At 64.1% G+C, this 112,952-nt stretch carries 105 protein-coding genes (2 of these 105 only partly in view); 55 read left to right on the top strand and 50 right to left on the bottom strand.

Features of this window, described 5'->3' with window-relative positions:
* The 11 genes from BRA1417_RS0108065 to BRA1417_RS0108115 all read right to left on the bottom strand — a co-directional run.
* Window positions 1-345, bottom strand: partial view of a bifunctional diguanylate cyclase/phosphodiesterase gene (locus BRA1417_RS0108065; protein ID WP_027515402.1) — the 5' end (the start) only. 1,752 nt of this gene lie to the left of the window's left edge; only the first 345 of its 2,097 coding nucleotides appear in the window; the start codon lies at window positions 343-345; its stop codon lies beyond the left edge, outside the window.
* A gap of 221 nt (window positions 346-566) precedes the next feature.
* On the bottom strand, window positions 567-1,850 hold the full coding sequence (locus tag BRA1417_RS0108070; protein WP_027515403.1) for a glycerate kinase: 1,284 nt from the start codon (window positions 1,848-1,850) through the stop codon (window positions 567-569).
* 204 nt (window positions 1,851-2,054) lie between these two features.
* Window positions 2,055-3,284, bottom strand: coding sequence for an ABC transporter substrate-binding protein (locus BRA1417_RS0108075; protein WP_027515404.1), 1,230 nt, complete (start codon window positions 3,282-3,284; stop codon window positions 2,055-2,057).
* 159 nt (window positions 3,285-3,443) lie between these two features.
* Window positions 3,444-4,673 (bottom strand): ABC transporter substrate-binding protein, encoded by a 1,230-nt coding sequence (locus BRA1417_RS0108080; protein ID WP_027515405.1) that lies wholly within the window; start codon window positions 4,671-4,673, stop codon window positions 3,444-3,446.
* Window positions 4,674-4,921: 248 nt separating this feature from the next.
* Window positions 4,922-6,148, bottom strand: a complete 1,227-nt coding sequence (locus BRA1417_RS0108085; RefSeq protein ID WP_027515406.1) for an ABC transporter substrate-binding protein — start codon at window positions 6,146-6,148, stop codon at window positions 4,922-4,924.
* 120 nt (window positions 6,149-6,268) lie between these two features.
* On the bottom strand, window positions 6,269-7,504 hold the full coding sequence (locus BRA1417_RS0108090) for an ABC transporter substrate-binding protein (RefSeq protein WP_007599706.1): 1,236 nt from the start codon (window positions 7,502-7,504) through the stop codon (window positions 6,269-6,271).
* 31 nt (window positions 7,505-7,535) lie between these two features.
* Window positions 7,536-8,552, bottom strand: a complete 1,017-nt coding sequence (locus BRA1417_RS0108095; protein WP_027515407.1) for a branched-chain amino acid ABC transporter permease — start codon at window positions 8,550-8,552, stop codon at window positions 7,536-7,538.
* A 2-nt stretch (window positions 8,553-8,554) separates the two neighbouring features.
* A complete protein-coding gene (locus BRA1417_RS0108100; protein WP_007599708.1) occupies window positions 8,555-9,433 on the bottom strand; it encodes a branched-chain amino acid ABC transporter permease in 879 nt (292 codons plus the stop codon).
* 12 nt (window positions 9,434-9,445) lie between these two features.
* Window positions 9,446-10,159: an ABC transporter ATP-binding protein gene (locus tag BRA1417_RS0108105; RefSeq protein WP_007599709.1), complete on the bottom strand. Its 714-nt coding sequence runs from the start codon at window positions 10,157-10,159 to the stop codon at window positions 9,446-9,448.
* A complete protein-coding gene (locus BRA1417_RS0108110) occupies window positions 10,156-10,953 on the bottom strand; it encodes an ABC transporter ATP-binding protein (RefSeq protein ID WP_027515408.1) in 798 nt (265 codons plus the stop codon). The genes BRA1417_RS0108105 and BRA1417_RS0108110 overlap by 4 nt, the downstream gene beginning before the upstream one ends.
* Window positions 10,954-11,019: 66 nt before the next feature.
* Window positions 11,020-11,886 (bottom strand): IclR family transcriptional regulator, encoded by an 867-nt coding sequence (locus BRA1417_RS0108115; protein WP_007599713.1) that lies wholly within the window; start codon window positions 11,884-11,886, stop codon window positions 11,020-11,022.
* A 128-nt stretch (window positions 11,887-12,014) separates the two neighbouring features.
* On the opposite strand from BRA1417_RS0108115, the gene BRA1417_RS0108120 reads away from it, so the two are divergent.
* The 7 genes from BRA1417_RS0108120 (at window position 12,015) to BRA1417_RS0108150 (ending at window position 22,129) form a co-directional block, all read left to right on the top strand.
* Window positions 12,015-14,111, top strand: coding sequence for a 3-hydroxyacyl-CoA dehydrogenase NAD-binding domain-containing protein (locus BRA1417_RS0108120; protein WP_027515409.1), 2,097 nt, complete (start codon window positions 12,015-12,017; stop codon window positions 14,109-14,111).
* A 206-nt stretch (window positions 14,112-14,317) separates the two neighbouring features.
* Entirely contained in the window at window positions 14,318-16,000 is a 1,683-nt protein-coding gene (gene pimA / locus BRA1417_RS0108125) for a dicarboxylate--CoA ligase PimA (protein ID WP_027515410.1), read from the top strand.
* A 204-nt stretch (window positions 16,001-16,204) separates the two neighbouring features.
* On the top strand, window positions 16,205-17,395 hold the full coding sequence (gene pimC, locus BRA1417_RS0108130) for a pimeloyl-CoA dehydrogenase large subunit (protein WP_027515411.1): 1,191 nt from the start codon (window positions 16,205-16,207) through the stop codon (window positions 17,393-17,395).
* A 167-nt stretch (window positions 17,396-17,562) separates the two neighbouring features.
* On the top strand, window positions 17,563-18,705 hold the full coding sequence (gene pimD, locus BRA1417_RS0108135; protein ID WP_027515412.1) for a pimeloyl-CoA dehydrogenase small subunit: 1,143 nt from the start codon (window positions 17,563-17,565) through the stop codon (window positions 18,703-18,705).
* 150 nt (window positions 18,706-18,855) lie between these two features.
* Entirely contained in the window at window positions 18,856-19,629 is a 774-nt protein-coding gene (locus tag BRA1417_RS0108140; protein ID WP_027515413.1) for an SDR family NAD(P)-dependent oxidoreductase, read from the top strand.
* Between the two features lie 164 nt (window positions 19,630-19,793).
* Window positions 19,794-21,296, top strand: a complete 1,503-nt coding sequence (gene glpK, locus BRA1417_RS0108145; protein WP_027515414.1) for a glycerol kinase GlpK — start codon at window positions 19,794-19,796, stop codon at window positions 21,294-21,296.
* 227 nt (window positions 21,297-21,523) lie between these two features.
* On the top strand, window positions 21,524-22,129 hold the full coding sequence (locus tag BRA1417_RS0108150) for an N-acetyltransferase (RefSeq protein ID WP_027515415.1): 606 nt from the start codon (window positions 21,524-21,526) through the stop codon (window positions 22,127-22,129).
* Between the two features lie 129 nt (window positions 22,130-22,258).
* Here BRA1417_RS0108150 and BRA1417_RS0108155 read toward each other — a convergent pair whose 3' ends face one another.
* Entirely contained in the window at window positions 22,259-23,206 is a 948-nt protein-coding gene (locus tag BRA1417_RS0108155; RefSeq protein ID WP_051448468.1) for a threonine/serine dehydratase, read from the bottom strand.
* Window positions 23,207-23,360: 154 nt separating this feature from the next.
* On the opposite strand from BRA1417_RS0108155, the gene BRA1417_RS0108160 reads away from it, so the two are divergent.
* Window positions 23,361-23,990, top strand: a complete 630-nt coding sequence (locus BRA1417_RS0108160; protein WP_027515417.1) for a glutathione S-transferase family protein — start codon at window positions 23,361-23,363, stop codon at window positions 23,988-23,990.
* A 237-nt stretch (window positions 23,991-24,227) separates the two neighbouring features.
* Here the strand turns inward: BRA1417_RS0108160 and BRA1417_RS0108165 are convergent, their stop codons facing one another.
* The 5 genes from BRA1417_RS0108165 to metF all read right to left on the bottom strand — a co-directional run bounded on the left by BRA1417_RS0108165 (window position 24,228) and on the right by metF (window position 31,481).
* Complete coding sequence (locus BRA1417_RS0108165; protein WP_156948633.1) at window positions 24,228-25,235, bottom strand: DUF3592 domain-containing protein; 1,008 nt, start codon at window positions 25,233-25,235, stop codon at window positions 24,228-24,230.
* A gap of 82 nt (window positions 25,236-25,317) precedes the next feature.
* Window positions 25,318-26,010: a hypothetical protein gene (locus tag BRA1417_RS0108170; RefSeq protein WP_245286342.1), complete on the bottom strand. Its 693-nt coding sequence runs from the start codon at window positions 26,008-26,010 to the stop codon at window positions 25,318-25,320.
* Between the two features lie 56 nt (window positions 26,011-26,066).
* A complete protein-coding gene (locus BRA1417_RS45950; RefSeq protein ID WP_256379142.1) occupies window positions 26,067-26,198 on the bottom strand; it encodes a hypothetical protein in 132 nt (43 codons plus the stop codon).
* A gap of 492 nt (window positions 26,199-26,690) precedes the next feature.
* A complete protein-coding gene (gene metH / locus BRA1417_RS0108180; RefSeq protein WP_027515420.1) occupies window positions 26,691-30,554 on the bottom strand; it encodes a methionine synthase in 3,864 nt (1,287 codons plus the stop codon).
* Between the two features lie 6 nt (window positions 30,555-30,560).
* Window positions 30,561-31,481 carry a methylenetetrahydrofolate reductase [NAD(P)H] gene (gene metF / locus BRA1417_RS0108185; protein ID WP_027515421.1) on the bottom strand — a complete coding sequence of 307 codons (921 nt, stop codon included), beginning with the start codon at window positions 31,479-31,481 and terminating at the stop codon, window positions 30,561-30,563.
* 397 nt (window positions 31,482-31,878) lie between these two features.
* Between metF and BRA1417_RS0108190 the strand changes: the two genes are divergently transcribed.
* On the top strand, window positions 31,879-32,892 hold the full coding sequence (locus tag BRA1417_RS0108190) for an LLM class flavin-dependent oxidoreductase (protein ID WP_027515422.1): 1,014 nt from the start codon (window positions 31,879-31,881) through the stop codon (window positions 32,890-32,892).
* Between the two features lie 66 nt (window positions 32,893-32,958).
* Here the strand turns inward: BRA1417_RS0108190 and BRA1417_RS0108195 are convergent, their stop codons facing one another.
* Together BRA1417_RS0108195 and BRA1417_RS0108200 are read right to left on the bottom strand one after the other, a co-directional pair.
* A complete protein-coding gene (locus tag BRA1417_RS0108195; RefSeq protein WP_027515423.1) occupies window positions 32,959-33,804 on the bottom strand; it encodes a prephenate dehydratase in 846 nt (281 codons plus the stop codon).
* A 21-nt stretch (window positions 33,805-33,825) separates the two neighbouring features.
* A complete protein-coding gene (locus BRA1417_RS0108200) occupies window positions 33,826-34,566 on the bottom strand; it encodes a 3-deoxy-manno-octulosonate cytidylyltransferase (RefSeq protein ID WP_027515424.1) in 741 nt (246 codons plus the stop codon).
* Window positions 34,567-34,786: 220 nt separating this feature from the next.
* Between BRA1417_RS0108200 and BRA1417_RS0108205 the strand changes: the two genes are divergently transcribed.
* The 6 genes from BRA1417_RS0108205 to BRA1417_RS0108230 all read left to right on the top strand — a co-directional run bounded on the left by BRA1417_RS0108205 (window position 34,787) and on the right by BRA1417_RS0108230 (window position 43,275).
* Window positions 34,787-35,341, top strand: coding sequence for a cytochrome c family protein (locus tag BRA1417_RS0108205; protein WP_027515425.1), 555 nt, complete (start codon window positions 34,787-34,789; stop codon window positions 35,339-35,341).
* A 208-nt stretch (window positions 35,342-35,549) separates the two neighbouring features.
* Entirely contained in the window at window positions 35,550-37,451 is a 1,902-nt protein-coding gene (locus tag BRA1417_RS0108210) for an extracellular solute-binding protein (RefSeq protein ID WP_027515426.1), read from the top strand.
* A gap of 14 nt (window positions 37,452-37,465) precedes the next feature.
* Window positions 37,466-39,346: an extracellular solute-binding protein gene (locus BRA1417_RS0108215; RefSeq protein WP_027515427.1), complete on the top strand. Its 1,881-nt coding sequence runs from the start codon at window positions 37,466-37,468 to the stop codon at window positions 39,344-39,346.
* On the top strand, window positions 39,343-40,452 hold the full coding sequence (locus BRA1417_RS0108220) for a microcin C ABC transporter permease YejB (RefSeq protein WP_007605353.1): 1,110 nt from the start codon (window positions 39,343-39,345) through the stop codon (window positions 40,450-40,452). The genes BRA1417_RS0108215 and BRA1417_RS0108220 overlap by 4 nt, the downstream gene beginning before the upstream one ends.
* Window positions 40,452-41,633, top strand: coding sequence for an ABC transporter permease (locus BRA1417_RS0108225; RefSeq protein ID WP_027515428.1), 1,182 nt, complete (start codon window positions 40,452-40,454; stop codon window positions 41,631-41,633). The genes BRA1417_RS0108220 and BRA1417_RS0108225 overlap by 1 nt, the downstream gene beginning before the upstream one ends.
* A gap of 4 nt (window positions 41,634-41,637) precedes the next feature.
* Window positions 41,638-43,275, top strand: a complete 1,638-nt coding sequence (locus BRA1417_RS0108230; RefSeq protein WP_027515429.1) for an ABC transporter ATP-binding protein — start codon at window positions 41,638-41,640, stop codon at window positions 43,273-43,275.
* Window positions 43,276-43,281: 6 nt separating this feature from the next.
* On the opposite strand, the gene BRA1417_RS0108235 is transcribed toward BRA1417_RS0108230, so the two are convergent.
* Window positions 43,282-44,148: a C40 family peptidase gene (locus BRA1417_RS0108235; RefSeq protein WP_027515430.1), complete on the bottom strand. Its 867-nt coding sequence runs from the start codon at window positions 44,146-44,148 to the stop codon at window positions 43,282-43,284.
* Window positions 44,141-45,514 carry a M17 family metallopeptidase gene (locus tag BRA1417_RS0108240; RefSeq protein WP_027515431.1) on the bottom strand — a complete coding sequence of 458 codons (1,374 nt, stop codon included), beginning with the start codon at window positions 45,512-45,514 and terminating at the stop codon, window positions 44,141-44,143. Before BRA1417_RS0108240 ends, BRA1417_RS0108235 begins: the two co-directional genes overlap by 8 nt.
* 202 nt (window positions 45,515-45,716) lie before the next feature.
* On the opposite strand from BRA1417_RS0108240, the gene BRA1417_RS0108245 reads away from it, so the two are divergent.
* The 3 genes from BRA1417_RS0108245 (at window position 45,717) to BRA1417_RS0108255 (ending at window position 48,673) form a co-directional block, all read left to right on the top strand.
* Window positions 45,717-45,920, top strand: coding sequence for a hypothetical protein (locus BRA1417_RS0108245; protein ID WP_018454690.1), 204 nt, complete (start codon window positions 45,717-45,719; stop codon window positions 45,918-45,920).
* A 283-nt stretch (window positions 45,921-46,203) separates the two neighbouring features.
* Window positions 46,204-47,706 carry a metallophosphoesterase gene (locus BRA1417_RS0108250; RefSeq protein WP_027515432.1) on the top strand — a complete coding sequence of 501 codons (1,503 nt, stop codon included), beginning with the start codon at window positions 46,204-46,206 and terminating at the stop codon, window positions 47,704-47,706.
* A 217-nt stretch (window positions 47,707-47,923) separates the two neighbouring features.
* The gene (locus BRA1417_RS0108255; RefSeq protein WP_027515433.1) at window positions 47,924-48,673 is read left to right on the top strand and encodes a tetratricopeptide repeat protein; all 750 of its coding nucleotides are present in this window, start codon (window positions 47,924-47,926) and stop codon (window positions 48,671-48,673) included.
* Between the two features lie 60 nt (window positions 48,674-48,733).
* Here BRA1417_RS0108255 and BRA1417_RS0108260 read toward each other — a convergent pair whose 3' ends face one another.
* From BRA1417_RS0108260 to BRA1417_RS0108305, 10 genes are all read right to left on the bottom strand, one after another.
* Window positions 48,734-49,708: a type II secretion system F family protein gene (locus tag BRA1417_RS0108260; protein WP_027515434.1), complete on the bottom strand. Its 975-nt coding sequence runs from the start codon at window positions 49,706-49,708 to the stop codon at window positions 48,734-48,736.
* 9 nt (window positions 49,709-49,717) lie between these two features.
* The gene (locus BRA1417_RS0108265) at window positions 49,718-50,704 is read right to left on the bottom strand and encodes a type II secretion system F family protein (RefSeq protein WP_035968388.1); all 987 of its coding nucleotides are present in this window, start codon (window positions 50,702-50,704) and stop codon (window positions 49,718-49,720) included.
* 22 nt (window positions 50,705-50,726) lie between these two features.
* A complete protein-coding gene (locus tag BRA1417_RS0108270; RefSeq protein ID WP_027515436.1) occupies window positions 50,727-52,190 on the bottom strand; it encodes a CpaF family protein in 1,464 nt (487 codons plus the stop codon).
* Window positions 52,191-52,211: 21 nt separating this feature from the next.
* Window positions 52,212-53,480 (bottom strand): AAA family ATPase, encoded by a 1,269-nt coding sequence (locus tag BRA1417_RS0108275; RefSeq protein WP_027515437.1) that lies wholly within the window; start codon window positions 53,478-53,480, stop codon window positions 52,212-52,214.
* Complete coding sequence (locus BRA1417_RS0108280) at window positions 53,477-54,214, bottom strand: CpaD family pilus assembly protein (RefSeq protein ID WP_027515438.1); 738 nt, start codon at window positions 54,212-54,214, stop codon at window positions 53,477-53,479. Before BRA1417_RS0108280 ends, BRA1417_RS0108275 begins: the two co-directional genes overlap by 4 nt.
* Before the next feature lie 17 nt (window positions 54,215-54,231).
* Complete coding sequence (locus tag BRA1417_RS0108285) at window positions 54,232-55,707, bottom strand: type II and III secretion system protein family protein (RefSeq protein WP_027515439.1); 1,476 nt, start codon at window positions 55,705-55,707, stop codon at window positions 54,232-54,234.
* A gap of 11 nt (window positions 55,708-55,718) precedes the next feature.
* A complete protein-coding gene (cpaB, locus tag BRA1417_RS0108290; RefSeq protein ID WP_027515440.1) occupies window positions 55,719-56,516 on the bottom strand; it encodes a Flp pilus assembly protein CpaB in 798 nt (265 codons plus the stop codon).
* A gap of 127 nt (window positions 56,517-56,643) precedes the next feature.
* Window positions 56,644-57,168, bottom strand: a complete 525-nt coding sequence (locus BRA1417_RS0108295) for a prepilin peptidase (RefSeq protein ID WP_027515441.1) — start codon at window positions 57,166-57,168, stop codon at window positions 56,644-56,646.
* Between the two features lie 122 nt (window positions 57,169-57,290).
* Window positions 57,291-57,431 carry a hypothetical protein gene (locus BRA1417_RS44670; RefSeq protein ID WP_198034935.1) on the bottom strand — a complete coding sequence of 47 codons (141 nt, stop codon included), beginning with the start codon at window positions 57,429-57,431 and terminating at the stop codon, window positions 57,291-57,293.
* Window positions 57,432-57,504: 73 nt separating this feature from the next.
* Complete coding sequence (locus BRA1417_RS0108305) at window positions 57,505-57,669, bottom strand: Flp family type IVb pilin (RefSeq protein WP_027515442.1); 165 nt, start codon at window positions 57,667-57,669, stop codon at window positions 57,505-57,507.
* Window positions 57,670-57,929: 260 nt separating this feature from the next.
* On the opposite strand from BRA1417_RS0108305, the gene BRA1417_RS0108310 reads away from it, so the two are divergent.
* The 4 genes from BRA1417_RS0108310 (at window position 57,930) to BRA1417_RS0108325 (ending at window position 60,917) form a co-directional block, all read left to right on the top strand.
* Window positions 57,930-58,757 carry a sterol desaturase family protein gene (locus BRA1417_RS0108310; RefSeq protein ID WP_027515443.1) on the top strand — a complete coding sequence of 276 codons (828 nt, stop codon included), beginning with the start codon at window positions 57,930-57,932 and terminating at the stop codon, window positions 58,755-58,757.
* 153 nt (window positions 58,758-58,910) lie between these two features.
* Window positions 58,911-59,408 carry a pilus assembly protein N-terminal domain-containing protein gene (locus tag BRA1417_RS0108315; protein ID WP_027515444.1) on the top strand — a complete coding sequence of 166 codons (498 nt, stop codon included), beginning with the start codon at window positions 58,911-58,913 and terminating at the stop codon, window positions 59,406-59,408.
* Between the two features lie 298 nt (window positions 59,409-59,706).
* Window positions 59,707-60,279: a TadE/TadG family type IV pilus assembly protein gene (locus BRA1417_RS0108320; RefSeq protein ID WP_027515445.1), complete on the top strand. Its 573-nt coding sequence runs from the start codon at window positions 59,707-59,709 to the stop codon at window positions 60,277-60,279.
* 23 nt (window positions 60,280-60,302) lie between these two features.
* Window positions 60,303-60,917: a TadE/TadG family type IV pilus assembly protein gene (locus BRA1417_RS0108325; protein WP_035969158.1), complete on the top strand. Its 615-nt coding sequence runs from the start codon at window positions 60,303-60,305 to the stop codon at window positions 60,915-60,917.
* Between the two features lie 112 nt (window positions 60,918-61,029).
* On the opposite strand, the gene BRA1417_RS0108330 is transcribed toward BRA1417_RS0108325, so the two are convergent.
* From BRA1417_RS0108330 to BRA1417_RS0108340, 3 genes are all read right to left on the bottom strand, one after another.
* Window positions 61,030-61,242: a cold-shock protein gene (locus BRA1417_RS0108330; RefSeq protein ID WP_007599788.1), complete on the bottom strand. Its 213-nt coding sequence runs from the start codon at window positions 61,240-61,242 to the stop codon at window positions 61,030-61,032.
* A gap of 272 nt (window positions 61,243-61,514) precedes the next feature.
* Window positions 61,515-61,802, bottom strand: coding sequence for a translation initiation factor IF-1 (gene infA, locus BRA1417_RS0108335; RefSeq protein WP_007599789.1), 288 nt, complete (start codon window positions 61,800-61,802; stop codon window positions 61,515-61,517).
* A gap of 23 nt (window positions 61,803-61,825) precedes the next feature.
* A complete protein-coding gene (locus BRA1417_RS0108340) occupies window positions 61,826-63,367 on the bottom strand; it encodes a DEAD/DEAH box helicase (RefSeq protein ID WP_027515447.1) in 1,542 nt (513 codons plus the stop codon).
* Between the two features lie 479 nt (window positions 63,368-63,846).
* On the opposite strand from BRA1417_RS0108340, the gene urtA reads away from it, so the two are divergent.
* The 15 genes from urtA (at window position 63,847) to BRA1417_RS0108415 (ending at window position 77,854) form a co-directional block, all read left to right on the top strand.
* The gene (gene urtA / locus BRA1417_RS0108345) at window positions 63,847-65,169 is read left to right on the top strand and encodes an urea ABC transporter substrate-binding protein (protein WP_007599797.1); all 1,323 of its coding nucleotides are present in this window, start codon (window positions 63,847-63,849) and stop codon (window positions 65,167-65,169) included.
* A gap of 84 nt (window positions 65,170-65,253) precedes the next feature.
* The gene (urtB, locus tag BRA1417_RS0108350) at window positions 65,254-66,861 is read left to right on the top strand and encodes an urea ABC transporter permease subunit UrtB (RefSeq protein WP_027515448.1); all 1,608 of its coding nucleotides are present in this window, start codon (window positions 65,254-65,256) and stop codon (window positions 66,859-66,861) included.
* Window positions 66,858-68,036: an urea ABC transporter permease subunit UrtC gene (gene urtC, locus BRA1417_RS0108355; RefSeq protein WP_027515449.1), complete on the top strand. Its 1,179-nt coding sequence runs from the start codon at window positions 66,858-66,860 to the stop codon at window positions 68,034-68,036. Before urtB ends, urtC begins: the two co-directional genes overlap by 4 nt.
* Entirely contained in the window at window positions 68,033-68,794 is a 762-nt protein-coding gene (urtD, locus tag BRA1417_RS0108360) for an urea ABC transporter ATP-binding protein UrtD (RefSeq protein WP_027515450.1), read from the top strand. The genes urtC and urtD overlap by 4 nt, the downstream gene beginning before the upstream one ends.
* 3 nt (window positions 68,795-68,797) lie before the next feature.
* Window positions 68,798-69,493 (top strand): urea ABC transporter ATP-binding subunit UrtE, encoded by a 696-nt coding sequence (gene urtE / locus BRA1417_RS0108365; RefSeq protein ID WP_007605420.1) that lies wholly within the window; start codon window positions 68,798-68,800, stop codon window positions 69,491-69,493.
* 31 nt (window positions 69,494-69,524) lie between these two features.
* Window positions 69,525-70,355 carry an urease accessory protein UreD gene (locus tag BRA1417_RS0108370; RefSeq protein ID WP_027515451.1) on the top strand — a complete coding sequence of 277 codons (831 nt, stop codon included), beginning with the start codon at window positions 69,525-69,527 and terminating at the stop codon, window positions 70,353-70,355.
* Between the two features lie 24 nt (window positions 70,356-70,379).
* Window positions 70,380-70,682 carry an urease subunit gamma gene (locus BRA1417_RS0108375; RefSeq protein ID WP_007599811.1) on the top strand — a complete coding sequence of 101 codons (303 nt, stop codon included), beginning with the start codon at window positions 70,380-70,382 and terminating at the stop codon, window positions 70,680-70,682.
* 10 nt (window positions 70,683-70,692) lie between these two features.
* The gene (locus tag BRA1417_RS0108380) at window positions 70,693-70,998 is read left to right on the top strand and encodes an urease subunit beta (protein WP_027515452.1); all 306 of its coding nucleotides are present in this window, start codon (window positions 70,693-70,695) and stop codon (window positions 70,996-70,998) included.
* A gap of 57 nt (window positions 70,999-71,055) precedes the next feature.
* Entirely contained in the window at window positions 71,056-71,595 is a 540-nt protein-coding gene (locus BRA1417_RS0108385) for an HD domain-containing protein (protein WP_027515453.1), read from the top strand.
* Window positions 71,596-71,632: 37 nt separating this feature from the next.
* Window positions 71,633-73,348: an urease subunit alpha gene (gene ureC / locus BRA1417_RS0108390; protein ID WP_027515454.1), complete on the top strand. Its 1,716-nt coding sequence runs from the start codon at window positions 71,633-71,635 to the stop codon at window positions 73,346-73,348.
* A 139-nt stretch (window positions 73,349-73,487) separates the two neighbouring features.
* Window positions 73,488-73,787, top strand: a complete 300-nt coding sequence (locus tag BRA1417_RS0108395) for a putative quinol monooxygenase (RefSeq protein ID WP_007599815.1) — start codon at window positions 73,488-73,490, stop codon at window positions 73,785-73,787.
* A gap of 14 nt (window positions 73,788-73,801) precedes the next feature.
* Entirely contained in the window at window positions 73,802-74,413 is a 612-nt protein-coding gene (locus BRA1417_RS0108400; protein ID WP_027515455.1) for an urease accessory protein UreE, read from the top strand.
* Window positions 74,394-75,122, top strand: coding sequence for an urease accessory protein UreF (locus BRA1417_RS0108405; RefSeq protein WP_084462130.1), 729 nt, complete (start codon window positions 74,394-74,396; stop codon window positions 75,120-75,122). Before BRA1417_RS0108400 ends, BRA1417_RS0108405 begins: the two co-directional genes overlap by 20 nt.
* Window positions 75,123-75,273: 151 nt before the next feature.
* Window positions 75,274-75,897, top strand: a complete 624-nt coding sequence (gene ureG, locus BRA1417_RS0108410) for an urease accessory protein UreG (protein ID WP_027515457.1) — start codon at window positions 75,274-75,276, stop codon at window positions 75,895-75,897.
* Between the two features lie 298 nt (window positions 75,898-76,195).
* Window positions 76,196-77,854, top strand: coding sequence for an HWE histidine kinase domain-containing protein (locus BRA1417_RS0108415; protein WP_027515458.1), 1,659 nt, complete (start codon window positions 76,196-76,198; stop codon window positions 77,852-77,854).
* Between the two features lie 7 nt (window positions 77,855-77,861).
* Here BRA1417_RS0108415 and BRA1417_RS0108420 read toward each other — a convergent pair whose 3' ends face one another.
* The 5 genes from BRA1417_RS0108420 to BRA1417_RS0108440 form a co-directional block, all read right to left on the bottom strand.
* Window positions 77,862-78,470, bottom strand: a complete 609-nt coding sequence (locus BRA1417_RS0108420; protein ID WP_027515459.1) for a TetR/AcrR family transcriptional regulator — start codon at window positions 78,468-78,470, stop codon at window positions 77,862-77,864.
* An 88-nt stretch (window positions 78,471-78,558) separates the two neighbouring features.
* On the bottom strand, window positions 78,559-79,701 hold the full coding sequence (locus BRA1417_RS0108425) for an OpgC domain-containing protein (protein WP_027515460.1): 1,143 nt from the start codon (window positions 79,699-79,701) through the stop codon (window positions 78,559-78,561).
* Window positions 79,702-79,877: 176 nt separating this feature from the next.
* Window positions 79,878-80,333: a hypothetical protein gene (locus BRA1417_RS0108430; protein WP_027515461.1), complete on the bottom strand. Its 456-nt coding sequence runs from the start codon at window positions 80,331-80,333 to the stop codon at window positions 79,878-79,880.
* Between the two features lie 76 nt (window positions 80,334-80,409).
* Entirely contained in the window at window positions 80,410-80,781 is a 372-nt protein-coding gene (locus BRA1417_RS0108435; RefSeq protein WP_027515462.1) for a YqjD family protein, read from the bottom strand.
* 77 nt (window positions 80,782-80,858) lie between these two features.
* Complete coding sequence (locus tag BRA1417_RS0108440) at window positions 80,859-81,971, bottom strand: AI-2E family transporter (protein ID WP_027515463.1); 1,113 nt, start codon at window positions 81,969-81,971, stop codon at window positions 80,859-80,861.
* Window positions 81,972-82,180: 209 nt separating this feature from the next.
* Between BRA1417_RS0108440 and BRA1417_RS0108445 the strand changes: the two genes are divergently transcribed.
* Both BRA1417_RS0108445 and BRA1417_RS0108450 read left to right on the top strand, forming a co-directional pair.
* Complete coding sequence (locus BRA1417_RS0108445) at window positions 82,181-82,969, top strand: L,D-transpeptidase (RefSeq protein ID WP_027515464.1); 789 nt, start codon at window positions 82,181-82,183, stop codon at window positions 82,967-82,969.
* A gap of 17 nt (window positions 82,970-82,986) precedes the next feature.
* Window positions 82,987-83,640 carry a DUF2865 domain-containing protein gene (locus tag BRA1417_RS0108450; protein ID WP_027515465.1) on the top strand — a complete coding sequence of 218 codons (654 nt, stop codon included), beginning with the start codon at window positions 82,987-82,989 and terminating at the stop codon, window positions 83,638-83,640.
* Between the two features lie 74 nt (window positions 83,641-83,714).
* Here the strand turns inward: BRA1417_RS0108450 and BRA1417_RS0108455 are convergent, their stop codons facing one another.
* Entirely contained in the window at window positions 83,715-85,808 is a 2,094-nt protein-coding gene (locus BRA1417_RS0108455) for a methyl-accepting chemotaxis protein (RefSeq protein WP_027515466.1), read from the bottom strand.
* A gap of 276 nt (window positions 85,809-86,084) precedes the next feature.
* Between BRA1417_RS0108455 and BRA1417_RS43660 the strand changes: the two genes are divergently transcribed.
* Window positions 86,085-86,240: a Thivi_2564 family membrane protein gene (locus tag BRA1417_RS43660; RefSeq protein ID WP_007599832.1), complete on the top strand. Its 156-nt coding sequence runs from the start codon at window positions 86,085-86,087 to the stop codon at window positions 86,238-86,240.
* Window positions 86,241-86,391: 151 nt separating this feature from the next.
* Here the strand turns inward: BRA1417_RS43660 and BRA1417_RS0108465 are convergent, their stop codons facing one another.
* The 3 genes from BRA1417_RS0108465 to cysD form a co-directional block, all read right to left on the bottom strand.
* Window positions 86,392-88,557 carry a malate synthase G gene (locus tag BRA1417_RS0108465; protein WP_027515467.1) on the bottom strand — a complete coding sequence of 722 codons (2,166 nt, stop codon included), beginning with the start codon at window positions 88,555-88,557 and terminating at the stop codon, window positions 86,392-86,394.
* Window positions 88,558-88,850: 293 nt separating this feature from the next.
* Entirely contained in the window at window positions 88,851-90,767 is a 1,917-nt protein-coding gene (gene cysC / locus BRA1417_RS0108470; RefSeq protein ID WP_027515468.1) for an adenylyl-sulfate kinase, read from the bottom strand.
* Between the two features lie 19 nt (window positions 90,768-90,786).
* Complete coding sequence (cysD, locus tag BRA1417_RS0108475) at window positions 90,787-91,581, bottom strand: sulfate adenylyltransferase subunit CysD (protein WP_027515469.1); 795 nt, start codon at window positions 91,579-91,581, stop codon at window positions 90,787-90,789.
* A gap of 245 nt (window positions 91,582-91,826) precedes the next feature.
* Here cysD and cysG point away from each other — a divergent pair, with 245 nt between their 5' ends.
* The 12 genes from cysG to BRA1417_RS0108535 all read left to right on the top strand — a co-directional run bounded on the left by cysG (window position 91,827) and on the right by BRA1417_RS0108535 (window position 103,045).
* Window positions 91,827-93,251, top strand: coding sequence for a siroheme synthase CysG (gene cysG / locus BRA1417_RS0108480; protein ID WP_027515470.1), 1,425 nt, complete (start codon window positions 91,827-91,829; stop codon window positions 93,249-93,251).
* Window positions 93,248-93,565 (top strand): DUF2849 domain-containing protein, encoded by a 318-nt coding sequence (locus BRA1417_RS0108485; protein ID WP_027515471.1) that lies wholly within the window; start codon window positions 93,248-93,250, stop codon window positions 93,563-93,565. Before cysG ends, BRA1417_RS0108485 begins: the two co-directional genes overlap by 4 nt.
* Before the next feature lie 11 nt (window positions 93,566-93,576).
* Entirely contained in the window at window positions 93,577-95,232 is a 1,656-nt protein-coding gene (locus tag BRA1417_RS0108490) for a nitrite/sulfite reductase (protein ID WP_027515472.1), read from the top strand.
* On the top strand, window positions 95,219-95,734 hold the full coding sequence (locus BRA1417_RS0108495) for a DUF934 domain-containing protein (protein ID WP_027515473.1): 516 nt from the start codon (window positions 95,219-95,221) through the stop codon (window positions 95,732-95,734). Before BRA1417_RS0108490 ends, BRA1417_RS0108495 begins: the two co-directional genes overlap by 14 nt.
* Window positions 95,731-96,462 carry a phosphoadenylyl-sulfate reductase gene (locus BRA1417_RS0108500; protein WP_027515474.1) on the top strand — a complete coding sequence of 244 codons (732 nt, stop codon included), beginning with the start codon at window positions 95,731-95,733 and terminating at the stop codon, window positions 96,460-96,462. Before BRA1417_RS0108495 ends, BRA1417_RS0108500 begins: the two co-directional genes overlap by 4 nt.
* Window positions 96,463-96,582: 120 nt before the next feature.
* Window positions 96,583-97,584 carry a sulfate ABC transporter substrate-binding protein gene (locus tag BRA1417_RS0108505; protein WP_027515475.1) on the top strand — a complete coding sequence of 334 codons (1,002 nt, stop codon included), beginning with the start codon at window positions 96,583-96,585 and terminating at the stop codon, window positions 97,582-97,584.
* Window positions 97,585-97,671: 87 nt separating this feature from the next.
* A complete protein-coding gene (gene cysT, locus BRA1417_RS0108510) occupies window positions 97,672-98,457 on the top strand; it encodes a sulfate ABC transporter permease subunit CysT (protein WP_035968392.1) in 786 nt (261 codons plus the stop codon).
* 10 nt (window positions 98,458-98,467) lie between these two features.
* Window positions 98,468-99,379 carry a sulfate ABC transporter permease subunit CysW gene (gene cysW, locus BRA1417_RS0108515; RefSeq protein ID WP_027515477.1) on the top strand — a complete coding sequence of 304 codons (912 nt, stop codon included), beginning with the start codon at window positions 98,468-98,470 and terminating at the stop codon, window positions 99,377-99,379.
* The gene (locus BRA1417_RS0108520; protein WP_027515478.1) at window positions 99,369-100,406 is read left to right on the top strand and encodes a sulfate/molybdate ABC transporter ATP-binding protein; all 1,038 of its coding nucleotides are present in this window, start codon (window positions 99,369-99,371) and stop codon (window positions 100,404-100,406) included. Before cysW ends, BRA1417_RS0108520 begins: the two co-directional genes overlap by 11 nt.
* A gap of 91 nt (window positions 100,407-100,497) precedes the next feature.
* Window positions 100,498-101,001, top strand: a complete 504-nt coding sequence (locus BRA1417_RS0108525) for a CAP domain-containing protein (RefSeq protein ID WP_027515479.1) — start codon at window positions 100,498-100,500, stop codon at window positions 100,999-101,001.
* A gap of 78 nt (window positions 101,002-101,079) precedes the next feature.
* Entirely contained in the window at window positions 101,080-102,255 is a 1,176-nt protein-coding gene (locus BRA1417_RS0108530) for a patatin-like phospholipase family protein (protein ID WP_027515480.1), read from the top strand.
* Between the two features lies 1 nt (window position 102,256).
* The gene (locus tag BRA1417_RS0108535; protein WP_027515481.1) at window positions 102,257-103,045 is read left to right on the top strand and encodes a 3-hydroxybutyrate dehydrogenase; all 789 of its coding nucleotides are present in this window, start codon (window positions 102,257-102,259) and stop codon (window positions 103,043-103,045) included.
* Window positions 103,046-103,185: 140 nt separating this feature from the next.
* Here BRA1417_RS0108535 and BRA1417_RS0108540 read toward each other — a convergent pair whose 3' ends face one another.
* The 3 genes from BRA1417_RS0108540 to BRA1417_RS0108550 all read right to left on the bottom strand — a co-directional run bounded on the left by BRA1417_RS0108540 (window position 103,186) and on the right by BRA1417_RS0108550 (window position 106,693).
* The gene (locus tag BRA1417_RS0108540; protein ID WP_027515482.1) at window positions 103,186-104,010 is read right to left on the bottom strand and encodes a sulfite exporter TauE/SafE family protein; all 825 of its coding nucleotides are present in this window, start codon (window positions 104,008-104,010) and stop codon (window positions 103,186-103,188) included.
* A 194-nt stretch (window positions 104,011-104,204) separates the two neighbouring features.
* Window positions 104,205-105,572, bottom strand: coding sequence for a flippase (locus BRA1417_RS0108545; RefSeq protein WP_027515483.1), 1,368 nt, complete (start codon window positions 105,570-105,572; stop codon window positions 104,205-104,207).
* Between the two features lie 281 nt (window positions 105,573-105,853).
* Window positions 105,854-106,693: a protein-disulfide reductase DsbD domain-containing protein gene (locus BRA1417_RS0108550; protein WP_027515484.1), complete on the bottom strand. Its 840-nt coding sequence runs from the start codon at window positions 106,691-106,693 to the stop codon at window positions 105,854-105,856.
* Between the two features lie 142 nt (window positions 106,694-106,835).
* Between BRA1417_RS0108550 and BRA1417_RS0108555 the strand changes: the two genes are divergently transcribed.
* Entirely contained in the window at window positions 106,836-107,480 is a 645-nt protein-coding gene (locus BRA1417_RS0108555; protein WP_007605477.1) for a YqgE/AlgH family protein, read from the top strand.
* Between the two features lie 154 nt (window positions 107,481-107,634).
* Here the strand turns inward: BRA1417_RS0108555 and BRA1417_RS0108560 are convergent, their stop codons facing one another.
* Together BRA1417_RS0108560 and BRA1417_RS0108565 are read right to left on the bottom strand one after the other, a co-directional pair.
* Window positions 107,635-108,522: a TauD/TfdA family dioxygenase gene (locus BRA1417_RS0108560; protein WP_027515485.1), complete on the bottom strand. Its 888-nt coding sequence runs from the start codon at window positions 108,520-108,522 to the stop codon at window positions 107,635-107,637.
* A 98-nt stretch (window positions 108,523-108,620) separates the two neighbouring features.
* Entirely contained in the window at window positions 108,621-109,400 is a 780-nt protein-coding gene (locus BRA1417_RS0108565; protein WP_027515486.1) for an SDR family NAD(P)-dependent oxidoreductase, read from the bottom strand.
* 98 nt (window positions 109,401-109,498) lie between these two features.
* On the opposite strand from BRA1417_RS0108565, the gene BRA1417_RS0108570 reads away from it, so the two are divergent.
* Both BRA1417_RS0108570 and BRA1417_RS0108575 read left to right on the top strand, forming a co-directional pair.
* On the top strand, window positions 109,499-110,236 hold the full coding sequence (locus tag BRA1417_RS0108570; protein ID WP_027515487.1) for an SDR family NAD(P)-dependent oxidoreductase: 738 nt from the start codon (window positions 109,499-109,501) through the stop codon (window positions 110,234-110,236).
* Window positions 110,237-110,308: 72 nt separating this feature from the next.
* Window positions 110,309-110,683 (top strand): CsbD family protein, encoded by a 375-nt coding sequence (locus BRA1417_RS0108575; RefSeq protein WP_027515488.1) that lies wholly within the window; start codon window positions 110,309-110,311, stop codon window positions 110,681-110,683.
* Between the two features lie 161 nt (window positions 110,684-110,844).
* Here the strand turns inward: BRA1417_RS0108575 and BRA1417_RS0108580 are convergent, their stop codons facing one another.
* Window positions 110,845-112,539, bottom strand: coding sequence for an SGNH family hydrolase (locus BRA1417_RS0108580; RefSeq protein WP_027515489.1), 1,695 nt, complete (start codon window positions 112,537-112,539; stop codon window positions 110,845-110,847).
* A gap of 178 nt (window positions 112,540-112,717) precedes the next feature.
* Window positions 112,718-112,952 carry the 3' portion of a lytic murein transglycosylase gene (locus BRA1417_RS0108585; protein ID WP_198034794.1) on the bottom strand. The gene runs 1,163 nt beyond the window's last position, so 235 of the gene's 1,398 nt are visible here — the last part of the coding sequence; the start codon falls outside the window, past its right edge — the gene reads right to left on this strand; it ends in the stop codon at window positions 112,718-112,720.

Genomic DNA, 112,952 nt, shown 5'->3' on the forward strand with positions numbered 1-112,952 from the left:
GGGATGGATGGTGTAGGCGATGATTCGTCCGTCGGCGAACTGCTGGACCGTCTGCTCGCTGACGACCGAACCCTCGGTCCGGGCGCGGACATAGGCGCCGGCTTCTCCGCGAATGTTCAGGCCCAGTTCGAGCCGATGCTGGATCAGGTCCTTGATCGGCGTGCCCGGATGCACCTGCTCGGGCGAGAGCGCGTACATCTCGCGGTAGCGCGGATTGCAGAAAATGACCCTGCGGTCACTGCCGAACAGGATGATCCCGAGCCAAAGATTATTGGCGGCGCACTTGAGCAGCTCGCCGAGCACGAGCGGATCAATGCCTGCGACCTCCTGATCACTCTCCGCCATGCGCGTTGCCCCCGGGACGACGCGATTAGAGCAGGCGGTGGTGAATCAGCCCAATCATTCGCCCAATTTCGGGACATGTTCCTGAAACTGCGGCGAACGCGAGGTTAAGGGCGGCGACGGCGCCCCCTGGAAGAGAGGGGCGCCGGCGAGAATTCAGAGATCGTTAACCATGCCATCCCGCCGAACCGCGCGCGGCGCCGGCGGGGCGCGATGCCGCCGCGTCAGTCGACCAGGATCACCCTGATGTCGTTCACATTGGTCAGCGTGGGACCCGGCAGCAGCAGGTCGCCCGTCGTCTCGAAGAACGTCGTCGCGTCGTTGTTGTCGAGATAGGCCTGCGGCTGCAGCCCCTGCGCCGCCATCTTCGCGAACGTCGTCGCATCGATCAGCGCACCGGCGGGGTCGGTGGGATTGCCGGCACCACCATCGGCGCCGTCGGTGTCGCCGGCGAGCGCGGAGATGTCTGGCGTGTCCTTCAAGAGGCCGGCGAGCGCCAGCGCATATTCCTGGTTCGGGCCGCCGCGGCCATTGCCGCGCACGGTGACCGTGAGCTCGCCGCCGGAGAGGATCGCGACGCGCTTGCCCTGCGCGCGGGCCTGAAGCGCCAGCCTGGCGTGATCGGCGGCAACGTCGCGGGCCTCGCCTTCGAGGTCGGCGCCGAGATCGATCGTCTCGTAACCGGCCTCATGCGCGAGCCTCACCGCAGCGTCGAGCGATTGCTTCGGACGTGCGATCAATTCGAAATGCGCGCGCGCGAACGCGGCGTCTCCCGGCTTGCAGCTCTCGTTCGCCGGGTCGTCCAGCGCGCGGCGGACGGCATCGTCGATGTCGAGCTTGTACCTGGCGACGATGGCGCGCGCATCATTGAGCGTGGTCGGATCGGGCACGGTCGGACCCGAGGCGATCGCGGAGGGATCGTCATGCGGCACGTCGGAGATCGCGAGCGTCACGATCTCGGCGGCATTTTTGCCTGCGCGCGCCAGCCGTCCGCCCTTGATCCGCGACAGGTGCTTGCGCACGACGTTCATCTCGCCGATCGGCGCGCCGGAGCGGAGCAGCGCCTTGTTGACCGCCTGCTTCTGCGCGAAGCTGATGCCGTCCACCGGCGCGATCCAGTTCGCCGAGCCGCCGCCGGTGAGCAGCACCAAGAGCAAATCGTCCGGCCCGGCCTCGGCTGCGAGCGCGAGCGTGTCGGCCGCACCCTTCAGGCCGGCTTCGTCAGGCACCGGATGACCGGCCTCGACCACGCGGATACGGCGGGTCGGCACGCCGTAGCCGTGGCGCGTGGTGGCGATGCCGACGAGGTGCTCCGGTGCGAGCCCGAGCGTGTCGAGATAGTGCCGCTCCGCAGCCGCGGCCATCGCGGCCGCGCCCTTGCCGGCAGCGAGGCAGATCACGCGTCCCCTTGGCGCGGGGCGCAGGTGCCGTGCCAGAATCGTGCTCGGATGAGCGGCGGCAACGGCGGCGTCGTAGAGCGCGCGGAGTAGGGGACGTCGGTCGGTCATGACGAAAGGCCTTCGGCAGAGTCTCGGGCAGAGCGAAGCGATGGCGACGAAATCGCCGTTCTCCTCCCTATCGCATCATGCGCCAAAGCGTAAGCCGCCTTTTCCGTCATTCGATTGTGCAATCGCGTGATCATAATCGCGGCGCAAGCAAAAACCCCCCGCGGATTAGCGCAGGGGGTTTTCATCGTCGTGGGTATCAGGCGGTTAGCCGCCGACGTCGGCGCTGATCACGTCACCGAACAGCTCCCACTTGTCGCCCTTGAACTTCTCGAGCTGGAGCTGGCTGATCGGCGCGAAGTCGGTTGGGGACGTGTTGATCTGCACGCCCGGCAGCAGCACCTCGGTGCGGAAGTTCTTCAGGCTGGCGGCTTGCTTCATGACGTTCGCGCGTGTGAGATCGTCGCCGCACTGCTTGAGGACCTGGACCAGGGTCTGCGCCACGCCGTAGCCGACGATGGTGCCGTGGTCGAGCTTGTCGCCGTCTGGAAAGTACTTGTTCATGAACGCGACGAAGTCCTTCATGCCGGGATCGCTGTTCCACTGCGAGTCCGAAATGTCCTTCAGATAGTCGGCGGAGATGATGTCCTGCGAGTTCTCGAACCCGGCGGGCTTGAGCACGCTGCCGACCGAGGCCGAGACGTTGTTGAGGAAGTGCAGCGGCTTCCAGCCGATCTCGGCATTCTTCTTGATCGCCTGCGCCGCGAATTTCGGCGTCGTGATGTTCATGAAGACGTCGGCGCCGGTCGACTTCAGCTTGACGATGTGGTTGTCGATGGTCGGCTCGGAGGTCTCATAGCTCTCCTCCATGATGATCATCGACGCGGCCTTGGCGCCGAGGCCGTCCTTCAGGCCCTTGAGATAATCCTTGCCGTAATCGTCGTTCTGATAGAGCACGGCGATCTTGGCGTCTGGCTTGTTCTTCAAGAGCCACTTCGCGTAGATCTGCGTCTCGCTCTGGTAGTTGGGCTGCCACCCCATGGTCCAGGGGAAGTTCTGCGGATCGTTCCACTTGGTGGCGCCGGTCGCGACGAAGAGCTGCGGCACCTTCTTCGAATTCATGTATTTGTGGATCGCCGAGTTTGGCGGCGTGCCGAGCGAGTTGAAGATGAACAGCACCTCGTCGCTCTCGACCAGCTTGCGCGCCTGCTCCACCGTCTTCGGCGGCGAGTAGGCGTCGTCGTAGCTGATGTAGTTGATCTTGCGGCCGTTGATGCCGCCTTCGTCGTTGATCTTCTTGAAATAGGCGGCTTCGGTCCGCCCGATGATGCCGTAGGCGGAGGCCGGTCCGCTATAGGGCATGATGTTGCCGATCTTGATCTCGGTATCGGTCGCGCCGGTATCGTATTTCTTCTGAGCCGATGCAGTGGAGGCCGAGGCCGCAATGAGCGCGAGCGCGAGTGACGCGGCCGCAAGTTTGCCGGTGACAGCGGGCATTCCTATCTCCCTATTTTCTTGGTGTGTGCGCGTCCCTTTTCTTGTGTTGCCTGTTCTTGGTGACGCAGCCGCAATTCAATACGATTTGCGCGGAAGCTTCAAGGAAAAGCCCCCGCGGCCGGAACCGCAGGGGCTACGTCTTTGGTTAATCGGTTAAGGTCAGCCGCCGACGTCGCCGCTCAAAATTTCACCAAACCGCTCCCAGTGCTCGTCCTTGAACCGGATCAGTTGCAGCTGCGAGAGCGGCGCGAAATCGGTCGCCGAGGTGTTGACCTTGATGCCCGGCAGCAGGCCGGCCGGCTCGTAGTCCTTGATGCTGGCGGCCTGCTTCATGACGTTCTCGCGGGTCAGATCGTCACCGCAGGCCTTGAGTACGTGCACGAGGCCCTGGCTCACGATGTAGGCATACATCACCGAAGCGTCGGCGCGGTTCGCTTCGGGATAGTACTTATCCAGAAACTGGTTCCAGGCGATCATCGCCGGGTCGTTCTTCCATTGGGCGTCGGTCGGATCCATGAAGTATTGCGACGAGATGATCTCCTGCGCGTTCTCAAAGCCGGCCGGCTTGATCACGCTGCCGATGGAGGCCGAGACGTTGTTGAGAAAGTGCAGCGGCTTCCAGCCGATCTCGGCGTTCTTCTTGATCGCCTGCGCGGCGAATTTCGGCGTCGTGATGTTCATGAAGACGTCGGCGCCGGAGGCTCTCAGCTTCACGATATGCGAGTCGATGGTCGGCTCGGAGACCTCATAGCTGTCCTCGATGACGATCAGCGACGCCGCCTTGGCGCCGAGCCCGTCCTTGAAGCCCTTCAGATAGTCCTTGCCGTAATCGTCGTTCTGATAGAGCACCGCGATCTTGGCGTCCGGCTTGTTCTTCAGGATGTACTTCGCGTAGATGACGGTCTCGCTCTGGTAGTTCGGCTGCCAGCCCATCGTCCAGGGAAAATTCTGCGGATCGTTCCACTTGGTGGCGCCGGTCGCGACGAACAGCTGCGGCACCTTCTTCTGATTGAGATATTTCTGGATCGCCGAGTTCGGCGGCGTGCCGAGCGAGTTGAAGACCATCAGCACTTCGTCGCTCTCGACCAGCTTGCGCGCCTGCTCCACGGTCTTCGGCGGCGAATAGGCATCGTCATAGGTAACGTAGTTGATCTTGCGGCCGTTGATGCCGCCTTCCGCGTTGATTTTCCGGAAAAAGGCTTCCTCAGTCTTGCCGATCACGCCGTAGGCGGAGGCCGGTCCGCTGTAGGGCATGATGTTGCCGATCCTGATTTCGGTATCGGATGCGCCGGTGTCGTATTTCTTCTGTGCCGATGCTGCCGTGGACAAGGTGGCAGCCAGCAGGAGGGCGGCCGAGAAGGCCCCCAACCGCACATGCATTGCAGGCATCTTGATCTCCCTAGAAGAGGTTTGAATGTGTCGATTGTTCTTGATTGGGAGCGATCGTTGCGTCGCTCTGCCGTCCATTCAATACCCATCCGTCGCCGCCAGCAAGAAAAACGCCCTGCAGAACTGTCGCAGGACGCGCAATCTATTTGAAGCGGTGCGGAATATTCCGGCACGTGAGATTTTGCGCGCCGTTGATCAGTTGCTCTGAGTTGCCGAGTGCAGCAGAAGCTATCTTGAATTGCGAAATTCTAGTGACTCGTCGCGCTCGAGATCACGTCCCCGAACAGCTCCCACTTCTTGCCCTTGAACCGCATCATCTGGAGCTGCTCGATCGGGGCGAAATTATCGGCCGCGGTGTTGATCTTGATGCCGGGCAACAGGGTGTCGGGCTCGAAATCCTTCAGGCTAGCCGCCTGCTTCATGACGTTGTCGCGGGTGAGGTCGTCGCCGCACATTTGCAGCACCTTCACCATGGTCTGCGCGGCGGCATAGCCGAACACCACGCCGGCATCGAGCTTGTTGGCCTTGGGATCGTATTTGGCGAGGAAGTTGTAGAACTTCTTCATGCCGTCGTCGGCATTCCATTGCGGGTCGGAGCCGTCCTTGGTGTAGCTCGCCGACAGGATCCCTTGCGAGATCTCGAGCCCCGCCGGCTCCAGCACGCCGCCGACCGAGGCCGAGACGTTGGAGATGATGTGGACCGGATGCCAGTTGATCTCGGCCGCCTTCTTGATAGCCTGTGCGGCAAATTTCGGCGTGGTGATGCTGACGAAGATGTCGGCGCCGGAGGCCTTCAATTTCACGACGTGCTCGTCGATCGCCGGCTCCGACGTGTCGTAGCTGTCTTCCAGCACGATCATCGAGGCCTTGGGCCCAAGGCCGTCCTTCAGTCCCTTGAGATAGTCCTTGCCGAAATCGTCGTTCTGGTAGAGCACGCCGATCTTGCCGTCCGGCTTCTCCTTCATGATGTACTTGGCGTAGATGCGCGCCTCGCTGGCGTAGCTCGGCTGCCAGCCCATGGTCCAGGGATATTGCTTCGGATCGTTCCACTTCGAAGCGCCGCTCGCCACGAACAATTGCGGCACCTTCTTCTCGTTCATGTATTTGCGAATGGCGCCGTTGGTGGAGGTGCCGAGCGACCCGAAGATCAGCAGCACCCCGTCGCTCTCGACCAGCTTGCGGGCCTGCTCCACCGTCTTCGGCGGCGAATAGCCGTCGTCATAGGAGATGAACTTGATCTTGCGGCCGCCGATGCCGCCCTCGGCATTGACCTTGTTGAAATAGGCTTCCTCGGCCTTGCCGATCGCCGCATAGGCGGAGGCCGGGCCGCTATAGGGCATGATGTTGCCGATCTTGATCTCGGTATCGGAAGCGCCACTGTCGTATTTCTTCTGCGCCAGGGCCGGGCCGCTCATCGCAGTGCACAACGCGAATGCGGCCAAAACGCCCGCAACCTGAAATCGAACGGCAGTCATCTTTCTCCACCCGGAACGGATCGCCGCCGCATTGAACAAGATTGATGCGGGACGTCAACAAAAAGCCCCCGCGATCGTTCGCGGGGGCTTCTCTTGGTCTTAGACTATTGCGTCAGAGCGTCACTCGGTGGCGATGTCGCCGCTGATGATCTCGCCGAAGAGTTCCCACTTCTCGCCTTTGAAGCGCTGCATCTGGAGCTGGGCGATCGGGGCGAAGTCGGTGGGGCCGGTGTTGATCTTGACGCCGGGCAGCAGGGTATCCGGTGCGAAATCCTTCAACGAGGCCGCCTGCTTCATGATGTTGGCCCGGGTCAGGTCGTCGCCGCACATTTCCAGGACCTTGGCCAGCGTCGACGCCGCGCCGTAGCCATAGACCATGCTGGTGTCGGACTTGTCGGCACCCGGCATGTACTTGTCGACGAACTCGTTCCACTTCTTCATGCCGGGATCGTTGGCCCACTGCGGGTCCGTGGAGTCCTTGGCATAGGCCGCCGACAGCACGCCCTGCGAGGCCTCGAAGCCGGCCGGCTTCATCACGCTGCCGACCGAGATCGACACGTTGGTGAGGATCTGCAGCGGCTTCCAGCTCAGCTCGGCGGTCTTCTTGATGGTCTGGGCCGCGAACTTCGGCGTCGCGTAGATCAGCAGGACGTCGGGATTGGCCGCCTTGATCTTGACGATGTGACCGTCGATCGAGGGCTCCGACACCTCGTAGCTCTCTTCCATGATGATCATGGACGCGCCCTTGGCGCCCAGGCCGTCCTTGGTGCCCTTGAGGTAGTCTTTGCCGAAATCGTCGTTCTGATAGAGGATCGCGATCTTGGCGTCCGGCTTCTCCTTCAGCAGCCATTTCGCGTAGATCTGCGCTTCGCTCTGGTACGAGGGCTGCCAGCCCATGGTCCAGGGGAAGTTCTTCGGGTCGTTCCACTTGGTGGCGCCGGTGGCGACGAACAGCTGCGGGATCTTCTTGGCGTTCAAATACTTCTGGATCGCGCTGTTCGAGGGCGTGCCGAGCGGGTTGAACACGACGATCACTTCGTCGCTCTCGACCAGCTTGCGGACCTGCTCGACGGCCTTCGGCGGCGAATAGCCGTCGTCATACGTGACGAAGTTGATCTTGCGGCCGTTGATGCCGCCCTTGTCGTTGATCATCTTGAAATAGGCTTCTTCGGTCTTGCCGATGATGCCATAGGCCGAGGCCGGACCGCTATACGGCATGATGTTGCCGATCTTGATCTCGGTATCGGACGCGCCGGTGTCATATTTTTTCTGGGCGAATGCGGCGCCGGAGGTGAGAGTGATGACCGCCGTTGCCGTTACCAGCGCAGCGGTTCGCAGTGTTCTTTCAAAAAACAATTCGGGTCTCCTTGGCTTAATCAACGGGTTGTCAGTTCTTTCTGAGCCGGCCGACGAGTTGCTGGCCCATGATCGCGATCTGCCTCGCGCCGTGCGGCACGAGGTAGATGACGGCGAACAGGAGTACGCCGAATACGGCGCCGGAGAGGCCCTTGGAGATGCCCTCCGCCATGTTCGGCACGAAGATGATGAAGGCTGCGCCGACGAACGAGCCGGGCAGCCAGCCGACGCCACCGACGACCATGCCGAGGAACAGCGAGATCGCGAGCGTGATCGTGTAGCTGTCGGGCGCGACGAACTGCACCGCGATGGCGCCGAGCGAGCCGGCAACGCCGGTGATGCCGGCGGACACGCCGAAGGCCAGCGTCTTGTACAGTGCGACGTTGACGCCCATCGAGGAGGCCGCGATCTCGTTGTCGCGGATCGCCATGAAGGCGCGGCCCGAGCGGGAGCGCAGCAGGTTTACCGAGAAGATGTAGATCGCGAGCACGACGGCGAGCGAGAAGTAGTAGAGCCACGTGTCCTGCGACATCGGCAGCCCGAACGGCGCGTCGGGCTTGGTGACGACGAGGCCCTGCACGCCGCCGGTCCAGTGCTCGAGGAAGTTCAGCTTCAGCAGCTGCGGCATCGCGGTGGCAAGCGCAAAGGTCGCGAGCGCGAGATAGACGCCCGATAGCCGCAGCGCCGGCTTGCCGAACAGGTAGCCGAATGCGAAGCAGACCGCGGCGGAAATCGGAATTGTCAGCGCATAGTTGACGTTGAAGTACTCCATCAGCACCGCCGACGTATAAGCGCCCACGGCGTAGAAGGCGCTCTGGCCGAGCGAGAACTGGCCGGAGCCGCCCGTCAGGATGTTCAAGGCCAGCACCGCGAGCCCGTAGATCAGGAGCATCGTCATCTGGAAGATGATGAAGTTCTTGACGAAAACCGGCACGACCAACAGCACCGCCAGCACCAACAGGGAGGTGCCCGTGCCCAGCGTCATCGCCCGCTTCGGAACCGCCTCGACGGCCGGGGCTTCCGTGACGACGTCTTCTGCAGCGCTCATGATCAAACTCGCTTGACGATTTGCCGGCCGAACAGGCCAGCGGGTTTGACGACCAGGACGGAAATGATCAGCGCAAGCGCGATCGGAAGCTTCAGCTCGTTGCCGACGCCGGGAATGTAGGTGCCGGCGAGGTTCTCGAAGACACCGACCAGGAAGCCGCCGACTACGGCGCCGAAGGGGCTGGTCAGTCCGCCGAGCACCGCGGCGGCGAAGCCGTAGATCAGCACGCCGCCCATCATATTGGGCTCGAGGAACACGACCGGTGCGATCAGCATGCCCGCGATCGCACCGATGGCAGACGCCATGCCCCAACCCAGCGCGATCATCCAGCTGGTGTTGATGCCGACCAGCCGGGCCGATTCAGGCACGGAGGCGGCCGCGCGCATGGCGAGGCCGATCTTGGTGTACTGAAAGAAGAAGTAGAGGCCGAGCAACAGCAGCACCGTGACGCCGATCATGCCGGCCTGGTGGGTCGAGATCAGCTGACTGCCGAGGAACGGCGAGGAGCCGAACGGGGTCGGATACTGCTTGATGGTGAAGTCCCAGATCAGGCCGGCCGAGGAGTTGATGATCGCGAACAGCGCGATGAAGCCGGCGACGTTGGTCAGCACCGGCGCCTTGGCGAGCGGCTTGAACAGGATGCGCTCGATCGCGATGCCGCCGACGAAGGACAATGCCAGCGTGATCACGAAGGCGGCCCAATAGGGAATGCCCCATTGCATCAGCTGCCAGGAGATGAAGGTCGAGAACATCGCCATCTCGCCCTGCGCGAAGTTGAGATGGTCGATCGCCTGGTAGATCATGACCACGGCGAGCGCCATGCAGGCGTAGATCGCGCCCGTGGCGATGCCGGCCAGCACTTGGTTGGTGAACAGCTCCATCGTGCCGGCTCCTCAGTAACCCAGATAGGATTTGCGGATTTCTTCGTTGTTCGCGATGTCCTTGGCGTTGCCCGACATCACGATGCGCCCGGTCTCGATCACATAGGCCTGGTCGGCGAGCTCGAGCGCGAGCTGGGCGTTCTGCTCGACCACCAGGATCGACACCTTGTCCTCGCGATTGATCTTGCCGAGGATGCCGAACAGGTCGCGCACGACCAGCGGCGCCAGGCCGAACGAAGGCTCGTCCAGCAGCATCAGCCGCGGCCGCAGCATCAGAGCGCGGGCGACCGCGAGCATCTGCTGCTCGCCGCCCGAGAGCGTGCCGGCCTGCTGGGTATGGCGCTGCTTGAGCACCGGGAAATGCGCATACATGCGCTCGATGTCGGAGACGATGCCGGCGCTGTCCTTGCGGGTGATGGCGCCGAGCTGGAGGTTTTCCTCGACCGTCATGGTGGTGAAGGTGCCGCGGCCCTGCGGCACATGGGCGATGCCGAACCGCACGATGCTTTCGGTGGAGCGGTTGTTCAGCGGCTTGCCGTCGAACTCGATACCGCCGGTCGAGCGCACCATGTTGCAGATCGCGCGCAGCGTGGTGGTCTTGCCGGCGCCGTTGGCTCCCAGCAGCGTGGTCAGCGATCCCTCGCTGAGCGAGAAGGACAGGCCGTGGAGCGCCTGGACTTGGCCGTAATAGGCGCGCAGGTCCTTGACGTTGAGCAGCGTCGTCATTGGTCCTTGCTCCCGAGATAGGCCTTGATGACTTCGGGATCCGCCTGCACCTGGGCAGGCGTGCCTTCCGCGAGCTTCTTGCCGAAATTCAGTGCGACGACGTGGTCGGCGATCGACATCACGAGGCCCATGTGATGCTCGACCAGGAGCACGGTCATGTGGCGTTCGTCGCGGATGCGGCGAATGAGATCGCCGAGCGCGTAGACTTCCTCGTGGTTGAGACCGCCGGCGGGCTCGTCGAGCAGCAGGATCTTCGGATCGGCAGCGAGCGCGCGGGCCAGCTCGACGCGCTTCTGCGTGCCGAAGGGCAGGCCCGACACGACGGTGTGGGCGACGTCCTCGAGGTCGAGATAGGCGAGGATCTCATGCACCTTCTTGTTGACGTCGCTCTCGCTGCGGCGAACCCAGGCCAGACGCAGCGAGTCGCTGATGATGTCGCTGGAGGTGCGGGCATGGGTGCCGACACGGACGTTGTCCATCACCGACAAATTCGGAAACAGCGCCACGTTCTGGAAGGTGCGACCGATGCCGATCTCCGCGATCCGGTGCGGCGGACGCGTCAGGATGCTCGCGCCCTCCATCAGGATGTCGCCGGACGACGGCTGGTAGAGCCGCGAGAGGCAGTTGAAGAGCGTGGTCTTGCCGGCGCCGTTAGGGCCGATCAAGCCGAGGATCTGGCCCTTGTGCATGTCAAAGGACACGCCGTTGAGCGCGACGATGCCGCCGAACACGACGCTGACGTCGCGAACCGCGAGCAGGGGCGATGTCCCCTGCGCGAGCTGTGCCTGCGTCATCTCGTCTCGCCCACTCTGTTCGGTGAGCGAAGGAGCGATGTGAACCGCTCTCGATGACAACAAAGGCTATCTGATCCCCTCGGCCACACGCGCAACTTTCCCTCCTGATTTCAGCTTTTTGCTGACGTCTTTTTTGGAATGCGGCATCAGACCCCCAAGTGCCGCTTCGATGTTCCTTACCATCGCAAGCAGACGCGGTCCAATGTCGTTGATCAAACGCTCTTCCGTGAAGCGGAATGCCGGCGCGCCGCAATTGAATGCGTAAGGACCGGTTCCGTCGTTGAGCCTGAGTGCAACGCCGGCGGCGCCGATGTCGTCGTGCCAGTCGCCGACCGAAATCGCAAATCCGTATTTCGCGACCGTTTCGCCGGAACGTTCCAGCCCGTCGCGCATCTTGGGCCAGCGGCTGCCGTAATGTTCGCGCAAGACACGAGACAGTTCCGCCCGATCGTTTTCCTCGAGCGCCCAGAAATAGGCGCGGCCCATCGCGCTGGTTGCAATCGGCACGCGGGAGCCGACGTCAAGTTGAACGCCGACCGTCTCGCTGCCGCGGCTTTGCCCGAAATAGATCATGCTGTGACGGTCGCGGCCGCCGACGGCAACGGCTCCGCCGGTCGCGCGCATCATTTCCTCGCGGAACGGTTCGGACAAATGCCGAACGCCGAGATTGGACAAGGCGGCGTAGCCGAGCGCCATCGCGGCGGGCGCGAGCTGATATTTCTCGAAGCGGGGAACCGGCGTCAGATAGCCGAGCTTGGTCAAGGTATAGGTCAGCCGCGAAACCGTCGGCTTGGGCAAATTGGTGCGGGCTGCGATTTCCTGATTGCCAAGAAGTCCGTCACTGGGCTGGAATGCGCGCAATACGTCTAGTCCGCGGGAAAGCGCGACGACGAAATTCCGATCGGTCGCTGTCTTCTTTCCTGTACGCTTCATCCCAGATCTGCTTCTTGCGCGGAGTCGTTGACAAGCCACGTGCTTCAAAATAACCCTGCCGTCAAGATGCGGAATTAAATTCCGCAGTGCGAAATTGAACAAAAGTTACCCCACCAAGGAGGGACACCGTGAGCGAAGTGGTCAAGCTTGAGCGTCATGACGAAGTCGGGATCGTCACGGTCGACAGCCCTCCGGTCAACGCGCTGAGCGCCGCGGTTCGCGGCGGAATTCTGGAATGCATCAAGGCCGCGGTCGCCGATCCTGCCATCAAGGGCATCGTGCTGACCTGTGCCGGTCGCACCTTCATCGCGGGCGCCGACATCACCGAATTCGGCAAGCCGCCGAAGCCGCCCGCCCTCAACGACGTGCTTTCCGAGATCGAGAATTCACCGAAGCCGGTCGTCGCCGCGATCCACGGCACCGCGCTTGGCGGCGGCCTCGAGGTCGCGCTCGCCTGTCATTTCCGCGTCGCGGTGAAGGAAGCCAAGCTCGGCCTGCCCGAGGTGAAGCTCGGCCTGTTGCCGGGTGCCGGCGGCACCCAGCGCCTGCCGCGCGCAGTCGGACCGGAGCTCGCGGTCAAGATGATCGTCGGCGGTGATCCGATCGGTGCGGCGGAAGCGCTGAAGAATGGCCTGATCGAGGAGATCGTCGAGGGCCCGGCCGCCGGAGGCGAAGCCTTCGTACGAAAGCTGCTGGCTGAAAAGCGTCCGCTGCGCCGTCTGCGCGACGAAGACTCCAAGATCGCGGCGGCCAAGGCCGACCGCTCGATCTTCACCAACGCGGTCGCCGCTATGACCAAGAAGGCGCGCGGCCTGGAAGCGCCGTTCGCGGCGGCCGACGCCGTCGGCTACGCCATCGACCTGCCGTTCGACGAGGGCCTCAAGAAGGAGCGCGAAGGTTTCCTGAAGCTCGTCGCCAGCGATCAGTCCAAGGCGCAGCGTTATGCCTTCTTCGCCGAGCGCGAGGCCAGCAAGATCGCCGGCGTTCCCGAGGGGACCAAGCCGCGGCCCGTGAACCGCGTCGCCATCCTCGGCGCCGGCACGATGGGCGGCGGCATCGCGATGTCCTTTGCCAATGCCGGCGTTCCCGTCACCCTGATCGAGACCGGCGAGGAGCAGCTCAAGCGCGGCATGGGCATCATGCAGAAGAACTGGGAAGCGACCGCAGCGCGTGGTGGCATCCCGGCGGATGCGCCCGCCAAGCGCATGGCGCTGATCAACGGCGTCGTCGGCATCGAGAACGTCGGTGATGCTGACCTGGTGATCGAGGCCGTGTTCGAGACCATGGCGGTCAAGAAAGAGGTGTTCGGCAAGCTCGACCAGTACGTCAAGCCTGGCGCCGTGCTCGCCTCCAACACCTCGTATCTGAACATCGACGAGATCGCGAAGTCGACCAAGCGTCCGCAGGACGTGCTCGGCATGCACTTCTTCTCGCCCGCCAACGTCATGAAATTGTGCGAGATCGTGCGCGCCGACAAGACCGCGCCGGATGCCCTTGTGACCGCGGTCTCGATCGCGCGCAAAATCGCAAAGGTGCCGGCCGTGGTCGGTGTCTGCGACGGCTTTGTCGGCAACCGCATGCTGGCCCAGCGCGGCAAGCAGTCGGAGAAGCTGCTGTTCGAAGGCGCGCTGCCGCAGCAGGTCGACGCCGTCGTGACGAAGTTCGGCATGCCGATGGGGCCGTTCGCGATGGGTGACCTCGCCGGCCTCGACATCGGCTGGCGCTCGCGCAAGGACCGCGGCATCAAGTCGGAGATCGCGGATGCGCTCTGCGAAGCCGGGCGCTTCGGCCAGAAGACCGGCAAGGGCTATTACAAATACGAAGCCGGCTCCCGTTCGGCGCTGCCGGATCCCGAAGTCGAGAAGCTGATCGATGAGACGCTGCTGCGCATGGGCCGCAAGAAGCGCGTCGTCAGTGACGACGAGATCCTCGAGCGCATGATGTATCCGATGATCAACGAGGGCGCGAAGATCCTGGAGGAAGGCATCGCCGCGCGCCCGTCCGACATCGACGTGGTCTGGCTCTATGGCTATGGCTGGCCGATCTACCGCGGCGGCCCGATGTTCTGGGCCGACACCGTCGGCCTCAAGCACATCGCCGATCGTCTCTCTTTCTACGCCAAGGAGACCAACGACCCCAGCCTCGAGCCCGCGCCGCTGCTGAAGAAGCTTGCGGCCGAAGGCAAGACCTTCGCTTCGCTCGCGGCGGGCTCGAAAGCGGCGTGATTGGATTGGGCTCGGTGACTGCGAACACCTTTGCCAGGGCAAGGCTCTCTCCGTTCCCTCCCCCCTTGTGGGGGAGGGTCAGGGAGGGGGGTAGCCCCGGGCGGGGTCCGAGTTCGTGGTACCCCCTTTCCCCAACCCTTCCCCACAAGGGGGGAGGGAGCCCGTCTGTCCGTGCCGGCCTCACGTTTGCAGAGTAAGAACCGTTAATGACCCATCCCGGCGAACAGTTTTATCCCGAGGGCGTGCGTTGGGACGACGCCATCGTCCAGGGCACGCTCCCTGACCTGCTGTCGAAAGCCGCCGCCGACTACGGTGCGCGCACCGCGCTCGAGTTTCGCGATCGTCCGATCAGCTACACCGAGCTCGCCGCGATGGCCGAGCGCGCAGCCGCCGCCTTCCTGCGCGCCGGCTACGGCAAGAACAGTTCGGTCGCGCTGTTCCTCGGCAATACGCCGGACCATCCCGTCAACTTCTTCGGCGCGCTGAAGGCCGGCGCCGGGGTCGCGCATCTCTCACCGCTCGACGGCGAGATCGCGCTGACGCACAAGGTCACCGATTCCGGTTCGCGCCTGCTCGTGACCACCAACCTCGCGGCGCTGCTGCCGACCGCGCTGAAACTCCTGGAGAAGGGCCTGATCGACCGCCTGCTCGTCTGCGAGGACGACAGTTGGGGCAAGGTCGGCACGCCGCAGGCACCGATCCCCGATGATCCTCGCATCGTCACCTTCGAGGCCTTCGTCGAGGGCGCGACCGCGCCGGCGCAGTGGCCATCTGTGACGACCGACGACGTCGCGCTGCTGCAATATACCGGCGGCACCACCGGCCTGCCCAAAGGCGCCATGCTGACGCACGGCAACCTCACCTCGGCGGTGTCGATCTTCGACATGTGGGGCAAGCCGTCCCGAGCCGCGCGTGGCGACGTGGTCGAGCGCGTAATCGGCGTGCTGCCGTTGTTCCACATCTATGCGCTGAGCCTCGTGCTGCTGTGCTCGCTCCGCCGCGGCTATCTGATCTCGCTGCATCAGCGCTTCGATGTCGAGGCCGTGATGCGCGACATCGAGGTCAAGCGGGCGACCTATTTCCCGGGCGTGCCGACGATGTGGATCGCGATTGCAGCGCTCCCCGATCTCGATAAGCGCGACTTCTCCTCGCTCAACGCCATCGGCTCCGGCGGCGCGCCGCTGCCGGTGGAGATCGCGAGTTTCTTCGAGCGCAAGGTCGGTAAGAAACTCAAGAGCGGCTGGGGCATGACCGAGACCTGCTCGCCCGGCACCGGCCACCCGCCGGTTGGTCCCGACAAGCCGGGCTCGATCGGCCTGATGCTGCCCGGCATCGAGCTCGACGTCGTCGCACTGGACGATCCGACACGCGTATTGCCGCCGGGCGAGGTCGGCGAGATCCGCGTCAAAGGCCCGAACGTCACCAGGGGCTACTGGAACAAGCCCGAGGGATCCGCGGAGGCCTTCGTCGACGGCCGCTTCGTCACCGGCGACATCGGCTATGTCGATAGCGACGGCTATTTCTTCCTGGTCGACCGCAAGAAGGACATGATCATCTCCGGCGGCTTCAACGTTTATCCGCAAATGATCGAGCAGGCGATCTACACCATACCAGGCGTGCACGAGGTGATCGTGCTCGGCATTCCCGACTCGTATCGCGGCGAGGCCGCAAAGGCCTTCATCAAGCTCAGGCCCGGCGCAAAGCCGTTCTCGCTCGACGAGCTGCGCGCGCAGCTCGCCGGCAAGCTCGGCAGGCACGAATTGCCGGCGGAGGTCGAATTCGTCGACGATCTGCCGCGCACGCCGGTCGGAAAGCTGTCGCGCCATGAGTTGCGCCAGCAGCAGAAACCATCACAATCCGCCCAACTCGCATCAGGAGGTCGCTCATGATCGAGATCGGGTACGTCGTGATGAGGGCCCCGGGAGTGTTCGAGGTGTTGCAATAGCCGTCGTTCCGGCGAAAGCCGGGACCCATACTCCGCAGCCGGAGTTTGGGGCACAGGCGATGTTGACCTGTGGAAGACAATGAAGACTTGTGGTTATGGGTTCCGGCCTTCGCCGGGACGACGATGAGAAGCTGGACAGGAGGATCCGATGGATCTCGCATTCACGAAAGAAGAGCAGGCGTTTCGCGAGGAAGTGCGGTCATTCTTCCGCGACAACGTGCCGCCGGATACGCGGCGCAAGCTGGTCGAGGGCCGCCACCTCTCGAAGGACGAGATGGTCACGTGGTGGCGCATCCTCAACAAGAAGGGCTGGGGCGTCAGCCACTGGCCGAAGCAATATGGCGGCACCGGCTGGACCTCCGTGCAGCACTATATCTTCAACGAGGAGTTGCAGTCCTATCCGGCGCCGCAGCCGCTCGCCTTCGGCGTCAGCATGGTCGGTCCTGTCATCTATACCTTCGGCAATGAACAGCAGAAGAAGCAGTATCTGCCCCGCATCGCCAATGTCGACGATTGGTGGTGCCAGGGTTTCTCCGAGCCCGGCTCCGGCTCCGACCTCGCCTCGCTCAAGACCAAGGCCGAGCGCAAGGGCGACAAGTGGATCATTAACGGCCAGAAGACCTGGACCACGCTCGCCCAGCACGCCGACATGATCTTCTGCCTCTGCCGCACCGATCCCAGCGCCAAGAAGCAGATGGGCATTTCCTTTATCGTGTTCTCGATGAAGTCCAAGGGCGTGACGGTGCGCCCGATCCAGACCATCGACGGTGGCGTCGAGGTCAACGAGGTCTTCTTCGACGACGTCGAAGTGCCCTACGAGAACCTGATCGGCGAGGAGAACAAGGGCTGGGACTACGCGAAATTCCTGCTCGGCAATGAGCGCACCGGCATCGCCCGGGTCGGCGTCTCCAAGGAGCGGCTCCGCCGCATCCGCGATCTCGCCGGTAAGGTCGAATCCGGCGGCAAGCCGATCATCCAGGACGCGGCCTTCCGCGACAAGCTCGCGGCCTGCGAGATCGAGCTCAAGGCGCTCGAGCTGACGCAGCTCCGCGTCGTCGCCGATGAAGGCAAGCACGGCAAGGGCAAGCCCAATCCGGCGTCGTCAGTGCTGAAGATCAAGGGCTCCGAGATCCAGCAGACCACCACCGAACTGTTGATGGAAGTGATCGGCCCCTTCGCCGCGCCTTACGACGTGCACGGCGACGACGGCTCGAACGAAGCCATGGACTGGACCGCCCAGATCGCGCCGAGCTACTTCAACAACCGCAAGGTCTCAATCTACGGCGGCTCCAACGAGATCCAGCGCAACATCATCGCCAAGGCGGTGCTGGGACTGTGATCGATTGAATACAGGACGCTGTCGTCCCCCGCGAAGGCGGGGGACCCGGTACGCCGCGGCGGTCGAGAGTCCCACAGACGCTTGCGTTTACTGGATCCCCGCATTCGCGGGGATGACATTTGAGGGTGAGGCGACGGCAGGGCAATCCCGCCGATTTGGAGAGAGACATGGATTTTGATCTGAACGAGGAGCAGCGGCTTCTCAAGGAAAGCATCGACGGCCTCTTGACCGATTCCTACGATTTCGAGAGCCGCAAGAAGTACATGAAGGAGAAGGGCGGCTGGAGCAAAGCCGTTTGGGGCAAGCTCGCCGAGCAGGGCCTGCTCGGTCTGCCCTTCGCGGAGGCCGATGGCGGCTTCGGCGGCGGCGGCGTCGAGACCATGATCGTGATGGAAGCGCTCGGCAAGGCGCTGGTGCTCGAGCCTTATCTCGCAACCGTCGTGATCGGCGGCGGCTTCCTGCGCCACGCGGGCAGCGATGCGCAGAAGGCCGCGCATGTGCCCGGCATCGTCGACGGCGGCAAGACGCTCGCCTTTGCCCAGCTCGAGAAGAACTCGCGCTACGATCTCTTCGACGTCTCCACGACGGCGAAGAAGAAGGGCGAGGGTTGGGTCATCGACGGCGAGAAGTTCGTCGTGCTCAACGGCGAGAACGCAGATACCCTGATCGTGACCGCGCGCACCAGGGGCGAGCGCCGCGACAAGAGCGGCATCGGCGTGTTCCTGGTGCCGGCCGATGCCAAGGGCGTCGCCAAGAAGTCGTACCCGACCCAGGACGGTCTGCACGCCGCCGACATCACCTTCACCGGCGTCGAGATCGGTGCCGATGCAGTGCTCGGCAATCCCGATGATTCGCTCGCGCTGATCGAGCGTGTGGTCGACGAAGCTCGCATCGCGCTCTGCGCCGAAGCGGTCGGCCTGATGGACGAGTCGCTGAAGACAACAGTCGAGTACATCAAGACGCGCAAGCAGTTCGGCGTGCCGATCGGCTCGTTCCAGTCGCTGCAGCACCGCGCCTCCGACATGTTCGTCGCCGCCGAGCAGGCGCGATCGATGTCGATGTTCGCGACCATGGCTGCTGATTTCGAGGACGCCAAGGAGCGCAGCAACGCCGTTGCCGCGGCCAAGGTGCAGATCGGCAAATCGCTGAAGTTCGTCGGACAGCAGGCGATCCAGCTCCACGGCGGCATCGGCATGACCATGGAGGCGAAGATCGGCCACTACTTCAAGCGCCTGACCATGATCGAGAACTCGTTCGGCGACACCGACTACCACCAGCGCCGCGTGGCGGATGGTGGCGGGTTGATCTAGCCGCAAGGTCGCTGTCATCCCCCGCGTAGGCGGGGGATCCAGTACGCTGCGGCTTCTCGGTTCTAGCCGCGCCTGCTCTGGAATACTGGATCGCCCGGTCGAGCCGGGCGATGACGACTGAACAAGTGGCCTCAACGGAGCCCAACAACAATGAAAAACACCCCGTTCGATCTCACCGGCAAGGTCGCCGTGGTCACCGGCTCCAGCCGCGGCATCGGCCGCTCCTCCGCCGAACTGCTCGCAAAGCTCGGCGCCAAAGTGGTGGTCTCCTCGCGCAAGGCCGACGCCTGCAAGGCAGTCGCCGACGGCATCAAGGCGGCCGGTGGTGACGCCACCGTCATCCCCTGCAACATCGCGCGCAAGCAAGAGGTCGAGGCGCTGATCGCGGGTGCGACCAAGCACTACGGCAAGATCGACATCCTCGTCTGCAACGCCGCGGTCAACCCGTATTACGGCCCGCTGCTCGACATCACCGACGAGGCCTTCGACAAGATCATGGGCAGCAACGTCAAGAGCAACATCTGGCTCTCCGCGCTGGCGATCCCGCAGATGGCCGAGCGTGGCAACGGCTCCGTGATCATCATCTCCTCGATCGGCGGCCTGCGTGGTTCGACCGTGATCGGCGCCTACGGCATCTCCAAGGCCGCCGACTTCGCATTATGTCGTTCGCTCGCCGGCGAATGGGGCCCGAAAGGCGTCCGCGTCAACTGCATCGCGCCCGGCCTCGTCAAGACCGACTTCGCCCGCGCGCTGTGGGAAGACGAAGAGAATCTAAAACGCCGCACCGCGACCACGCCGCTTCGCCGCATCGGCGAACCCGACGAAATCGCGGGCGCAGTCGCCTACCTCGCCTCCGACGCGTCGAGCTTCATGACGGGACAGACCATCGTCATCGACGGCGGCGTGACCACGGCGGCGGTGTAGGCTTCGCACCACTTGCAATTGCACCGAGGCGGCGTTTCACTTACCCTCCCCTGGAGGACCCTCCATGGGAGGGTAAGCGAGCCAGCCTTGACCTTCCGCCTCCAATCCGCTCCCCTTTGGCACGACACAATGACCCTCTCCAGGGTAACGCCAGGGTAGCTTCCATGTCTTTCGTCCTCGCCATCGACCAGGGCACCACCTCCTCGCGCGCGATCGTGTTTCGCGGCGACATTTCCATCGCGGCGAAGGCGCAAGCCGAGTTTCCGCAGCATTTCCCCGCCTCGGGCTGGGTCGAGCACGAGCCCGAGGACATCTGGACCTCGACCGTGACGGTCTGCCGCGACGCGATCGCGCAGGCGGGCATCAGCGCAAAGGACATCGCCGCGATCGGCATCACCAACCAGCGCGAGACCACCGTGGTGTGGGACCGCGCCACCGGGCAGGCCGTGCACCGCGCCATCGTCTGGCAGGACCGCCGCACCGCCGACATCTGCGCCAGACTGAAAGCCGACGGCCGCGAGCCCGTGATCTCGCAGAAGACCGGCCTGATCATCGATCCCTATTTCTCCGGCACCAAGGTCGCCTGGATTCTCGACCACGTCCCCGGCGCGCGGTCGCGTGCCGCGCGCGGCGAGCTGATGTTCGGCACCGTCGATTGCTATCTGCTGTGGCGCCTCACCGGCGGCAAGGTGCACGCCACCGACGCCACCAACGCCTCGCGCACGCTGCTGTTCAACATCCACACCGGCGAGTGGGACGACGAGCTCTTGGAGATCATCGGCGTTCCGCGCTCGATGCTGCCCGAGGTGAAGGATTCCTCCGCCCGCTTCGGCGAGAGCACGCCGGACCTGTTCGGCGGCGCGATTGCGATCTGCGGCATCGCCGGCGACCAGCAGGCCGCGACCATCGGCCAGGCCTGCTTCCGTCCGGGCATGATGAAGTCGACCTACGGCACCGGCTGCTTCGCCCTGCTCAACACCGGCACCACGCCCGTGGCCTCGAAGAACAAGCTGCTCACCACCATCGCCTACCAGCTCGGCGGCAAACGTACCTACGCGCTCGAAGGCTCGATCTTCGTCGCGGGCTCGGCGGTACAGTGGCTGCGCGACGGCCTCGGCATCATCAAGCACGCCGCCGAGACCGGACCTCTCGCCGATCAGTCGGACTCGATGCAGAGCGTCTATCTCGTCCCGGCCTTCGTCGGCATGGGCGCACCATACTGGAATCCGCGCGTCCGCGGCGCGCTGTTCGGCCTCACCCGCAACACCGGCCCGGCCGAGCTCGCCCACGCTGCGCTGGAAAGCGTCTGCTACCAGACCTTTGATCTCTGGGCCGCGATGCGCGCGGACTGGCCGAGCTCGGAAACGGCCAGCGTCGTGCTGCGCGTCGACGGCGGCATGACCGCATCCGACTGGACCATGCAGCGCCTCGCCGACCTGCTCGACGCGCCGGTCGATCGCCCGGTGATCCAGGAGACCACGGCGCTCGGCGCCGCCTATCTCGCGGGCCTCCAGGCCGGAGTCTATCCCGAGCCGACCAAATTCGCCGACAACTGGCGCCTCGAGCACCGCTTCAAGCCGAACATGAGTCAGGCCACGCGCGAGCGGAAGCTGGCGGGATGGACAAGGGCGGTGAAGGGCGTGCTCGCGAGCGACGAGGGGGAATAGGCGGCGGGAGCGATCACGCTGACTCCGAGGCGAACGGCGACGCATCCACAAGCACACTGTCGTCCCGGCGAAGGCCGGGACCCATACTCCGCAGCTGACGTTGTGAACGGGACTCGTCGTTCAACGCCGCAAAACAATTTATACTCGTGGTTATGGGTCTCGGCCTTCGCCGGGACGACACTGATTGTATGGCCGCCGCCTTGGCCTGAACTGAACGAGTCAGCCCCATGATCCTCCCCGACGGCTATTCCGACGTACCCCTGGGCAAGATCGCTGCCGTCGTCACCCATCTCGAGATGACCGCGCCCCCTCCGCGCCGTGACGATCCCTCCGGCGCTCCATCAGGTCTTTGGACCCTGCGCAAGGTCGATACCCCCGCGCTTCATTGGTATCGCGACCTCCATCGCCGCGTCGGCGAGGAGTGGTTGTGGTTTTCGCGGGCGCGCATGAACGACGGCGAGCTCGCCGCAATCATCCATGCACCGGGCGTCGAGGTCTATGCGCTTGTCGTGGACGGCCACGATGAAGGCCTGCTGGAGCTGGACTTTCGCGAGGCCGGCCAGTGCGAGCTCGTGTATTTCGGCGTCACCGCAAAACTGATCGGCAGCGGTGCCGCCCGCTTTATGATGAACCGCGCGCTTGAGCTCGCGTGGTCACGCGACCTGTCCCGCGTCTGGGTGCACACCTGCACCTTCGACCATCCGTCCGCCGTCGCGTTCTATCTGCGCTCCGGCTTCCGCCCGTTCCGACGCCAGATCGAGGTCGCCGACGATCCGCGCCTCGACGGCACCGCGCTGCGGTCCGCGGCAAAGCATGTGCCGATCATCGAATAGTGCGCAGCTGTCTCCCACCGTCATTGCGAGGAGCCCTTGCGACGAAGCAATCCAGTCTGCTTCCGTGGAAAAGATCCTGGATTGCTTCGCTGCGCTCGCAATGACGGAGTGCCGGCACCGCGAAGCTCGCTAGCTGTTGAAATTCACTGCCGTCGTGTTGGCGCCGCAAACCAGCACCGCGACCCGCTCGCCGGGTGCGGGACGATAGCGACCGGAGAGCAAGGCGGCAAATGCGGCTGCGCCGCCGGGCTCGGCGACCACGCGCAGGCTCGACCACAAGGCCACCTGCGCCTGCCTGATGGCGTCCTCGGCGACGAGGACGACCCGCTCGACATAGGCCCGCGCAATCGGAAACATCAATTGTCCGACACGTCGCGGGGCGAGACTGTCGGCGGCGATGCCGCCCGCGGGCGCATCGATCGGCGCGCCTGCCGCGAAGGCGGCGTGAAGCGTTGGCGATTGCTCCGGCTCGACCGCCACGATGCGCGTCCTGCCGGCACTCCAGGCTGCCATACCACCGATCAGACCGCCGCCGCCGACTGCCACCAGCACCGTGTCGACGCCCGCTGCATCCTGCTCCAGCTCCATTCCGACGCTGCCCTGACCGAGCAAGGTCTCGACCTGGTCGTAGGCATGCACCGCCATGGCGCCGGTCTGCGCGACATGGGTTTCGCTCGCGGCGAGCGCGTCGGCATAGCGGCTGCCCGCGACCACGAGCTGCGCGCCGTAGCCTTTGATACGCTCGGCCTTGGCCGGCGAGGTGATGTCGGGCACGAAGATCGTGGCGGGAACACCGAGCCGCTGCGCCGCATAAGCCACCGCCGCGCCGTGATTGCCGCCCGATGCGGCGACGACACCCGCCTCCGGCACCTGGCGCAACAGCAGATTGGCAAAGGCACCCCGCGCCTTGAACGATCCCGAATGCTGCAGTAGCTCGAGCTTGAAAATGACCGGTGCGGACGGCAGGCCAAAATCGGCGAGATCGGCCTCAATGAGTGGCGTGCGCCGTATGTGCGGGCGGATGACGGTCTCGGTCGCCGCGATCCGCTCCCGATTGATGTCCATCGTTGCTGTCATGATGCCGTCCTTGATAGCGCATCCGGAAGACGCTGTCGCGGCGCCGTTGCATCCGGCGCAATGCTCCACTTCCGTGATTTTGCTTGCGCCACTGCGGCCTTGCCGTGGAAACTGATCGGCCCTGCCTCGTCCAAAGCCAGAAGAGCGCAAAACCATGTTCCTGATCGGCCAATACGACTCCCCCTTCGTCCGCCGCGTTGCGATCGCGCTGCGGCTTTACGGCCTCGCCTTCGAGCACAAGCCGTGGTCCACCTTCGGCGACGCCGACAAGATCGCGCCCTATAACCCGCTGCGCCGGGTGCCGACGCTGGTGCTCGATGACGGCGAGGCGCTGATCGAGAGCACGGTCATCCTCGATTATCTCGACGAGCTCGTCGGGCCGGAGAAGGCGATGCTGCCGCGCTCCGGTGCCGCGCGGCGGCGCCATTTGCGCATCTGCGCGCTCGCCTCCGGTCTCGGCGACAAGGCGGTGAGCCTGCTCTACGAGCGCGTGCTGCGGAAGGAGCAGCTTGCGCTGTGGGTCGAACGCTGCGAGGCGCAGATCGCGGACGTGCTGAAAGCGCTGGAGGCCGAGCGCGCCAAGGTGACCACGCCGTACTGGCTGGGCGAGCGCATCGGCCACGCCGACGTTGCGGTGGCCTGCGTCGTGCGCTTCACCCGCGAGGCCCATCCGCAGTTGTTCGAGCCGTCGCGCTATCCGGCGCTGTTGGCGCACGCCGACGCGTGCGAGGCGCTGGCGCCGTTCAAGGAGATCGTGCAGCCGCTGGCACCGCCGAAGGGGTGAGGCTTTTTCAGGCTCCCCGCAATTGCAGGGGATTTCACGAGGACCGCGCGGCGGGTGAGGGCTCTCACCACACTGGGACATCCTCCGCGATTCTCGACAATCCCGACGCGGAGACACCCCCACCCCAGCCCTCCCCCGCAAGCGGGAGAGGGAGCCCGCTGCCGATGCTGCTGCATCGGCGCACGTCATATGCGATTGCCCTCCCGCTTGCGGGGAGAGGCGAAGGGAGAAGCGCCGCTACGCGAACCCGACCTTGATCAGGATCATCAGGAAAAGGCCGCCGACGACCGCGCAAACCGCGGCGCCGATCAGCGGCCCCAGCGCGCCTTTCCGGCTTGCAGGCTCCAGCACGGCCTGCCCCGGCTGGTCCGGATCGTAATAGACCTTAACGCTCTTCCCTGGTCGATATTTCGCCGCGGCTTCTTCGGCGACCTCGCGCAGGCCGGAGATCATGGTGCCGTTCCAATCGACTTCGGTGCCGATGAAGTCGCGCTTGCCCACCCTGTAGGCGTAGCGCAGGTCGACCTGATAGCGGTGGACGAGCTTTGACGTCGTCGGGCGATTGTCGTGCTCGGTCTTCTCTTCGATGATTTCCTCGATCACGTCGCAATGGATGACCCTGCCAGACGCGGTCGGCCAGCGCAGGCTGGCGCTCGCCAGCCGGCGCGTCCGGACATAATCGGCGGCGAGGAACACCCCGCCCACGAGCACGATGATCGGCACCGCGAACGCGAACAGCGGCACGCCCTTGTCGGCGTAGAGCACGTGGCCTGCGAACGAATGCGCGGTCAGGGTGGCGGCGATGATGCCGAACACCATCGTGAACGCCACCAGCGCCGCGACGTTCTGTGCGGCGGCGGGCTCCAGCAGCGCCTCGGTCGGTTCCTTCGGATCGACATGGACGTCGACATGGGCACCGACCGGATAGCGTCCGGTCAGTTTTGCGGCCAGGACCCTCGTCGTGATGACGGTGCCGCCGACAAAGACCTTGTCGCCTTCCAGCTCCTGACCGCCGGCCTGATAGCGATAGCGGATGATGGGCTTGGCGTCGTTCCGGTCGTCCGAGGAATGCGCGGCCGGCTGGTCGACTTGGGAGACCGTAATGATGCCCTCCACCTTGTCCCAGCTCCGCGCCGCCACCATCCGGCCCCGCATGCGGATCAGATTGAACAGCGTCAATCCAAACAGAAGCACCGCGATGCCGGCGGCAATCTGGGTCCACATCAATTGTTGGGCGTTCAGCATCCGATTCCCCTGCGCTTCGGCGGCGTCCGCCATTGGTCGCGGCGAACGCGCGTTGCGTTCATGGCAGGGTGCGGCGCCGATCCTATCTCCTCGTGCAGGGCTTGATCTCGCCCGAGGCAGAGTGCATCACGATCGGATTTGGCGACAGTCTGATGCCAAAGAACAATTGAGAGCCGGAGACCTTGTCGTTCGTCCCCTCATGGACGTCCAGATCGAGCTTCGTCGCGATCTCGGAGGTCAGTTTGGCCCGCTCGTCCATCGAAATCGCATTGTGATATTTGATCTCGTAGACGACGTCGGCCTCGAGGACAGACCGCGTCTGGCAGACGACGCCGCCGCTCGAAACGTTCTGGGTGACCGCGTCCTCACACTCGGCCTTGAGCAAGGCGTTGCGGGCCGAGATCAGCGACTCGTCGGATATCAGCAGAATATTGGCGTTTTCGAGCTTGAGGTTGACGGCCTCGACCTGCTGCATTCCGGCGACGGCCGACAGCTTGTCCCTGACCTGGGCCGACACGTCGAGCTTTTTCTCAAGCGATTGCGTCAAGTCCCGGTCGACGGTGCGCGATTTCTGGATCTTGCCGGTCAGCAGCGTCGGATCGACCTCGCAAGTGGGATGCAGCTCCAGCCGGCCGTTGCTCAGATACTCGATCGTGTTGATCGTGCCGGGGCCGCCGAACGTGCTTGGCGGCACCACCTCGAAATATCCGGTCTCGGAGAGGATGGCCGTGATCGTATGCTTCTTGCGCGGGAATCCGGCGTAGACGGAGACCATCACGAGGCCTATCGCGATAAAAACTCCGCTACCAAGCCAAAGCCATTTGCGGCTTGCTATTTTCCCGGGCAGCACAACTGATTTTTCTCGCCGCATGGCACATAGCCTTTCGGACAGTCAGCCGCGGCAATCGTGGGCAGCACGACGAGAGCGATCGCGGCGACGAACGGTACAATGAACTGCTTCATGTTCGATCCCAAGCAAATCGTCGGTTGAAGGTAGTAGGCCGAGAGGGTAGCGAATCAAGGTTGAGCGGACAAGTGAACGAGTTCACAGGCGGCCAATTCTTGAGGCGCAGCCTCAGCTGCTCGATGCGTTGCGTCGTTCCGGTACAGGCCGAGCATTTGCTTCACCCATGTCGTCCTGACGAAAGCCAGGACGCATTGCCCCCAGCGGGTCATTTGGCGAAGATTGGTTGTTCGATATTGCCAGCGATCGTCACCGACGGATCACCTGGCATGGATCCTGGCTTTCGCCAGGACGACACCGAGCGTGTGGCACGCGCCCAGCGGCGGACGAGGCAGTGAGTATCAAACGGACGCGGTCGGCGATCATGCATTCATACAGGTGTTTTGCCCGACGCCGCAAGCCATTTCGGTAATGCCGAAATTTATCGAGCTTTTTCAACCCCATGCCTACTGTGCATGGGGTTGATTTCTCGTTTTTTGTTTGGAGGGCGCCTAGCCCGCGCCCGCGCGCTTCTTCTGCCAGACCAGATGCACCGCGCAGGTGCAGCCCGGCGGATGCGAGGCGAGCTCCTTCGACGTCTCGTCGTTGGCAGGCGTTGCCGCGAACACCGCCTTGTTGCTCGCGCTCTCTCGCGCCGGGATGTAGTTCAGGATCGGCGCGAGCCAGCGCTCGGTCTCGGCGACGCTCATGCCCTTGCGCGAAGCATAATCCTCGACCTGATCGCGCTCGATCTTGCCGACGCCGAAATAATAGCTCTCGGGATTGGCGAGATAGAGCCCCGACACGGAGGAGCCCGGCCACATCGCAAAGCTCTCGGTCAGCTTCACGCCGGCGGTGTTCTCGGCGTCGAGCAGTTCGAACAGCGTGGCCTTCTCGGTGTGATCGGGCTGCGCGGGATAGCCGGGGGCGGGACGGATGCCCTGGTATTTTTCGAGGATCAACTCGTCGGTCGAGAGCGCCTCGTCCGGCGCATAGGCCCAGAACTCGCGGCGGACGCGGGCATGCATGCGCTCGGCGAAGGCTTCGGCGAGGCGGTCGGCCAGCGCCTTGCACAGGATCGACGAGTAGTCGTCATTGGCCATCTTGAAACGGTCGGCGACCACATCCTCGCCGATGCCGGCGGTGACGACGAAGCCGCCGACATAATCGGGCACGCCAGTGGTGGCGGGCGCGACGAAGTCGGACAGCGCCGCGTTGAAACGGCCCTCGCGCTTCTCGAGCTGCTGGCGCAGCGTGTGCAGCGTTGCGATCGTCCTGGTCCGGCTCTCGTCGGCGTAGAGCACGATGTCGTCGCCCTGCGCATTGGCCGGCCAGAAGCCGACGGTAGCGCGCGCGCGGAACCATTTCTCCTTGACGATCAGGTCGAGCATTTTCCGCGCGTCGTCGTAGAGCGAGCGCGCGACTTCGCCGACCTTGGCATCGTCGAGGATGGCGGGGAAGCGCCCGGCGAGCTCCCAGGTCTGGAAGAACGGCGTCCAGTCGATATAGGGCACCAGCTCGGCGAGATCGTAGTCGTCAAAGCTTCGGGTGCCAAGGAAGGTCGGCTTCACCGGCTTGTTCGCGGCAAAGTCGACCGGCACGCGGTTGGCGCGGGCGGTCGCCAGCTTCAGCCGCTTCTTGTCGGCCTGGGCGCGCATATGGGCGTCCGAGATCTTTGCGTATTCGGCGCGCACTTCGGCGGCATAGGCCTCGCGCCTCTCGGGCGACAGCAGAGCAGACGCAACACCAACCGCGCGGCTGGCGTCGTTGACATGCACCACGGGGCCGGCGCGATAGCTCGGGTCGATCTTGACCGCCGTATGCACGCGGCTCGTGGTGGCGCCGCCGATCAACAGCGGCAGCTTGAGGCCTTCGCGCTGCAACTCGGCGGCGAAGAACGCCATCTCGTCGAGCGAGGGCGTGATCAGGCCTGACAGCCCGACGATGTCGGCCTTCTCCGCCTTCACGGTCTCGACGATCTTGGCCGCCGGCACCATCACGCCGAGGTCGATCACCTCGTAATTGTTGCACTGGAGCACGATGCCGACGATGTTCTTGCCGATGTCGTGGACGTCGCCCTTGACGGTCGCGAGCACGATCTTGCCGGCGGACGACGAGCCTTCCGTGCCAATGCCGTTGGCGAGGTTGCGCGCCTTCTCTTCCTCCATGAATGGCATCAGCCAGGCCACGGCCTGCTTCATCACGCGGGCCGACTTCACCACCTGCGGCAGGAACATCTTGCCATCGCCGAAGAGATCGCCGACCACGTTCATACCGGCCATCAGCGGTCCCTCGATCACGTCAAGCGGGCGCTTCGAGGCCTTGCGGGCCTCCTCGGTATCCTGCTCGATGAACTCGGTGATCCCGTGCACCAGCGAATGCGACAGCCGCTTCGCCACCGGCCATTCGCGCCAGGCGAGATCGGCTTCCTTGGTCTGGGTCTTGTTGCCGCGGAATCTTTCCGCGAGCGCCAGCAGGCGCTCAGACGCACCGGGGTCGCGGTTGAGGATGACGTCCTCGCACACCTGGCGCAATTCGGGATCGATGTCGTCATAGACGATCATCTGCCCGGCGTTGACGATGCCCATGTCCATGCCGGCCTTGATGGCATGATACAGGAACACCGAGTGCATGGCCTCGCGCACCGGCTCGTTGCCGCGGAACGAGAATGACAAATTGGACACACCACCAGAAATGTGCGCGCCCGGCAGATTCTTGCGGATCCAGCGCGTCGCCTCGATGAAGTCGACGCCGTAATTGTTGTGCTCATCGATGCCGGTTGCGATCGCAAAAATATTCGGATCGAAGATGATGTCCTCCGGCGGGAAGCCGACGCGGTTCACCAGGATGTCGTAGGCGCGCTTGCAGATCTCGGTCTTGCGCGCGAACGTATCGGCCTGGCCGACCTCGTCGAACGCCATCACCACGACGGCTGCGCCGTGGCGGCGGGCGATCCTGGCCTCGTGAATGAACTTGTCCTCGCCTTCCTTCATCGAGATCGAGTTGACGACCGGCTTGCCCTGCACGCATTTCAGGCCGGCCTCGATCACCGAGAATTTCGAGCTGTCGACCATCACGGGGACGCGGGCGATGTCGGGCTCGGCGGCGACGAGGTTGAGGAAGGTCACCATCGCGGCTTCCGAGTCCAGAAGACCCTCGTCCATGTTGACGTCGATGATCTGCGCGCCGTTCTCGACCTGGTCGCGCGCCACCTGCAGCGCGGCGGTGTAGTCGCCGGCGGTGACCAGCTTGCGGAAGCGGGCGGAGCCGGTGACGTTGGTGCGCTCGCCGACGTTCACGAAAGGAATCGCGTCGGTCAGGATGAACGGCTCGAGGCCGGAGAGCCGCAAGCGAGGTTCGATCTCCGGCACGATGCGCGGCTTGTGCGGCGCGACCGCAGCCGCAATCGCAGCGATATGGTCCGGCGTGGTGCCGCAGCAGCCGCCGACGATGTTGACGAGGCCGTCACGCGCGAACTCGCCGACCAGGCGGGCCATGTATTCCGGGGTCTCGTCATACTGGCCGAACTCGTTGGGCAGGCCTGCATTGGGATAGGCACAAACAAGCGCGTCGGCGACGCGGCCGATATCGGCGATATGCGCGCGCAGATCTTCCGCGCCGAGCGCGCAGTTGAAGCCGATGGTCACGGGCCTGGCGTGCTGCACCGAATGCCAGAACGCTTCCGGCAATTGGCCGGACAGCAGGCGGCCGGACTTGTCGGTGATGGTGCCAGACACCATCACGGGCATGTCGATGCCGCGCTCCTCGGTGATCTCGGCGATCGCGTACAGCGCCGCCTTGGCGTTCAGCGTGTCGAAGATGGTCTCGACCAGAAGCAGATCGACGCCACCGTCGAGCATGCCGTTGATCTGCTCGCCATAGGATTTGCGCAAATCGTCGAACGTGACGGCGCGGTAGCCGGGATTGGAAACGTCGGGCGAGATCGAGGCGGTGCGGTTGGTCGGTCCGATGGCGCCGGCGACAAAGCGCGGCTTGCCGTCCTCGGCCTCGACGCGGCGTGCGGCATTGCCGGCGAGGCGGGCGCCTTCGCGCGCCATCTCGTAGACGATGTCGGCGAGATCGTAATCGGCCTGCGCGATCGAGGTCGTGGAGAAAGTGTTGGTGGCGACGATGTCGGCGCCGGCACGCAGATAGGCGGCGTGGATGTCCTCGATCGCCTGCGGCTGGGTCAGGATCAGGAGGTCGTTGTTGCCGCGCAAATCGCGATGGAAGGTCTTGAAGCGCTCGCCGCGGAAGGCGGCTTCGTCGAACTGGAGGTTCTGGATCATCGTGCCCATGGCGCCGTCGAGCACGAGAATGCGCTCGCGCGCGGCGTTGAGCAGGGCAGTTCGCTTGGGAGAGGTGGATACGGTCATGGTGTCTTAAGCCGCCTTCTGCGCGCTCTTGGCGCGGATGCCGAGCAAATGGCTGATCGCGAACACGAGATCGGCGCGGTTCATGGTGTAGAAATGGAAGGTGTCGACGCCGTGCTTCGCGAGCTTCTGCACCTGGCCGGCCGCGACGGTCGCCGCCACCAGCTTGCGGGTCTCGGCGTCTTCGTCGAGCCCCTCGAATTTCGCGGCGAACCAGTCCGGCACGGAGGTCCCGGCGCGGGTGACGAAGGCTCTCGCCTGCTTGAAATTGTGCATGGGCATGATGCCCGGCACGATCGGGATGTTGATCCCACGCGCGCGCACGCGGTCGAGATAGCGGAAATAGAGGTCGTTATCGAAGAACACCTGCGTGATCGCGCGGGTCGCACCTGCATCCACCTTGGCCTGCAGAGTGTCGATGTCATCGTCGAAGTCGCGCGCCTCGGGATGCTTCTCAGGGTAAGCCGAGACCGACACCTCGATATCGCCGTGCCGCTTCTTGATGCCGGCGACGAGGTCGGCGGAGCTCTGGTAACCGTCGGGATGGCTGGAATAGGCCGTGCCGATGCCGCCCGGAGGATCGCCGCGCAGGCCCACGATGTGGCGCACGCCGACCTCGTGATAGCGGTCGACGATGTCGTCGATCTCCCCGCGCGAGGCGCCGACGCAGGTCAGATGCGCGGCCGGCAGCAGCGCGGTTTCTTTCAGGATGCGCGAGATGGTAGAATGGGTGCGCTCACGGGTCGAGCCGCCGGCGCCATAGGTGACCGAGACGAATTTCGGGTCGAGCGGGGCCAGCCGGTTGATGGTGTCCCAGAGATTGCGCTCCATATCTTCGGTCTTGGGCGGAAAGAACTCGAAGGAAATCGCAGGCCGCTTCAGGTACCCGTCTTGCCCGTCGGTGTGGGCAGGCATCGTCGCGTCAGTCATGGGCACCACTCACTCCAAGGGCTCGCCGGGTCGTTGGCGGGCCGGCGGTCAGGTCTAGATTGGGAGAGGCCAAGATAAGCCAAAGCGGCCGCGCACGACAGCCCATCGCAGATGGGAAGTGGCCCACTTTTGTTACTATCAGAGCAAATGAGATGCCGCTTGAAGTCGAAGTGGGATAAACGCATTCGGCTATAATGACAGTTAAATCAGGTATATAGCTAGAATCAGCGGCCATTTTGCGGCAAATTTCTGAAGTGGGCAATGCGAAGGCATGTTATTAGATCGATTTGTGTCCCAACACCGCGGCGCGGTCCGGTGCGCGAGCCCGCGGCCTGCACGTCAGACCTGCGCGCCGTACCCATTGCCGCTGCGCCGCCCTCCGCTACGTTAACGCGCCATGATCCCGCTCTCAGTCCTCGACCTCTCCGTCGTCACAACTGGCACAAGGCCCGCCGCGGCGCTGCGCAACAGCATCGACCTGGCGCGCCATGTCGACGGGCTCGGCTATGTCCGCTATTGGCTCGCCGAGCATCACAACCTCGCCTCCGTCGCGAGTCCGGCGCCCGACGTGATGATCGGGCAGATCGCGGCGGTGACGAAGCACATCCGCGTCGGCTCCGGTGGCGTGATGCTGCCCAATCACGCGCCGCTGGTCGTGGCCGAGCGCTTCAAGATGCTGGAGGCGCTGTTTCCGGGTCGCATCGATCTCGGCCTCGGCCGCGCCCCCGGCACTGATGGTGCCACAGCCTATGCGCTGCGCAGTCGGCTCGATCGCCGCGAAGGCGACGATTTCCTCGAGCGGCTGCACGAATTGATCCTATGGCAGACCCGGGAATTCCCCTCGGGCCATCCCTACCACAACGTCGTTGCGATGCCCGACGATACGCCGTTGCCGCCGATCTGGCTGCTCGGCTCCAGCGATTATTCGTCCGAGCTCGCCGCGCAGGTCGGCATGGGCTTCGCATTCGCCCATCATTTTGCATCCCACGATGCGATCGACGCGATGGTGCAATATCGCAATCGTTTTCAGCCCTCGGCCTGGAGTGCGAGCCCGCGCGCGATCCTCGCGGTCGCCGTCATCACGGCCGACACGGATGAGGAAGCCGAAAAGCTCGCCGCGTCTTTCGACCTCAACCGCTTGCGCCGCGACCGCGGCCAGTATCTTCCGCTGCCGAGCGTCGAAGAGGCGCTAGCCTATCCCTATACCGACTCGGAGCGCACCTCGATCCGGCGCAACCGCTCGCGCCTGTTCGTCGGTAACCCGGCGACGGTGCAGAAGACGCTTCAGCCACTGATCGATGCAAGCAAGCCGGACGAGTTGATGGTGATCACCGCCGTCTACGATCACGAGGCGCGAAAGAAGTCGTATTCGCTGCTGGCGGAGGCGTTCGGGCTTAAGGCGGTCGGATAACGCTCTCCAGCCCTGCGCTTCGCAGCCTCTGGATCTGGCTAGCGCTCGCGCGTCCGGGACACGATTCTATTCCATCGTCGCGCGGAACGGGTGCCCCGGATACACGCCAACGATGCGGAATTCGCGCGAGAAGAATTTCAGCTCCTCGATCGCGAACGCGAGGCTCTTGTCCTCGGGGTGGCCGTCGACGTCGGCGTAAAACTGGGTGGCGAAGAAATTGCCGTCGACCATGTAGCTCTCGAGCTTGGTCATGTTGACGCCGTTGGTGGCAAAGCCACCGAGCGCCTTGTAGAGCGCGGCCGGCAAATTGCGCACCCGGAACACAAAAGTCGTGACCAGCGGACCGGAGCCCTGTGTGGCCCATTTCGGTTCGCGCGCGAGCACCACGAAGCGCGTGGTGTTGTGGGCCTCGTCCTCGATGTCCTCGGCCAAAATGTCGAGGCCGTAAATCTTTGCGGCCAGGCGCGAGGCGATCGCGGCGACGGTCTTGTCGTTGCGCTCGGAAATGTCGCGGGCGCTGCCGGCGGTATCGGCGTGCACGATTGGCTTGATGCCAAGCTTGCGAATGATGCGCCGGCACTGGCCGAGCGCGTGCACGTGGCTCTCGACGCTCTTGATGTCCTCGAGCCTGGTCCCCTTCACCGCCATCAGCTGATGCCGGACCGGCAGAAACCATTCGCCGATGATGAAGAGACCGGAGGCCGGCAGCAAATGATGGATGTCGGCGACGCGGCCCGCGACCGAATTCTCGATCGGGATCATGCCGAGATCGGCTTCGCCCGACGAGATCGCCGACAAGGCGTCCTCGAAGGTGGCGCAGGGCATCGGCTCGGCGTCGGGATAGGCCTCGACGATGGCGATGTGGGAATTGGCCCCAGGCTCGCCCTGGAATGCGATTTTCAGCTTGCTCATGCTCGGCCTTGTAACAGCGGCTCAGGATTTGGAAAGGATGCTGCGGGCGGTTTCCAGGTCCGCCGGCGTGTCGACCCCGCGGGGCACGGTATCGACGATGGTGAAGTCGATGCGCATTCCGGCCTCGAGCGCCCGGAGTTGCTCGAGCTTCTCCTGCAATTCCAGCGGCGAAGGCGGCAGTGAGACGTAGCGCTCAAGCGCGGCGCGGCGATAGGCGTAGAGGCCGATATGGTGGTAGCGCGGCCCGTCGCCGGTCGGCGCGGTTGCGCGGGTGAAATAAAGTGCGCGCATGCGTCTGCCGCCGAGCGAGGTCCCGATCGCCTTTACGACGCTCGGCGCGAGGTCCTCCTCCTCGGTGTGGATCTGCGAAGCCAGCGTTGCGATGTCCACGACGGGGTCTTGCAGCGGCGGCAGCACCTCGCGGATGTTGTCGATCGTGATGGTCGGGAAATCGCCCTGGAGATTGACCACGATCTCGGCTTTGCCGTCCGGATCGAGCTTCTGCATGGCCTCGTGGATGCGGTCGGAGCCGGACGGGTGCTCCGGGCGGGTCATCACGGCCTCGCCGCCGTGGGCGGTCACGACGGACGCGATCTCCGCGGTGTCGGTTGCGACCGCGACCCGGCCTATCCCGGCGGCCTCGGCGCGGCGCATCACGTGCACGATCATGGGCTGCCCCGCGATATCAGCGAGCGGCTTGCCGGGCAGGCGGGTGGCGGCCATGCGGGCCGGAATCAGCACCAGGATGCGGGGATCGATCATCGGTACAAGGGCCTGGAAACGGGGCGTTTTCCGCGCCGAGAAATCGGGTGGGGACGGGCATGAAGCCCGCTCGCTTATACGGGTTGCCAGACCCCGGGCAAACCGATATCTCAATGGCAAAACTCGGGGAAACAATAAAGGAACGTTGATTCTCCGAGGCTCGTCCTGGCGGCCGCATTGGGCCGCTCGATCCTTCTTGCGGTGTGGGGCCTGGCCGGAAATGGACTCTTTCGAACTGAACAAGATTCTCGGTGCCGTGCTCGGCACCTGTCTCCTTCTGCTGGTGACGAGTTTCACCGCGAGTGCGCTGTTCTCGCCCAAGATGCCGGAAAAGCCCGGCTTCGAGATCGCCGTGAAGGAAGACGCCGGTCATGGCAAGGAAGGCGGCGCTGCCCCCGCGGCCGCCGAGCCGATCGAAAAGCTGCTCCAGACCGCCTCGGTCGAGAAGGGCGCCGCCGCCGCCAAGAAGTGCGGCGCCTGCCATACCTTCGAGAAGGGCGGCCCGAACCGTGTCGGTCCGAACCTCTACGGCGTCGTCGGCGACCATGTCGGCGAGGGCCGTGGCGGCTTCAACTTCTCGGCCGCGATGAAGGCCAAGGGCGGCACCTGGGACTTCGATGCGCTCAACAAGTTCATCGCCAATCCCAAGGCGGCTGTCCCGGGCACCGCGATGGGCTTTGCCGGCATCCCGAAGGATAGCGAGCGCGCCGACGTGATCGCTTACCTGAACAGTCTCTCCGACAGCCCGAAGCCGCTGCCGACGGCGGCGAAGTAAGGCCTGTCGACTTCGATCTTGGTGCGCGGCCGGGCTCAAAGCCCGGCCGTTTGCTTATCCGGGCCTCGCGGCGTTGTTATCGGGGCGTTTGGTCGCAGCGATCGGCCAGCCGGGCTTCCAAGATGAGGAAAAAGCAACATATTCCGTCGAAACCTCGCCTATATTGGGAACTTAAAGGAGTAGCCTCCTTCAAGACAGGAATGTTGATTTGGCCCTTACCCGACGCGATCTCCTGCTCACTGGCACTGCTGCCGCAACGCTCCCCGCCCTTGGTTCCGTAGGGGGTCTTCCCGCCGTCGGCGTGGCGCACGCGCAATCCGGCAGCGAGCCCACCTGGCGGCACGCGCTGTCGCTGTTCGGACAGGTCAAGTACCCCGCGGACTTCAAGCGCTTCGACTACGTCAATCCGGAAGCGCCCAAGGGCGGCGTCGCACGCCAGATCGCCGTCGGCACATTCGACAATTTCAACATCGTCGTCTCCGGTGTGAAGGGGCAAGTCGCCGGTGCCGTGCAATTCATCTACGAATCCCTCACGACGGCCTCGCTCGACGAAGTCTCGACCGAGTACGGCGCGCTGGCCGAGGCCGTCAGCCATCCGGATGATTTCTCCTTCGTGACTTACCGCTTGCGGCCGCAAGCCAAATGGCACGACGGCAAGCCGGTTACCGCGGATGACGTGATCTTCTCGCTCGATTCCTTCAAGAAGCACCACCCGCAGTACTCGGCCTATTACAGCCATGTGACGAAGGCCGAGAAGGTCGGCGAGCGCGAGGTAAAATTCGTGTTCGACGCGCCGGGCAACCGCGAATTGCCGCAGATCGTCGGCCAGCTCACGGTCCTGCCGAAGCATTGGTGGGAAGGCACCGACGCGCAGGGCCGCAAGCGCGATGTCTCCGCCACCACGCTCGAAGTGCCGCTGGGTTCGGGCCCCTACCGGGTCAAGGAATTCGTTGCCGGGCGGTCGATCGCGCTGGAGCGCGTCAAGGATTATTGGGGGCGCGACCTCGCCGCCAATGTGGGCCGAAATAATTTCGACGAGCTGCGCTACGAGTATTTCCGCGACGCCACCGTGGCGATCGAGGCCTTCAAGGCCGATCAGGTCGATTGGCGCACCGAGAACAGCGCGAAGAACTGGGCAACGGCCTACGATTTCCCGGCGGTCACCGAAAAGCGCGTGATCCTCGAGGAGTTCGCCAATCGAAGCTCGGGCGTCATGCAGGCCTTCGTGCCGAACCTGCGCCGCGCCAAGTTCAAAGATGCGCGCGTGCGACGCGCGCTCAATTACGCCTTCGACTTCGAGGAGATGAACAAGCAGATCTTCTACGGCCAGTACAAGCGCATCAGCAGTTATTTCGACGGCATTGATGAGCTGATGGCGACCGGGTTGCCGCAGGGCAAGGAGCTCGAGATCCTCGAGACGGTCCGCGCCGAGGTCCCGCCCGAAGTCTTCACGACGGCCTATACCAATCCAGTCGGCGGCAGTCCGGAAGCCGTGCGCGACAATCTGCGCGAAGCGCTGCGCCTGTTCAAGGAAGCCGGCTACGAGGTGCGCGACCGCAAGCTGATCGACGTCAAGACCGGCACCCAGTTCTCCCTGGAATTGCTGAACTCGGATCCGAGTTTCGAGCGAATCACGCTTTTCTACAAGCCATCGCTGGAACGACTCGGCATTGCCGTCAGCGTGCGGACGGTGGATCCCACCCAGTACGAGAACAGGACGCGCGAGTGGGATTTCGACATCGTCACGAACTCCTGGGGCGAGTCGCAGTCGCCGGGCAACGAGCAGCGCGAATTCTGGTCATCGAAGACGGCTGACATCGCTGGTTCACGCAATATTACCGGCATCAAGAATCCGGCGGTCGACAAGCTGATCGAGCGGGTAATCTACGCCAAGGGTCGCGACGATCTCGTCGCGGCAACCAAGGCACTCGACCGCGTACTGCTGTGGAATCACTACGTCGTGCCGCAGTGGACTTATACGAAGGTGCGCACGGCGCGCTGGGATCGCTTCGGCCGGCCGGCGGAATTGCCCAAATACGGTCAGTCCGGCTTTCCGTTCATCTGGTGGTACGACGCGGACAAGGCGGCGCGGATCGCAAAGAAGTCGTGAAGGGCATTTCTCGCATGGCGCAGCTTTCACGCCGGCATGTGCTGGCCCTGGGTGCCGGTGGGGTGTTCAGCGCGGCCCGGCTCCGGGGCGCGACAGCGTCCGAGATGCCAGCAGAGGCCCACGGCATGTCGGCCTTCGGCGACCTCAAATATCCCGCCGATTTCCATCACTTCGACTACGTCAATGTCGACGCGCCGAAGGGCGGCACCTTCTCGCTGATCCCGTCGGTGCGCGCCTACAACCAATCCTACCAGACCTTCAACTCGCTCAATGCCTTCATCCTCAAAGGCGATGGCGCGCAGGGCGTGGACATGACCTTTGCGCCGCTGATGCTGCGAGCCAATGACGAACCGGACGGGATGTACGGGCTCGCCGCCAAGTCGGTCAATATATCGGCAGACAGGCTGGTTTATCGCTTCACCATGCGGCCCGAGGCGAAATTCCACGACGGCACCAAGCTCACCGCGCACGACGCGGCATTTTCGCTGACGGCGCTGAAGACCAAGGGCCATCCGCTGATCATCGTGCAGATGCGCGACATGGTCAGCGCGGAGGCCGTCGACGATGCGACGCTCGTCGTCACTTTTGCCAAGGGCCGCGCGCGCGACGTGCCGCTCTATGTCGCGGGGCTGCCGATCTTCTCGAAAGCCTACTATGCCTCCCGTCCGTTCGACGAAACATCTCTGGAGATCCCGCTGGGTTCGGGGCCGTACAAGGTCGGCAAGTTCGAGGTCAACCGCTACATCGAATACGAGCGCGTCAAGGACTGGTGGGCTGCCGATCTGCCCCCCTGTCGCGGCAGCTACAATTTCGACGTCGTGCGCTACGAATTCTACCGCGACCGCGATGTCGCCTTCGAAGGTTTCACCGGCAAGAACTATCTCTACCGCGAGGAGTTCACCTCCCGCCTCTGGGCGACGCGTTATGATTTTCCTGCGGTGAAGGACGGTCGCGTCAAGATGGAGGTCGTGCCCGACGACACGCCCTCCGGGGCGCAAGGTTGGTTCATCAACACGCGGCGCGACAAGTTCAGGGATCCTCGGGTGCGTGAGGCACTGATCGACGCCTTCGACTTCGAGTGGACCAACAAGACCATCATGTACGGTGCTTATGCCCGCACGGTGTCGCCATTTCAGAACTCGGACCTCATGGCGAGCGACGGGCCTCCGCCGCCGGAAGAATTGAAGCTGCTGGAGCCGTTTCGCGGCCAGGTTCCCGAGGAGGTGTTCGTCGCACCGTTCAGGCCGCCGGTCTCCGACGGCTCCGGGCAGGACCGCAGCCTGTTGCGCAAGGCACAGCAATTGCTGAGCGAGGCCGGCCTGCCGATCAAGGACGGCAAGAGGATGCTGCCGAACGGCGAGATCTTCAGGATCGAATTTCTGTTGGACGAGCCTTCGTTCCAGCCGCACCATGGGCCCTACATCAAGAATCTCGCGACGCTCGGCATCGAAGCGAGCGTGCGCCTCGTCGATGCCGTGCAACACAAGGCGCGCCAGGAAGATTTCGACTTCGATATGACGATCCAACGCTTCAGCATGTCGGCAACGCCGGGCGACGCCATGCGCTCGTTCTTCTCCTCGCAGGTCGCGGCAACGAAGGGCTCGTACAATCTCGCGGGCGTCGCCAGTCCGGCCATCGATGCCATGATCGAGAAGATCATGGCGGCCGACAGCCGCGAGGAATTGACCGTCGCCTGCCGTGCCTTCGATCGCCTGTTCCGAGCCGGCCGTTATTGGGTGCCGCAATGGTATAACAAGACGCACCGGCTTGCTTATTGGGACCAATTCGGCCGTCCGCAGAAGCTGCCGCGTTATGCCAACGGCGTCGGCGCTCCCGACATCTGGTGGTACGATGGCGGCAAGGCCGCCAAGCTCGAGCAGGCGAAGCAGCCATGAGCGCCTATATCGCCCGCCGCATCCTGCTGATGATCCCGACCTTGCTCGGCATCCTCTTCGTCTCGTTCATCGTCGTGCAGTTCGCACCGGGCGGCCCGGTCGAGCGCGTGATCGCGCAGCTCTCCGGCGCCGACACCGGCGGGACCTCGCGCATTTCGGGCGGCAGCGACTTTGCGCAGCGCGCCCCGGGCCAATTAGGAGCCGGCGGCGACGCCATCAATTCGAAATATCGCGGCGCGCAGGGCCTCGATCCCGATTTCATCAAGAAGCTGGAAGTGCAGTTCGGCTTCGACAAGCCGGCCCCGGAGCGCTTCGCGCTGATGGTCTGGAACTTCGCCCGCTTCGATTTCGGCAAGAGCTATTTTCGCGACGTCAGCGTCCTGCAGCTCGTCAAGGAGAAGTTGCCGGTCTCGATCTCGCTCGGCATCTGGCTGACGCTGCTGACCTACCTGATCTCGATTCCGCTCGGCATCCGCAAGGCGGTCAGGGATGGGACGCGCTTCGACACCTGGACGTCGAGCGTGCTCGTGCTCGGCTATGCCATTCCCGGCTTCCTGTTCGCGATCCTCCTGATTATCCTGTTTGCCGGCGGTTCGTTCTTCAACTGGTTCCCGCTGCGCGGACTGACGTCGGACGGCTGGTCGCAGTTTCCGTGGTACTGGAAGATCATCGACTACTTCTGGCATTTGACACTGCCGCTGATCGCCATGGGGCTCGGTGCGTTCACCACCATGACGTTCCTGACCAAGAACTCGTTTCTGGACGAGATCCGCAAGCAGTATGTGATGACCGCGCGCGCGAAAGGCTGCAGCGAGAATCGGGTGCTCTATGGCCACGTCTTCCGCAACGCGATGCTGATCGTCATCGCCGGTTTTCCCAGCACCTTCATTCACGCCTTCTTCTCGGGCTCGCTTCTGATCGAGACCATCTTCTCCCTGGACGGGCTGGGACTACTCAGTTTCGAGAGCGTTCTCAACCGCGACTACCCCGTGGTGTTCGGCACGCTCTTCATCTTTTCGCTCGTCGGCCTCGTGATCAACCTGATCTCTGACCTGACCTATATGTGGATTGATCCGCGGATCGATTTCGAGGCGCGGGAGGTCTGATGACGCTGGCCGCCCCCACTACGCCGATCGAAACCACTGCGAAGTCGCCGCTCGGCAGTGCCGTGCCGATCACGCGCAAACCGTTCGTGCCATCGCCGCTCAACAGGCGCCGGTGGCAGAATTTCAAGGCGAACCGGCGCGGCTATTGGTCCTTCTGGATCTTCCTGATCCTGTTTGTGGTGTCGCTATTCGCCGAGCTGATCGCCAATGATCGGCCGTTCCTGATCAAATATGATGGCCACCTCTATTGGCCGTCCGTCGTCACCTATTCGGAAACCACTTTCGGCGGCGACTTCGAAACGGCGGCCGACTATCGCGATCCCTATTTGCAGAAGCTGATCAGGGACAAGGGCGGCAGCATCGTCTGGCCGCTGATCCGCTATTCCTACGACACCCACAATCTCGATCTGCCGACGCCGGCGCCGTCGAAGCCGACCTGGATGTTGACGGAAGCGCAGTGCAAGCCTGTGGTCGAGAAGAAGGGCCTCAAGAGCTGCCGCGATCTCGAATACAACTGGCTCGGCACCGACGATCAGGGACGCGACGTGGTGGCGCGGCTGATCTACGGCTTCCGCATCTCGGTGCTGTTCGGCCTCTGCCTGACCATCGTCTCCTCCGTCGTCGGTATCGCGGCCGGCGCGGTGCAGGGCTATTTCGGCGGCTGGATCGACCTGTTGTTCCAGCGTTTCATCGAGATATGGACTGCGATTCCTTCGCTCTATCTGCTGCTGATCCTGTCGTCCGTGCTAGTGCCCGGTTTCTTCGTGCTGCTCGGCATCCTGCTGTTGTTTTCCTGGGTATCGCTGGTCGGGCTTGTCCGCGCGGAATTCCTGCGCGGGCGCAATTTCGAGTACATCCAGGCGGCGCGGGCGCTCGGCGTGTCGAACAAGGTCATCATGTTCAGGCATCTGTTGCCGAACGCGATGGTCGCGACCATGACATTCCTACCGTTCATCGTGTCGAGTTCGGTGATGACGCTGACGGCGCTCGACTTCCTGGGGTTCGGACTGCCGCCCGGCTCGCCGTCGCTCGGTGAGCTGCTGTCGCAGGGCAAGTCCAACGTGCAGGCGCCCTGGCTCGGTTTCTCCGGCTTCTTCTCGGTCGCGATCATGCTGTCGCTCTTGATCTTCATCGGCGAAGCTGTGCGCGATGCCTTCGATCCGCGCAAGACGTTCAGGTAAGCCAATGGACGCGATCAACCAGCCTTTGCTCAGCGTGCGCGAGCTCTCGGTGGCTTTCCATCAGGGCGGCGTCACTACGCTCGCGGTCGACAAGGTCTCGTTCCAGATCAGGCGCGGCGAGTGCCTGGCGCTGGTCGGCGAGTCCGGCTCCGGCAAGTCGGTCAGCGCGCTCTCGATTCTCAAGCTGTTGCCCTATCCGAACGCCTCGCATCCCTCGGGCAGCATCCACTTCAAGGGCCAGGAACTGATCGACCGGTCGGAGCAGGAGATGCGCGAGATTCGCGGCAGCGACATCTCCATCATTTTCCAGGAGCCGATGACCTCGCTCAACCCGCTGCACACGATCGAGGCGCAGATCGGCGAGATCATCCAGCTGCACAATCCAACCAGCAATGCGGAGGCGCGCAGGCGGACGCTGGAATTGCTGACGCAGGTTGGCATTCCCGAGCCAGAAACGCGGCTGAAGAGCTATCCGCACCAGCTCTCCGGCGGCCAGCGCCAGCGCGTGATGATCGCGATGGCGCTCGCCAACGAGCCGGACCTGCTGATCGCGGACGAGCCGACCACGGCGCTCGACGTCACCGTGCAGGCCCAGATCCTGACGCTGCTCGCAGAGATTCGCGGCCGGCTCGGCATGAGCCTGCTCTTCATCACCCACGATCTCGGCATCGTGCGCCGCATCGCCGACCAGGTCTGCGTCATGAAGGGCGGCGAGATCGTCGAGCAGGGGCCGGTCGAGCAGGTCTTCAAGACCCCGAAGCATCCCTACACGCGCGACCTGCTTGCCGCGGAGCCGAAGCCGGATCCGGCGCCGCCGCAGCCGGATGCGCCGGTGGTGATGTCGGCCGACAATCTGAAAGTCTGGTTCCCGATCAAGCGCGGATTGATGCGCAAGACGGTCGGCCACATCAAGGCGGTCGACGGTGTCAGCATCGCCGTGCGCAAGGGCGAGACGCTCGGCGTCGTCGGCGAATCCGGCTCGGGCAAGACCACGCTAGGGCTCGCATTGCTGCGGCTGATCTCCTCGAACGGACGCATCGTGTTCCTGGGAAAGGATATCCAGGGTCTCCGCTTCAAGGAGATGCGGCCGTTCCGGCGGGACATGCAGATCGTGTTCCAGGATCCGTTCGGCTCGCTCAGCCCGCGCATGTCAGTCGCCGACATTGTCGCCGAGGGCCTCACCGTGCATCAGCCGCAGCTCTCGCGCGGCGAGCGTGAGGAGCGCGTCGTCAAGGCGCTCGAGGACGTCGGATTGAAGCCGGATACCCGCAACCGTTATCCGCATGAATTCTCCGGCGGCCAGCGCCAGCGCATCAGCATCGCGCGGGCGGTGGTGCTGGAGCCGGATTTCGTCGTGCTGGACGAGCCGACCAGTGCGCTCGACATGCTGATTCAGGCGCAGATGGTCGATCTGCTGCGTGAATTGCAGCGCCGTCGCGATCTCACCTACATGTTCATCTCGCACGATCTGCGCGTCGTCGCCTCGCTCGCGAGCCATCTGATCGTGATGCGTGGCGGCAAGGTGGTCGAGGAAGGCCAGGCCGCCGAGCTCTTCAAGAACCCGAAGACGGATTACACGCGCGCGCTGTTTGCGGCGGCGTTCCGGCTGGAGACGGCGGAGAACGGTTCGGCGGCGACGTAGCGTCGGTCAGAGCCGCTTGATCGCGGTGACCTCGCTGCCGGCTTGCTTGATCCTCGCGATCGCCGGCTCGATCGGCTCGATCACCGTTGCCATGTGATGCGCATTGGCGTGAACCATGGTGCTGCCATCGCGGACAATCGCGACATGGCCCTTCCAGAAGATCAGATCGCCGCGTTGCAGCTTGCTCTGCTGATGCGGCTCCAGCGCGCGACCGAGGCCGGCCTGCTGCATGTCGCTGTCGCGCGGGCAGCCGATGCCCGCTGACGTCAGCGAGATCTGGACGAGGCCGGAGCAATCGACGCCAAGGCTGCTCTTGCCGCCCCAGAGATAGGGCGTGCCGACGAAACGCTCGGCGATTGCGACGAAATCCGGCTCGCGATGGCCAAGCGGGGCGAGATGGGCTTTGGGCAGATAGTGTCCGTCGCGCGTCACGGCGAAGCTGCCGTCCTCGCGTGCAACCGCGATCTTCGATCCCATCACCAGCGTGTCTGTCGGCGGCAGCCTGATCGAGGGACCAGGGAAGGCAAAGGTTCGTAGCGCGCTGACCATATGGGTCGCGGCCGCCGAGCGCTTCATCAGCGCTGCATCCGGCAGCCAGCCGACATAGCCGTCACCGGAAAGCTGACCCCACGCCCAACCTTCGCCGTTGCGGTCGTAGACCGTGACGCGCTCGCCGCGCAACGCTTGTGTCATCAGCATCGCGTTCGACGACGGCTGCTCGCGCACGGGCGCGATCGCCTCGACTATCTCGAATTCCTCGCCCGTGACGAAACGATCCGCCTGCACCTTGCCTTCGAGGTATTTTGCGGCGAGGTCGCCGCGCGCGGGTGTCAGCCTTGGATCGTGGCTTGGATCTCGCCCAGGATCACGCATAGCGCTCGCTCAGCAATGTGTAGATCGCGCGCGCGGCCTGGCACTCGCCGCCCTCGGGGCGTGCGGGCTTCGCCGACGGTGTCCAGCCGTAGATGTCGACATGCAGCCAGCTCCTGGCGTGTTCGACGAAGCGTTGCAGGAACAGTGCGCAGATGATCGAGCCGGCAAAGCCGCCGGACGGTGCGTTGGTGATGGTAGCGGTCTTGGAGTCCAGCCACGCATCGTAAGGCGGCCACAGCGGCATGCGCCACAACGGATCGTTCTCCTTCACCGCGCATCGTGCGACGTCGGCGGCAAGCGTCTCATCGTTGGTGTAAAAGGGCGGTAAATCCGGCCCCAGCGCGACGCGTGCCGCTCCCGTCAGCGTGCCGAGATCGATCAGCAGGTCCGGCTTTCCCTCGTCCGCCAGCGCCAGCGCGTCGGCGAGCACCAGCCGGCCCTCCGCGTCCGTATTGCCGATCTCGACCGTGATGCCCTTGCGCGAGGTGAAGATGTCGAGCGGGCGGAAGGCATTGCCCGCCACCGCGTTCTCCACAGCCGGAATCAGCACACGCAGTCGCACCTTCAGCTTCGCATCCATCACCATGCGCGCCAGCGCCAGCACGTTGGCGGCGCCCCCCATGTCCTTCTTCATGATCAGCATGCCGCTCGACGGCTTCAGGTCCAGCCCGCCGGTGTCGAAGCAAACGCCCTTGCCGACCAGCGTCACCTTGGGATGAGCCGGGTCGCCCCAACCGATGTCGATCAGCCGCGGCGCGCGGCTAGATGCCATGCCGACGGCGTGGATCAGCGGAAAATTCGTCTTCAACTCATCACCGATGGTGCAGGCAAAGCTTGCACCGAATTCGGCGGCGAGATCCCGCGCGGCTGCGGCCAGCTCCTCCGGCCCCATGTCGTTGGCCGGCGTGTTGATGAGGTCGCGCGCCAGCATTGCGGCGTCCGCCATGCGGTTGATCTCGGTCGCGTCGACGCCGTCGGGTGGCACGAGACGGACCTCGGGGCGATCCGCCTTGCGGTACCGGGCGAAGCGGTAGCTGCCGAGTGCGAACGAGAGTGCGGCGAGCCGTGCATCGTGCGGTGCATTGGCGAAGCGATAGACGCCCGGCGGCAGCAGGCCGGGCAGGGCGCCCGGTCGGAACAGGTCGCGCGATCTTGCACCTTCGTCCTCGAGCCCGAACAGCACTTGCGCGATCGCGCCATCGGGCGCGGGCAGCGCGAGATAGCTGCCCGGCTTTGCGGTAAAGGCGCTTGCAGTGGCGAACTGGCGTTGCGCCGCCGGTAGCCGCTCGGCGACCTGATCCCAGCTCGACTTGGTGACGAAGGTGATCGGGATGGCGGTAGGCGACGTCTCGAAGACAGAAGGCATTGGCGGGTCCGGATCATCAGATCGAGCGGGTCATACGAACGGACGAGATTTCGCAGAGTTTCGCCGCCGCTGCAATCAGCTTTGCTGCCACCGTTCTGCGATCCGCTACTCGCAGCAAAGGGGCCATGCTAGGTTCCGGCAACGGCCGTCAGGTGCGGAGATCTCCGGCGGCCGACGACAAAGCCGGCCGGGAGGAAATGCAATGGAATTCGTGTGGAGCGTGGTCACATTCATCGGCCAGGCGGTCGAGGCGATTTTTGGCTATGTCGAGCATCATCATTGGATATTCGCGTTCCTTGCCGGCGGTTACGTCTTCTATCTCCACGACCGCTCCGTTCACGCGCGCTTCGATGCACTGGACAAGCGCATTGACGAAATCCGCAAGCGGCTCGCCATCGAATATTGAGGGGGGGAGCGAAACCACCATCGGACGGGCCCCGTATCTCATGCCAAGGACCGCCGTTCACGCGAGCGGCCGCAGGGCTTTACTAGCGCTGCGGTTGTGGCACTATTGGCCGATATTTTAGATTGTGTTATGCGGTTCTGCACGCAGCGAGCGCAACAACGGGCATGCGGTCGCTTACTATCCCGGCTCATCGTGGCCGGGCTGATACCGGATTGAGCCTGATCGTCGAAGGCATTTCTCTTATCGTTTGCGCGGCGCGGCATTCGCAAATAAGCGACGCAAAATGGATAGATCGTTCGTCATCGTACAGATTTCCGACCTGCATCTGGACGGGTCTGGTCGGCTGCTTGCGACGATCGAGACGCTCAATGCCGCAATTCGCGAGAGGATGGCGGACTTCGCGGATGTTCCCGACCGCATCCTGCTGATCACCGGCGATATCGTGGACGACCCGACGCCGCCTGCGCTCGACGAAGCGCTCGCGGTCATTGCGTCCTTCCGGCAGACCGGGCTGTTCACCGACATCCAGGCAATTGCCGGCAATCACGACGTCAAGCGCCCGAGCCAGCGTGCAGGCCGCCACGACGTCTATGATTACCTGCATTTGCCGCGGACCTCGAAGAGTGTCTACTACCGGCAGGCCGGCCTCGATCTGGTGCTGCTGGATTCCAACCGCGCGAGCCTCACGACGCTCGCGAGCGGCAACGTCGACCAGAGCGCCTATCACGCCATGGTTTCGGATTCCGCGGGATTGAGCGTCGAACTCGCGGGCAGCCTCGGGTCGGGCGGCCGCGCCGATTATGCCGAGCCGGTTGAAAACCTGGTGCGCGTGCTGGCGCTGCACCATCATCCACTGCCGCAGGCGACCGGGGAAGGAAAGCGGTTTCTCGGCGTGCCCGACGAACCCCTGATGTATCTCGCCGCGCCCGCGACCTTCCTCGAAGCGGCGACATCGCTCAACGTCGATCTGGTTCTGCACGGACACCGGCATGTCGAAGGGCTGACGCGCTATTCGATTCCCGATCCGCGCGCCACGTCGAGTGAGAGCGATGAAGCATTCTGGCGCACGATCTACGTCTTGTCCTGTCCATCATCGACCGGGCAGGCCGGCGACGACGCCGGCTTCAACGTCATTCATTTCGGCCCGATGTCCCATGGCACCCGCACCGAGTATCGCTTCGCGATCGCCCGCTACTCACGTCCGCGCAAGGATGGTGTCTTCAGGCCGCTCGATTCAAACCTGCCGCACGGCGTCGTCAGGCTGCCGGCCGGGCGGGATTTTTCCCGAGATCCGGCCGTCCAGTCGGGCATCGAGATCGACGCGTGCACAACGCTGAAACGGGATCAGGTCGCAGCATTCACCCGCCGGCTCCTGCTGCGCCGCGCCTTCTATGCCGACAGCGAGGTGGATTGGGCCGATTTGCTCCACGTCTATCTCGTCACCTCTCACGCCTGGGCCGATCTCGACAGCAAGTTCTCGAGATCCGCACGCAAGCATGACCTCGACGCCGTAGCCGTGGTGACATCGCTGCTGCGTCGGTTGATCGAGCAATCCGCGAATGTGCTTGGCATCGACGATTTTCAGCTCGACGAGCTCCGCGCGAGGCGTCTGGTCAATCGTGACGATCTTCGGCGCGAATTGCCGAGGGTGGCGCGCCCGGGCATCGATACCGAGATCGAGACGCGGCAGCGCCTGCAATTGCTGCGGGACCTGAACGAGCAGGTGAAGGCGTTGGGGTTCGATCCGGGTCTCGGCGGCGCGGTGCCGCCGCTGGCGCCGCGGTGAGGGACGCGGGTCCCGGGAATTAACCGGCCGTTAGGGTTAACAGTCTATTGCTGGCGCGTTCGGCTCGATCAATCGGCTCGAGAGTCAAAGCGTCATGCGTCAACGGTTCGATCTTGAACGGTTCAGTCTTGGACGGCTGAGTCCTGGACGGCTCAGTCTTGGACGGCTCAGTCTTGCCCGGCTTCTTGCGTCCACCTCGCTGGTCGCGGCAGTGGCCATGGGCCTCGGCGGCTGCACGGCGATGTCGAAACTCTCCGACGTCACGGGCTCGGTCGGGCCGCGGACGGAAGCCGCTCCCACCGATCCCGCGCGCGCTGCAGAAGTCTATGGCGAGCGATATCGTGCCAATCCCAAGGACGCCGATGCGGCGCTCGCCTACGGGCAGGCCTTGCGCGCCAACGGCCAGCACGCCCAGGCCGCCGCCGTGCTCGAGCAGGCGACCATCGCCAATCCCGGCAACAAGGCGCTGATGGCCCAATACGGCCGCGCGCTCTCCGACAACGGCAACTTCCAGCAAGCCTTCGACGTGCTGTCGAAGGCGCATTCGCCCGACAACCCGGATTGGCGCCTGCTGTCGGTGCAGGGGACCGCGCTCGATCAGTTGGGCCGTCACGAGGAAGCGCGCTCCTACTATGCGAGCGCGCTCAAGATCGCGCCTGGCGATCCCGGCGTGCTCTCCAATCTCGGCCTGTCCTACATGTTGTCGAGAGACCTGCCGAAGGCCGAAGACGCGCTGCGGCAAGCCTATGCCTCGCCGCGCGCAAACGCGCGGGTGCGGCAAAATCTCGGTCTGGTGGTCGGTCTCCAGGGCCGCTTCGCCGAAGCCGAGAGCATCGTGAAGGCGGACCTGCCGCCGGACCAGGCTGCGGCCAACGTCGCCTATCTCAAGGAAATGCTGACCCGCAGCGACGTCAGGCGGGGTGCGCCGAAGCGGACTCCGGTCGCCTCGCTCGGCCAGCCCGACTGATCAGACGTGATCGTCCAATCTTGAAGCAAGTCGCTGACGGTGCGCGGTCCGCGTCTAACCTCATTGCATCTCGGTGACCTTGATCCCCGTCGGTCCGAGAATGACGACGAACAGCACCGGCAGGAAGAACAGGATCATCGGTACCGTCAGCTTCGGCGGCAGTGCTGCGGCCTTTTTCTCGGCCTCGTTCATGCGCATGTCGCGGTTTTCCTGCGCCATCACTCGCAAGGATTGGCCGAGCGGGGTGCCGTAACGCTCCGCCTGCTGGAGCGCGAGACATACCGACTTCACGCCCTCGAGCCCGGTGCGCCGCGCGAGGTTCTCGTAGGCGACCTTGCGATCCTGCAAATAGGACAGCTCGGCCGTGGTCAGGGTGAACTCCTCCGACAGCGCGATCGACTGGCCCACGATTTCGACCGCGACCTTCCGGAACGCCATCTCGATCGACATGCCGGATTCGATGCAGATCAGGAGTAGGTCGAGCGCATCGGGAAAAGCGCGCTTGATCGAGAGTTGGCGCTTGGAGATCGCGTTCCTGAGGAACAGCATCGGCGCTTGAAGTCCGAGATAGGCCGCGCCGACGCAGATGCCGATCTTGATCGGCATCGACTGCTGCATATGCGCGATCAGGAACACGTAGATGATAGAGCCGACGAACAGCACGATCGGGGCAACCAGGCGGGCAAACAGGAAGGTGATGTAGGGCGCCTGGCCCCGATAGCCCGCCATGATGAGCTTGTCGCGCGCAGCTTCCTGCGCCAGCCATTTGGTCAGGTTGAAGTCATCGACGACCTTCGAGACGAGCTGCTTCGGCGTCTGGCGCAGCGAGACTTTTTCGCTCTTGTGGAGGCGCTCGCGCTCGCGCTGCCGGATGCGCTCACGTTCGTTCGCCACCGCCTTCATGCGCTTGGAAAGGCCTTCGCCGGCGAACAGCGGCATCACCAGCGTATAGACGGTCGCGCTGGCGGCAACGGCGGCCAGCAGCATCGTCATGAAGTGGACGTCGTGAAGTTTCGCAACGAGGAACTCTACCATAAAACACCATCAGAAGTCGAAATTGATCATCTTCTTCATCACCATGATGCCAATCGACATCCAGACAACGCAGCCGACCAGCATGAGCTGGCCGGTGGGATGAGTCCAAAGCATCGAGATGTATCCCGGCGTTGTGAGGTAGACGAGGAACATCACGATCGGCGGCAGCGAGCCGATGATACCGGCCGAGGCCTTGGCTTCCATCGACATCGCCTGGATCTTCTCTTTCATCTTCTTGCGGTCGCGCAGCACCTTGGAGAGGTTGCCGAGTGCTTCGGAGAGGTTGCCGCCCGATTTCTGCTGGATCGAGATGACGATGCCGAAGAAATTGGCCTCAGGCAGCGGCATCCGATCGTAGAGTCGCGTGCAGGCCTCGCCGAGCGGCATGCCGATCGCCTGCGTTTCGATGATGGACAGAAACTCCGAGCGCAGCGGCTCCGGCGCGTCGGCAGCGACGACCTTGATCGATTCGAACAGCGGCAGGCCCGCCTTGATGCCGCGGACGATCACGTCGACCGCGTCGGGCAGCGCCTTCAGGAACTTGGCTTCGCGGCGCCTCTTCAGGAAGCCCAGCGCCCAGCGTGGCAGACCGAAGCCGCCGGCGAAAGCGAGCCCGGCGGCACCGAGCAGGCCGCCGCCGACGAACATGGCGACTGCGAACAGCACGCCCGCCACGACGGCGGACACGATCCAGAATTTCTGCGGCGCCCAGTCGAGGCCGGCCTGCGACAGGCGAACACTGAGCGGTACGCTCTTCTCCTGCTGGCGCCGCGCCTCGAGATCCTTGAGCGAGGTTTCGACCTGCTCGCGGCGCGAGCGCTGCGTCTTCTCGGCCGCGCGGGCCGTGGGCGCCTCGGCGCGTGAGATCGAGGCGCGGCGGCTCTCGGCCTTCCGTTCTCCGGAGAGCATAGGATAAAGGAAGACCCAGGCGAGGCCGCCGACGGCGGCGGTGGCAAGGAAGGCGAGGGCAAGGACTTGCATGTTAAGGACTTGCATATTCATGGCTGCGCTGACCTGCTCACGTCGTGGGCGCCACTTCCGCGGCGTCGAGCGCCGCGGCAAGGCGCTTTTCTTCGCCGTAATAGCGGGCGCGTTCCCAGAACTTCGGGCGGCCGATTCCGGTCGACCGGTGCCGGCCGATGATCTTGCCGTTGGCGTCCTCGCCGACCATGTCGTAGAGGAAGACGTCCTGGGTGATGATGGTGTCGCCTTCCATGCCCATCACCTCGGTGATGTGGGTGATGCGGCGCGAACCGTCGCGCAGGCGCGCGGCCTGGACGATGACGTCGATCGAGGCGCAGATCATCTCGCGGATGGTGCGTGAAGGCAGGGAGAAGCCGCCCATCGTGATCATGGATTCGCAGCGCGATAGCGCCTCGCGCGGATTGTTGGCGTGCAGCGTGCCCATGGAGCCGTCATGGCCGGTATTCATGGCCTGGAGCAGGTCGAATGCCTCGGGTCCGCGGACTTCGCCGACGATGATGCGCTCGGGACGCATACGCAGGCAGTTGCGCACCAGCTCGCGCATGGTGACCTGGCCCTCGCCCTCGATGTTGGGCGGACGGGTTTCCAGCCGGACCACGTGCGGCTGCTGGAGCTGGAGTTCGGCGGCGTCTTCGCAGGTGATGACGCGCTCGTCGTGCTCGATGTAGTTGGTCAGGCAGTTGAGCAACGTGGTTTTGCCCGAGCCGGTACCGCCGGAGATCAGCACGTTGCAGCGGACGCGACCAATGATCTGGAGGATTTCCGCGCCCTCCGGCGAGATTGCGCCGAACTTGACGAGCTGATCGAGCGTCAGCTTGTCCTTCTTGAACTTGCGGATGGTGAGCGTGGGGCCGTCGATCGACAGCGGGGGCACGATGGCGTTGACGCGGGAGCCATCGGCCAGGCGCGCGTCGCAGATCGGCGAGGATTCGTCGACGCGCCGGCCGACTTGACTGACGATACGCTGGCAGATGTTGAGGAGCTGCTGGTTGTCGCGGAAGCGGATACCGGTGCGTTGAATCTTGCCGGCGACCTCGATGTAGACGGTGTCAGCCCCGTTGACCATGATGTCGGCGATGTCGTCGCGGGACAACAGCGGCTCCAGCGGACCGTAGCCGAGGACGTCATTGCAGATGTCGTCGAGCAGCTCTTCCTGCTCGGCGATCGACATCACGATGTTCTTGATCGCGATAATCTCGTTGACGATATCCCGGATTTCCTCGCGCGCTGACTCCGAATCGAGCTTGGCGAGCTGGGCCAGGTCGATGGCCTCGATCAGCGCGCCGAAGATGGTCGCCTTGACCTCGTAATAATTGTCCGAGCGGCGAGCTTCCATGGTCGGCGCAGGCTTCGCCGGGGCAAGCGGCGGAGAGGAGACGGCCGGCGGCGGCGGCACGCGCGACACGGCGGGCGCCGAAGCCTGGGCAGGCTCTGACGACACGGCACCGGGCTTTGGGGCCCGAGGGTCGGTGTCTGTTCCGCTACGCTTACCGAACACTTAAAAACTCCATGCGGCGACCTATTTTCCCCGCAACTTCTCAATCAGGGGTGAAAGCAGGGACGACTTTTGCTTCTTCGTTTCGCTTCGGCCGGTCAGGCGCTGGGCGATCTGAAGGAACATCTCAATCGACTTATGGTTGGCCGAGATCTCCGCGATCATCTGGCCGTTATTGGCCGCCGAGCCGAAGATCTGCGGCTCGAACGGGATCGAGACGACTGGCTGGCTCTCGATCGCCTTGGCGAACTCCGCCGCGGCGATTTCGGGCCGTTTCGGCACGCCGACCTGGTTGAGGCAGTAGAGCGGCGGACGGTCGTTGGGGCGCGCGGCTTTCAGGAGATCGAACAGGTTCTTGGTGTTGCGCAAATTGGCGAGGTCGGGCGCCGCCACGATCAGGATGTCGTCCGCTCCGATCAGGGCGCGTTTGGTCCAGCCCGACCATTGGTGCGGAACGTCGAGCACGATGCAGGGCATCGTGGAGCGCAGCGTGTCGAACACGGCATCGAAGGCGTCGGCGCCAAAATCATAGACCCGGTCGAGCGTCGCCGGCGCCGCCAGCAGGCTGAGGTGGTCGGTGCATTTCGACAGCAGGCGGTCGATGAAGGCGGTATCGACGCGATCGGGCGAGAACACGGCGTCGGCAATACCCTGTGGCGGATCCTGGTTGTAGTCGAGCCCGGCCGTGCCGAAGGCGAGGTCGAGGTCGGCGACGACCGCGTCCATCGCGAGATCGCGGGCGATCGCCCAGGCGACGTTGTGGGAGATGGTTGACGCGCCGACGCCGCCCTTGGCGCCGACCACGGCGATGATGCGGCCGACGGCCTTGGCTTCCGGCGCCGAGAACAGGTTGCAGATCGAGCGCACGACGTCGATCGCGCCGACCGGCGCGAGCACGTAGTCGCTGACGCCGCGGCGGACCAGCTCGCGGTAGAGCATGACGTCGTTGATGCGGCCGATCACGACCACGCGGGTGCCGGCGTCGCAAACGGTCGCGAGATGGTCGAGCCCGCCCAGGAGGTCGTTGCGGCCGTCGCTTTCGAGCACGATCACGTTCGGCGTGGGTGCCGAGCGGTAGGCTTCGACCGCAGCCGCCATACCGCCCATCTGGATCTTCAGATGAGCCTTGCCGAGACGGCGATCTTCGCCGGCCGACTGCACGGCGGCCGCCGTTTCCACGGTCTCGCAGAAAGCCTGGACGGAAACCCGGGGCGCAGGCGCAATATGCTCCTCGGCCGGCGGGAGCGATGCGTCGGGCTGTTCTTCTTGGGGCTGGCGAGCGTAGCTGATCATTTGCCGGTGTCGCTGAGTTTGGCCTTGTCGGCCTCAGGATAGGCGACCGCCGTCGGCATTCCCTTGCGATACTTCTCGAACGCGGCGGTGCGACGCGGCGTGTAGGACGGCGTTTCGGGCCGCGGCTGCTCGAGATCCGACGGATTGTCGACCATCGCCGCAAGGTTGCGCTGATAGGCGCAGCCGTAATTGTAATAGTCCTTGTTCTCGAACCAGCTCTTGTTCTTCATCGAAGGGCCGATGTCTTCCGGCCACAGGCCGCAGGGACCCGCGACCGCGGCGATCTTGGAATAGGTGAGCCGGATCGGCGGCAGGAAGCGCTTGTCTTCCGGCTGGTAAGAGCGGGCGCTGACGCCGCGCGGCGGAACGCCCGCCGCCGACAGGATCGCCTGGATTTCACGCATGGTGTCCGCGACCGGACGCGCGTTGGGCGTGCCGGACGGCACGTCGATCCGGATCGCGCCGGTGCCTTCGTGCATCCAGGCCGACGCCACGCCCATCACGTCGGCGCGCTGGGCGGCAGTCAAGCCGCCGCGGGCATGGCCGACGAAGACGACGATGGAGCGATTCTGCTCCTCGATCGCGATCGGATGGCGCTGCTTGTAGTCGTTGGGAATGGAGGCCGTGACCGCTTCGTCATGCTGGCAGCCGCCAAGGGCAAGCGCCATGCCGATGAGCGCGCCGCCGAGGTAGATGGCGCGCCTGCGAGTCTGGGGTGGTCTAGTGATCTTCATGAAGTCCCCGTTCCGCCTCAGTCGGTGATGAAGCCGTAGGTGCCGCGGTAGTTCTTGGCCGGTTCGGTCCGCCCGGGCACGCCGTAGATGCGGTTGATGTTGCCGAGCAGTTCGGCCTGCGGATCCGCAGGCGCGGAGAAGCCATCATCCGGGCGCGATAGATCCTTTTGCGCAACTGCGCGAACGATATAGGGCGTGACGATCACGACCAGCTCGGTCGCGTTGTTGACGAAGTCGCGGCTGCGGAACAGCGTGCCAAGGATCGGGAGCTGCATCAGGCCCGGCAGTCCGCTGACCGCCTGCTTCGTCTGCTGCTGGATCAGGCCGGCCATCGCCATCGCGCCGCCGGAGGGAATTTCCAGCGAGGTTTCTGCGCGGCGGGTCTTGATCGAGGGCACCGTGAGCGAGTTGACCGAGGTCGAGGTCACGGCCTGGGACAACGTGATCGCGTTTTCGGTCGAGAGCTCAGAGACCTCCGTCATCACCCGCAGGCTGATCTTGCCCTCGGTGAGAACGACGGGGGTGAAGTTGAGCGAGATGCCGAACTTCTTGAAGTTGATCTGGGTGGTACAAACGTGCGTGGTAGGGTCGCACGCGTAGCCGGCAGGCACCGGGAATTCACCGCCGGCGATGAATGTTGCCGATTCACCGGAGATCGCGGTCAGATTCGGTTCGGCCAGCGTCCGGATCACACCCGCGGTTTCCATCGCACGCAGGGTGGCCTGCACCGACGGGGCTCCGCCGAACTTGGTGGTCAGATTGTTGCCGTCGACGAGGTTCTTGCCGAGAGCCGTGAACGGATTGGAGTTGCTGAAGCTGACGACCGAGGTGCCGTAGCTGAGGTTGGCGGTGAGGTCGATTCCGAGCTGCTTGATGATGCTGCGCTGCACTTCGGCGACGGTCACCTTAAGCATGACCTGGTCGCGGCCGCGGACCACGATCGAGTTCACGACCTTCTCGGGACCGCCGGCGAGGCGCGCGGCGAGGTCGTTGGCCTGCTGGGCTTCGGCTGGATTCGCGGCCGAGCCGGTCAGGATGATGCCGTCCCCAAGCCCGTCGATCTGGATGTCTGAATTCGGCAGGACCTGCTTCAGCGCGGCCCGCACGCCGTTGAGATCGCGCTTGACCGCGATGTCATAGGCCGCAATCTGCTGGCCGGCGGAATCGAAGAACACGATGTTGGTCTGGCCGATCGCGGCGCCGATGATGTAGGCGCGCTGCGCCGAGCGGACGACCGCATTGGCGATCTTGGGATCGGCGACAAGCACGTCCTTGATGTCACGCGGAAGGTCGATCACGATCGACTTGCCGATGCCGAGCGAGAGGAATCGCGCGTTCATCTGACCGTCGGCCGCAGCCTGCGCCACAGGGCGATAGTCGGCGGCAACCACAGGGGTCAGCACCGGGTTGAGCGTGAGCGCGACGGCGGCCGAAAACGACAGGGCGCGGACCACAGAGGTTCGCATCGTCGCCAAGTTCGCCCTGCATTTCATATCGACAGTCCTCATCGTGCCTTCGCCGTCGAGCTTGGGATACCGTACCGAATGATCGAAACGCCATCGCGCTTCTGCGCGGAATCATCGAGCGTGATCTCGCTCAGCTTGACGTCGACGATGCTGCGCAATGCCAGCGACAGCGTGCCGCTCTGGCGTGCGGAGGAGAGCGTCGCAGTCTGCGCAGGATTGAGCTCGAGGGTGACGGTCTTGCCGACCACCGCGTTCTGCCCGTCCTTCTCCTTCGGCGCCTGGTCGATGGCCAGGACGCGGATATTGGCCAGGATGATCTCGGACGTGATCACATCAGGAGCGCCGCTGCTCTGGTCTGGATTCTTGAGACGGCGCGTCAGAAGCACGTCGACGCGGTCGTTGGGGAGGATGAAGCCGCCTGCGCCGGTTTCCGGCGAGATCTCGGTCGAAATCGCCCGCATCCCGGTGGGCAGGATTGCCGCCATGAAGCCGGAGCCGTCGGCCTTGACCAGCTTCTGGTCGCGGATCGGCTCACCCTGGATGAAGGGAGATCGTGCGATCGAGCCCGTGACCTGGGTTACCCCCTCGGGGCGCTCGTTGCGGCGGATGAAGGTGGTGCTGGCGGTCGCGGACGGCCAGGTCTGCCATTGCACGTCTTCCGGCTTGACGGTCTGGCCGAGGCCGATGTCGTTCTTGGCGACCAGGACGTCCACGGTGGGAAGCTGCGCGACCGGGGCCGGAGGCGGCGCAGAATTGTCCGAGCCGCTCGCCAGATACGCGGCGACACCGCCGGCGCAGATGGCGACCGTCAGGACGACAATGCGTGCCCTATTCATACGCTTCACTTTCCAACAAACGCCGCGACGCTGACGCCGCCGTAATCGGCAGTTGACCAGCTATTCGTCAAAGCATGGTTAATGAGGCGTATCTAAATCGCCTTAACGCCGGGTTGACCCGATGCGTTCAGCGCAATGCGAGGTGAGCGAGGTCGATCGCCTTCACCCATTCGGTCTCCGGGTAGACCATCAGCGCACTCAGTGCGAGCGCGATGCCATAGGGGATGCCGCTCTCCTTGGCGTGCAGCCGTGCCAGCCAGGCCTGGCCCGCCAGCCCGAATGGCAGTGGCCACTGCCGGAACTGGAGCAGGAGCAGCGTCAGCGCCCCGCCGAACAGCGAGGCGTAGAGCAGGAAGTTCATCAGCTGTGCGAAACCGAACCAAAGTGCGACGGAGGCCGCGACCTTGGCATCGCCGCCGCCGACCCAGCCCATCGCAAAACAGGTGAAGGCCACGACCAGGACGAGCGCGCCTGAGCCGACATGGCTCAGCATCTCGTAAGGTGCCATGCCACCGGCGAGAGCAAGCGCGAAAAAGCCGGCGACCAGCGCCAGCGATACGCGGTTAGAGATCGTCATCGTGAAGAGATCGCTCGCGGCGGCAAACGCCATCAGGGCAGGGAAGAGCAGAAGGCGCGCAAGGTCGAGGATCATGGGCTGCGTCTTGAGGCCTGGGTTTGCCGCGGAGCTGGCGTCGCGGGATTCTAGCCGGCAGTGCTAAACAAACCGAAAACGGCGGCAGCGGTTTCGATGGGCGGAACAAGCCGAAGGCGTGCTCACCAGAGGGAGGCGATGCGTGCGGCGAGCGCGACGGTCGCAAGCAGCAGGGCCAGGCAGACCCAGTAAGCCGGCGAGCCGGTCTGCGCGGCCTCCGCCGCGTTTGCCGCGACCGCGGCATCGGTTCTAAACTTGCTCAACGCCACTGGAACTCGCCGTCTGAAAAACAAAGGCCCCGGAGGCCCGGGGCTTTTGCCGTCGTTCGTCGATCGCTTACTTCAGCGAGCTGCTGATCGAGGTGAACTTGGCGTTCAGCGTGCCGCCGAGATTGTTGACGACGGTGATGATGGCCAGCGCGATGCCGGCGGCGATCAGACCGTATTCGATGGCGGTGGCGCCGGATTCATCTTTCGCGAAACGCGCAATGAGGTTCTTCATGAACAAAACTCCATCTGGGGTGGGATCGCCTCGTTCGGCGTTGTGCTTGACGCAATGACCATGAGATCCGAGCTCTTTCGGGAGAGTTAATTCGATCGGGCAAACCCGCCTGCCGCTGGCCAGAGTGAATTTCGCCTTAAGGCAGCCAGTCGCGATCGTTCCAGTTCCGGATGTGCAGCAAGCGCAGTTCCGGCTTCACCGTCCCTTAAATTTGGGGGAGTACGCGTAGGCGGGACCAGCAATTCGCAAGAGAGGCGACAATGTCGAGCCTGCCCATGGAAATCGCCCTGATGCTCGGCGAGACCATTGCGAAGGTGATCCCCACGACTTTCGCGCTCGCGGTGGTCTTCACCGTGCTCGAGCACGTCTGGGCCTGCAATCCCGGCGTGCCCTGGTGGCGCAAGCGGGAGATCGTCACGGACATCTGCTACTGGTTTGTCGTTCCGGTGTTCGCACGCGTCATGCGGATCAGCCTTCTGATCGTCGGTGCGAGCTTTGTCTTCAACATCCATGATGCCGATGGGCTCGTCGCCTTCTACGACAATGGCCACGGCCCGCTGGCGCTATTGCCGCTCTGGGTCCAGGCCGTGCTGTTCCTGGTGCTGTCCGATTTCATGCTGTACTGGCTGCACCGGCTGTTCCACGGCGGTGGGTTCTGGAAGTACCACGCGATCCATCACTCCTCAGAGGAGATCAGCTGGATTTCCGCGGCCCGCTTCCATCCCGTCAATCTCGTGCTCGGTACGATCGCGGTCGACGTCGTGCTGCTGATGGCCGGCATTTCGCCGAACGCCATGGTCTGGCTCGCCCCGTTCACGACTTTCCATTCGGCCTTCGTGCACGCCAACCTCAACTGGACCTTCGGGCCGTTCAAATATGTGCTGGCGACGCCGGTGTTCCATCGCTGGCACCACACCTCGCTCGCAGAGGGCGGCGACACCAATTTTGCCGGCACGTTCCCGATCTGGGACGTGCTGTTCGGCACTTTCCGGATGCCCGCGGGGCAATTGCCACAGGATTACGGCAAGGATGAAGCGACCATGCCGAAGGAGATCGGAGGGCAGCTTGCCTATCCGTTCCGCCGCTAGGTCCTCGAGGGCCGCAAAAGGCCAGTCCGTTCAAACAATAGTCGGCGAATTTGCGGAACGTTCACGAATTGAGGGCAGGTTAGCCGGGTCGGGCACCGGCTCGGCTGTTATCTGATTGCTTCTGCCGGTTTGTGACGTCCCGGGGGTAAGAGTATGCGTAAACAACTGCTGCGCCGTCATGTGCGCGTCTGTCTTCTGGTTGCGGCCGCGGTGCTGGCATCGCCGGCTGCTGGCCTTGCCGAGCCGACCGCAGATGCCATTGCCGTGAATGTCGATCAGGCCAAGCTGGTGCGGTTGCCTGGCAAGGTGGCGACCATCGTGGTCGGCAATCCCATGATCGCCGACGTCACGCTCCAGCCTGGTGGCATGATCGTCGTGACCGGCAAGGGCTATGGCGCCACCAATTTCATCGCGCTCGACCGCGGCGGCGAGATCCTCGTCGACCGCCAGATCCAGGTCGAAGGTCCGAGCGATCGGCTCGTCACCGTCTATCGCGGGATCGAGCGCGAGTCCTATAGCTGCATGCCGGTTTGCCAGCGTCGCGTGACGCTCGGCGACAGCGACACCTATTTCAACAACACGATGAGTCAGGCCGGTTCGTTGAGCAGCACGGCCAGCGGCAATGCCGGTGCGGGCGCCAAGACGAACTGAGTAAGACCAACTGAGTAAGACCAACTGAGTAAGACCAACTGAGTAAGACCAACTAAGTAAGACCAACCGGCGAGTTTGATCGGTGGGTTTGCCGGGGCAAGGATCGTCCCGGGCCGACGCACGCGCGCGAGTTTCTCTCTCCGTGTCCTCGTCTCCACGCCCTCGTCTCCTGGCCTGGTCGTTCGCGGTTAACCGGCCCTTAACGGCCCGGGCCGCCGGGTACGGATCGCCTGAAACACTTAAACAATCAGTTTCCGCTATTGAACATGGCAGATGATCGCTGCCGCTGGGGAATTTGATGCCTTCGCCTGCACCTACGAGGTTCACGCTCCTCGCCATGCTGCGCCGGTTTCGCGGCAGTCGCCGCGGCTCCGCAGCCGTCGAGTTCGCGCTGGTCGCACCGATGTTCTTCGCGCTGCTGTTCGCCATCATCGAGACGGCGCTGATGTTCTTGGCGAGCCAGGTGCTCGAGAGCGCCAGCCAGAATTCCGCGCGGGTGTTGCTGACGGGGCAGGCGCAATCCGGTTCGGTGACGGCCTGCGCGGTGTCCGGCGTGAGCACGCCCTGCACGCAAACGACGTTCAAGGCTTACGTCTGCAGCCAGATCCCGGCGCTGTTTGATTGCACCAAGCTCTATGTCGACGTGGTGAGCACAAGCTCCTTCGGAGCGCTAAGCCTCACCAGCTACGGCAATTCCTGCACCTTCAACCCCGCCGGCGTGCAGTACAATGCCGGGACCGCCGGCCAGGTCGTCGTGGTGCGCCTGTTCTATCAGTGGCCGCTCATCGTCACCGGCCTCGGCTACAACATGGGTTGCAACAACAAGCGGCTGCTGGTCGCGACCGCGGCCTTCAAGAACGAACCTTTTTGAGACAGATGGATTCGAGCGAGCCGATGCAGCCGATTGCGCATATCTGGAGGAATACCGGTCAATCCGTGCGTGACTTCGTCGCCGACAAGCGCGCGCTCGCGGCGACCGAATTCGCGGTCATCGTGCCGCTGATGCTGGTGATGTTCTTCGGCACCATCGAATTTTCATCGGCCGTGGCGGTCGATCGCAAAGTCACAATGATTGCACGGACTCTGTCCGATTTGACGTCGCAGTCGACGGGGGTCAACGATGGCGACATGCAGGACACGTTCACGGCAAGCATATCGATCGTCATGCCGTACGACCCTACGCTCGTGAACGGCACGGTGGTTCAGATCAAAATCGATTCAAGCAGTGTCGCCAAGGTCCAATGGAGCAAGTCCGCCACCATTGCGAACGGTGCGACGCAGGCCACGCTGACGGCTCCGCCTTCGTCTCTCGCACCTGGTACCACGGTTACCTCGATGATTCCGTCGACGCTCTTGATTCCGTCGACCTACCTCATCTTCAGCCAGGCGAGCTACGCGTACACACCTCCCGTCACGTTCTTCCTGAAGTCGGGCATAACGCTGAGCGACGTCTCCTACACGCGGCCGCGCCAGGTCACCTGCGTTTCTTACAATAATGTAGCGTGTTGACCGTAGTGTTGAGATCTGCGAGCAGATCCCGGAACGAAAAAAGGCCGGGCATCGCGCCCGGCCTTTTCCTTGATTTGTTCGCTCGAGCCGATCGGGGCCGTAAGCGGTAGGCTCAGCCGGCGGAGCGGAGGTTGTCCGCTGCCGACTTGCCGGAACGGCGGTCGGCCACGATCTCGTAGGAGATCTTCTGACCTTCGCGCAGCGTGCCGAGGCCTGCACGCTCGACAGCGCTGATGTGGACGAACACGTCCTGGCCGCCATCGTCGGGCTGGATGAAGCCGAAGCCTTTGGTCGCGTTAAACCACTTCACGGTTCCCATGCTCATGGGGGTAGTCCCTTCTCAGATAACACAATGTCAGAGCCCGCTCGCGCGGACAGGTTAGATCGAATTTTTGGAAGGGTCGTCAGCGTGTCTGAACCGGCTGTACCGGTGGATGCTAATGTCGTCCGGCCGAAAATCGATTAATTCATTTTATTCGAAACAGAACCCCAAAACAATGCTGACGTGCACGATTTTTTGATCCGCCGTGATGTTCACGGCGGATCAGCATGCAGGTCGGAACTTCAGGTCCGCGCTCAGTGCGCTGAGCCTCCCGACTAGCGGCGGCGGAACTGGCCGCCGCGCTGTCCGGGACGCGGAGGTCCGCCCATCCCGCTCGGACGTTCGTCCTTGTGGCGGAAAATCAGCCGGCCCTTTTCGAGGTCATAGGGCGACATCTCCACCGTCACGCGGTCGCCCGCCAGAGTCTTGATGCGGTTCTTCTTCATCTTGCCGGCGGTGTAGGCGACGATCTCGTGTCCGGCGTCGAGCTGCACGCGGTAGCGCGCGTCGGGGAGGATTTCGGTGACCAGTCCTTCGAACTGGATCAGCTCTTCCTTAGCCATGAATTTCTCCAGGTCGTGGACGGCTAGTGCAAATGGGGTTTGCGGTTCGGTTGGCCGTTCGGCCGACTCTCGCGGCGCAAAAAGGCAACGCCTTGTATCCCATCAGACGCCCCGGCGCTATGCGCGGAACGCTGTTCCGGACGGCCGTTTGGCGAAGCATGCGCCTTGCCTCCGGAGCGGCTGCGAGGAGCTGCCTTCGGGCCACTGCCGGGCCTTCCGTCGCCCTGCTTGGCGGCACTGTGGTGGCGCCCGTCCGCATGCCTTTCGTCGGCGCGGCGACCGTCACCGTGGCGTCCCTCACCAGGCCTTGCGCCTTGCGGACGCTGGCCTGGGCGGCCCGGCCGACCCTGTCGTTGCTGCTGCGGGGGAGGGCCCGCATCGCGGCGGCCGGCGTCGGTGCGGCGATCCTCACGCGGCAGCGCCACTTTGATCAGCCGCTCGATGTCGCGGAGATAGCTCAGCTCCTCGCCGCCTGCGACCAGCGAGATCGCGGTGCCTTCGGCACCCGCGCGCGCGGTGCGGCCGATGCGATGCACATAGGTCTCCGGTACGTTGGGCAGGTCGAAATTGATGACGTGGGTGATGCCGTCGACATCGATGCCGCGGGCGGCGATATCGGTGGCGACCAGCGTGCGGATTTCACCGGTGCGGAACTGGGCAAGCGTCCGTTCGCGATGGTTCTGCGACTTGTTGCCGTGGATGGCGCTGGCGGGGATCCCCGCCTTCTCGAGTGTCTTTACGACCTTGTCGGCGCCGTGCTTGGTGCGCGTGAAGACCAGCGCTCGGTTGACCTGCTCCTGTTTCAACAGCTGGGCGAGGAACGCCGGCTTCGCGGAGAAATCGACCTGGATGATGCGCTGCTGGATGCGCTCCACGGTCGAGGAGACCGGGGTCACCGCGACGCGGGCTGGGTCGCGCAGCATGGCGTCGGCCAGCTCGGCGATGTCCTTCGGCATAGTGGCCGAGAAGAACAGCGTCTGCCGCTTGATCGGCAGCTTGGCGACGATTTTGCGGATGTCGTTGATGAAGCCCATGTCGAGCATGCGGTCGGCCTCGTCGAGCACGAGGAATTCGACGCTTCCAAGCTTCAGTCCGTTGCTCTGCACGAGGTCGAGCAAACGGCCGGGGGTGGCGACCAGCACCTCGACGCCCTGCATCAGCGAGCGGACCTGACGGCCCATCGGCACGCCGCCGATGGCGAGCGTCGAGGACAGGCGGATGTGGCGGCCATAGGCGTTGAAACTGTCGAGGATCTGGCCGGACAGTTCGCGGGTCGGCGACAGCACCAGGACGCGGGTCGTCTTCGGCTGCGGCTTGATGCGATTCTCGAGCAGGCGGTGCAGGATCGGCAGCGCGAAGGACGCAGTCTTGCCGGTTCCGGTCTGGGCGATGCCGACGACGTCGCGGCCGGTCAGTGCGGTCGGAATCGTCTGGGCCTGGATGGGGGTGGGGGTGACGTAGTTCTCTTCGGTGAGAGCACGAGCGATGGGTTCGGCGAGGCCGAAATCCTGAAACGAAGTCAAAAGATGGGTTCTTTCCATGTCAAAAGCGGGCGCCCGGCGCATTCGGCGCGGCGCGCGCAAAAGGGTGTCGAGAGGGACACCTGCGTGTTTGGGGTGTCGGATGGCTTGATGGGATGGGGCAAGCCAGACGCCCGTAAGGGCTTAAGAACACGCGGCTCGCAACGGTCTCTGATTCGCAAGAAACCTCGGCCCCCATATGGAACATTGAGGCGGCGCTTTCAAGGCAGGCGCTCCACAAATGGTGATCGCGGTGCAGAAATAGTTATGCCGGAAATTTAGCCAGAGTGAGAAAGTTGCTCAGAAAATAGCCTGCCTGCCGCATTCGCATACATTTGAATTGCTCAATGTTTAGGCGACGCGGCCATGGCAATGCTTCGTTTTCTGTCGATTTCTCCAGCGAAATCAATGGCCTAAGATGTGTCTGATCCATGGCACGGTTCTTGCGAATCCGTTAATCGCAGGCGGCCGTTGGGGCCGTTTCGCAGCGTTTTTCACGTCTGCGTCAGGGAGATGAGACACTCATGCATAGCAAATCCACTCACGATATAGCGGCGCCATTTAGCCGCCGTGGCGTTCTCGCCGCGACCGCCGGACTGATGCTTGGTCTGGCTTCCATTTCCGGTGCGAAAGCCGCGGACGACACCATCAAGGTCGGCGTGCTTCATTCTCTCTCCGGCACCATGGCCATCAGCGAGACCACGCTGAAGGACACCATCCTCTTCCTGATCGACGAGCAGAACAAGAAGGGCGGCGTCAACGGCAAGAAGCTCGAAGCCGTCGTCGTCGATCCCGCTTCGAACTGGCCGCTGTTCGCCGAGAAGGCGCGCGAGCTGATCACCAAGGACAAGGTCTCGGTCGTGTTCGGCTGCTGGACCTCGGTGTCGCGCAAGTCGGTGCTCCCGGTATTCAAGGAGTTGAACAGCATCCTGTTCTACCCCGTGCAGTACGAGGGCGAGGAGAGCGAGCGCAACGTGTTCTACACCGGTGCCGCGCCGAACCAGCAGGCGATCCCCGCCGTCGACTATCTGATGAAGGACGAGAAAGTGAAGCGCTGGGTGCTCGCGGGCACCGACTACGTCTATCCGCGCACCACCAACAAGATCCTGGAAGCCTATCTGAAGTCCAAGGGTGTCGCCCAGGAAGACATCATGATCAACTACACGCCGTTCGGTCATTCCGACTGGCAGACGATCGTGGCCGACATCAAGAAGTTCGGCTCGGCCGGCAAGAAGACCGCGGTGGTCTCGACCATCAACGGCGACGCCAACGTTCCTTTCTACAAGGAGCTCGGCAACCAGGGCATCAAGGCGAAGGACATCCCGGTCGTCGCGTTCTCGGTGGGTGAGGAAGAACTCGCCGGCATCGACACCAAGCCGCTGCTCGGCCATCTCGCCGCCTGGAACTACTTCCAGTCGATCAAGTCGCCGGAGAACGAGAAGTTCATCAAGGCGTGGCAGACCTACACCAAGAATCCGAAGCGCGTGACCAACGATCCGATGGAAGCGCACGTGATCGGCTTCGACATGTGGGTCAAGGCGGTCGAGAAGGTGAAGTCGACCGATCCGGACAAGGTGATCGATGCGCTCCCGGGCATCGAAGCCAAGAACCTGACCGGCGGCACCTCGAAGATGCTTCCGAACCATCACATCACGAAGCCGGTGTTCATTGGCGAAATCAAAGCCAACGGCCAGTTCGACGTGGTGTGGAAGACCCCGGGTCTTGTCGCGGGCGACGCCTGGTCGAAGGAGCTCGACGGCTCCAAGGACCTGGTCGGCGACTGGGTCGGCAAGAAGTGCGGCAACTTCAACACCAAGACCAACAAGTGCCTCGGCTCCGGCTCCTGATCCGGATCTGACGCTCCATTGCGCGATCGGAGAAGGCGGCGATCCCGCCGCCTTCTCCACCCTTTTCTGCCGGGGTCTTTCACAGTGCCAGCCAATTTGTCCGCCCGCCTCTGTTCGCTCCTACTCTCGTTGTTCCTGATCGCGTTCGCACTTCCGGCCCTGGCCGGCCCGTTCGAGGATGCGGTCGCCAAATTCGCCAACGACGATTATTCCGACACGGAAGAGGCCATCGGCGTGGTGGCGAGCAGCGGCAATACGCTGGCCTTTCCGATCATCAGCGCGCTCCAGGACGGCCGGCTCATGGCCGATCCTGATAGCAAGAAGGTTTACGTCACCGGTACCGACGGCAAGTCGATCGATGCCGCGACCGGTCAGGCCGTGGCCAGCGTGCCCGACAGTGCAAGCGCGGTCCGCCTCAACAACCGCCTGCGCCGCAGCGTGGATGCCGCGATCGGCAGCCTGACGCTGCAGTCACCCGACATCGGAGCGCGGCTCCAGGCTGCGCAATCCGTCTTCAAGTCGCATGAGGAGACCTCGCTCGAAGCCGTGGATGGCGCGCTCGCCAAGGAAACCAACCGATCGGTCAAGGCTGCGCTGGGCGACGCCCGCGCGGCGATCCTGTTGTTCAAGCCCGATGCCACCGAGGTCGAGAAGCTCGAAGCCGTTGCCACCATCAAGGCGCGCGGCGACCAAGAGGCGATGGCGCTGCTCACCGGCATGGGCGACCAGCCCGCCTCGGTGACCAAGGCTGCCGCGAGTGCAATCGGCTCGATCCAGAGTTCGCTCGCGGTCTGGTCGATGGTGCAGAATGCCTGGTACGGCCTCTCGCTCGGTTCGGTGCTGCTGCTTGCCGCGATCGGGCTTGCCATCACGTTCGGCGTGATGGGCGTCATCAACATGGCCCATGGCGAGATGGTGATGATCGGAGCCTACACCACCTTCGTGGTGCAGGAGGTGATCCGCACCCGCTATCCCGGCCTGTTCGACTATTCGCTGCTGATCGCGGTGCCGCTCGCCTTCCTGGTGGCCGGCGCGCTCGGCGTCGTGATCGAGCGCAGCATCATTCGCTTTCTTTACGGCCGTCCGCTGGAGACGCTGCTGGCGACCTGGGGCCTGTCGCTGGTGCTGCAGCAGGCGGTGCGCACCATGTTCGGCCCGACCAACCGCGAGGTCGGCAATCCATCCTGGATGAGCGGCGCGTTCGAGCTCGGCCAGATCACCATCACCTATAACCGGCTCTGGATCCTGGTCTTCACGCTCGCGGTGTTCGTCATTCTGCTCGCGATGTTGCGCTACACGGCACTCGGGCTCGAGATGCGCGCGGTGACGCAGAACCGCCGCATGGCGGCCTCGATGGGTATCGCGACCTCGCGCGTCGATGCGCTGACCTTCGGCCTCGGCTCGGGCATTGCCGGCATCGCCGGCGTGGCGCTGTCGCAGATCGACAATGTCAGCCCCAATCTCGGCCAGAGCTACATCATCGACAGCTTCATGGTCGTGGTGTTCGGCGGCGTCGGCAATCTCTGGGGCACGCTGGTCGGCGCCTTCACGCTCGGCATCGCCAACAAATTCCTGGAGCCGGTCGCCGGCGCCGTGCTCGGCAAGATCGCCATCCTCGTTCTCATCATCCTGTTCATTCAAAAGCGGCCGCGCGGTCTGTTCGCGCTCAAGGGCCGTGCGGTGGAAGCATGACCCCTCACATGCTGACGCGATCGCTGGACCGCGGCGCGACAATCTTCCTTGCCGTCGTCGTGGCCTGCGGCATCCTCATCCCGCTCTCCAACCTGCTGCTGCCCGCGGGCTCGTTCCTGCAAGTGCCGACCTATCTGGTCGCGCTCTGGGGCAAATACGTCTGCTACGCCATACTGGCGCTCTCGATTGACCTGATCTGGGGCTATTGCGGCATCCTCTCGCTCGGCCACGGCGCCTTCTTCGCGCTCGGCGGCTACGCGATGGGCATGTACCTGATGCGGCAGATCGGCAGCCGCGGCGTCTACGGCAACCCGATCCTGCCGGACTTCATGGTGTTCCTGAACTATTCGAAGCTGCCCTGGTACTGGTACGGCTTCGACATGTTCTGGTTTGCCGCGCTGATGGTGCTGATCGTGCCGGGGCTGCTCGCCTTTTGCTTCGGCTGGCTCGCCTTCCGCTCCCGCGTCACGGGCGTGTATCTGTCGATCATCACGCAGGCGATGACCTATGCACTGCTGCTTGCCTTCTTCCGCAACGATTTCGGCTTCGGCGGCAACAACGGCATGACCGACTTCAAGGACATTTTGGGCTTCAACGTGCAGGCCGAGGGCACGCGTGCTGCGCTGTTCGCGCTGAGCTGCCTGGCGCTGATCGCCGGCTTCCTGATCTGCCGCGCCATCGTCTCGTCCAAGCTCGGCAAGGTTCTGATCGCCGTGCGCGATGCGGAATCGCGCACGCGCTTCCTCGGCTACCGCGTCGAATCCTACAAGCTGTTCGTGTTCACGGTGTCGGCCTGCATGGCCGGCGTCGCCGGCGCGCTCTATGTGCCGCAGGTCGGCATCATCAACCCGAGCGAATTCGCGCCGGGCAATTCGATCGAGGCGGTGATCTGGGTTGCGGTCGGCGGCCGCGGTACGCTGGTCGGCGCTGCGCTCGGCGCCGTCGTCGTCAACTACGCAAAGACGTTCTTCACCTCCGGCATGCTCGCACCTTACTGGCTGTTCATGCTGGGCGCCATGTTCATCCTGGTGACGCTGCTGCTGCCCAAGGGCATCGTCGGCACGTTCAACGCCTGGTGGGACTCGTCGACGGAAAGGCGCGACGCCGCGACCATTGCGAGCGCTGCGGCCGAGGACGGCGTGACCGAACCCAAAATGGCGGAGGAAGCGCAATGAACGTCATGGACACCCGCGCGACCTCCGCAATGCTGTATCTCGACGGCGTGCACGTCTCGTTCGACGGCTTCCACGCCATCAACAACCTCTCGCTGACGCTCGAGCCCGGCGAGATGCGCGCCATCATCGGCCCGAACGGCGCCGGCAAGACCACGATGATGGACATCATCACCGGCAAGACCAAGCCTGACGAAGGCACCGTGCTGTTCGACGGCGTCACCGATCTGACGCGGCTGGACGAGACCCGCATCGCCGAGCTCGGCATCGGCCGCAAATTCCAGAAGCCGACCGTGTTCGAGAGCCAGACCGTGCAGGACAATCTGTTGCTCGCGCTCAATGTCGACCACAGCGTCAAGGGTACGCTGTTCTGGCGCGGCAGCCGGGCAGAATCCGAACAGATCGACAAGGTGCTGGAGACGATCCGTCTCACCGATGCCCGCAACCGTCTCGCCGGCAGCCTCAGCCACGGCCAGAAGCAGTGGCTCGAGATCGGCATGCTGCTCGCCCAGGATCCAAAACTGCTTCTCGTCGACGAGCCCGTCGCTGGCATGACCGACGTCGAGACGCATCTCACCGCCGAGCTGCTCAAGGAAATCAACAAGACCCACACCGTGATGGTGGTCGAGCACGACATGACGTTCGTGCGCGAGCTCGGCGTCAAGGTCACTTGCCTGCACGAGGGGACCGTGCTCGCGGAAGGCACCATCGACCAGGTCTCGTCCAACGAGCGGGTCATCGAAGTCTATCTGGGGCGGTGAGCGATGCTTGAGGTCAAGGACATCAACCTGTTCTACGGCGCGGCGCAGGCGTTGCGCGGCGTGTCGATCGCGGCCGAGCCCGGCAAGGTCACCTGCGTGCTCGGGCGCAACGGCGTCGGCAAGACCTCGCTCTTGCGCGCCATGGTCGGGCAGTACCCGATCTCATCAGGCGCGATCGTGCTCGACGGCAGCGATATCACGGGCCTCAAGCCCTATGAGCGCGCGCGCAAGGGTATCGGCTTCGTGCCGCAGGGGCGCGAGATATTTCCGCTTTTGACGGTCGAGGAGAATCTCAAGACCGGCTTCGGCCCGCTCAGGCGCGAGGACAAGCACATTCCGGACGATGTGTACTCGCTATTCCCGGTGCTGCAATCCATGCTCGGCCGGCGCGGTGGCGACCTCTCCGGCGGCCAGCAGCAACAGCTCGCAATCGGGCGGGCGCTGGTGATGCGGCCAAAGCTGCTGCTGCTCGACGAGCCGACCGAGGGCATCCAGCCCTCGATCATCAAGGACATCGGCCGTGCCATCTCGTACCTGCGCAATCTCGGCAACATCGCCATCGTGCTGGTCGAACAATATCTCGACTTTGCCTGCGAACTCGGCGACAGTTTTGCGGTGATGGATCGCGGCGCGGTGAAGTTCACCTGCGATCGCTCCAATCTCGACGCGAGCGAAATCAGCCGCCAGATGGCGCTGTAGGCCATTCTGCCGCGACCGGCTGGGGAGGCGGATGCGCAGCGACGTTTTAGCGACATCTTCGGTGTTCGAAGCCAACCGTGCCCGCGGCGCGGTGCGCTTCGACGTCCACGCGCGCGACGGTGTGACGCGTCGCGGGATCTTGCATGAGTCCGGCTCCCTGCGCGTGCGCTTCCCTTCGCCGGAGGACGAGGGGCTCTCCGGCGTGTTCGTCAACACGGCCGGTGGTGTCGCCGGCGGCGATCGCTTCGACATCGAGATCGCGGCCGCAGATGGTTCGAAGCTGACGATGACAACGGCGGCCGCGGAAAAGGTCTACCGCGCGCCTGGGCAGGCGGCGGAGCTTAATATAGCGCTGAAGGTTGCCGCAGGCGCACATCTCGGCTGGCTGCCGCAGGAGACGATCCTGTTCGACCGGGCGCGCGTGCGGCGCCGCTTCGATATAGATCTCGATGCGACTGCCTCGCTCCTGCTGTGCGAGATCGTGGTGTTCGGCCGTACCGCCATGGGCGAACGGATGGCGCAGGGCGAGTTCGTCGACCGCTGGCGGCTGCGTCGCGGCGGCAAGCTCGTGTTCGCCGAGACCGTCAGGCTCGACGGCGATATCGGCGCAAAGCTTGCGCGATCGGCGGTGGCGAAGGGCGCGGCTGCGATCGGCACGGCGCTGATCGTGCCCGGCGACGGGGCCCTGATCGAGCGTCTCCGCGAGGCCTCGGAATCCTTCGCGGGCGAGGTCGGGATATCCGCCTGGAATGGCTTTGCAATGGCGCGGTTCTGTGCCCAAGATGCTGCGCGCCTGCGCGCCGAAATGATGACCGTGCTGGCGCGCACCGGTGCGCCGCTGCCGCGGCTCTGGCTGAATTGACGAAGTGAACGGAAGAGATTTCGTATGAACCTGTCTCCCCGCGAAAAGGACAAGCTTCTGATCTCGATGGCGGCGATCGTGGCCCGCCGCCGGCTGGATCGCGGCGTCAAGCTCAACCATCCCGAGGCAATCGCGCTCATCTCCGATTTCATCCTCGAAGGCGCGCGCGACGGCCGCACCGTCGCTGAGCTGATGCAGGCGGGCGCGCAGGTCCTCACTCGCGACCAGGTGATGCCGGGAATCCCAGAGATGATCCACGACATCCAGGTCGAGGCGACCTTTCCGGACGGCACCAAGCTCGTCACCGTCCACGAGCCGATCAGGTAGGAGTGAGAGCATGATTCCCGGCGAACTCTTCATCCAGGACGGCGAGATCGAGCTCAATGCCGGCCGCAAGACCGTGACGCTGACGGTTGCCAACACCGGCGACCGCCCGATCCAGGTCGGCTCGCACTACCATTTCTTCGAGACCAACCCGGCCCTGAAGTTCGACCGCAAGAAAGCCCGCGGCATGCGCCTCGACATCGCCGCGGGCACCGCGGTCCGCTTCGAACCCGGCCAGACCCGCGAGGTCCAGCTCGTCGCTGTGGCCGGCAAGAAGACGATCTACGGCTTCCGCGGCGACGTGATGGGGAAGCTGTGAATTCCACAGGAACGAGCGTGGCGCGGCACGGTTGAGGCGAATACGGAGGACTTTGCCATGCTCTCACCTGTCCGCCTCGTCTCCGAAGCCGCCGAACTCGCCGCGCGCCGCCACAACGGCATGGCGCGCAAGGGCCGCGGTCATGAGCCTTACATCAACCACCTCGCCGAGGTCGCGAACCTGCTTGCGACCGCGACCGACGGCACCGACGCCGAACTCGTTGCCGCCGGCTGGCTGCATGATGCGATCGAGGACACCGACACCACCCGCGAGGAGCTCGCGCAAAAATTCTCCGACCGTGTCGCGTCGCTTGTCGAGGAATGCACCGACGATATGAGCATGCCGAAGCCGGAGCGGCGGCGGCGTCAAGTGCTCGACGCACCGAAAAAATCGGCTGGCGCCAGGCTGATCAAGATCGCCGACAAGATCAGCAATATCGGCGCGCGCGTACATTCCGATCCTACGGCCGAGGAACGTGACGATCTCGTCGATTACACCGACTGGGCCGAGCAGGTTGTCGCCGGTTGCCGCGGCGCCAACTCCTGGCTCGATACGACATTCGACGACACGGTGCTCACAGCGAGGGCCTCGCTGTGAGCACCGATCCAAAATTCAAACGCAAACGGGGCTTGTGATGTCCGTCAAAATAAAGCGTTCCGTCTATGCCGACATGTTCGGCCCGACCGCCGGTGACAAGGTGCGGCTGGCCGACACCGACCTCATCATCGAGGTCGAGAAGGATTTCACCACCTACGGCGAGGAAGTGAAGTTCGGCGGCGGCAAGGTGATCCGCGACGGCATGGGCCAGTCGCAGGTCACCAACAAGCAGGGCGCGGCGGACACCGTCATCACCAATGCGCTGATCGTCGATCACTGGGGCATCGTGAAGGCCGACGTGGCGATCAAGGACGGCATGATCGCCGGCATCGGCAAGGCCGGCAATCCCGACATCCAGCCCGGTGTCACCATCATCATCGGCCCCGGCACCGACGTGATCGCGGGTGAAGGCAAGATCCTCACCGCCGGCGGCTTCGACAGCCACATCCATTTCATCTGCCCGCAGCAGATCGAGCACGCGCTGATGTCGGGCGTCACCTCGATGCTAGGGGGCGGCACCGGCCCCTCGCACGGCACGTTCGCCACCACCTGCACGCCGGGGCCGTGGCACATGGGGCGGATGATCCAGTCGTTCGACGCCTTCCCGGTCAATCTCGGCCTCTCCGGCAAGGGCAACGCCTCGCGGCCCGCGGCGCTGGTCGAGATGATCAAGGCCGGGGCCTGTGCGCTGAAGCTGCACGAGGACTGGGGCACCACGCCGGCCGCGATCGACACCTGCCTGTCGGTCGCCGACGACTACGATATCCAGGTGATGATCCACACCGACACGTTGAACGAATCCGGATTCGTCGAGGACACCATCAAGGCGTTCAAAGGCCGCACCATCCACGCCTTTCACACCGAGGGCGCCGGCGGCGGTCACGCCCCTGATATCATCAAGGTCGCGGGGCTGAAGAACGTGCTGCCGTCGTCGACCAACCCGACGCGGCCGTTCACGCGCAACACCATCGACGAGCATCTGGACATGCTGATGGTGTGCCACCACCTCGATCCCTCGATCGCGGAAGATCTGGCATTTGCTGAAAGCCGCATTCGCAAGGAGACCATCGCCGCCGAGGACATCCTGCATGATCTCGGCGCGCTTTCGATGATCTCCTCGGATTCACAGGCCATGGGCCGCCTCGGAGAGGTCATCATCCGGACCTGGCAGACCGCCGACAAGATGAAGAAGCAGCGCGGCTCGCTGCCGCAGGATAAGGGCAAGGACAACGACAATTTCCGCGTCAAGCGCTACATCGCCAAATACACGATCAATCCCGCGATTGCGCATGGCGTTTCGAAGCTGATCGGCTCGGTGGAAAAGGGCAAGCTCGCCGATCTCGTGCTGTGGTCGCCGGCCTTCTTCGGCGTCAAGCCGGATTGCGTCGTCAAGGGCGGCATGATCGTCGCGGCTCCCATGGGGGATCCCAACGCCTCGATCCCGACCCCGCAACCGGTGCATTACCAGCCGATGTTCGGCGCCTTCGGCAAGGCGCGCACTGCGTCTTCTGTGGTGTTCACCTCGAAGGCCGCGATCACCGGTGGCCTCGCGCGCAAGCTCGGCATCGACAAGAAGCTCTATGCAGTCCAGAACACCCGCGGCAGGATCTCGAAGAAGAGCATGATTCACAACGACGCCACGCCCAATATCGAGGTCGATCCGGAGACCTATGAGGTCCGCGCCGACGGCGAACTCTTGACCTGCGCCCCCGCCGAGGTGCTGCCGATGGCGCAGCGATATTTCATGTACTGAAATAGCGCCCAACGCATGTCCCAGGAATATGTCTTGGTCGCATATCGGAGACAGCTTTTCCGGTTTTGCGTTCGATCCCGCCTGGTCTAAGGTCCCGCCGGGTATCTGAAGCCCAGAAGAAAAGCCGGGAGGATTTCTCGTGATCTACGTCGTCGCCACCTTGACCATCAAGCCTGAAACGCGCGCCGAATTCATTGCAGCCGCCACCGCCTGCATCAAGGAGACGCGGAAAGAGCCCGGCAATATCGCCTATGATCTGCATGAGAGCGTCACCGATCCCGCCAAGATGGTGTTCGTCGAGCAGTGGGAGAACGCCGAGGCGCTGGTGCCGCATCGCGCCATGGAGCACATGAAGACGTTCGGCCGCGTCGCGGTGAAGTGTTTTACGGCGCCGCCGAAGATCGAAGTGATCACGCCCGAGAAGGTCGAGACACGGTAACGGGGTAAAAGCGCATGATCCGGGCGACGCAGGTCAGGGGACAACATCGCTTCGCGGAAGCGCCGGCGGATACGGTCGTGCTCGATTTCGACGATCGACACCGCCGCCGCATGGCGATGACGGGAACGCGGGGGCTCGAGTTCCTGCTCGACCTGGAGAATGCCGTCGCGTTGCGCGGCGGCGATGCGCTGGTGCTGGAGGACGGCCGGCTGGTCGAGGTGGTCGCCGCGCCCGAGCCGCTGCTCGAGATCCGCGGCCACGATCCGCACCACCTCATTCGCGTCGGCTGGCATCTCGGCAATCGCCATCTGCCGACGCAGATCATGGCCAAGAGCCTGCGTATCCGCCGCGACCACGTCATCGAAGCCATGGTGAAGGGCCTCGGTGCGCGCGTGATCGAGATCGAGGCGCCGTTCGATCCCGAAGGCGGCGCCTATGCCGATGCCGGTCATGCGCATGGACACGACGACCACGCGCATCACGATCATGGCCACGATGATCATCATGATCATCATGGTCATGATCGCCACCATGATCATGCCGCACATGGCGACGGTCACGATCACCATCACCACGACGAGCATTGCGATCACCACGGCCATAAGCATGCTCATGACCATAAATGAGCCGGTCGCGGCCCGCGACCTCGCGGAGCGCGAGGCGGCGGCGCTGTACCGGCTGATGACCTGGCTGTCGCCCGCGTTTCCCGTCGGGGGCTTTTCCTACTCCAGCGGCATCGAATGGGCGGTCGAGGCCAGCGACATCTCCGATATCGCGTCGCTGGCGGACTGGCTCGATGCGATGCTTCGCGATGGCTCGGGCTTTTGCGATGCGACGTTTCTGGTCCACGCCTATCGCGCCACTGAAGCGGGCGAGGGCGACACCTTGAGCGAAATCGCCGAGCTCGCCGCCGCCTTCGTGCCGTCGCGCGAGCGGCAGCTGGAAACGACATCGCAGGGCCGTGCCTTCATCGACATCGCCCGCGCCGCGTGGGATGCCGACGGGCTGGATGCCATGGTTGCGGCATGCCGGACGCCACTGGTCTATCCCGTGGCCGTTGGCGTGGTCGCCGCGATGCACGGCGTGCCGCTCGCGCCGACGCTGCACGCCTTCCTGCATGCGCTGGTCTCGAACTGGATCTCCGCGGCCAGCCGGCTCATTCCGCTCGGCCAGACCGACAGCCAGCGCGTGCTGGTGAAGCTGGAAGCTGCGGTTGCCGCGACGGCGAATCGTGCGCTGAACGCGACGCTGGACGATCTCGGCGGCGCGACGTTTCGCGCCGACCTCGCCAGTCTGCGGCACGAGACGCAATATACGCGACTGTTCAGATCTTGAGCACGAGCCTCACTCTGTCGTCCCGGCGAAGGCCGGGACCCATAACCACAAGTCTTTGTGGCTATGGGAGGATGTGGCCACAGCGCACCTCGTCAGCTCAGTACGGCGGCTATGGGTCCCGGCCTTCGCCGGGACGACATTAGGAGAGAGCATGTCGAAATCTCACGGCCCCTTGCGTGTCGGCATTGGCGGTCCGGTCGGATCGGGCAAGACTGCGCTGATGGACCTGCTCTGCAAGACTATGCGCGAGCGCTACGATATCGCCGCGATCACCAATGACATCTACACCAAATGGGATGCGGAATTCCTGGTGCGCTCGGGCTCGCTGACGCCGGATCGCATTGCCGGGGTCGAGACCGGCGGCTGCCCGCACACCGCGATCCGCGAGGACGCCTCGATGAATCTCGCCGCGGTGGCGGATATGCGCGCCAAGTTTCCCGGGCTCGATCTCGTGCTGATCGAATCCGGCGGTGATAACCTCGCTGCCACGTTTTCCCCAGAGCTCGCCGATCTCACCATTTACGTCATCGACGTGGCGGCCGGCGACAAGATCCCGTCCAAGGGCGGCCCCGGAATCACCCGGTCCGACCTCCTTGTCATCAACAAGATCGACCTGGCGCCCTATGTGGGCGCCTCCCTGGAAAAGATGGAGACGGACGCCAGGCGCATGCGCGGCGCGCGGCCGTTCGTCATGACCAACCTGAAGAAAAGCCAGGGGCTGGACCGCATCATCGGCTTCATCGAGGCCAAAGGCGGCTTGAAACGGGCCGGCTGACCTGCGCGACGACCTAACGCAGGCGTTTCCCCCGTTAACGCCATCGGCAGAGCCGTGTCCGCGGAACAAATTTCGGTCACGGCAATTGATTACCTCCGGTGCCCGGAGCAAATCCATCCCGGCCCGACCATCGGCCGGGCGGCTTTAAGCTTCTCAGGCGACCCAAGTTGCGTATCGATGCCTCCTCCTCCATTATCTCGGCCATTGGGGTTCACCCTGTTTCGGCACGTGCCCGTTCGAGCGGCGTCCATATGCTCCGTGTTTATTGCCGACCTCCTGCTTTCGCCTGAGTAGTCGCGTGGTCAGGCTGGGTTTCATCATCGGCTTCATTGCTCTTCTCGGAGCCCTGCTCTCCGGGCTTGCGGCTTATCGCGTCCACGACCAGGAGCTGGCGCTGGACCGGATCGCGCTGGCGCGCGCGATCGACGTCCATGCAAGCCTGGTCCAGGACCGGCTCACCGAGCGCGAGCTGCTCGCGCGGGTTGCCTCCGGCCTGTTCCGGGCGCCGTCGGTGCTCAAGCCCAACATGCTCGAGCCGCTACGCTCGGCCATCTACGCCTTCAAGACCGACTTCGTGGTGGCGGGCTGGGTCGCCCGCCTGAAGCCGAACGAGCTTGCCGCAGCGCAAGCCGCCATCGCGAGCGCCGGCTTCCCCAATCCGCGAATCCGCACCTATGACGACAAGCCGATCGATCCGGCAGGTGTCACCCAGCCGATCGACGTGCTGCTGGATCTCGAGCCGCGCAGCAACGAGACCAAGGGGCTGCCTGGCCGCAGTTACGACCAGGACCAGGTGCGCAGCGCCATGCTGACGCGCGCCAGAGTGGAGAAGAGGTCGGTTGCCTCAGAACCGGTTGCGCTCCTGCGTGGCGACGGGTCGATCGGCATCATTGTGGCGGCTCCGGTCATCCCCGAGGGCGCGACGGAACCGGCGGGCTTCATCACATTTTCCTACGAGCTCTCTTCCCTGATGCTGACCAACGACGACATGTCGTTGTTCGCGGTCGCGCTGAAGGATCCGCGCCGGGAGGGTGGTGAGCTCGTCGCCAACGATCAAGGCGTGGTCTCGGCCCGCCCGACGGCAGCCGATGGGCCGGCGCCGTCGGCGACGCGCACGGTGAGCTTCGGCGGGCGCGACTGGCAGCTCGGCTATTACGCCAAAACCAATTCGGCGCGTCGCGCCGAGCAGACTGCGATCATCGTGGCGGCGATCGGCTTTGCGATCACCGCGATGGTATGCGGCCTGTTCGGCTATGTCGCCTACAACAATTTGCGGCTCAGCCGGGAAATCCAGGTCAGAATCGGCTTCGAGCGTCGGTTGACGGCCGTGATCGACGAGCTCAACCATCGGGTCAAGAACATCCTGGCGGTGATCCAATCGATCGTGACCCGTACGCTGCGCCATGGCTCCGACATCGATGTTGCGCGCGAGCTCCTGATCGGCCGCATCCACGCCATGTCCAACGTCGTCTCGCTGCTCAGCGAGAGCCAATGGCAGGGCGTCAAGCTGAAGGGCCTGTTCGAGGCGCGCGCCATCCCGCATGCCGACCGCATCGCCGTCACCGGCCCTGATATCGCAGTCAGCGCGCGCGCGGCGCAGAGCCTGTCGCTGCTGTTCTTCGAGCTCGCCTCGCACTCCGACGAGGGCCTGTCGCTGGTCGGCAAGCATCCGCACATCACGGCCAATTGGACGGTGACGAACGAGGGCGCGGGCGAGGTCTTCTATTTTCGTTGGGAGGAATTCAACACCAGCGAAGCGACGCGCCGCCCCGATTCCGATTTCGGCCTGATCCTGCTCGACCGCGTCGCGCCGGAGGCGCTCGGCGGCACCGCCAAGCGCTATTTCACCGACGTCTCCTATGTCTACGAGCTGACCGCGCCGATGGAGACGGTCGAGGACATGACCGAGCGCGACCGCACCGACAAGCTTTCAGCACCGATCCGGCCGGTGCGGTGATTCCAGGTTAGCTGTTCGGCCGCAGCACGAGGTCAACCAGATTGCGCGCGTAGGCCGGCGTGATCGGCGCGATGCCGAAGACGTAGCGGTAGAACAGGCTGCCATAGATGGCGTCGTAGAGATCCTGGGGCGGTGCTTCCGCCAGAATGCTGCCGTCGTTCTGGCCCGCGGCGATCATCTCGACCAGCGCGTCGCGGCGGAATTGCAGATAGCGGGCGTAGAACAGCTCGGCCGAGCCGGTCTTGGAGATGCATTCGGAGATGACGGCGAGTTGGACCTTGCCGAACTCGCCCTGGAGCGCTTCGGCATAGGCCGCGGCATGGCGGCGTGCGCGCGCGGCGGGGCTGCCCGAGCTTGCAGGCGGCAGCGGCAGCATCTGCGCGGCATGGTGAAGGAAGCCGTCGATCAGCAAGGCTTCGCGGGACGGCCACCATTTGTAGATCGTCATCTTGGAGACGCTGGAGTGGCGCGCGATCGCGTCGATGGTGGTGGCGGCAAGGCCGGTGGTGGCCATCAGCGCATAGGCGCTTTGGAGAATGGCGTTGGTGGTCTCGATCGACCTTGGCCGGCCGCGCCGGGGCGCGCTGTCGGCTCCCCCACCCCCGCCATTCGCCATCGCCACGCCCGGCCTCCTCGCGCAATCCGCTGCCGCTCCGCTTAGCCCAGCCGCGATGGCAGGCCTAGGGGAATCGGAAGGTGCCGGGTTAGGCCTGCTGCCGCAAGGCCGCGGGCAGGTCCTGCCGCTTCGACCAGCCGATGTAATATGCGACCGCGGCCATCGCCGCGAAGCCGGCCAGGCTCACGGCAATCTGCATCACCACCAGATTGGCGCCGGTGATCAGGATGAGATGGCCGGCAAAGGACAGGAACACGCCGACGCAGAACACCGCGAGCCATTCCTCGCCGCATCTGATCACCGCCTGAAGCGGCTTCAGTCGCAGCCCGGGATGATCGGCTGGGACGAGATATGTCGCGAGGAAAGCGAGCGCGAGAAAGTGGACCACGCGATAGGGGGCGAGGTCTTCCTTGTCGGTCGGCGTGATGGTGTTGAGCACGATATCCGGCAAATAGGCCGCTAGCGTCGGCGAGTGGCGCATCAGCGTGATTGCCATCGCGACTACGAGATAGGCGCCTGCGAGCACGCGCAGCCAGGACAGGCCGTGCAGCGCGCGGCCCGACGTGCCGGTCACGGCAAACCAGCCGCCCAGCACCATCAGCATCTGCCAGCAGAACGGGTTGAAGGTCCACTCCTGGTCCGGATAGACCCGGAAATTCCAGTCGAACCAGCGCGCCGCAACGTACAGCGCGACCGACGCCCCCAGCGTCAGGTTCGGACGCCGCAACAGCCCCCACAGCGCGAGTGGAAGGAGGGCCATCAGCGGGATCATCAGTTGAAGAAGATCTAGGTTCAGCGGCTCTTCCTGAAGCACCAGTCCGCGTACCAGGATGCGCAGCGGATGCTCGATGATGCCCGAGATGTTGTATTCGTTGATGATCTCAGGCGCCATCGATTGCGAGGCGACATAGGCGATGGCATCGATGTAGATCACGAACAGGACGACATAGGCCGCGTAGAGCCGCCACATGCGCTGGAAGATGCGCGTCGCCGCGACGACGTAACCGCGCTCCAGGGCGATCTTGCCGTGAATGATGGCCATGCCATAGCCGGCCACGAACACGAACAGGTCTGCGGCGCCGCTGAAGCCGAAGTTTCGCAGTGTCAGCAAATTGACGACGTTGTTCGGGATATGGTCGACGAAAACCGACCAGTTGGCGATGCCGAGCGTCAAATAGAGCCGGGGGTCGTGATGGAATGCGGCGAGGTTCGCCTGGACGGACGGTTTCATCGAAAAAATGGCTTTTGGAATCAGGGGCGCTGCTTTTAGCGGCAACCGTCTGCCTATCCGAGTAGCGTTTGCGTGATGGCGCAGGCAAACGGGGCAAAATCGGCGCGGGGCCGCCTGCGCCGATTCGATGATGCGTTCGCGGGACTTCTGGCGAAATTTTCTAACCCGGTAGCTGCTTACTCGGCAGGCTCAGCCGAGGCCTCGTCTGGTACGCCGGCGCGGCTCGCCATGATTCCAAGCGCGACGCCACCGATCGCCAGGATCGGCACCAGCCGCTTGATTCCGATGGCGCGAACGATCTGAAGACCGGTGGCGAGCAGCATGGGGTCCGCCAGCATGCTCGAGGCCGCCGACTTCGTGGCGCGCTCGGCTGCGATATGAGCTTGCTTGCGCAGCTGTCGTTTGTAGACCCAATAGCTCACCGCTGCGGTGAGGGTCAGCAGAAAGAAAATGCCTGCACCGGCGAGGCAGGCCTGCACCGGACCATACTTGTTGAGCACCGAAATGAACGCCGCCGCGCACAGGAAACATGTGGTGATGAAGAGTGCGAACGCCGCGCCCGCTGCCAGCGAGGTCAGCCGCACAGTGGTGCCGGTGGATGCGCTGATCCCGTCGATGATGCGCTGAAACATGGCCTTGCTCCTCAGATCCCCACAAGTCGGCACCGGCGGCGCCGCTGCGCCACCGTCTCGATACCCGTTCGCGACCTCAGCGGCGCCAGGCTGCGCCGATCAGGAAGCCGATGCCGAGCGCGAGCCCGACGGTCGCGAGCGGCCGCTGGGCGATCGCGTCCTCCAGTGACTCCTCGATCGAGCCATAGGCATCCTGTGCCGCGCCCAACATCGCGCTGCCGCGCTCCGACATGTCGTCGATCGCGGAATCCACGTTTTCGCGCGCTTGGCTATAGCCGCGGCGGGCTTGCTTGCCGGAGGAGTTGGCAAAAGTATTGAGCGCGTCGGTGATCTGATCGGTGAGGGCGGCGATATCGCTTTTCACGGCTGCTACATCCTTCTCGAGGCGTTCTCTGGTGGCTTTGTCGGTCCAGTCTCTCATCCCGGCTTCGGCATTGGTGGTGGACATCAGGGGCTCCGAGCTGTTGACTGTGAGACAGCCGGGAAACGTTTCGTCGTCGGGTAAGTTCCGTTCACGGAAACCGGTCAGTCCTGCGGGAGCTGCGGCGAATCCTGCGGCAACAGATGCTCCTTCAGGATCAGGGCGACGATCAGCAGCGGCGACGACAGGAACGCGCCCATCGGACCCCACAGCCAGGTCCAGAACGCCAGCGCCAGCAGCACCGCCAGCGCATTGAGCGCCAGCCGTCGGCCGATGATGGTCGGCGTGACGAAATGTCCCTCCAGGAAGGTGATGCCGCCGAAGGCGAGCGCCGCCATCAGGCCGCCGCTGACGGTCGGGAAGGTGACCAGTCCCACCACGACCAGAATGGCGAACATGGCGACCGGTCCGATGATCGGAATGAAATTGAGGGTGGCCGCCAGCGCGCCGAGGCCAGCCGGATTGGGCATTCCGGTGAGCGCGCAGACGATGCCGGCGGCGACGCCGACGCCGACATTGATGAGGGTCACGGTCAAAAGATAGTTGCCGAGATGGACCTCGATCTCGTTGAGGATGCGAAGCGTGCGCAGCCGTGCCTCATGATCGCTGAAGGTCATGATCATCGCCCGTCGCAGGTCCCGCCAGCTGGCGATGAACAGGATCAGGGTGACGAAGAACAGCAGGAATTCGGTAAAGGTCGGTGACAGGAATTCGATCGTCGGCTGCACCCAATCGAATTTCGGCAACTGGAAACTTGGCAATCCCTCCGAGCCGCCGAGCATCATCTGCAGCTCCCGCCACAGCGCCAGCGGCCGGTCGAACACGTGGACCTTGTCTTTCAACTGCGCGCCGAGTTCGGGCAGGCGCGAGCTCCATTCCATCGCTGGCGAGGCGATCAGCGCGACGATGAAGCCGACTACGGCGGTCACCGCGAACACGATCAGTGCGGCGGCGAGGCTCCGCGGCACTTTCCGTTTCTCCAGGAAGGTCGCTGCAGGTGAAAGCATCGTGCCGGTGACGAACGCCATCGCGACCGGCAGGAAGAACGCCTTTCCGACATAGAGCACCGCGACGATTGCGATGAGGAGCAGTCCGGCGAGCGAGAAGGCGACGAGCTCGGTGCGGCGGATCACCGGCGGAAGTTCGCCGTGGCTCTCGGGAAGCGGAGTGCCTTCGCCACTGCCGGAAGTCATACGTTCACTGGGAAGGACGCGCACAATACCTCTCCGGCACGGAGTCTTCGGTCCGCGCGCCCACGACCAGGAGAGAACGTCCAAGCGCCCTGCGGGTTCCATCGCGGCCTCGTGAAGAAGCGCTCGCTTGACTGTGACGCCGCTGCTGCATCCCGCCGCGGAACTTGTCGCGGTTGGACCGCGTTGAACGAACCAGCGCATCACCCTGATGCAGGCATCCAACGGGGCAGCACATGACGAAGTTCTCTGCAGTCCGACGCCGCTTATCGCCGCGCCGCATCACCGCTTTCGCGTTCGCAACCGTTTTGCTGGCAGTGCCGTTCGGCGCCGCAAGCGCACAGACGCTGGGCTACACCTATCCGCAGGATCAGGCTTACCCGCAGGACCAGGGCTATTCGCAGGGTTATGCAAACCAAGGCTATGCAAGCCCGAACGCGCAGGCCTCCGACGAGGATGCCGCGCTGCCCGATCGCCTGCGCAAGCAGATTGTCAGCTTCGACCGCAGCGAGCCGGCCGGTACCATCGTCATCGATACCAACAATACTTATCTCTATTACGTTCTCGGCCAGGGGCGCGCCATTCGTTATGGCGTCGGTGTCGGGCGCGAGGGTTTTACTTGGTCGGGCGTGCAGAGCGTCAGCCGCAAGGCGGAATGGCCGGATTGGCATCCGCCGGCTGAGATGATCGCGCGCCAACCCTATCTACCCCGCTTCGTCGCAGGCGGCCCCGGCAATCCGCTCGGCGCACGTGCGATGTATCTCGGGTCGAGCGAATACCGCATCCATGGCACCAACGATCCCACCACCATCGGCAAGTTCGTCTCGTCCGGCTGCATCCGCATGACCAACGAGGACGTCACCGACCTGTTCGGCCGCGTCAATGTCGGCGCCAAGGTCGTCGTGCTGCCGAAGAACGCGCCGCTGATGGCCAAAGGCAGCGATTCCGTGCGCAAGCGTCCGGCCGTGACGGCGCTGCCCTCGGGCCGTCAGGCGCTGAACATTTCGAATTCGGCCGTGAACTAAGGGTCGAGTGAGGTCACATGAAGAGACGTTCGATCGGCAAACTCGCCGGTGGCGCGGCGGCATTCGTCGCTATTGCCTCCTTCGGCCTCGCGCTGACCCCATCGGCCCATGCGGAGGATTTTTTCTCGGCGCTGTTCGGCGGCTTCCGCGGGCGGCCGGCGCCCGAGATTCGCATGCCGTTCCAGACCGATGACACGCCGCGCTACGACACGCCGCGCCAGCGGGCCTCCTATGGCGGCGGCACGGCCTATTGCGTGCGTGGCTGCGACGGACGTTATTTCCCGGCGCAGGGAAACGATTCCGAGAGCAAGGCGCAATCCTGCAAGAGCTTCTGTCCGGCCTCGGAGACCTCACTGGTCTATGGCGGCAACATCGACGACGCCACGACGGACAAGGGGAAATCCTATTCCGACCTGCCCAACGCGTTCCGCTATCGCAATGAGATTGTCGCAGGCTGCACCTGCAACGGCAAAGATCCGGTCGGGCTCGCTCAGGTCAAGGTCGACGACGATCCCACCTTGCGCAAGGGCGACATCGTCGCGGGCGCCGACGGCTTGGTGGTCGCCAGCCGCAATGCCAACGACCGCCGCGGTGTCGCGATGAATTTCTCCCCATTGCCGGATTCGGTGCGCGCAAGATTCCGCCAGGTGCCGGTGGTGGCGAAGGAGTAGCCCTCAACGTCGTCTTGGCAAAAGCCAGGACGACACCGAGGGGGTGGGCGCGGCTCTCTCTTTAACGGCCTACGCTATGCCGCGCGGATCTTGCCGAGGAAGTCGCTGACCTCATGGCCGAGCTGGCGGCTCTGGCTCTCCAGCATCTCGGAGGCGTGCTTCACGTTGTCGGCGGCAGCGGCCGCAGCGTCCGCATCGGATTTGACGCCAGTGATGTTGTCCGAGACATTCTTGGTGCCCTGCGCCGCAAACTGGGTGCTGCGGGTGATCTCTTGCGTGGCCGCTCCCTGCTCCTGCACGGCGGCGGCGATCGCGGTCGCGACCTCGTTCACTTCGCCGATGATGCCGCCGATGGTCTGGATCGCGCTGATGGCATCGGCCGCGACCTTCTGGATGTCGGCGATCTGCTCGGAGATCTCCTCGGTTGCCTTGGCCGTCTGGCTCGCCAGCGACTTCACCTCGGAGGCGACCACGGCAAAGCCGCGCCCGGCTTCGCCGGCCCGGGCGGCCTCGATCGTGGCGTTGAGCGCGAGCAAATTGGTCTGTTGCGCAATGGTGTTGATCAGGCCGACGACCTCGCCGATGCGGCCCGCCGACTTCTGAAGTCCCTGCACCGTGCCGTCGGTGTCGCGCGCCTGGGCCACGGCGCGGCTGGCGATGCCTGCGGCATGCGCGGCCTGCTGGCTGATGTCGTTGATCGAGGCGCTGAGCTCTTCCGCGGCGGCGGCGACGCTGTCGACGCTCATGGAGGCGTCATTGGAAGCCTTGCCGGCGACCTGCACGCGGTCGTTGGTCTGCCGCGACACCGCGGAGAGATCGCCCGAGGTCTTGCGCATCTCGCCGGAGGCCTCGCTCAATTCGCCGAGCGTCTTGCGCACCGCGCCCTCGAACTCGCCGACATAGGTCTCGACCGCGCGCTGGCGCGCCGAGGCGCCCGCATTGCGTTCGCGCTCCTGCGCCTCGATCGTGAGCTTTTCGTTGGCCTGCTGTTTGAAGGTCTCCAGCGCGCCGGCAAGCGCGCCGATCTCGTCGTTGCGATCGAGATAGCCGCTGTCGACGGCAAGGTCGCCGCCAGCAACCTTCAGCATGGCGTCGCGGATGGTGTTGAGCGGAGTGATGACGCGGCGGCTGACCAGCATGATTGCGCCGACGGCAAGCCCCACGGCGAGCGCCAGCAGCGTCAGCTGCACGATCAGTGCGCGCTCCGCGGCGCCGCGCTGCTCCTGCGTGTGGATCCTGGCAGCATCGAGTGCACCTTCTGCCACTGCGACCGCGCTCGCCATGCGGCCGACCGTGAGCGGGCTCCATTGGTTCGCCGTCATCTCGGGCTTCTCACCCTTGACCAGCGCGTCCGCGAGACGGTCGCGCAAGGCCAGATATTGGGGCTCGAAATAGGAGGATTTTGCAGAGGCCATCGCGGAGGCGAGCCCCGCCGGCAACTGCATGCCGGAGGTCGACAATTCCAGCGCCTTCCACATCGCGCTCGTGCCGCCGACATGCTGGGTATAGGCGTAGCGGCCTTCCGGCGTGATCTTGCCGGCGGCAAGCCCGGTCGAGACGATCAGCGACGCCTCGCCTGCGGTGTTGCGGAGCAGCCAGGCGTTCTGCTTGATCGACAGGAGCTGGTCGATCGCGGCGTCCAGGTGATTGACGGTCGCGGCCAACGTGTTCGAGAGCTTGTCGAGCGTGTCGAGCAGGCCCTGCGTCGTCTCCATGTATTCCTTGGGCAGGCCGGCGCGGCGCTGGTCCTTCGGCTTGGCCACATCCTCCCAGAACTGCTTCTGCTCCTCGATCAGCAGCTTGTAGAGGCGCGCGAGTTCCGGCACCAGCGTACCCGATTGCGGAAAGTCCATCGTCGGCAGCAGCTCGAGCGCGCGTGCCATCGCGGGCATTTGGGCATCGCGCAGGGCGCGCAGATATTTCTCGATCTCGCCGTCCATCGGCTCGGTCGCGTTCAGGAGGCGGACCGTGGTCGAGCGATCGGTGCGCAGATTGTGCATCGCCTTGAACAGATCGGCGGACGTGTCGGCGATCTGCGAGATGCGGTTCGCGGTCTTCAGTCGATCCCAGGACTCGTAGGCGGTGAGCGAGAGTGCGATCACCACGCAGACCGACGTGATCGCGATCACCGCCTTCAGCAGCGCGGACACGGTCAGACGATTCAGCATCGAAGTCCCCCAATTCCCATTACAAAACTCGTGAAGTCGCCCCGGCAACATCGGAAAAGTGGGCGCACGCAAGACCAGGCAATCGCATGCCGTTTGTGGCTCAGGGGCCCAAACGGTGACTGCATCTGAAAGGAAAAGGGTAAAGTTTTAGGCAGGCCGGCTGACGGTAGAAGTACGTATTTACTAGAAGTTGCAGAGGGTTGCGTCGATGGAACCAAGCCGGGAGTTACGCGTTAGCAGACTGTCAGCAATTTTGCCTAAAGGGGGGTCCTAGCGATGCTGGTCGGCGTACTCGTCACCTTTCTCGTCGTCATTCTCGTGCTTTACCTCATCAACATGCTGCCGATGGACGGCCGCGCCAAGCAGATCGCGCGCGTCGTCGTCATCATCATCGGGATCGTGTCGCTGCTGAAATATCTGGCAGTGTTCTAGCCGGGCTTTCGTAGCCCGGACGGATCGCAGCGCAATCCGGGTCTTTGCCCCAAGCCATAGCGGCCCCGGATTACACTTCGCTCCATCCGGCTACTGCTCCAACAAAAAAGCCCCGGCGTGAGCCGGGGCTTTTGGTGCTCGCTATTCGGGCCTACCCCGCCGCTTTGGCCTCGCGGCGGCGGGCAGTGAGGATGTATTCGGTGTAGCCGTTCGGCTGCTCGCGGCCCTTGAAGATGAGGTCGCTAGCCGCCTTAAAGGCTGTGCCGTCGAAGGCGGGCGCCATCGGCTTGTAGATGGGATCGCCCGCATTCTGCTTGTCGACGACGACCGCCATACGCTTGAGCGATTCCATCACCTGCGCCTCGGTGATAACGCCCTGGTGCAGCCAGTTGGCGAGGTGCTGGCTGGAGATGCGCAAGGTGGCACGGTCTTCCATCAGGCCGACGTCGTGGATGTCAGGCACCTTGGAGCAGCCGACGCCCTGGTCGATCCAGCGCACGACATAGCCCAGAATGCCCTGGCAGTTGTTGTCGATCTCCTGCTTGACGTCGTCGGGTGCCCAGTTCGATTTCGACACCGGGATGGTGAGGATGTCTTCGAGCTTCGCGCGTGGGCCGCCCTTGGTGAGCTCCTGCTGGCGCGCGGTGACGTTGACCTGGTGGTAGTGCAGCGCGTGCAGCGTCGCCGCCGTCGGCGAGGGCACCCAGGCGGTGGTGGCGCCGGCCTGCGGATGGGCGAGCTTCTGTTGCAGCATGTCCGCCATCTTGTCGGGCGCGGCCCACATGCCCTTGCCGATCTGGGCATGGCCGGGCAGGCCACAGGTCAGGCCCATGTCGACGTTCCAGTCCTCATAGGACTTGATCCAGGGCTGCGCCTTCATCTCGTTCTTGCGGATCATCGGGCCCGCTTCCATCGAGGTGTGGATCTCGTCGCCGGTGCGGTCGAGGAAGCCGGTGTTGATGAACATGATGCGCTTGGAGGCGCGCTGGATGCAGGCCTTGAGGTTGACGGTGGTGCGCCGCTCCTCGTCCATGATGCCGACCTTGAGCGTGTTCTCGGGCAGCGACAGCATCTTCTCGACGCGGTCGAAGATCTCGCAGGTCAGCGACACCTCATCGGGGCCGTGCATCTTCGGCTTGACGATATAGGCCGAGCCGGTGCGGCTGTTCTTGACCTTGGAGTTGCCTTTCAGATCATGCACGGCAAGAAGCCCGGAGACGGCGGCGTCGAGCAGGCCTTCCGGAATTTCCTCGCCCTTGTCGTCCAGCACCGCGTCGGTGAACATGTGGTGACCGCAATTGCGCATCAGGAGCAGGCTGCGGCCGTGCAGCTTGATCTCGCCCTTGCCGTCAGGCGTCTTGTAGCTGCGGTCGGCATTGAGCGAGCGCGTCAGCGTCTTGCCGCCCTTCTCGAAATCGGCCGACAGCGTGCCGTTCATCAGGCCGAGCGTGTTGCGATAGACCAGCACCTTGTCCTCGGCATCGACCGCCGCGACCGAGTCCTCCATGTCGAGAATCGTGGAGACCGCGGACTCCATGACCATGTCCGCGACGCCGGCCGGATCGTCCTTGCCGATCGCGCTGGTACGGTCGATCTTCACCTCGACATGCAGGCCGTTGTTGGCGAGCAGCACCGCGCTCGGTGCGGCCGCATCGCCCTGGAAGCCTGCGAATTGCGCGGCGTTCTTCAGCGCGGTGGCGTTGCCACTCTTGAGCTTCACCGCGAGCTGGCCTGCGACCACGCTATAGGCGGTGACGTCGGTGTGACTGCCGGTCGCCAACGGCACGGCGGCATCGAGGAAGGCTTTCGCTTTTGCGATGACCTTGTCGCCGCGCGCCTTGTTGTAGCCCTTGCCGCTCTCGGACGGGTCGTGCGGGATCGCGTCGGTGCCGTAGAAGGCGTCATAGAGCGACCCCCAGCGCGCATTCGCCGCATTCAGCGCGTAGCGTGCGTTGGTCAGGGGCACGACCAGCTGCGGGCCGCAGATCGTGCCGATCTCTTCGTCCACGTTGGCGGTCTCGACCTTCTGCGTCGCCGGCTCCGGGACGAGATAGCCGATCTCCTTCAGGAAGGCGGTATAGGCGCTGAGGTCGAACGCCTTGCCCTTGTTGGCGCGGTGCCAGTCGTCGATCTTGGCCTGCAGCGTGTCGCGCTCCGCCAGCAGCGCGCGGTTCTTCGGCCCCAGCTCCTTGATGATGGCGGCGAGCCCGGCCCAGAACGCATCCGGTGCGATTCCCGTCTTCGGGGCCGCTTCCTTGGCGATGAAATCGAACAGGACGGGAGCAATCTTCAATCCGTGGGCGTCGACGCGTTTCATGATGGGCTTTCTCGTTGGAAATGGCTGTTTTTGGCTGCTTTTGACCCGACAGCAGCAAAATGCGCTCCAAGGAGCGGCTTTCGGGGTCTTATTAGCCCCAAAATCGGGGCCGTGAGAAGGCCCCCAAAAGTTGTCAAAATGTCAAGGCGAGGTGGGCGGCCGACGCACGGTCTCATTCCCCGCGAAGGCGGGGAATCCAGTACGCCGCGGCCTCTCGGCTGAATCACTGCTCTCCGTGGAATACTGGGTCGCCCGGTCAAGCCGGGCGACGACAGCGGGGCAGCAGCCCGGCTTCAAATATTCGCGGCGAGGTCCACGACTTCGTCGAACAGCACGCCGGTCGTCTTGAGCATCTGTTCGATCTCGTCCGCCGCCTCGGCGACCGTCCGCGTCGAGGTGTCGATCACGAGCTCAGCGGCTTGCGGCGTCTCGTAGTCGTTGAGGATGCCGGTGAACGACGCGAGCGTGCCGGCGCGGGCCTTCTTGTAGTGGCCCTTGGGGTCGCGCTCCTCGCAAATTTCCGCCGGCGTCGCGACGTGAATCTCGCGGAACGAAGTGTCGGCGATGCGGCGCGCGGTGGCGCGGTCCTCGCGGGCGGGCGAGACGGCGGCGACAATGGCGATGTGGCCGTTGCGGGCGAGATGCGTCGCGACTTCGGCGAGGCGGCGGATGTTCTCGCTGCGATCGGCGGTCGAAAAGCCGAGATCGCTGTTGAGTCCGGCGCGCAGCGTATCGCCGTCGAGCAGGATCGGCGAGCCACCATTGCTGAACAGCCGCCGCTCCAGCGCTTTTGCGAGAGTCGACTTGCCGGAAGCGGGGAGGCCGGTGAGCCAGACCACGGCGCCGTTGTGACGATAGCGCGCGGAGCGTTCGTCGGGGCGCAGCGCGGATTCCACCGGCACGATGTCGACGGGCACGGCGCGCTGGCCGGCATCGACCGACAGCACGAGACCGCCCCCGGCGATGCGCCCGGACACCTCGATCACGAGACGGCCGGTGCGGGGATTCTCGGTGTAGGGATCGGTTGCAATCGGATTCGAAAGGGAAATGTCGATCTCGCCGACATGGTTGCGGCCGATTGCCTTGTTCTCGACGCTCGACAGCTCGCCGGGATCGACCGCCTTCTCGATTGCGACGACGGTGGCGCGGCTTTCCTTCGGTCCGCAGCGAACCAGGAGCTGGTCGCCCTTGGCCAGCGGCTTGTCGTGCAGCCAGAAGATCCGCGCGCGCAGCCGCCGCGTCTCGCGCGGCGCGCTGTTGGTATGCGCGATGATATCGCCACGCTCGAGGAACAGCTCGCGGTCGAGCGTGATGCCGACCGAGCGGCCCGCACCCTGGCGGCCCGTGACCGGCGTCACCGGCCAGCTCTCGACCGTCTTGATCCTGGCGATCTTGCCGGCCGGCATGATCACGATTTCGTCGCCGGCGATGAGGCTACCGGATTCGATCCGGCCCGCGACGATGCGGCGGTCGTCGAATTTGTAGATCGCCTGCACCGGCAGGCGCAGCGCCAGCGCTTCCAGCGGCCGCGCCGGTTCGAGCCTGTCAAGCGCCTCGACCACTGTCGGACCCTTGTACCAGCCGATGCGGTCGGTGCGCTCGGCGACGCCGTCGCCGTCGCGAGCGGAAATCGGGATCACGGCCGTGGGCTTCACGCCGAGGCCTTGCAGATGCGCCGAGATCTCGTCGCTGATGTCCTTGAAGCGCTCGGCGGAGAAGTCGACGCGGTCCATCTTGTTGACGACGACCGCGACCTGCTTCACGCCGAGCAGATGCAGGAGATAGCCGTGCCGCCTTGTTTGGTCGCGCACGCCTTCGAGCGCGTCGATGATCAGCACCGCGCCGTCGGCCTGCGAGGCGCCGGTGATCATGTTACGCAGGAATTCGGCGTGGCCGGGTGCGTCGATCAGCACGATGTCGCGCGAATTGGTGCGGAAGCGGATCTGCGTGGTGTCGATGGTAATGCCCTGGTCACGCTCGGTCTGGAGCGCGTCAAGCAGGAACGACCATTCGAACGGCATGCCGCGCCGCGCGCTGACGGCCTTGAGCATGTCGAGCTTGCCGTCGGGCAGGCTGCCGGTCTCGTGCAGCAGGCGGCCGACCAGCGTCGACTTGCCGTGGTCGACATGGCCGACGATGACGATGCGGACCTGCGGACGCGTGGTGCCGTTCGGAGTGGCAGGCGAAGCGGGGGTGACGATCATGTTCATACGACGCTCGCGTCCTTGATCAGAGATAGCCGGCGACACGCAGGCGCTCGAAAGCGTCCTCGGTCTCGTGGTCGAGCGCGCGGCCGGAACGTTCCGGCACCTTGGTCTGCTCGAGCTCGATCAGGATCTCGTCGATATTTGACGCGTTTGAGGCGACCGGATTGGTGATGTCCTGATCGCCCAGCGAGCGATAGCGCTTGCCGTTTTGCGACAGATACAGCGGAATGATCGGGATGTTCTCGCGCTTGGTGTAGGCCCAGATATCGGACTCGGTCCAATGCAGGATCGGATGGATGCGCAGATGCGCGCCCTGCGGCGGCGATGCGTTGAAGTGATCCCAGAATTCCGGCGGCTGGTCGCGCACGTCCCAATTGCCTTCGAGCCCGCGCGGCGAGAACACGCGCTCCTTGGCGCGCGTCGCCTCCTCGTCGCGGCGGATGCCGGCGATCAGGCCGTCAAAACCGTATTTTGCGAGCGCCATTTTGAGGCCTTCGGTCTTGCGCGCGGCGGAACGGGCAGCCGGCGGCAGCGTTGGGTCGACGGCATCAATCGGCGGGCAGGGCTCGACACGCAGATCGAGATCCCATTCCTTGCCGTAGTGATCGCGGAAGCGATACATCTCCGGAAACTTCTTGCCGGTGTCGACATGGAGGGCCGGAAACGGCAGACGGCCGAAGAACGCCTTGCGCGCCAGCCAGATCATGACGTTGGAGTCCTTGCCGAGCGACCATAGCAGGGCGATCTTCTTGAGGCGGCCGAAGGCTTCGCGGAAGATGTAGATGCTCTGGGCCTCGAGCTGGTCGAGATGGTCCATGCTCGGGGCAAGATCAGCAGAAAATTCTTGCGTGCGCGCGCGCTCGGCCGCGGCCGGGCTGCCCAGCCCGTCAGCAGTGGAATTGTCCTTGAGAAGATGCATCTCTGCCACTTTGCGTTTGAAGGCGAAAATTCTATAGTTGCGGTGCAGAAGAGAAGAAAAAATTTTCTCTTTGCGCGCTAGAAACGACACATATATAGAAAATAATTCCAGTCAACCCTGGATGTGGGGTAAGCGAGTATCGTATGCGGTTCTTGCCCGTGTTCCTCGATCTCAAGGCCGGTCCGGTGGTCCTCATCGGCGCGGGTGAGCTTTTGCGCGCCAAGCTGCGCGTGCTGGCCGCTGCCGGTGCGCGCATTCGCGTGCATGCGATCGACGGCAATCAGGACCTGGGTCTGAGCTCCGAGGACGCCGCGCGTATCGACATTGCGGCGGCCGATCCGCTCACCGCCGATCTTTCGGGAATCATCGCCGTCGTTTGCGCCGGCGCAGGCGATGTCGGCGTGGCGATGTCGGCCCGCGCCAAGGCGCTCGGCCTGCCCGTCAACGTCATGGACGATCTCGATCATTCCAGCTTCATCTTTCCGGCGATCGTCGATCGTGGCGATGTCGTGGTCGCCGTCGGCACCGGCGGCACGTCGCCGGTGGTGGCACGGCGCGTGCGCGAGAAGATCGAGGCGCTGCTGCCGGCGCGCATCGGCGAACTCGCCGAGTTCATCGGCGGCTTCCGCAAATCCATCAACGAACGTATTGCCGAGTTTCCGCTGCGCCGCCGCTTCTGGGAGCGCGTCATCGACGGCCCGATCGGTGCCGCCGTTCTGGCCGGCCGCAAAGGCGAGGCGGACGCTGCGCTCAAGGCGATCTCCGATCCATCCGCGTTCGCGCGCTCCGACAAGCCGGAAGGCTCGGTCGCGCTGGTCGGCGCCGGTCCGGGTGATCCGGACCTGCTCACCATTAAGGCGCTGCGCGCGCTCCAGGATGCCGATATCGTCTTCCACGACGAACTGGTCTCGCCTGAAATTCTCGACCGCATCCGCCGTGACACCACGCGCGTGCCGGTCGGTCGCCGCGTGGGCAAGCCCGGCATCGGGCAGGACGCCATCAACAAGCGCATGATCGAGGCCGCCCGATCCGGCCAGCGCGTGGTGCGGCTGAAGGGCGGCGATCCTTTCGTGTTCGGCCGGGGCGGCGAAGAAGTCGAAGCGCTGCGTGCTGCCGGCGTTGCCTATTCGATCATTCCCGGCATTACCGCAGGCCTCGGCGGCGCCGCCGATTTCGAGGTGCCGCTCACCTTTCGTCACGAAGCAACCCGCATCACCTTCCTCACCGCGCACAAGGCGCGCGACGCGGAAGTCGTGGACTGGTCGACGCTGACCGACGCCAGGATGACCGTCGTGGTCTATATGGGCATGACGGCTGCGCCCGCTATACGCGCCGGCCTGTTGGCCGCGGGCCGTTCGCCGGAGACGCCGGTCGGCGTGTTCGCCCGCGTCACGCGCCCCGATGCGCAAGGCGCGATCGGCACGCTGCGCGACCTGCCCGAACTGGTGCGACGGACCAATGGCGGGCCTGCCATTCTCATCATCGGCGATGTGGTCCGGCATGCCGGCTCGCTTCGCCGCCAAACCCCAAAGCAAATCATCTCTGACCTATTGGATGCAGCCGAATGACCTCCCCGCTCGAACAGAAAAAGATCAAGATCGCCGGCCCCTCGGTCGTGACCGCCAATCGGACCTGGGACGGCATCGTGGTGTACCGCACCGCCGCCAAGGGCTGGTCCGCGGACCTGTCGGAAGCCGCGATCGTGCGCAACTCCGACGAGGCGAAGGCGTTGCTGGCGGAGTCCGTGGCCGATGACGTCGGCGCGATCGGTCCCTATATCGCGCCGGTACAGGTCGGCGCCGACGGCAAGGTCGAACCCGGCAATCTGCGCGAACAAATCCGCCGCACCGGCGTGACCATCGGACAGCCGGTCCAGGTTTAAGGCATTCTCTCATGTACGCTTACGACGAAATCGACCGCACGCTCGTCAACGAGCGCGTCTCGGAATTCCGCGACCAGGTGAAGCGCCGCCTCTCCGGCGAGCTCACCGAGGACGAGTTCAAGATCCTGCGGCTGCAGAACGGCGTCTATCTGCAACTGCACGCCTACATGTTCCGCGTCGCGATCCCCTACGGGACGCTGGCGTCGAACCAGCTGCGGGCGCTCGCCCACGTGGCGCGCAAATACGACCGCGGCTACGGCCATTTCACCACGCGGCAGAACATCCAGTTCAACTGGATCAAGCTCGCCGAATTGCCGGATGCGCTGGCCGATCTCGCCGAGGTCGGCATCCATGCGATGCAGACCTCCGGCAACAACATGCGCAACGTCACCTCGGACCAGTGGGCCGGCGTCGCGCCCGGCGAGATCGAGGATCCCCGGATCTGGTCGGAGCTGATCCGCCAGCACACCACGCTGCATCCGGAATTCTCGTTCCTGCCGCGCAAGTTCAAGATCGCGATCACTGCGTCGGACCACGACCGCGCCGCGATCAAGATCCACGACATCGGGCTGAAGCTGATCAAGAACGAAAAGGGCGAGACCGGCTTCGAGGTGCTGGTCGGCGGCGGGCTTGGGCGCACGCCGTTCATCGGCAAGACCATCAAGCACTTCGTGCATGGTCGCGACATTCTCAGCTATATCGAGGCGATTCTGCGGGTGTACAACCAGTACGGCCGCCGCGACAACATCTACAAGGCGCGCATCAAGATCCTGGTGCACGAATTGGGCATCGAGAAGTTCTCGCGCGAGGTCGAGGAGGAGTGGCAGCACATCCGCAACTCTTCGCTCCAGATCGACGACGAGGTGGTCGAGGACATCCGCTCGCGCTTCACCTATCCCGCCTACGAGAAGCTGCCGCACATGCCGGACGAGCTGCGCCAGGCCGCGGCCGATCCCGATTTCGAGGCATGGCGCAAGAACTCGGTCGCGCCGCACAAGGTCCAGGGCTATTCCATCGTCACGATCTCGCTGAAGCCGATCGGCGCGCCTCCGGGCGATGCCACCGCCGAGCAGATGGATGCGCTGGCCGATCTCGCCGACAAATACTCCTTCGGTGAGATCCGCGTCGGCCACGAGCAGAACCTCGCTTTGCCGCATGTCGCCAAGCGCGACCTGCCGGCGCTGTGGAAGGCGCTCGACAAGCTCGGCTTGGCGACGCCGAACGTCAACCTGATCACCGACATCATCGCCTGCCCGGGTCTCGACTATTGCTCGCTGGCCAATGCGCGCTCGATCCCGATCGCGCAGGAGCTGACGCGGCGCTTCGCCAATCACGAGCTGGCCAATCTGATCGGCCGTCTCCACATCAACATCTCCGGCTGCATCAACGCCTGCGGCCATCACCATGTCGGTCACATCGGCATTCTCGGCGTCGAGAAGAACGGCGAGGAGGTCTACCAGATCACCATCGGCGGGCGCGCCGACGAGAGTGCCGCACTCGGCAATCTGATCGGCCCCGGCGTCAAATTCGACGAGGTCGCCGACGTCGTCGAGGACATCGTGGAAGCCTATCTGGCGCTGCGCGAGCGGCCCGAAGAGCTGTTCATGGACACGGTGAAGCGCCTTGGCGTCGAACCCTTCAAGGAGCGCGTCTATGCCACTCGTTAACGGCGGAAAGATCGCCGACGACAGCTTCGTCAAGCTCGCCGTCGACACGCCGCTGCCCGAGGGCGGCGACATCCTGGTGCCGGCGGAGCGCTTCGTCGGCGAGGCGGATACGTTGCTCAAGCGGACCGGCAAGGTCGGTGTGATCTGGCCGAACAATCGCGACATCGCCGAGCTGGTGCCCTATCTCGGCAAGATCGCCGTCGTCGCGCTGGTGTTCCCGACCTTCCGCGACGGACGCGCCTACAGCCAGGCGCGGCTGCTGCGCGAGCGCTACAATTACCGCGGCGAATTGCGTGCGACGGGCCAGATCCTGCGCGACCAGTTCGTGTTCATGCTGCGCGCCGGCTTCGATTCCTTCGACGTCAAGAAGCAGGCGGACGCGGAAGCTTTCATGCAGACCGCGAAGCGCTACTCGGTATTCTACCAGCCCACCGGTGACGGCCGCATCACGGCGCTGCACCGGCGCATGCAACTGCGTCACTCCGAAGGAGTCGGCACGTGAACGTAGTCGCGTCTCAAGTTTCGTCAGCCTCCGTCTCTGCGCTGCCCTCGGCGGCGGAGCTCGATCGCGCCTTGCGCGATGCCTCGCCCGCCGAAATCATCGCCGCTGCGCTGAGGACGGTCGGTCGCGACAAGCTTGCGTTGGTGTCGTCCTTCGGTACGGAATCGGCGACGCTGCTCAAGGTCATGGCCGACGTCGATCCGGCGATCCCGGTGATCTTTCTCGACACCGGCTGGCTGTTCGAGGAGACGCTGGCCTATCGCGACACGCTGATCGCGACGCTGGGCCTGAAGGACGTCCGCTCGATCAAACCCGCCGAGGAGACGCTGTCGCGCGACGATCCCGACCGCGACCTCTGGTTCTCCGATCCCGACGCCTGCTGCCGTATCCGCAAGGTCGAGCCGCTGGCGCGGGCGCTGAAACCGTTCGACGCATGGCTCAACGGCCGCAAGCGCTTCCAGGGTAACTCGCGCGCCGACATCCCGGTGGTCGAGGACGACGGCGCGCGGTTGAAGTTCAATCCCTTCGCCAACGTTTCGCGCGAGGAACTCGAGGCGATTTTCGCCCGCGCCAAATTGCCGCGTCATCCGCTGGTTGCGTCGGGATTTCTGTCGGTTGGGTGTATGCCTTGCACGAGCAGAACGACTGAGGGAGAGGATGAGCGTGCCGGCCGCTGGCGCGGCCGGGCCAAGACGGAATGCGGCATCCACACGATGAAGATTTCGTAGCAAAGTTACGCTGCCCGACTACGAACAAGAAAATCCGGTTCCGTTGACTTAAGTGCGTTTCGCCCCGAGTTATGCCTGCCATCGATGACGCCGATGTCATTGATGTGAATGGAGATGGACATGATGCGTCGTATCGTTCCGCTCGCAGCAGGACTGCTCGTGACAGGCTTGTTGGCAAGCTCGGCTCTCGCCGCCGACATCAATCTGCTGAACGTCTCGTACGATCCGACGCGTGAGCTCTATGTCGAGTTCAACAAGGCGTTCGCGGCAGCCTACCAGAAGGAAACCGGCAAGAGCGTCGAGATCAAGCAGTCGCATGGCGGCAGCGGTTCGCAGGCGCGCGCCGTGATCGACGGATTGCAGGCCGACGTGGTGACGCTTGCGCTCGCCTACGACATCGATGCCATCGCGGGCAAAGGCCTCACGGCGGCCGACTGGCAGAAGCGGTTGCCGCAAAATTCGTCGCCCTATACCTCCACCATCGTGTTCCTGGTCCGCAAGGGCAATCCGAAGGGCATCAAGGACTGGGACGATCTGCTCAAGCCGGGTGTCGCCGTGATCACGCCGAACCCGAAGACGTCAGGCGGCGCGCGCTGGAATTATCTGGCGGCCTGGGGCTTTGCGCAGAAGAAATACGGTTCGGTCGATAAGGCCAAGGACTTCATCGGCAAATTGTATCAGCAGGTGCCGGTGCTCGACACCGGCGCGCGCGGCGCGACCGTGACCTTCGTCGAGCGCGGCGTCGGCGACGTGCTGCTCGCCTGGGAGAACGAGGCGTACCTGGCGCTCAAGGAATTCGGTCCGGAGAAATTCGAGATCGTGGCGCCGCCGCTCTCGATCCTGGCAGAACCGCCGGTCACGATCATCGACAAGGTTGCCGATAAAAAAGGCACCCGCAACGCCGCCGACGCCTACCTGCAATATTGGTATACCAAGGAAGGTCAGGAAATCGCGGCGCGCAACTTCTATCGTCCGCGCGATCCCGAGATCGCAAAGAAACACGAAAACTCCTTCGCGAGGGTCGAGCTGTTCACGATCGACGAGCTTTTCGGCGGCTGGACCAAGGCGCAGAGGGAACATTTTGCCGACGGCGGCGTCTTCGATCAGATCTACAAGAACTGATCGGGCGCTGTCGGCGGGGCTTAAACAGGGGGCCTGGTGAGCGCAATCGCAGCACGACGACGGACATTGCCGGGCTTCGGTCTCACCATGGGGCTGACGTTGTCCTGGCTGTCGATCATCATCCTGATTCCGCTCGCCGGCCTGTTCCTGAAATCGCTTGAGCTGAGCCCCGAGCAGTTCTGGAACATCCTCTCCAGCCGCCGCACCCTGAATGCCTTGCGCGTGTCCTTTGGACTCGCCTTTGCGGCCGCCTGCGTCAATCTCGTGATGGGCAGCATCATCGTCTGGGCGCTGGTGCGTTACCGCTTCCCGGGAAGGCGGCTGTTCGACGCCGTCGTCGACGTGCCCTTTGCGCTGCCGACGGCGGTCGCCGGCGTCGCGCTGACCGCGTTGTTCGCCGAAAAGGGCTGGCTCGGCGCGCCACTTGCGGCGGCCGGCATCAAGGTGGCGTTCACGCCCGTCGGCATTTTCGTCGCCATGATCTTCATCGGCATACCCTTCGTGGTGCGCACGGTGCAGCCGGTGCTCCAGGATCTCGACCCCGAGATAGAGGAGGCCGCGGGCAGTCTTGGCGCGAGCCGCTGGCACACCATCATCCGCGTGATCCTGCCCTCGCTCGGGCCGGCGCTGCTCACCGGGCTCGCGCTCGCCTTCGCTCGCGCGGTGGGCGAATACGGTTCGGTGATCTTCATCGCCGGCAATCTGCCGAACGTCTCCGAGATCGCGCCGCTGCTGATCGTGATCCGCCTCTCCGAGTTCCGCTATGCTGATGCGACCGCCATCGCGGTGGTCATGCTCGTCGTGTCCTTCGTCATTATCTTCGCCGTCAACCGGCTCCAGCGCTGGGCGCAGAGCCGGATTCCGGTGCGGTGAGGACGGGGCCATGACGATGCAGATCGCGGATTCCGTCCCACTCTCGGCCCCCGACGCCAAGGCACGCGCGCATGCGGCGGCCGCGCGGAATAACCTGCGCACCGAACCGCGCGCGGTCCGCATCGTCATCATCGCGCTGGCGATGACCTTTCTCTCTGTCTTCGTCGTGCTGCCGCTGGTCGTGGTGTTCGCGCAGGCGTTCTCGAAGGGAGTCCTCGCTTATTTCGCCGCGCTGGCCGACCCGGAGGCGCTGTCCGCAATCAAGTTGACGCTGTTGGTTGCGGCAATTTCCGTCGGCCTCAATCTTGTCTTCGGCCTCGTCGCGGCCTGGGCGATTGCAAAGTTTGAATTTTCGGGCAAGACCTTCCTGATCACGCTGATCGATTTGCCGTTCTCGGTCAGCCCCGTCATCTCGGGCCTCGTGTTCGTGCTGCTGTTCGGCGCGCAGGGCTATTTCGGCGGCTGGCTGCGCGATCATGATATCCAGATCCTGTTCGCGGTGCCCGGCATCGCGCTTGCGACCACCTTCGTGACCTTCCCCTTCGTGGCGCGTGCGTTGATCCCGCTGATGCAGGAGCAGGGCACGCAGGAGGAGGAGGCCGCGATCTCGCTCGGCGCCTCCGGCCTGCAGACCTTCTTCCGCGTCACGCTGCCCAACATCAAATGGGGCGTGCTCTACGGCGTCCTGCTCTGCAACGCGCGCGCGATGGGCGAGTTCGGCGCGGTCTCCGTGGTCTCCGGCCATATCCGTGGCGACACCAACACGATGCCGCTGCTGGTCGAGATTCTCTACAACGAATACCAGTTCGTCGCGGCGTTCGCGATCGCCTCGCTGCTCGCGATGCTGGCGCTGATCACGCTGGTCGCGAAAACCGTTCTCGAAAATCACCTCGACGAAGGACATGACGCAAGTGAGCATTGAAGTCAGGAATCTCGTCAAGAAGTTCGGCAGCTTCGCAGCCCTCGACGGCGTCGACCTCAAGGTCAATGACGGCGAGCTGCTGGCGCTGCTCGGTCCATCCGGCTCGGGCAAGACAACGCTGCTGCGGATCATCGCTGGCCTCGACTGGCCCGATTCCGGTGAGGTGTCTTTCAACGGCGAGGACGCGCTGGCGCAGGGCGCGCGCGAGCGGCACGTCGGATTCGTATTCCAGCACTACGCGCTGTTCCGCCATATGACGGTGTTCGAGAACGTCGCCTTTGGACTCCGCGTGCAGCCGCGTGCGATCCGCAAGGACGAAGCGACCATCCGTGCGCGCGTCAAGGAGCTGCTCGATCTCGTGCAGCTCGACTGGCTCGCCGACCGCTATCCGAGTCAGCTCTCCGGCGGCCAGCGCCAGCGCATCGCGCTGGCGCGTGCGCTCGCGATCGAGCCGCGCATCCTGCTGCTCGACGAGCCCTTCGGCGCGCTCGACGCCAAGGTGCGCAAGGAACTGCGCAAATGGCTGCGCTCGCTGCACCATGAAATCAACGTCACCTCGATCTTCGTCACCCATGACCAGGAGGAGGCGCTCGAAGTCGCCAACCGCGTCGTGGTGATGGACAAGGGCAAGATCGAGCAGATCGGCTCGCCCGATGATGTCTATGAGAGCCCGGCGACCGCCTTCGTGCACAGCTTCATCGGCGAATCCATCGAGCTTCCGGTCCTGATCGCGGACGGTCTTGTCACGCTCGGAGACCGGCCGCTTCGGCTCGCGGCAGACGGGCTTGCGCCTGGCGCGTCAAGACTGTTCGTGCGGCGACACGACATGCTGGTCGGCCCGCCCGGCAGCGGGGCCCTCGAGGGGGCCGTGCGGCATGTCCGGAATTTCGGTCCCGTGCAGCGGGCCGAGGTGGCACTGTCAGGCGGGGAGACCATTGAGATCGATGCTCCCCGCGACAGGGAATTGCGCGCCGGCGACACGATCGGCCTGGAGCCCCGCCGCTACCGGATATTTGCGGGCACCTGAGCGGGATCAAAGGGTCAATTTTTCTTCAATATTCACCTTTCAGCCACGGTTGGTATGCAACAACGGCCCCTGATTTTGGGGGCTCCTGTTCATGCGCGTCGCGGCCGCGATATCAATCCTTTTGCTGCTCGCCGGCTGCGCCGGCAACGAAGCACCGGTCCAGCAGCCGTCCATGTATGCCGATATGGCTGTCCCGGGCGCAAAGCTCGATGCGCAGGCGGCAGCGATCATGATCTCGCAATACCGCCAGAACAACGGGCTCGGCATCGTCGTGATCGATCCCGCCCTGATGAGTCTCGCCGAATCCCAGTCCCAGGCCATGGCTGCCGCCAACAAGATGGACCACGACGTCCGCGCGCCGCTGGCCAAGCGCCTCAGCGCCGGCGGCTATCCGGCGACCGTTGCGGTCGAGAACGTCTCGGCCGGCTATCATACGCTGGCGGAAGCGTTTTCCGGCTGGCGCGACTCGCCCCCGCACCGCGCCAACATGCTCAAGAGCGGTGTCACAAAATTGGGCATCGCGGCGGGCTATGCTCCCGGCACCAAATACAAGGTGTTCTGGACCATGATCCTGGCCTCGACGGACTCTCGATAAGCCAGACTTGATCCCGGGATGCATTGACGCCGCGGCAGACTGTCGCCACGGTCGCTCGCCATCTGCTATTGTTCCCGCATGACCGATCACAGCCCCGAAGTCGCAACAATCCCGGCAAACGCGCAACGTGTCCTGGTCCTCCAGGGCGGCGGCGCGCTCGGCTCCTATCAGGCCGGTGCCTATCAGTCGCTCTGCCATGCCGGCTTCGAGCCGGAGTGGGTCGCCGGCATCTCGATCGGCGCGGTCAGTGCCGCGATCATCGCCGGCAACGAAGGGCAGACCCGCGTTAAGCGGCTCAAGGAATTCTGGGAGATGGTCTCCGCGCCGGTGCCGTGGAAACCGATCGGCAAGAGCGACCACAGCCGCGAACTGTTCAACTCGACCAGCGCCGCATTGATCGCGACCTTCGGCGTGCCCGGTTTCTTCACGCCGCGCATTCCGCCCGCGCCGCTCTGGCCGCCCGGCAGCCCGCAGGCCGAGAGCTATTACGACACCGCACCGCTGAAGAAGACGCTGGAGCGCCTGGTCGATTTCGACCGCATCAACGATCTGAAGACGCGGCTGTCGGTTGGTGCGGTCGGCGTCACCTCCGGCAACTTCAAATATTTCGACAATTTCGAGTTCAGGAAGCTCGGCAAGAAAATCGGCCCCGAACACATCATGGCCTCCGGCGCGCTGCCGCCCGGCTTTCCGTCCGTCGTGATCGACGGCGAGCATTATTGGGACGGCGGCATCGCCTCAAATACGCCGCTTGACTACGTGCTCGACGCCGAGACCGACCGCGATCTCCTGATCTTCCAGATCGACCTGTTCAGCGCCCGCGGCGATCTGCCGACTTCGCTGCTCGAGGCGACCGAGCGGGAGAAGGACATCCGCTTCTCCAGCCGCACGCGGATGAACACCGACAAGAACAAGCAGGTGCACAACGCCCGCAGGGCCGTGCGCGACCTGATTTCCAAATTGCCCGATTATCTCAAGAACGACCCTTCCGTGGAATTCCTTGCCAAGGTATCGCGCGAAAGCACCGTGACTGTGGTGCACTTGATCTACCGCAGCAAGAATTACGAATCCTCGTCCAAGGATTACGATTTTTCGCATGTCGCGATGGTCGAGCATTGGGAAGCCGGCGTGCGTGACGTGCATCTGTCGATGCGCCACAAGGACTGGCTCGAGCGGCCGCAATCCGGCGAGACCATGGTGACCTACGATCTCACGGGGGACGTCACTGCGCCCCCTCCAAAAAGGAGCGAGTAATATGGGAAGTCTGTCAGGCAAGAACGCCGTCGTGACCGGGTCGACCAGCGGCATCGGGCTTGCCTATGCGCGCGCCTTCGCCGCCGCCGGCGCCAATGTCGTCATCAACGGGTTCGGCTCGCCGGAGGACATCGAGAAGGAGCGCGCCAAGATCGAGTCCGATTTCGGCGTGAAGGCGGTCTATTCGCCCGCCGACATGACCAAGCCGGCCGAGATCGCCGGGATGATCGCGCTCGGCGAGAAGAGTTTTGGTTCGGTCGACATCCTCGTCAACAATGCCGGGATCCAGTTCGTCTCGCCGATCGAGGAATTCCCGCCGGAGAAATGGGACCAGATCATCGCGATCAACCTGTCCTCGGCCTTCCATGCCATTCGCGCCGCCGTCCCTGGCATGAAGAAGAAGGGCTGGGGCCGCATCATCAATACCGCTTCCGCGCATTCGCTGGTCGCCTCGCCCTTCAAATCGGCCTATGTCTCGGCCAAGCACGGCATCGCCGGTCTCACCAAGACCGTGGCGCTGGAACTCGCGACCCACAAGATCACCTGCAACTGCATCAGCCCCGGCTATGTCTGGACGCCGCTGGTGGAGAAGCAGATCCCCGACACCATGAAGGCCCGCAACCTCACGCGCGACCAGGTCATCAACGACGTGCTGCTCGACGCGCAGCCGACCAAGGAGTTCGTCACCTCCGAGCAGGTCGCGGCCCTCGCGCTGTTCCTGTGCGGCGACGATGCCGCGCAGATCACCGGCACCAACCTGTCGATCGACGGCGGCTGGACCGCGGAGTAACAGCGCTCTTCGTCATGCCCCGGCTTGACCGGGGCATCCAGTACGCCGCGGCGTCTCGGTACAACCACAGCCGTCTCGGAGTACTGGATCGCCCGGTCAAACCGGGCGATGACAGCGAGAGTGGTGCGGCCGTTCTCCGTTCAGTGCGTCCAGGCCAGCGCCGTCTCGAACGCCGAGGACAGGTGCAGCTCCGCGAACATGATCTTGCCGGCGACCACGAACAGCACGCTGGCCAGTGTCAGGCGTAGCACCGTCTCGGGCACGCGCGTCGCGCTGAAGCTGCCGACGACGATGCCGGGCAGCGAGCCCAACAGCAGCACGCCCATCAGCGCCCAATCCACGTCGCCAAGCGCCCAGTGCCCCATTCCGGCGATCAGCGTCAGCGGGACGGCATGGGCGATGTCGGAGCCGACGATGGTCGCCACCGGCAGGCGCGGATAGAGCAGCAGCAGAACGGTGACGCCGACCGCGCCGGCGCCGACCGATGAAATCGAGACCAGCACACCAAGCACGATTCCGGTGACGACGGTCGCGATCGCCGTGGTGCGGTCATCGACCTGCTCCAGGCGCCGGCGATAGCGCTCCATGATCGATCTGCGGAAGATCAGCGAGGTCGCAGTCAGCAGCAGCGCAAAGCAGAGCACGAGGTTGACGAGATTGCGCTCGGAATCGCTCTTGAGGTCGAGCTTCCACAGCACGAGCAGCGTCAGCGCGCTCGCCGGAAGGCTGCCGCAGGCGAGCCGCAGCACCGCCGGCCAGTGCACGCTGCGCGACCAGCCATGCACCACGCTGCCGCCGGTCTTGGTGGCGGCGGCATAGAGCAGGTCGGTGCCGACCGCGGTCGATGGATGAATCCCGAACAGCAGGATCAGCAGCGGCGTCATCAGCGAACCGCCGCCGACGCCGGTCATCCCGACCAGCAGGCCGACGCCGAAACCGGAGGCGACGTAGAGTGGATCGATCATGTCCGGGGAATCTTAGGTTTATCTCGTCAGTTGGGCAATATGACGTAGAATAAACTTTCCCTGTGGCGCAACTGTTTGGGGGTAATAAGAAAAATCGTGCTGCGCCTCTGGCGATAGGTAGGCATTTCGCGTTGTTCCCGGGCGCGCTTCGAAGCAGCCGTTCCCCGAGGGCAGCACGCGAGGCAGGCGGAAGTTTATTTCCCGAACGCCAGCACGTGCAGGCCGAGCCGCTGTCGCACGATCCAGAACAGCAGCACCGTCTCGAAACTGAGTGAGATCGAGGTCGCGGCCGCAGCGCCATGGCCGCCGAAGCGCGGCACCAGCGCAATGCAGAGCACCAGGTTCATCGCAAAGGCCAGCGCGTAGGCCAGCGCGCAGATCTTCTGCTGGCCGAGCATGTTGAGCAGCCGTTCGACTGGACCGATTGCGGATCGGACCACGAGGCCGATCGCGGCGACGAACATGATGTCATAGCCGACCACGAAGTGCGGCCCGAACAGCCAGAGCAGCGGCTTGCCGAGCGCGAGCAGCACGATGGTCGCTGCCAGCGACGGCCAGAACGTCCAGTTGATGGCATGCGCCACGTAAGCCGACAGCCGCGCCTTGTCGCCAGCGGCGTTGTATTCGGCGAAGCGATGCGCGGTCGTTGCCGACATCGCGTAGTGGATGAAGGAGACCAGCGCCAGTGTCTTCACCACGGCGAAATAGACGCCGACCTCGTCGGAGGGGCGGAACTGCTGAAGCACCAGCACGTCGGTATAGGACAGCAGCAAATAGAAGCTTTCGACCAGCAGGATCGGCAGCGAGACGGCGAGCCAGCCGCCGACGTCGTAAGCCTTGGGGCCCGGCTCGATGTGACCAGCGAGCTTGCGGTTCAGCACCACCATCTGCCCGCTCATCGCGATCCACACCGCGCCGGCACTCGCGACCATCGCGGCGACCGCGCCGAGATGATAGCCGAGCAGGAAGGCGCAAGCCGTGATGCCGATGATCAGCGTCTGGCGGATGATGAATTGCGGCATCAGACCGAGCTGCATCCAGTCATGCGAGCGCGCGATGCCGTCCTGGGTGTTGGCGACGACAAAAGCGGGCAGCGTCATGCAGCCGATATAAAGCGGCAGCTCTTCGGCCGGATCGATCCAGGGTGACAGCAATTTGACGATACCGGCGAGGCCGAGCGACATCAGTGCGGAAACGGCAAAGGTCAGCCAGCGGCTGCCCGAGAGAAAGCCGCGCAGCAGCGCATGCTCGCCACGGCTGCGGTATTCTGGAATGATTTTTTGCGCGGAGGCCGAGATGCCAAAGTCCATCATGCTGCCGAGCAGCAGCACCCAAGTCCAGACATAGACATAGACGCCGTAGTCCGACGTCCCCATCCAGCGCGCGAGCAGGACCTGCGAGAAATAGGCAAGGCCGGCGCTGATCACGCGAATGACGAAGATGGTGCCAGCCAGCCGCCGCGTCAGCGATGCCTCGCTCGACCCGCCCGTCAATTTTTCGCGCAGCCGCGCGATCAGGCCGGCAGGTCCGGTCGTTGCGGGTTCTGCATCCATCACGGCCAATTCGAAGGGTCCCCGAGGCGCGCACGAGTGCTGCGGCAGACTTGCCGCAGGAGCCCTGGGGATTAGCAACCATTCGTTAAGATTCGGTTGGGTGGACGTCCCATCCTAGGTGTCGTCCCGGCGAAGGCCGGGACCCATAACCGCGGTGAGAAGTTGTTGCGCTCGCTGATGGCTCCGAGTCTTCGCCAAACCACTCCCTGTGGCTATGGGTCCCGGATCGGCGCTCCGCTTCGCTGCGCTTGTCCGGGACGACAGCTGAATGCGCGGCGCCAGCAGCGCAATCAATCCAAATTGGTATTGAACTCGTACGACTTCTCCGGTCCGACCAGCGTGAACTTCAGCGCTGCGCCGTCGGGCTTGGCGCCCGGCGGCAGTCCGTCGAGCTCGAAAGAAAATCGCTTCACGCCCGGTGGGCTGGGCTCGACCGGCGCCGGGATCGGCAACGCCCAATCGGGCGTCGGACCTTCCACATAGAGATTGACGGTGCGCGCATCCGGCACGACGACGTCCACCACCACATTCTTGGGCCCGTCGCGCTTGACGTCCCGGATGGTGAGCGGGTTGGGATCGCCGATCGTGGCAGGCTTGGGCACGGTGTCGAGCGCTGCACGCAAATTGGCGTCCTCGGTCGAGGCGACGCTGTTGAAGCCAAGCTCAGCGCGAGCCTCGACCGGGATGCAAAGCTTTTCGCACACCGCATAATTGATCTCGGCGCGCAGCGTCACCGGTTTGTCGGCCGCCTTGGCGATGATGCGCAGGGGCAGCACGATCTGGTCGTGATAGCCGATCGAATGGCCGCCCGCGCCGTCGTCGAATTTCTGCGGGGCCGGCCACATCACCGCCACCGCCTCTACGTTGTCGGATTTCGAGAAATCGAAGCGCGGCGGAACGCCGGAATCGCCCGGCATGCGCCAATAGGTTTTCCAGCCGGGCTGGATCTGGAAGGCGATACCGCCGAGCAGGACGGCGCCGCTGCGCGATCCCGCCAGCAACCGCACCGCGGAATGTCCATCCCGCTGCCATGGTGATGCATCGTCGGCATGGGCCGCAAGCGCCAGCGACGACGCGAGCAGGGTTGTCGCGACGCCAATCGCCGCACGCCGGGGAACTCTTGTCAGCATGGTACGTCTTTACAGGGTCGCCCCGCGGCAAACCATTGAATTGCTTGTGATGGATGCACTTGAATCAAGTCCCTGCAAGCCTTGATTTGACAGCGGCCCGGCCCGACATCAGGATAGGAATTGAAACCGGAGTGCTTCACCGATGGCTCCCACAGGCAAGAGGACGGGCGAAAGCACCCGCAAGTCAGCCCCCGCGCTCCCCAGTTCGGCGGGCTACCTCGACGGCCAGCTGTTGATCGCCATGCCCGTGATGGGCGACGAGCGCTTCGAGCGCTCGGTGATCTATCTCTGCGCCCACTCCGCCGAAGGTGCGATGGGCATCATCGTCAACCACCCGGCCGGCAGCATCGATTTCCCGGAGCTGTTGCAGCAGCTCGGCATCATCAACAAGGGCGAGCACATCAAGCTGCCGGAGAATGCCGAAAGCATGAAGGTGCTGCGCGGCGGTCCGGTCGATACCGGCCGCGGCTTCGTGCTGCATTCGAGCGACTTCTACATCGAGAACGCGACGCTCCGGATCGACGACGGGGTCTGCCTCACCGCGACCGTCGACATCCTGCGCGCCATCGCCAACGGCTCCGGCCCCAAGCACGCCATCCTCGCGCTCGGCTATGCCGGCTGGGCGCCGGGCCAACTCGAGACCGAAATCCAGAGCAATGGCTGGCTGCATTGCGACGCGGATTCGGATTTGATCTTTGGCGACGACGTCGACGAAAAATACGGACGGGCGCTGCGCAAGATCGGCATCGATCCCGGCATGCTCTCGAACGAGGCGGGGCACGCGTAGCTCGATTCTCGTTCTCGTGTATCACCCTCCGCTGTCATGCCCCGGCTTGACCGGGGCATCCAGTACGCCGGGGCGTATCGGCTCTATCACAACTGTCTCGGAATACTGGATCGCCCGGTCAAGCCGGGCGATGACAGTGGTTGCTGCGTAGCGCCTACTCCGCCGCCTGCTGCTGCACGGTCGGCTCCGTGCCCGCCACCGTCGCGCGGCGCATGTCACGGGGCTGCGACTGGTCGTAGCGGCGGACGCGGTGCATGGTCTGGCGGTTGTCCCACATCACGAGATCATGCAGCTTCCATTTGTGGACGTAGACGAACTCGCTCTGCGTCGCGTGCTCGTTGAGGTCGCGCAGCAGCAGCCTTCCTTCGGGGACGCTCATGCCGACGATCTTGCCCGCATGCGATGAGAGATAGAGCGACTTGCGGCGATGGACGGGGTGGGTGCGCACCAGACGTTGCAGCACCGGCTTGAACATCTCCTTCTCCTCGTCGGTGTATTCGGTGAAGCCGAGCGATCCCCGTGAATACATCAGCGAGTGCTCGCAGACGAGGTCGTCGATCTCCGCCTTGGTCTCGTCGTCGAGCGCGTCATAGGCCGCGCGCATGTCGGCGAATTCGGTATTGCCGCCCTTCGGGTTGAGCACGCGGGCCGACAGCAGCGAGAATTTTGCCGGGATGGGGCGGAACGAGCTGTCGGAATGCCACAGACAGTTGCCGAGGTTGAACAGATGCGCGCGGCTGTCCTTCGCCAGCGGCTTGCCGTCCTTGCCGAGATTTGAGACGTCGTTCAGGCCCGATTGGAGCCGGTAGTCCTTTTCCTTCGTGACGGTGCCGCCGCGCGCGTCCTCGCGCTGGCCGAAATTCAACGCGAAAGCCATCTGCTGTTCGTCGGTGATGTCCTGGTCGTGGAACACCAGCACCGCATATTTGTCCATGGCGGCTTCAACCTCGCGCGCCTCATCTGGTGTAAGAGGCTGTCGCAGATCGAGGCCGGAAACCTCGCCGACAAAATGTGTCTGAAGCTGCCGGATGGCGATCGTCATGGCGTTTTCTCCCGCGGACCGCGAGCGGTTGCTCCCGCTCTGTTGAAGAAAAAGCTACTCCGGCGGCTGGCGATGTCAACGCTTCGGCAGCATACCTCTCACGCGTTGCGCGCCATCAGGCCGCCGTCGACGGGGATGACCGCGCCGGTGAGGAAGGACGCTGCCGGCAGGCACAGGCTCAGCGTCATGTGCGCGACCTCCTCGGGATCGCCATAGCGGCCCAGTGCAGTGCGGCGCTTGGCGTAGATGGTCTTGTGCTCTTCCGAGATCCGGTCGGTGATGGCGGTGCGGACCGGCCCCGGGCAGATGCAGTTGACGGTGATGCCTTCGCGGCCGAGCTCCACCGCAAGCGAGCGGGTGAGGCTGGCGACGCCGCCCTTCGCCGCCGAATAGGGGCTGTGCAATGCGGTGGCGCCGAGCGCCTCGGTCGAGGCGATGTTGACGATGCGCGGGCTCTTCGACTTGCGCAAGTGAGGCAGCGCGGCGCGGATGATGCGCGGATGCGCCGTCAGCATCACCGCGATGCCCCTGGCCCAGGCGCCCTCATAGGCTGCGTCGTCGATCGCGACGCGCACAGAGATGCCGGCATTGTTGACGATGATGTCGAGCCCGCCGAAATGCGCAGCGACGTCGCCGACCACGCGCTTGATCTCATCGCCATCGGCAACGTCGAGCTTCCAGGCTTTCGCGGCTCCGCCGCTTGCCGCGATCTCCTTCGCCACGGCCAGCCCACCCTGCTCGTCATAATCGGTAACGGCAACGTTGGCGCCCTCGGCGGCGAACACGCGTGCCGTCGCGCGTCCCATGCCGCTGGCCGCGCCGGTGACGAGAACGGTCAGGCCCTTCACGGACCGGCTGAGCTGTTTGAAATCGGACATGCTGTTTCCTCGTGCCCTGCTTGTTCTTGTTGTGATTGACAAGGCTGGCATCGATCCGCAGACAGGTCAAACAAGCAGGACAATCGGGGAGGCCGGCGATGACGAACGAGCTCGATTTCTCAGGCAGGCAGGTGCTGGTCGTCGGCGGATCCAGCGGCATCGGCAACGGCATTGCGCAAGCCTTTCGCGTCAGGGGCGCGCAAGTTGCGGTCTGCGGCACGCGTGCTGACGCAAAGGAATATTCAGCTGAGGAGGGTTCGGATCTCACCGGTCTCTCCTACGCGCAGCTCGACGTCGGCAATGCCGGAGCGATCGAAGCTTTCAAGCCGTCGTTCGAACGGCTCGATGTCCTGGTGCTGGCGCAGGGCGCGGTGCTCTATCGCCGCGGCGAGTTCGAGATGGCCGGCTTTCGCAAGGTCGTCGAGGTCAACCTGATGAGCCTGATGGCCTGCGCCACGCGCTTTCATTCCATGCTGCGGGACTCGCGAGGGTCGCTGATCATGGTGTCCTCGACCGCGGCCTATCATTCCACCATGGGCAATCCCGCCTACAACGCGTCGAAGACCGGCGCGGTCGGATTGACGCGCACGCTGGGCGAGGCCTGGGCCGAGGATGGCATCCGCGTCAACGGCATTGCGCCCGGTCTGGTCGACACCAAGATGACGAAGGTGACGACCGACAATCCCAAGCGGCTCGAAGGTGCAATTTCGCGCATTCCGCTGCGGCGATTGGGCACGCCGGCTGACATGGCGGGCGCGGCGCTATTTCTTGCATCGCCGCTGTCGTCCTACATCATCGGCCAGACATTGGTCGTCGACGGCGGGCTTATTCTTTGAGTCCAATTTCAAGTCAGATGGAACTGCGCCGCTCCTGATCGGTTACTTGGGCTGACCCCGAGGAGGAGCATCATGGATAAGGATCGGATTGTCGGATCGGCCAAGGAATTCGCCGGACGCGCGGAAGGCGCCATCGGAGATATGGCCAGCGATACGCAGACACAGGCGTCCGGCAAGGCACGCGAAGCCGCCGGCACTGTGCAGAATCTCTACGGCCAGGCCAAGGATGCCGTACGTGACGCTACGGACACCGCGGCCAGCTATGCCAAGGACGCCTACGACAAGCCGGCAGAAACCTTGCGCGACGGCTCGCAGGCGATTGCCCAGAAGGTGCAGGACAACCCGATGGGCGCGCTGCTGGTCGCCGGAGGTATCGGCTTCGCGCTCGCGTTGCTGATGGCACGGCCTTCGCGCCGCCCGCCGCCGCGCTGGCGCTATTACGGCTAAAGCCAACGCGCGATATTCATCAGGCCCCGGACGCAGCACGGCGTGTAACGCCGCATTGCTGAGCCGGGGCCCATTCTTTTTGAACGTGCTGTGTCCCGGCTCTGCGCAGCAGCGTTTCACGCTGCAGCGCGTCCGGGACACGAGACCTCAGCTTAGAAAGATTACCGGAACACTTCCGCCGATCGCCCGACATTGCCAGGCGGCCGCGGGATCGCAGGGTTGGGATTCGGATTGCGCGGCGCCGGCGCCAATTGACGCGGCGGGGGCGGCGGCGAGCCAAAGCCGAAGAAATCGCGCATTGATGGCGCGGCCTGTGCCGGCTGCTGCGGCGCCGGTGGCTTCTTCGGCGCAAGCTTTGGCGGGGCGATCGCTGCGGCCGCACCCGGCGTACCGCCGTCAGGCGTCGTCGCTGCCACCGGCGTATCGCCCTTGGCCTGCTCGCGGCCGACTTCGCGGCGCGGCCAGGCATAATCGTCGGCGCGGCCGGCGGGCGCAGCTAATGGCTCGCCCTTTACCATCGTCTTCGCAGCCAGCGCATCGACGGCGGCAGGACGCGAGCCCGGCCCACCCAGCAATTGATCGGTCGAGATCGAGGCCGCAACCAGCGGCACGATCGGACCGGCCAGCGGCCGCGGCGCGGGCTTGCCGGGTTCGGCACTGGTGTCGGGGGTCGCCGGTTCGCTCGGCAGCGCGATCGGGCCGGAGCGCCCGGCGAGTAGGCGGGTGATCTCGCGCTCGACATAGTGGGCGAGCTTGCGCGCGCCGGGTTTTGTGAAATAGACGCCGTCACCGCTGCGGAGTTGACGGATCTGGCCTTCGAAGTCCGGGCCCTTCTGCAGGAAGCGGCCGGCCTCGTCGACAAAGCCGTCCCAGACGTCGACGTAAGTGATACCGGCCTTGGCCGCGCCTTCGCGATAGAGCGAGTCCAGGAACAGCATGTCCGCGGTGCCCTTGGGGCCGCGGATCGCGGGCAGGCCGACCCAGAGCACCGGCACGCCCTTGGACTTGAGGACGTTGGCGAGCTCCTCGATCTTCTTGCCGTAGAGTTCGACCCAGCGCTCGTCGCGGAATTCGTAGAGGCCGTTCGGGTTGCGCGCGGTCTTCTCGGGCGCTGCGACTGCGGGTGCGTCAGCGTTGTCGGCATCATCCTGCGGCAGGTCGGCATCGGCCGGCTTGTCGTCCGGCTTCGCGGCGGTGTCGCCGGGCTTGGCATCGCCGGGCTTGGCCGGTGGTTTGCCGCGCGCGCCCTTGTCGTTCTTCTTGTCCGTCGCCTTGTCCGATTTATCGGGCGCCGCCGCCTCGCGGATCGCGATGCGGTCGTTGAGGCCGAGCATCACCACGATCACGTCGGGCTTCTCGGTCTCGAGAATGCCCCTCGCAGCAGCCGTCCAGTCCGAGGGCTCACCCTTGGGCTGATACTTGATCAGGCCGGACGTGGTCTTGTGCTTGCGGATCACGCCCATGTCGGGCTGCTCGGTGTAGGCGTCCTCCAGCCCGTAGGCGAGCCAGTCGGCCATGGCGTCGCCGATCACCAGCACGTTCCTGTCGGGAATGGTCTCGCGCTTGGCCGGCGCCGGCGCGCGCGAAAAGTCCTGACGCGGTGCTTGCGGCTGTTGCTGCTGGAACGGCGCGAAGAAGTCGCCGCCGAACCATCCGCCACCTCCACCTCCACCTCCACCTCCACCGTTCCGCGGCGGCGGCGGAGCCGAACGCTGCGGTGGGCCGCCGAAGCCGGGGAAGTTGAAGAACTGCGCCGAGGCGGGTCCCGCGACCGAGACCAGAATCGCAAGCGCCGTCCCCAGCGCGATCAGCGGGCCGGTCTCGGTCAGCACCTTGAACAGGGACTTCTTCGACATGCGATCTCGGCACGGGCAATAGGGGTCGGGACAGGCTCGATATAATAACGGAATCGGGCGCCAAACGGGCAGATTCTCTTTTCAGATTCTCTCAGATCCTGGCCCATACACGGCGAACCGCCGCCCCGGTCAAGGCTGCCGGCCAAAATCCCTGTTCAGGGTTACTTTCGGCGCGATTTTACCGCCCGCGCAGCCGGTTCAGCGCGTCGGAGGAGGCAAATCCGTCCGCGGGGACCCCGATCGATGCCTGGAAATTGCGCAGGGCTTCCCGGGTCTGGCCGCCGAACTGACCGTCGGGGGTGCCCTTGTAGAAGCCGCGCTGGGCCAGCAGCTGCTGGAGTTCCAGCCGCTCGGTCCGGGACAGCTCCCGTTCCTGCCGCGGCCAGGGCTGCACGAAGGGCTGGCCGCCGCGC

It is taken from the genome of Bradyrhizobium sp. WSM1417, from assembly GCF_000515415.1.
In the GTDB taxonomy this organism is placed as follows: Bacteria; Pseudomonadota; Alphaproteobacteria; order Rhizobiales; family Xanthobacteraceae; genus Bradyrhizobium.

What these genes read in the sequence shown, in the direction of transcription:
- BRA1417_RS0108070 (WP_027515403.1), bottom strand. Translation starts at nt 1,850, where the DNA reads ATGACCGACCGACGTCCCCTACTCCGCGCGCTCTACGACGCCGCCGTT.
- BRA1417_RS0108075 (WP_027515404.1), bottom strand. Translation starts at nt 3,284, where the DNA reads ATGCCCGCTGTCACCGGCAAACTTGCGGCCGCGTCACTCGCGCTCGCG.
- BRA1417_RS0108080 (WP_027515405.1), bottom strand. Translation starts at nt 4,673, where the DNA reads ATGCCTGCAATGCATGTGCGGTTGGGGGCCTTCTCGGCCGCCCTCCTG.
- BRA1417_RS0108085 (WP_027515406.1), bottom strand. Translation starts at nt 6,148, where the DNA reads ATGACTGCCGTTCGATTTCAGGTTGCGGGCGTTTTGGCCGCATTCGCG.
- BRA1417_RS0108095 (WP_027515407.1), bottom strand. Translation starts at nt 8,552, where the DNA reads ATGAGCGCTGCAGAAGACGTCGTCACGGAAGCCCCGGCCGTCGAGGCG.
- BRA1417_RS0108100 (WP_007599708.1), bottom strand. Translation starts at nt 9,433, where the DNA reads ATGGAGCTGTTCACCAACCAAGTGCTGGCCGGCATCGCCACGGGCGCG.
- BRA1417_RS0108105 (WP_007599709.1), bottom strand. Translation starts at nt 10,159, where the DNA reads ATGACGACGCTGCTCAACGTCAAGGACCTGCGCGCCTATTACGGCCAA.
- BRA1417_RS0108110 (WP_027515408.1), bottom strand. Translation starts at nt 10,953, where the DNA reads ATGACGCAGGCACAGCTCGCGCAGGGGACATCGCCCCTGCTCGCGGTT.
- BRA1417_RS0108115 (WP_007599713.1), bottom strand. Translation starts at nt 11,886, where the DNA reads ATGAAGCGTACAGGAAAGAAGACAGCGACCGATCGGAATTTCGTCGTC.
- pimA (WP_027515410.1), top strand. Translation starts at nt 14,318, where the DNA reads ATGACCCATCCCGGCGAACAGTTTTATCCCGAGGGCGTGCGTTGGGAC.
- pimC (WP_027515411.1), top strand. Translation starts at nt 16,205, where the DNA reads ATGGATCTCGCATTCACGAAAGAAGAGCAGGCGTTTCGCGAGGAAGTG.
- pimD (WP_027515412.1), top strand. Translation starts at nt 17,563, where the DNA reads ATGGATTTTGATCTGAACGAGGAGCAGCGGCTTCTCAAGGAAAGCATC.
- BRA1417_RS0108140 (WP_027515413.1), top strand. Translation starts at nt 18,856, where the DNA reads ATGAAAAACACCCCGTTCGATCTCACCGGCAAGGTCGCCGTGGTCACC.
- glpK (WP_027515414.1), top strand. Translation starts at nt 19,794, where the DNA reads ATGTCTTTCGTCCTCGCCATCGACCAGGGCACCACCTCCTCGCGCGCG.
- BRA1417_RS0108150 (WP_027515415.1), top strand. Translation starts at nt 21,524, where the DNA reads ATGATCCTCCCCGACGGCTATTCCGACGTACCCCTGGGCAAGATCGCT.
- BRA1417_RS0108155 (WP_051448468.1), bottom strand. Translation starts at nt 23,206, where the DNA reads ATGACAGCAACGATGGACATCAATCGGGAGCGGATCGCGGCGACCGAG.
- BRA1417_RS0108160 (WP_027515417.1), top strand. Translation starts at nt 23,361, where the DNA reads ATGTTCCTGATCGGCCAATACGACTCCCCCTTCGTCCGCCGCGTTGCG.
- BRA1417_RS0108165 (WP_156948633.1), bottom strand. Translation starts at nt 25,235, where the DNA reads ATGCTGAACGCCCAACAATTGATGTGGACCCAGATTGCCGCCGGCATC.
- BRA1417_RS0108170 (WP_245286342.1), bottom strand. Translation starts at nt 26,010, where the DNA reads ATGGTCTCCGTCTACGCCGGATTCCCGCGCAAGAAGCATACGATCACG.
- BRA1417_RS45950 (WP_256379142.1), bottom strand. Translation starts at nt 26,198, where the DNA reads ATGAAGCAGTTCATTGTACCGTTCGTCGCCGCGATCGCTCTCGTCGTG.
- metH (WP_027515420.1), bottom strand. Translation starts at nt 30,554, where the DNA reads ATGACCGTATCCACCTCTCCCAAGCGAACTGCCCTGCTCAACGCCGCG.
- metF (WP_027515421.1), bottom strand. Translation starts at nt 31,481, where the DNA reads ATGACTGACGCGACGATGCCTGCCCACACCGACGGGCAAGACGGGTAC.
- BRA1417_RS0108190 (WP_027515422.1), top strand. Translation starts at nt 31,879, where the DNA reads ATGATCCCGCTCTCAGTCCTCGACCTCTCCGTCGTCACAACTGGCACA.
- BRA1417_RS0108195 (WP_027515423.1), bottom strand. Translation starts at nt 33,804, where the DNA reads ATGAGCAAGCTGAAAATCGCATTCCAGGGCGAGCCTGGGGCCAATTCC.
- BRA1417_RS0108200 (WP_027515424.1), bottom strand. Translation starts at nt 34,566, where the DNA reads ATGATCGATCCCCGCATCCTGGTGCTGATTCCGGCCCGCATGGCCGCC.
- BRA1417_RS0108205 (WP_027515425.1), top strand. Translation starts at nt 34,787, where the DNA reads ATGGACTCTTTCGAACTGAACAAGATTCTCGGTGCCGTGCTCGGCACC.
- BRA1417_RS0108215 (WP_027515427.1), top strand. Translation starts at nt 37,466, where the DNA reads ATGGCGCAGCTTTCACGCCGGCATGTGCTGGCCCTGGGTGCCGGTGGG.
- BRA1417_RS0108220 (WP_007605353.1), top strand. Translation starts at nt 39,343, where the DNA reads ATGAGCGCCTATATCGCCCGCCGCATCCTGCTGATGATCCCGACCTTG.
- BRA1417_RS0108225 (WP_027515428.1), top strand. Translation starts at nt 40,452, where the DNA reads ATGACGCTGGCCGCCCCCACTACGCCGATCGAAACCACTGCGAAGTCG.
- BRA1417_RS0108230 (WP_027515429.1), top strand. Translation starts at nt 41,638, where the DNA reads ATGGACGCGATCAACCAGCCTTTGCTCAGCGTGCGCGAGCTCTCGGTG.
- BRA1417_RS0108235 (WP_027515430.1), bottom strand. Translation starts at nt 44,148, where the DNA reads ATGCGTGATCCTGGGCGAGATCCAAGCCACGATCCAAGGCTGACACCC.
- BRA1417_RS0108240 (WP_027515431.1), bottom strand. Translation starts at nt 45,514, where the DNA reads ATGCCTTCTGTCTTCGAGACGTCGCCTACCGCCATCCCGATCACCTTC.
- BRA1417_RS0108245 (WP_018454690.1), top strand. Translation starts at nt 45,717, where the DNA reads ATGGAATTCGTGTGGAGCGTGGTCACATTCATCGGCCAGGCGGTCGAG.
- BRA1417_RS0108250 (WP_027515432.1), top strand. Translation starts at nt 46,204, where the DNA reads ATGGATAGATCGTTCGTCATCGTACAGATTTCCGACCTGCATCTGGAC.
- BRA1417_RS0108255 (WP_027515433.1), top strand. Translation starts at nt 47,924, where the DNA reads ATGGGCCTCGGCGGCTGCACGGCGATGTCGAAACTCTCCGACGTCACG.
- BRA1417_RS0108260 (WP_027515434.1), bottom strand. Translation starts at nt 49,708, where the DNA reads ATGGTAGAGTTCCTCGTTGCGAAACTTCACGACGTCCACTTCATGACG.
- BRA1417_RS0108265 (WP_035968388.1), bottom strand. Translation starts at nt 50,704, where the DNA reads ATGCAAGTCCTTAACATGCAAGTCCTTGCCCTCGCCTTCCTTGCCACC.
- BRA1417_RS0108275 (WP_027515437.1), bottom strand. Translation starts at nt 53,480, where the DNA reads ATGATCAGCTACGCTCGCCAGCCCCAAGAAGAACAGCCCGACGCATCG.
- BRA1417_RS0108280 (WP_027515438.1), bottom strand. Translation starts at nt 54,214, where the DNA reads ATGAAGATCACTAGACCACCCCAGACTCGCAGGCGCGCCATCTACCTC.
- BRA1417_RS0108285 (WP_027515439.1), bottom strand. Translation starts at nt 55,707, where the DNA reads ATGAAATGCAGGGCGAACTTGGCGACGATGCGAACCTCTGTGGTCCGC.
- cpaB (WP_027515440.1), bottom strand. Translation starts at nt 56,516, where the DNA reads ATGAATAGGGCACGCATTGTCGTCCTGACGGTCGCCATCTGCGCCGGC.
- BRA1417_RS0108295 (WP_027515441.1), bottom strand. Translation starts at nt 57,168, where the DNA reads ATGATCCTCGACCTTGCGCGCCTTCTGCTCTTCCCTGCCCTGATGGCG.
- BRA1417_RS0108305 (WP_027515442.1), bottom strand. Translation starts at nt 57,669, where the DNA reads ATGAAGAACCTCATTGCGCGTTTCGCGAAAGATGAATCCGGCGCCACC.
- BRA1417_RS0108310 (WP_027515443.1), top strand. Translation starts at nt 57,930, where the DNA reads ATGTCGAGCCTGCCCATGGAAATCGCCCTGATGCTCGGCGAGACCATT.
- BRA1417_RS0108315 (WP_027515444.1), top strand. Translation starts at nt 58,911, where the DNA reads ATGCGTAAACAACTGCTGCGCCGTCATGTGCGCGTCTGTCTTCTGGTT.
- BRA1417_RS0108320 (WP_027515445.1), top strand. Translation starts at nt 59,707, where the DNA reads ATGCCTTCGCCTGCACCTACGAGGTTCACGCTCCTCGCCATGCTGCGC.
- BRA1417_RS0108325 (WP_035969158.1), top strand. Translation starts at nt 60,303, where the DNA reads ATGCAGCCGATTGCGCATATCTGGAGGAATACCGGTCAATCCGTGCGT.
- BRA1417_RS0108330 (WP_007599788.1), bottom strand. Translation starts at nt 61,242, where the DNA reads ATGAGCATGGGAACCGTGAAGTGGTTTAACGCGACCAAAGGCTTCGGC.
- infA (WP_007599789.1), bottom strand. Translation starts at nt 61,802, where the DNA reads ATGGCTAAGGAAGAGCTGATCCAGTTCGAAGGACTGGTCACCGAAATC.
- BRA1417_RS0108340 (WP_027515447.1), bottom strand. Translation starts at nt 63,367, where the DNA reads ATGCGCCGGGCGCCCGCTTTTGACATGGAAAGAACCCATCTTTTGACT.
- urtA (WP_007599797.1), top strand. Translation starts at nt 63,847, where the DNA reads ATGCATAGCAAATCCACTCACGATATAGCGGCGCCATTTAGCCGCCGT.
- urtC (WP_027515449.1), top strand. Translation starts at nt 66,858, where the DNA reads ATGACCCCTCACATGCTGACGCGATCGCTGGACCGCGGCGCGACAATC.
- urtD (WP_027515450.1), top strand. Translation starts at nt 68,033, where the DNA reads ATGAACGTCATGGACACCCGCGCGACCTCCGCAATGCTGTATCTCGAC.
- urtE (WP_007605420.1), top strand. Translation starts at nt 68,798, where the DNA reads ATGCTTGAGGTCAAGGACATCAACCTGTTCTACGGCGCGGCGCAGGCG.
- BRA1417_RS0108370 (WP_027515451.1), top strand. Translation starts at nt 69,525, where the DNA reads ATGCGCAGCGACGTTTTAGCGACATCTTCGGTGTTCGAAGCCAACCGT.
- BRA1417_RS0108375 (WP_007599811.1), top strand. Translation starts at nt 70,380, where the DNA reads ATGAACCTGTCTCCCCGCGAAAAGGACAAGCTTCTGATCTCGATGGCG.
- BRA1417_RS0108380 (WP_027515452.1), top strand. Translation starts at nt 70,693, where the DNA reads ATGATTCCCGGCGAACTCTTCATCCAGGACGGCGAGATCGAGCTCAAT.
- BRA1417_RS0108385 (WP_027515453.1), top strand. Translation starts at nt 71,056, where the DNA reads ATGCTCTCACCTGTCCGCCTCGTCTCCGAAGCCGCCGAACTCGCCGCG.
- ureC (WP_027515454.1), top strand. Translation starts at nt 71,633, where the DNA reads ATGTCCGTCAAAATAAAGCGTTCCGTCTATGCCGACATGTTCGGCCCG.
- BRA1417_RS0108400 (WP_027515455.1), top strand. Translation starts at nt 73,802, where the DNA reads ATGATCCGGGCGACGCAGGTCAGGGGACAACATCGCTTCGCGGAAGCG.
- BRA1417_RS0108405 (WP_084462130.1), top strand. Translation starts at nt 74,394, where the DNA reads ATGCTCATGACCATAAATGAGCCGGTCGCGGCCCGCGACCTCGCGGAG.
- ureG (WP_027515457.1), top strand. Translation starts at nt 75,274, where the DNA reads ATGTCGAAATCTCACGGCCCCTTGCGTGTCGGCATTGGCGGTCCGGTC.
- BRA1417_RS0108420 (WP_027515459.1), bottom strand. Translation starts at nt 78,470, where the DNA reads ATGGCGAATGGCGGGGGTGGGGGAGCCGACAGCGCGCCCCGGCGCGGC.
- BRA1417_RS0108425 (WP_027515460.1), bottom strand. Translation starts at nt 79,701, where the DNA reads ATGAAACCGTCCGTCCAGGCGAACCTCGCCGCATTCCATCACGACCCC.
- BRA1417_RS0108430 (WP_027515461.1), bottom strand. Translation starts at nt 80,333, where the DNA reads ATGTTTCAGCGCATCATCGACGGGATCAGCGCATCCACCGGCACCACT.
- BRA1417_RS0108435 (WP_027515462.1), bottom strand. Translation starts at nt 80,781, where the DNA reads ATGTCCACCACCAATGCCGAAGCCGGGATGAGAGACTGGACCGACAAA.
- BRA1417_RS0108445 (WP_027515464.1), top strand. Translation starts at nt 82,181, where the DNA reads ATGACGAAGTTCTCTGCAGTCCGACGCCGCTTATCGCCGCGCCGCATC.
- BRA1417_RS0108450 (WP_027515465.1), top strand. Translation starts at nt 82,987, where the DNA reads ATGAAGAGACGTTCGATCGGCAAACTCGCCGGTGGCGCGGCGGCATTC.
- BRA1417_RS0108455 (WP_027515466.1), bottom strand. Translation starts at nt 85,808, where the DNA reads ATGCTGAATCGTCTGACCGTGTCCGCGCTGCTGAAGGCGGTGATCGCG.
- BRA1417_RS43660 (WP_007599832.1), top strand. Translation starts at nt 86,085, where the DNA reads ATGCTGGTCGGCGTACTCGTCACCTTTCTCGTCGTCATTCTCGTGCTT.
- BRA1417_RS0108465 (WP_027515467.1), bottom strand. Translation starts at nt 88,557, where the DNA reads ATGAAACGCGTCGACGCCCACGGATTGAAGATTGCTCCCGTCCTGTTC.
- cysC (WP_027515468.1), bottom strand. Translation starts at nt 90,767, where the DNA reads ATGAACATGATCGTCACCCCCGCTTCGCCTGCCACTCCGAACGGCACC.
- cysD (WP_027515469.1), bottom strand. Translation starts at nt 91,581, where the DNA reads ATGGACCATCTCGACCAGCTCGAGGCCCAGAGCATCTACATCTTCCGC.
- cysG (WP_027515470.1), top strand. Translation starts at nt 91,827, where the DNA reads ATGCGGTTCTTGCCCGTGTTCCTCGATCTCAAGGCCGGTCCGGTGGTC.
- BRA1417_RS0108485 (WP_027515471.1), top strand. Translation starts at nt 93,248, where the DNA reads ATGACCTCCCCGCTCGAACAGAAAAAGATCAAGATCGCCGGCCCCTCG.
- BRA1417_RS0108490 (WP_027515472.1), top strand. Translation starts at nt 93,577, where the DNA reads ATGTACGCTTACGACGAAATCGACCGCACGCTCGTCAACGAGCGCGTC.
- BRA1417_RS0108495 (WP_027515473.1), top strand. Translation starts at nt 95,219, where the DNA reads ATGCCACTCGTTAACGGCGGAAAGATCGCCGACGACAGCTTCGTCAAG.
- BRA1417_RS0108505 (WP_027515475.1), top strand. Translation starts at nt 96,583, where the DNA reads ATGATGCGTCGTATCGTTCCGCTCGCAGCAGGACTGCTCGTGACAGGC.
- cysT (WP_035968392.1), top strand. Translation starts at nt 97,672, where the DNA reads ATGGGGCTGACGTTGTCCTGGCTGTCGATCATCATCCTGATTCCGCTC.
- cysW (WP_027515477.1), top strand. Translation starts at nt 98,468, where the DNA reads ATGACGATGCAGATCGCGGATTCCGTCCCACTCTCGGCCCCCGACGCC.
- BRA1417_RS0108525 (WP_027515479.1), top strand. Translation starts at nt 100,498, where the DNA reads ATGCGCGTCGCGGCCGCGATATCAATCCTTTTGCTGCTCGCCGGCTGC.
- BRA1417_RS0108530 (WP_027515480.1), top strand. Translation starts at nt 101,080, where the DNA reads ATGACCGATCACAGCCCCGAAGTCGCAACAATCCCGGCAAACGCGCAA.
- BRA1417_RS0108535 (WP_027515481.1), top strand. Translation starts at nt 102,257, where the DNA reads ATGGGAAGTCTGTCAGGCAAGAACGCCGTCGTGACCGGGTCGACCAGC.
- BRA1417_RS0108540 (WP_027515482.1), bottom strand. Translation starts at nt 104,010, where the DNA reads ATGATCGATCCACTCTACGTCGCCTCCGGTTTCGGCGTCGGCCTGCTG.
- BRA1417_RS0108550 (WP_027515484.1), bottom strand. Translation starts at nt 106,693, where the DNA reads ATGCTGACAAGAGTTCCCCGGCGTGCGGCGATTGGCGTCGCGACAACC.
- BRA1417_RS0108555 (WP_007605477.1), top strand. Translation starts at nt 106,836, where the DNA reads ATGGCTCCCACAGGCAAGAGGACGGGCGAAAGCACCCGCAAGTCAGCC.
- BRA1417_RS0108560 (WP_027515485.1), bottom strand. Translation starts at nt 108,522, where the DNA reads ATGACGATCGCCATCCGGCAGCTTCAGACACATTTTGTCGGCGAGGTT.
- BRA1417_RS0108565 (WP_027515486.1), bottom strand. Translation starts at nt 109,400, where the DNA reads ATGTCCGATTTCAAACAGCTCAGCCGGTCCGTGAAGGGCCTGACCGTT.
- BRA1417_RS0108570 (WP_027515487.1), top strand. Translation starts at nt 109,499, where the DNA reads ATGACGAACGAGCTCGATTTCTCAGGCAGGCAGGTGCTGGTCGTCGGC.
- BRA1417_RS0108575 (WP_027515488.1), top strand. Translation starts at nt 110,309, where the DNA reads ATGGATAAGGATCGGATTGTCGGATCGGCCAAGGAATTCGCCGGACGC.
- BRA1417_RS0108580 (WP_027515489.1), bottom strand. Translation starts at nt 112,539, where the DNA reads ATGTCGAAGAAGTCCCTGTTCAAGGTGCTGACCGAGACCGGCCCGCTG.